Origin of the sequence: Streptomyces sp. NPDC093071, from assembly GCF_044754545.1 — a bacterium.
Classification (GTDB): Bacteria; Actinomycetota; Actinomycetes; order Streptomycetales; family Streptomycetaceae; genus Streptomyces.
Genome location: NZ_JBIVPH010000002.1, coordinates 736950 through 832505, shown reverse-complemented (window position 1 = coordinate 832505; position 95556 = coordinate 736950). Strand labels below are relative to the sequence as shown.

At 74.2% G+C, this 95556-nt stretch carries 51 protein-coding genes and 2 pseudogenes (1 of these 53 cut by a window edge); 26 read left to right on the top strand and 27 right to left on the bottom strand.

Translation table 11 applies throughout. The features are described from left to right. Positions 1–135: 135 nt before the first annotated feature. The 5 genes from ACIQD7_RS09330 to ACIQD7_RS09310 form a co-directional block, all read right to left on the bottom strand. A complete protein-coding gene (locus ACIQD7_RS09330; protein ID WP_402440954.1) occupies positions 136–1026 on the bottom strand; it encodes a 2,3-dihydro-2,3-dihydroxybenzoate dehydrogenase in 891 nt (296 codons plus the stop codon). A 69-nt stretch (positions 1027–1095) separates the two neighbouring features. Then, entirely contained in the window at positions 1096–8334 is a 7239-nt protein-coding gene (locus ACIQD7_RS09325) for an amino acid adenylation domain-containing protein (RefSeq protein ID WP_402441387.1), read from the bottom strand. A gap of 20 nt (positions 8335–8354) precedes the next feature. Then, positions 8355–22610 carry an amino acid adenylation domain-containing protein gene (locus ACIQD7_RS09320; protein ID WP_402440952.1) on the bottom strand — a complete coding sequence of 4752 codons (14256 nt, stop codon included), beginning with the start codon at positions 22608–22610 and terminating at the stop codon, positions 8355–8357. 134 nt (positions 22611–22744) lie between these two features. Beyond that, complete coding sequence (entS, locus tag ACIQD7_RS09315) at positions 22745–24100, bottom strand: enterobactin transporter EntS (protein ID WP_402440950.1); 1356 nt, start codon at positions 24098–24100, stop codon at positions 22745–22747. After that, on the bottom strand, positions 24087–24356 hold the full coding sequence (locus ACIQD7_RS09310; RefSeq protein ID WP_402440948.1) for a phosphopantetheine-binding protein: 270 nt from the start codon (positions 24354–24356) through the stop codon (positions 24087–24089). Before ACIQD7_RS09310 ends, entS begins: the two co-directional genes overlap by 14 nt. Before the next feature lie 136 nt (positions 24357–24492). Here ACIQD7_RS09310 and ACIQD7_RS09305 point away from each other — a divergent pair, with 136 nt between their 5' ends. Beyond that, positions 24493–24996 (top strand): GNAT family N-acetyltransferase, encoded by a 504-nt coding sequence (locus ACIQD7_RS09305; protein WP_402440946.1) that lies wholly within the window; start codon positions 24493–24495, stop codon positions 24994–24996. 49 nt (positions 24997–25045) lie between these two features. On the opposite strand, the gene ACIQD7_RS09300 is transcribed toward ACIQD7_RS09305, so the two are convergent. Together ACIQD7_RS09300 and ACIQD7_RS09295 are read right to left on the bottom strand one after the other, a co-directional pair. Beyond that, a complete protein-coding gene (locus ACIQD7_RS09300; protein WP_121830477.1) occupies positions 25046–25255 on the bottom strand; it encodes an MbtH family protein in 210 nt (69 codons plus the stop codon). A gap of 204 nt (positions 25256–25459) precedes the next feature. Next, positions 25460–26206, bottom strand: coding sequence for an AraC family transcriptional regulator (locus ACIQD7_RS09295; protein ID WP_402440944.1), 747 nt, complete (start codon positions 26204–26206; stop codon positions 25460–25462). A 136-nt stretch (positions 26207–26342) separates the two neighbouring features. On the opposite strand from ACIQD7_RS09295, the gene ACIQD7_RS09290 reads away from it, so the two are divergent. From ACIQD7_RS09290 to ACIQD7_RS09270, 5 genes are all read left to right on the top strand, one after another. Beyond that, entirely contained in the window at positions 26343–27413 is a 1071-nt protein-coding gene (locus ACIQD7_RS09290) for a FecCD family ABC transporter permease (RefSeq protein WP_402440942.1), read from the top strand. Beyond that, positions 27413–28489, top strand: coding sequence for a FecCD family ABC transporter permease (locus ACIQD7_RS09285; RefSeq protein WP_402440940.1), 1077 nt, complete (start codon positions 27413–27415; stop codon positions 28487–28489). The genes ACIQD7_RS09290 and ACIQD7_RS09285 overlap by 1 nt, the downstream gene beginning before the upstream one ends. Continuing rightward, positions 28486–29334: an ABC transporter ATP-binding protein gene (locus ACIQD7_RS09280; RefSeq protein WP_343308553.1), complete on the top strand. Its 849-nt coding sequence runs from the start codon at positions 28486–28488 to the stop codon at positions 29332–29334. Before ACIQD7_RS09285 ends, ACIQD7_RS09280 begins: the two co-directional genes overlap by 4 nt. 2 nt (positions 29335–29336) lie before the next feature. After that, the gene (locus ACIQD7_RS09275) at positions 29337–30389 is read left to right on the top strand and encodes an ABC transporter substrate-binding protein (RefSeq protein ID WP_402440937.1); all 1053 of its coding nucleotides are present in this window, start codon (positions 29337–29339) and stop codon (positions 30387–30389) included. 139 nt (positions 30390–30528) lie between these two features. Beyond that, positions 30529–32412 carry an SIP domain-containing protein gene (locus ACIQD7_RS09270; protein WP_402440935.1) on the top strand — a complete coding sequence of 628 codons (1884 nt, stop codon included), beginning with the start codon at positions 30529–30531 and terminating at the stop codon, positions 32410–32412. 49 nt (positions 32413–32461) lie between these two features. Here ACIQD7_RS09270 and ACIQD7_RS09265 read toward each other — a convergent pair whose 3' ends face one another. Next, a complete protein-coding gene (locus ACIQD7_RS09265; RefSeq protein WP_402440933.1) occupies positions 32462–33106 on the bottom strand; it encodes an isochorismatase family protein in 645 nt (214 codons plus the stop codon). Positions 33107–33290: 184 nt separating this feature from the next. On the opposite strand from ACIQD7_RS09265, the gene ACIQD7_RS09260 reads away from it, so the two are divergent. Beyond that, complete coding sequence (locus ACIQD7_RS09260; RefSeq protein ID WP_390755874.1) at positions 33291–34700, top strand: amidase; 1410 nt, start codon at positions 33291–33293, stop codon at positions 34698–34700. 44 nt (positions 34701–34744) lie between these two features. Here the strand turns inward: ACIQD7_RS09260 and ACIQD7_RS09255 are convergent, their stop codons facing one another. Next, positions 34745–35503 carry a uracil-DNA glycosylase gene (locus ACIQD7_RS09255; RefSeq protein WP_401502208.1) on the bottom strand — a complete coding sequence of 253 codons (759 nt, stop codon included), beginning with the start codon at positions 35501–35503 and terminating at the stop codon, positions 34745–34747. 150 nt (positions 35504–35653) lie between these two features. Between ACIQD7_RS09255 and ACIQD7_RS09250 the strand changes: the two genes are divergently transcribed. Genes ACIQD7_RS09250 through ACIQD7_RS09240 form a run of 3 tightly spaced genes read left to right on the top strand, consistent with a single transcriptional unit; the run spans position 35654 to position 39562 of the window. Further along, complete coding sequence (locus ACIQD7_RS09250; protein WP_402440931.1) at positions 35654–36514, top strand: ABC transporter ATP-binding protein; 861 nt, start codon at positions 35654–35656, stop codon at positions 36512–36514. Further along, the gene (locus ACIQD7_RS09245; RefSeq protein ID WP_402440929.1) at positions 36511–37491 is read left to right on the top strand and encodes an iron-siderophore ABC transporter substrate-binding protein; all 981 of its coding nucleotides are present in this window, start codon (positions 36511–36513) and stop codon (positions 37489–37491) included. The genes ACIQD7_RS09250 and ACIQD7_RS09245 overlap by 4 nt, the downstream gene beginning before the upstream one ends. A gap of 4 nt (positions 37492–37495) precedes the next feature. Then, complete coding sequence (locus tag ACIQD7_RS09240; protein WP_402440927.1) at positions 37496–39562, top strand: iron ABC transporter permease; 2067 nt, start codon at positions 37496–37498, stop codon at positions 39560–39562. Positions 39563–39624: 62 nt separating this feature from the next. Here the strand turns inward: ACIQD7_RS09240 and ACIQD7_RS09235 are convergent, their stop codons facing one another. Together ACIQD7_RS09235 and ACIQD7_RS09230 are read right to left on the bottom strand one after the other, a co-directional pair. Continuing rightward, positions 39625–40302 carry a MarR family transcriptional regulator gene (locus ACIQD7_RS09235; RefSeq protein ID WP_402440925.1) on the bottom strand — a complete coding sequence of 226 codons (678 nt, stop codon included), beginning with the start codon at positions 40300–40302 and terminating at the stop codon, positions 39625–39627. 178 nt (positions 40303–40480) lie between these two features. Then, on the bottom strand, positions 40481–41428 hold the full coding sequence (locus tag ACIQD7_RS09230) for a methionyl-tRNA formyltransferase (RefSeq protein ID WP_402440923.1): 948 nt from the start codon (positions 41426–41428) through the stop codon (positions 40481–40483). Between the two features lie 265 nt (positions 41429–41693). Here ACIQD7_RS09230 and ACIQD7_RS09225 point away from each other — a divergent pair, with 265 nt between their 5' ends. The 4 genes from ACIQD7_RS09225 (at position 41694) to ACIQD7_RS09210 (ending at position 59062) form a co-directional block, all read left to right on the top strand. Continuing rightward, the gene (locus ACIQD7_RS09225; RefSeq protein ID WP_402440921.1) at positions 41694–43046 is read left to right on the top strand and encodes a lysine N(6)-hydroxylase/L-ornithine N(5)-oxygenase family protein; all 1353 of its coding nucleotides are present in this window, start codon (positions 41694–41696) and stop codon (positions 43044–43046) included. A 277-nt stretch (positions 43047–43323) separates the two neighbouring features. After that, positions 43324–44379, top strand: a complete 1056-nt coding sequence (locus ACIQD7_RS09220) for an iron-siderophore ABC transporter substrate-binding protein (protein WP_402440919.1) — start codon at positions 43324–43326, stop codon at positions 44377–44379. A 233-nt stretch (positions 44380–44612) separates the two neighbouring features. Then, the gene (locus ACIQD7_RS09215; RefSeq protein ID WP_402440917.1) at positions 44613–58856 is read left to right on the top strand and encodes an amino acid adenylation domain-containing protein; all 14244 of its coding nucleotides are present in this window, start codon (positions 44613–44615) and stop codon (positions 58854–58856) included. Beyond that, positions 58853–59062, top strand: coding sequence for an MbtH family protein (locus tag ACIQD7_RS09210; RefSeq protein WP_402440915.1), 210 nt, complete (start codon positions 58853–58855; stop codon positions 59060–59062). The genes ACIQD7_RS09215 and ACIQD7_RS09210 overlap by 4 nt, the downstream gene beginning before the upstream one ends. 60 nt (positions 59063–59122) lie before the next feature. Here the strand turns inward: ACIQD7_RS09210 and ACIQD7_RS09205 are convergent, their stop codons facing one another. Continuing rightward, on the bottom strand, positions 59123–61162 hold the full coding sequence (locus ACIQD7_RS09205) for an ABC transporter transmembrane domain-containing protein (RefSeq protein WP_402440913.1): 2040 nt from the start codon (positions 61160–61162) through the stop codon (positions 59123–59125). Continuing rightward, a complete protein-coding gene (locus ACIQD7_RS09200) occupies positions 61159–62856 on the bottom strand; it encodes an ABC transporter ATP-binding protein (RefSeq protein WP_402440911.1) in 1698 nt (565 codons plus the stop codon). Before ACIQD7_RS09200 ends, ACIQD7_RS09205 begins: the two co-directional genes overlap by 4 nt. Positions 62857–63113: 257 nt before the next feature. Here ACIQD7_RS09200 and ACIQD7_RS09195 point away from each other — a divergent pair, with 257 nt between their 5' ends. From ACIQD7_RS09195 to ACIQD7_RS09180, 4 genes are read left to right on the top strand one after another with little or no spacing between them, the layout of a single operon-like run. Next, positions 63114–64190, top strand: coding sequence for a FecCD family ABC transporter permease (locus tag ACIQD7_RS09195; RefSeq protein WP_402440909.1), 1077 nt, complete (start codon positions 63114–63116; stop codon positions 64188–64190). After that, positions 64187–65266, top strand: coding sequence for a FecCD family ABC transporter permease (locus tag ACIQD7_RS09190; RefSeq protein ID WP_402440907.1), 1080 nt, complete (start codon positions 64187–64189; stop codon positions 65264–65266). The genes ACIQD7_RS09195 and ACIQD7_RS09190 overlap by 4 nt, the downstream gene beginning before the upstream one ends. After that, complete coding sequence (locus tag ACIQD7_RS09185) at positions 65263–66117, top strand: ABC transporter ATP-binding protein (RefSeq protein ID WP_402440905.1); 855 nt, start codon at positions 65263–65265, stop codon at positions 66115–66117. The genes ACIQD7_RS09190 and ACIQD7_RS09185 overlap by 4 nt, the downstream gene beginning before the upstream one ends. Positions 66118–66144: 27 nt before the next feature. Further along, positions 66145–67725, top strand: coding sequence for an amidohydrolase (locus ACIQD7_RS09180; RefSeq protein ID WP_402441386.1), 1581 nt, complete (start codon positions 66145–66147; stop codon positions 67723–67725). Positions 67726–67823: 98 nt separating this feature from the next. Here ACIQD7_RS09180 and ACIQD7_RS09175 read toward each other — a convergent pair whose 3' ends face one another. The 4 genes from ACIQD7_RS09175 to argC all read right to left on the bottom strand — a co-directional run bounded on the left by ACIQD7_RS09175 (position 67824) and on the right by argC (position 72307). Continuing rightward, a complete protein-coding gene (locus tag ACIQD7_RS09175) occupies positions 67824–68954 on the bottom strand; it encodes an acetylornithine transaminase (protein WP_402441385.1) in 1131 nt (376 codons plus the stop codon). A 47-nt stretch (positions 68955–69001) separates the two neighbouring features. Next, the gene (gene argB, locus ACIQD7_RS09170) at positions 69002–70003 is read right to left on the bottom strand and encodes an acetylglutamate kinase (RefSeq protein WP_402440903.1); all 1002 of its coding nucleotides are present in this window, start codon (positions 70001–70003) and stop codon (positions 69002–69004) included. Continuing rightward, the gene (gene argJ / locus ACIQD7_RS09165; RefSeq protein ID WP_402440901.1) at positions 70000–71151 is read right to left on the bottom strand and encodes a bifunctional glutamate N-acetyltransferase/amino-acid acetyltransferase ArgJ; all 1152 of its coding nucleotides are present in this window, start codon (positions 71149–71151) and stop codon (positions 70000–70002) included. Before argJ ends, argB begins: the two co-directional genes overlap by 4 nt. Before the next feature lie 118 nt (positions 71152–71269). Continuing rightward, entirely contained in the window at positions 71270–72307 is a 1038-nt protein-coding gene (gene argC / locus ACIQD7_RS09160) for an N-acetyl-gamma-glutamyl-phosphate reductase (protein ID WP_402440899.1), read from the bottom strand. Between the two features lie 470 nt (positions 72308–72777). On the opposite strand from argC, the gene ACIQD7_RS09155 reads away from it, so the two are divergent. The 3 genes from ACIQD7_RS09155 (at position 72778) to ACIQD7_RS09145 (ending at position 75820) form a co-directional block, all read left to right on the top strand. After that, positions 72778–74964 (top strand): PP2C family protein-serine/threonine phosphatase, encoded by a 2187-nt coding sequence (locus tag ACIQD7_RS09155; protein ID WP_402440897.1) that lies wholly within the window; start codon positions 72778–72780, stop codon positions 74962–74964. 92 nt (positions 74965–75056) lie between these two features. Beyond that, positions 75057–75554 carry a DUF2975 domain-containing protein gene (locus ACIQD7_RS09150; protein WP_402440895.1) on the top strand — a complete coding sequence of 166 codons (498 nt, stop codon included), beginning with the start codon at positions 75057–75059 and terminating at the stop codon, positions 75552–75554. Beyond that, the gene (locus ACIQD7_RS09145; RefSeq protein WP_402440893.1) at positions 75554–75820 is read left to right on the top strand and encodes a helix-turn-helix domain-containing protein; all 267 of its coding nucleotides are present in this window, start codon (positions 75554–75556) and stop codon (positions 75818–75820) included. Before ACIQD7_RS09150 ends, ACIQD7_RS09145 begins: the two co-directional genes overlap by 1 nt. A gap of 69 nt (positions 75821–75889) precedes the next feature. On the opposite strand, the gene ACIQD7_RS09140 is transcribed toward ACIQD7_RS09145, so the two are convergent. From ACIQD7_RS09140 to ACIQD7_RS09120, 5 genes are all read right to left on the bottom strand, one after another. Next, positions 75890–76915: an iron-containing redox enzyme family protein gene (locus tag ACIQD7_RS09140; protein ID WP_402440891.1), complete on the bottom strand. Its 1026-nt coding sequence runs from the start codon at positions 76913–76915 to the stop codon at positions 75890–75892. Beyond that, positions 76912–77202: a CDGSH iron-sulfur domain-containing protein gene (locus ACIQD7_RS09135; RefSeq protein WP_402440889.1), complete on the bottom strand. Its 291-nt coding sequence runs from the start codon at positions 77200–77202 to the stop codon at positions 76912–76914. The genes ACIQD7_RS09140 and ACIQD7_RS09135 overlap by 4 nt, the downstream gene beginning before the upstream one ends. Positions 77203–77297: 95 nt before the next feature. Beyond that, complete coding sequence (locus ACIQD7_RS09130) at positions 77298–78017, bottom strand: HemK2/MTQ2 family protein methyltransferase (protein ID WP_121830704.1); 720 nt, start codon at positions 78015–78017, stop codon at positions 77298–77300. Positions 78018–78114: 97 nt separating this feature from the next. Further along, positions 78115–78360, bottom strand: coding sequence for a DUF6479 family protein (locus ACIQD7_RS09125; protein ID WP_121830703.1), 246 nt, complete (start codon positions 78358–78360; stop codon positions 78115–78117). Between the two features lie 103 nt (positions 78361–78463). Continuing rightward, the gene (locus tag ACIQD7_RS09120) at positions 78464–79429 is read right to left on the bottom strand and encodes an LLM class F420-dependent oxidoreductase (protein ID WP_121830702.1); all 966 of its coding nucleotides are present in this window, start codon (positions 79427–79429) and stop codon (positions 78464–78466) included. A 349-nt stretch (positions 79430–79778) separates the two neighbouring features. Here ACIQD7_RS09120 and ACIQD7_RS09115 point away from each other — a divergent pair, with 349 nt between their 5' ends. The 5 genes from ACIQD7_RS09115 to ACIQD7_RS09095 all read left to right on the top strand — a co-directional run bounded on the left by ACIQD7_RS09115 (position 79779) and on the right by ACIQD7_RS09095 (position 83710). Then, positions 79779–81077, top strand: coding sequence for an SLC13 family permease (locus ACIQD7_RS09115; protein ID WP_402440886.1), 1299 nt, complete (start codon positions 79779–79781; stop codon positions 81075–81077). Positions 81078–81123: 46 nt separating this feature from the next. Further along, positions 81124–81423, top strand: coding sequence for a DUF3040 domain-containing protein (locus tag ACIQD7_RS09110; protein ID WP_402440884.1), 300 nt, complete (start codon positions 81124–81126; stop codon positions 81421–81423). 140 nt (positions 81424–81563) lie between these two features. Further along, complete coding sequence (locus ACIQD7_RS09105) at positions 81564–81653, top strand: putative leader peptide (protein WP_351970684.1); 90 nt, start codon at positions 81564–81566, stop codon at positions 81651–81653. Positions 81654–82055: 402 nt separating this feature from the next. Continuing rightward, positions 82056–83525 carry a hypothetical protein gene (locus ACIQD7_RS09100; RefSeq protein ID WP_402440882.1) on the top strand — a complete coding sequence of 490 codons (1470 nt, stop codon included), beginning with the start codon at positions 82056–82058 and terminating at the stop codon, positions 83523–83525. A 50-nt stretch (positions 83526–83575) separates the two neighbouring features. Further along, the gene (locus ACIQD7_RS09095) at positions 83576–83710 is read left to right on the top strand and encodes a hypothetical protein (RefSeq protein WP_402440880.1); all 135 of its coding nucleotides are present in this window, start codon (positions 83576–83578) and stop codon (positions 83708–83710) included. Between the two features lie 50 nt (positions 83711–83760). On the opposite strand, the pseudogene ACIQD7_RS09090 reads toward ACIQD7_RS09095, so the two are convergent. The 5 genes and pseudogenes from ACIQD7_RS09090 to ACIQD7_RS09070 form a co-directional block, all read right to left on the bottom strand. Beyond that, positions 83761–83943, bottom strand: a pseudogene (locus ACIQD7_RS09090) (IS5/IS1182 family transposase); the annotation flags it as partial. 191 nt (positions 83944–84134) lie between these two features. Continuing rightward, positions 84135–84584 carry a hypothetical protein gene (locus ACIQD7_RS09085; RefSeq protein WP_402440878.1) on the bottom strand — a complete coding sequence of 150 codons (450 nt, stop codon included), beginning with the start codon at positions 84582–84584 and terminating at the stop codon, positions 84135–84137. 71 nt (positions 84585–84655) lie between these two features. Beyond that, positions 84656–90341: pseudogene (locus ACIQD7_RS09080) on the bottom strand (RHS repeat-associated core domain-containing protein). Between the two features lie 924 nt (positions 90342–91265). Then, positions 91266–91730: a hypothetical protein gene (locus ACIQD7_RS09075; RefSeq protein WP_402441384.1), complete on the bottom strand. Its 465-nt coding sequence runs from the start codon at positions 91728–91730 to the stop codon at positions 91266–91268. 116 nt (positions 91731–91846) lie between these two features. Further along, positions 91847–95556: the 3' portion of a molybdopterin-dependent oxidoreductase gene (locus ACIQD7_RS09070; RefSeq protein WP_402440876.1), read on the bottom strand. It continues 523 nt past the right edge of the window; the window shows 3710 of its 4233 coding nt (coding positions 524–4233); the start codon falls outside the window, past its right edge; it ends in the stop codon at positions 91847–91849.

Genomic DNA, 95556 nt, shown 5'->3' with positions numbered 1-95556 from the left:
GGGGCGGGGGGGCGGTTTTGGGGGCGGCCGGGGGGGGGGGGCCGGCGCCTGGGGGCCCCTGCGACCGGGGTGGCCACCTTGGTCCGTGGCGGGGGGGGGGGGGGGGGGCCCGGGGGGGCCGCGCCGCGCGGGCCGTCAGCGCAGGGTGGCGCCGCCGTCGACGTAGAGGTCCTGCATGGTGATGTGGCGGGCCCGGTCGGAGGCGAGGAAGACGACCGCCTCCGCGACGTCCTCCGGCTGGGCGAGGCGGCGCAGCGGTATGCCGGTGCGGTGGGCGGCGAGGTCGCCGTCGAGGACGCTGTCCGGGACGGAGTCGCCGTCCCACAGGGAGCGCTGCATCGGCGTGTCGGTGGAACCGGGACAGACGGCGTTGCAGCGCACGCCCCGGGCGGCCACCTCCAGGCCCAGACACTTGGTGAAGGCCACGGCCGCCGCCTTGGAGGCGGCGTACACGCTCATGTCCGCGCGGGGTATGCCCGCGGCGTTGGAGGCGACCGTCACCACGGAGCCGGAGCCCCGGGCCGCCATGCCGGCGACGACGGCGCGGGACAGGTGGAAGACCCCGGTCGTGTTGACCGCGAAGACGTCCGCCCAGTCGCGGTCCGTCGTCTCGACGGCCGGTCCGGTCCGCAGCACCCCGGCGACGTTCACCAGGATGTCCACGGGGCCGAGTTCGCGGGAGACGCGCTCCACGGTCTCGGTCACGTCGTCCGGCGCGGTGACGTCGAGCCGGTACGGGACGACCGGCCCGGCGGCCGGGTCCGCGCCGGTCTCCTCGGACAGCCGGGCGACGCTCCGCTTGAGCTCCTGCTCCGAGCGGTCGGTCGCCGCCACGGTGGCTCCGCGCGCGGAGAGGGCGCGCACCACCGCCTCGCCGATGCCCTGGGCGGCACCGGTGACCAGCGCCACACGGCCTGCGAACTCGCCCTGCGGGCCGGTACCGTTCGGGCGGGAGCCGCCCGGCGCGTCGCCGTCCGGCCCGTTGCCGCCCGGTCCGGGTCTGCCCGGTCCGTTGATGTCCGTCACGATCTCTCCTCGTACTTAGGTAAGCCTAGCCTAAGTCTCATCGGTTGCCCATCGGTTCCCGGGGGCCGTTCAAAGGCGTTCGCGCTCCGGAGCCTGCCGAACGGCCCCCGCCCGCCCGGAAACCGGGCCCCTCTCCGCGACCGCGCGCAGCGCCCCGTCCAGGACCGGGCCGATCTCCGCGAGGGCCTCGGGAGCCATCAGCTCGTCGTGACCCCGGTCCAGGACGTGCTCGGTGAGCGCCCCCGACACGTACGCCGGCCACACCGTGCCCGGCACGTCCTCCGGCGCGGTCGTGCGGGAGGCCGTGAAGAACAGCACGTCGCCGTCGAAGTGACGGGTCGTGCTGCGCGAGAGCAGCCGCACGCAGTGCACGTTGGTGTCCACGATCGCCCGCAGCAGCTCCTCGTCGAACCCGGCGAGCAGGCCCTGGCTGTCCCGGATCGCCGCGACGGCCTCCTCCCGCGTCAGCCCGTCGCGCCCGGACTCCTCCGCGCCCAGGCCCGCCACCGAGAGCAGGAAGCCGTTCTCCTCCCGCTCCAGGCGCTCCCGCCAGTCCGGCGCGTCCAGGTACGACCAGTCGTCCCGCTCCGGCGGATAGGCGTCGAGCAGCGCCAGGAAGGCGACCTCCTCGCCCCGCTCCTGGAGCATCGAGGCCAGCGTGTGCGCCACCGTCCCGCCGAAGGAGTAGCCCGCGAAGTGGTACGGACCCTCCGGCTGCACCTCCCTGATCGCCGTCAGGTACAGCTCGGCGAGCTCCGCCACGTCGGCCGCCTCCGGCAGCTCCCCGGCCAGACCCGGCGACTGCACGCCGTACAGCGGCCGGTCCGCGTCCAGGTGGCGCAGCAGGCCCGTGTACTGCCAGCTGAACCCGGACGCCGGGTGGAAGCAGAACAGCGGTGCCTTCGTGCCCCGTTCGCGCAGCGGCAGCAGCACCCGCAGCGCGTCCCGGCGCGAATCCGACCCGATCCGGGCCGCCACGTCCGCGACCGTCGGCGCCGACATGACCGTGCCCACCTGCACCGGCACGCCCAGCTCGTCGCGGATGCGCCCCACGAGCCGCATCGCGAGCAGCGAATGCCCGCCCAGCTCGAAGAAGTTGTCCTCCACGCCGACCCGCTCCAGACCGAGCACGTCCGCGAAGATCCCGCAGAGCAGCTCCTCGCGGGCGTCCTTCGGCGGCCGGCCGCCGCCCGCGTCCGCGAACACCGGGGCGGGCAGCGCCGCCCGGTCCACCTTGCCGTTCACCGTCAGCGGCAGCGCCGCCAGTTCGACGAACGCCGACGGCACCATGAACTCCGGCAGCGTCGCCGACAGCAGGCCGCGCAGCGCGGCCGTCTCCGCCTCCGGGTCGGTGCGGACCGCGTCCGACGAGGGCACGGTGTACGCCACGAGCCGCTTCACGCCGTTCGCCCCGGTGTGCACGACCACCGCGGCGGCGGCCACCCCCGGAGCGGCGGCGAGCGCCGACTCGATCTCGCCCAGCTCGATCCGGAAGCCGCGGATCTTCACTTGGTGGTCGGCCCGGCCCAGGTAGTCGATCTGCCCGTCCTCGCGCCAGCGCACCAGGTCGCCCGTGCGGTACATCAGCGTGCCCGGCCCGCCGAACGGGTCGGCCACGAACCGCTCCGCCGTCAGCGCCGGACGCGCGAAGTAGCCCCGGGCCAGACCCGCGCCCGCCAGGTACAGCTCGCCCGGCACCCCGCGCGGCACCGGCCGCAGCGCGCTGTCGAGCACATAGGCCCGGGTGTTGTAGATCGGCCGGCCGACGCAGGAGGAGACGCTCATTTCCACGTCGGCGCCCAGCGCGTTGATCGTGTACTCGGTCGGCCCGTACAGGTTGTAGCCCATCGTGCCCTCGGTCTCCTCCAGGAGCGACCAGAGGGAGTCCGGCACGGCCTCGCCGCCGAGCAGCACCAGCGCCGGACGGTGCCGGTCCGCGTCGAGCAGGCCCGCGTCGACCAGCTGCTGCCCGTACGACGGCGTGACGTTGACGACGTCGATGCCGACCCGGTCGTAATGCGCCGTCAGGGCCGCCGGGTCGAGCCGTAGCTCCTCGCCGATGACGTGCACCTCGTGCCCGTCGACCAGCCAGAAGAACTCCTCCCACGACATGTCGAACGCGAACGACACCGTGTGCGCGACCCGCATCCGGCGCCCGCCCGCCAGCTTCACCGCCGGGTCGAAGATCCGCTCCCGGTGGTTGAGCAGCATGTTGACCAGACCCGAGCCCGGCACCACCACGCCCTTGGGGCGGCCGGTCGAACCCGAGGTGTAGATCAGGTACGCCGGGTGGCGCCCGTCGCGCGGCTCGGTCAGCTCCTCCTCCGCGACCGGACCGCCGGACAGCGCCGCCAGCTCGGCGACGACCGCCGGGTCGTCCAGGGCGAGCGGCGGCACGCCGTCCACGACCGGGACCCGGCCCCGTACGGCGTCCACGGTGACCAGGCAGACCGGCACCGCGTCCTCGACCATCGCGGCGAGCCGGTCCACCGGATGGTCCAGGTCCAGCGGCAGGTACGCCGCCCCCGCCTTCAGGACCGCGAACAGCGCGACCACGAAGTCCGCCGAGCGCGGCAGCCCGAGGGCCACCGTCCGCTCCGGACCGGCCCCGCGCGCGATCAGCGCCCGCGCCAGCCGGTTGGCCCGCTCGTCCAGCTCCGCGTAGGTCAGCCGCTCGTCCTCGAAGACCAGCGCCGTGGCCTCCGGGGTCCGCGCCGCCTGCCGGGCGAACAGGTCCACCAGCGGCACGTCTGGCACGTCGTACCCGGTGTCGTCGCCCAGGGCGAGCAGCTCGACCCGCTCGGCGGACTCCAGGGTCCGCAGCCGGCCCACCGGCGTCGCCCCGCCCGCCGCGAACTGCTCCACGAGCAGCCGCAGCCGGCCCGCGAGCCGCCCGGCGGTCTCCCGGTCGTACAGGTCCGGCCGGTACGCCAGGCTCAGTTCGAGCGAACGCTCCGGGGTGACCGCCAGGGTCAGCGGGTAGTGCGTGCCGTCGACGCTGTGCGTCCAGCCGATCTGGTGCCGCTCCACGGCCTCTTCGCGCGCCGCGTCGTCGAGCGGCGTGTTCCGGAACACGTACAGCGTGTCGAAGAGCTGCCCGATCCCCGTCCCCTGCTGGATCGGGCCGAGCCCCAGGTAGTGGTGGGGCAGCAGGTCGGCGTGCTCGCCCTGCATCCGGACGAGCAGGTCCCGCAGCGTCTCCGAGGGACGCAGCGTCACCCGGAACGGCAGCGTGTTCATGAACATGCCGATCATCTGGTCGACGCCCGGCACGTCCGCCGGACGGCCCGAGACCGTCGCGCCGAACACCACGTCGTCCCGCCCGGTCATCCCGGACAGGGACAGCGCCCAGGCCGCCGAGAGGACCGTGTTCAGGGTGACGCCGCAGCCCCGCGCGAACGACCGCAGCCGGTCGCTGGTCTCCGCGCCGAGCGCGATGTCCACCACCTCGGCCGTCACCGGCTGCCGGGCCGGATCGGCCGGCGCCACCAGGGTCGCCTGGTCCAGGCCCGACAGGTGGTCGCGCCAGGCGGCCCGCGCCGCGTCCTTGTCGGTGCCCGCGAGCCAGCGCAGGTACTCCCGGTACGGCGTGACCGGCGGCAGGATCTCCTCGCGCCCGCCCGCCCCGTACAGCGCGAACAGCTCCTCGAAGAACAGCGACTCCGACCAGCCGTCGGTGAGGATGTGGTGCTGCGTCACGCACAGCATCCAGCGGTCCTCGGCGAACTTCAGCAGCGTCACGCGCATCAGCGGCGGCGCCGACAGGTCGAAGCGGGTCGCCGCGTCCGCGAGCGAGAACTCCCGCTGCGCCTCGTCCTGCGCGGCCCGGTCCAGCCCCGTCAGGTCGCGGACCTCCCACGGCAGCTCCCACTCCGCGGGAACCACCTGCACCGGGCCCGGCAGGCCCTCGTGCCAGAACGCCGAGCGCAGGTTCGGGTGGCGGCGCAGCATCGCGTCGAACGCCGAACGCAGCGCGGCCGTGTCCACGGCGTGCCGCAGCTCCACGAAGTTCTGCATCAGGTAGACGTCGAGCGCCCGGTCGTCGTACTGCGCGTGGAAGTACAGGCCCTCCTGGAGCGGAGCCAGCGGCAGCACCTCCTCGGCGCCCGGGAAGACCTGCTCCAGGACCGCCCGGCCGGCCTCGTCGAGGTCCACCAGCGGGGCGTCCGCGTCGACCGCCGCGGCGGACGCCGCCTTCTCCTCCGGCGTGCGGGCCGCGAGCGCGAGCGCCGCGATCGTCCGCCGCTCGAACACGTCGCGCGGGGAGAGCACCAGGCCCTCCTTGCGGGCCCGGGTCACCAGCTGGATGGAGACGATGCTGTCGCCGCCCAGGGCGAAGAAGTCGTCGTCCACCCCCACGGAGGCGAGCCCCAGGACGTCGGTGAAGACCCGGCACAGGGCTTCCTCACGCTCCCCGCTCGGCGCCCGCGACCCCTCGGAGCCGCCGAACACCGGCGCGGGCAGCGCCGCCCGGTCCAGCTTGCCGTTGACCGTGAACGGCAGCGCGTCCAGGACCACGACCGCCGCCGGGACCATGTAGTCGGGCAGGCCCGCGGCCAGCTCCTCGCGGATCGCGGCCGGGTCCGCCGTGCCCGTCACGTAGCCGACGAGCCGCTTCACCCCCGGCGTGTCCTCGCGGACCACCACGGCCGCCGCGCCGACGCCGTCGACCGCCGCGAGCGCGGACTCGACCTCGCCGGGCTCGATCCGGAAGCCCCGGATCTTCACCTGGTCGTCGGCCCGCCCCAGGTACTCGATCTCCCCGTCGGTGCGCAGCCGCGCCAGGTCGCCGGTGCGGTACATTCGCGACCCCGGAGCCCCGTACGGGTCGGCCACGAACCGCTCCGCCGTCAGCGCGAACCGGCCCAGGTAGCCGCGCGCGATGCCGTGCCCCGCGAGGTACAGCTCGCCGGTCGCCCCGGCGGGCACCGGCCGCAGCGCCGCGTCGAGCAGGTACGCGCGCGTGTTGCCGATCGGCCGGCCCACCACCGGCGTCGCCGAGGCCGCCAGGTCCGCCGCGAGCGCGTCCACCGTGTACTCGGTCGGGCCGTACAGGTTCACCGACATCACGCCGGTCGCCGCCCGCACCGCCGACCACAGCGCCTCCGGCACCGCCTCGCCGCCGAGCAGCAGCAGCGCCGGACGGTGCGCGGCCGGGTCCAGGAGGCCCTGGTCGAGCAGCCCGAGCGCGTACGTCGGGGTGACGTCCATCGTCTCGATCCGGTGCTCCCGCACGTACGACACGACGAACTCGGCGTCCCGGCGGCCCACCTCGTCCAGGACGTGCAGCTCGTGCCCGGCGACCAGCCAGAAGAGCTGCTCCCAGGAGGTGTCGAAGCTGAACGACGCCGTGTGCAGCGCCCGCAGGCGCCGCCCGCCGGTCGCCTCGACCACCGGGCCGAAGACGTCCGCGATGTGGTTGGCGTACAGGTTGGACAGACCGCCGTGGGTCAGGACGACGCCCTTGGGGCGCCCGGTCGAGCCGGACGTGTAGATGACGTACGCCGGGTGCCCGTCCGCGACGGCCGGGGAGGCGAACTCCGCCGGGGCCCCGGCCAGGGCGGCGGCCGTCTCCGGCGCGTCCAGGACGATCCGCTCCGGCCCGTCGCCGGCCGCCGGCAGCAGCTCCAGACCGCGCGCGGTGGTCACCACGCACGCCGGCCGGGCGTCGTCGATCATCAGGCCGAGGCGCTCCGCCGGGTAGTCCAGGTCGAGCGGCAGGTACGCGCCGCCGGACTTCAGGACGGCGAGGATCGCCACCACCGTCTCCGCCGAACGCGGCACGGCCAGCGCCACCACCGACTCGGGGCCCACGCCCCGCGCGGCGAGCAGCGACGCGAGCCGGTCGGCCCGCGCGTCGACCTCCGCGAAGGTGAGCGACTCCCCGCCGCACACCACCGCGACCTCGCCGGGGGTACGGGCGGCCCGCTCCGCGAACACGTCCGCGACCGTGCCCGCAGGCACGTCCCGCACGGTCCCCGGCCAGCTCCCGCGCACCCGCGCCGACTCCGCCTCGGGCAGCAGGGGCAGCGCCCCGACCCGGGTGCCGGGCTCCTCCGCGATCCGGTCCAGGACGTGGGCGAGCCGGTCGGCGATCAGGCCCGCGCGACGGTCGTCGAAGACGTCCGGGCGGTACTCCAGGCGCAGCGTGGCCCGCTCGTCCAGGGACACCGCGAGGGTCAGCGGGTAGTGGGTGGCGTCCTCCGCCTCGACCCCGGTCACCCGCACCCCGGCGGCGACGGTCTCGCGCGCCGCCGGGTCCACCGGGTAGTTCTCGATGACGACGAGGGTGTCGAACAGCTCGCCCGCGTCGCTCTGTCTGCGGATGAGGCGCAGCCCGAGGTGGTGGTGGGCCAGGAGGGAGTTCTGCTCGTCGCGGAAGCGGCGGAGCAGCCCCTCGACCGTCTCCTCGTTGCGGACCGAGAGCCGCACCGGGACGGTCGTGATGAACAGGCCGAGCATCGACTCGACGCCGGGTATCTCGTCCGGGCGGCCCGACACGGTCAGACCGAACAGCACGTCCCGACGGCCCGTCAGGCCGCCGACGAGCAGACCCCAGGCGCACTGGATCAGGGTGCTCGGCGTGGTGCCCAGGCGCCGGGCCGCCGCCGTCAGACGGGCGGTGGCCTCCTCCGACAGCTCCAGGGACCGCACGCCCGGCCGCACCGGGGTGCGCGCCGGGTCGGGCTCCGCGACCAGCGTCGCCTCCTCGACCCCGGCGAGCGCGTCCCGCCAGGCGGCCTCGGCGGCCGGGGCGTCCTGCTCCTTCAGCCACTTCAGATAGGCGCGGTACGGGCGCACCGGCGCCAGCCCCGAGGCGTCCCCGTCCGCCGCGTACAGGGCGAGCAGGTCACCGACGAGCAGCGGCATCGACCAGCCGTCGACCAGGATGTGGTGGACCGTGATCACCAGGCGGTGGTCGTCCCCGCCCATGCGGGCGAGCACGAGCCGCAGCAGCGGCGGCCGGTGCAGCTGGAAGCGGCGGGCCAGCTCGGCCCGGCGCAGCCCGGCGAGCCGGTCCTCGGGCGAGGCGCCCGGGGCGCCGCTCTCCGTCAGGTCGACCCGCTCCAGGGCGAAGGGGACCTCCGCCGGCACGAACTGCACCGGCTGCGGCACCCCCTCGTGCCAGAAACCGGCCCGCAGGTTCGGATGCCGGCGCAGCAGCGCCGCGGCCGCCCGCTCCAGGCGGTCGGCGTCCACCGGGCCCGCGAGCCCCACCGACACCTGCACGGTGTACACGTCGGCCGCCCCGTCGTCGTAGACGGAGTGGAACAGCATGCCCTGCTGAAGGGGGGACAGCGGCAGCATGTCCTCGATACGAGCCTGCGTCACTGCTGGGCCCTCCACATTTCTTCGAGCATGGTGATCTGGTTCTGGTCGAGGTCGAGCAGGTCGAGGTCGGACGGGGTGTGCCCGGCGGTGACCCCGCCCGCCGCCCACGCCGCGAGCGCGTCGAGGGCGGCCGTCCAGCCGTCCGCGAGCGCCGCGACCGTGTCCTGGGACAGGACGTCGCCCGCCCACAGGAAGGAGGCGGCGAGCTCCGGCCCGTCCGGACCGTGCTCGACCTCCGCGTCCACCTGGAGGGGGTACGCGAGCGGGGCGTCCGGCTCGGGGCCGACGGCGAGCGCGTCGGCCTCCTCGGCCGGTCCCCAGGCGGACTGCCGGGCGGCGGTCTGCCGGCCCAGGTAGTTCCACAGGATCTCCGGGCGGTCCTCCGGGTCGAACAGACCGGCGGTGGCGGCGTTGGCGTACCGCAGCAGCCCGGCGCCGATGCCGCCGTCCGGGACCCCGCGGATCCGCTCCTTGATCTCCTTCAGGGCCGCTCCTGCGTCCTGCGTCCCGCCCACGACCGCACGCGCGTCGTAGGAGTCCGCGGTGAGCCGCAGCGGGTACACGCTGGTCAGCCAGCCGACCGTACGGGTCAGGTCGGCGCCCGGGACGAGGTCCTGCTCCCGGCCGTGGCCCTCGAGCTCCACGGTCAGGCCGTCCGCCGGCCTCCCGTGCCGGGCCGCCCAGTCGCCCGCGGCGAGCGCGAGCGCGGTGAGCAGCGTGTCGTTGACCGTGCCGTGGAAGGCCTGCGGCACGGCGGTCAGGAGGGGCTCGGTGCGCTCGGCGGAGAGCCGCACGGTGAGCCGCCGCGCGGTCGCCACCGTGTCCCGCGCGGGGTCGAGCGCACGGTCCGTCAGGAGCCGCCCGCCGGTCGCGGACTCGGTGAGCCACCGGTCCAGCTCGGCGGTCCGCCGGGCGCTCTGCGCCTCGGCGAGCAGCCCCGCCGTCCAGGTCCGCAGCGCCGTCGGCACGGCGTCGAGGGCGGGCGTCCGCCCCTCCGCCGCCGCCTCGCACGCGGCCCGCAGGTCCGGCAGCAGGATCTGCCACGACACCTCGTCCACCACCAGGTGGTGGGCGACGAGCAGCAGCCTGCCCGGCTCGCCGGGACCGGCGTCGAAGCGCACGGCCCGCACGGTCCGCCCGGACTCCGGGTCCAGCTCGCCCGCGGCCCGGTCCGACTCGCGGGAGACCAGCTCCCGCAGCGCCTCGGCACCGAGCCCGGCGGCGTCCACCGTCCGCAGCAGCGAGACGGCCGTCAGCGAGCCCACCGGGGCGACCTCGGCGCTCCACACGCCGGGCCGCGCCACGCTCAGCACCTGCCGCAGACCGTCGTGCCGGTCCAGGACCGCCTGGAGCGCGGTCTCCAGGTCCGCGTGCCGCACCCCGGCGGGCAGCAGCACCAGCCGGGCCTGGCAGAACCGGCGGTACGCGCCGCCGCGCCCCGCGAACCAGTGCGCCACCGGCGGCAGGACCAGCGGGCCCGTCGCCTGCTCGGCCGGACGCTCCGGGGCCTTGCCCGCCGGGGCGGCGGGCGCGGCGACGGCGGCCAGACCGGCCGGGGTCGGGTGCTGGAACACCTGACGGGCCGTCACTGTGAACCCGGCCTTGCGGGCCTGGCTGACGTACCGGATGGAGACGATGCTGTCGCCGCCCAGCTCGAAGAAGTTGTCCTCCGGGCCGACCTCGGGCAGTCCGAGGACCTCGGCCATCAGCCGCGCGAGCAGCTCGGCCGGCGTCTCGGGCGCGGCCGCGGGCGCGGCCGGAGCGGCCGTCGCCGCCGCCCGGCGGGGCTCCGGCGGCACGGGCAGGGCCCGCCGGTCCAGCTTGCCGTTGGGGGAGAGCGGCACGGACGGGATCTCCAGGATCACGGCCGGGACCATGTACTCCGGGAGGCGGGTCGCCGCGTGCGCCCGCAGCGCGTCCGCGTCGAGCGGTCCGTCGCCCGCCGGGACGGCGTAGCCGACGAGCCTGCGCACGCCCGGCCGGTCCTCGCGGACCACCGAGACGGCGCGGGCCACCCCGGGCGCCCCGGAGAGCACCGCGTCGATCTCGCCCAGCTCGATCCGCAGGCCGCGCAGCTTGACCTGGTCGTCGGTGCGGCCGAGGTACTGGAGCCGCCCGTCGTCGTGCCGGACGACGAGGTCGCCCGTGCGGTACATGCGGGATCCGGCGGGCCCGTACGGGTCGGCCACGAACCGCTCGGCGGTCAGGTCGGGGCGGGAGAGGTAGCCGCGGGCGAGCTGGACGCCCGCGAGGTACAGCTCGCCGGGCACGCCGACCGGGACGGGCCGCAGCCGGTGGTCCAGGACGTGGACGCGGGTGTTCCACACGGGGGAGCCGATGGAGGCGGAGGCCGTGGTGGCGCCCGGGAGGGCGGTGGCGGCGGTGACGTCGACGGCGGCCTCGGTGGGGCCGTACAGGTTCTCCAGGGCGACCGCGCGGCCCCCGGCGGAGGCGTGGAAACGGTTCACCAGGTCGGTGGGCAGGGCCTCGCCGCTGCACACGACCAGGCGCAGGCCCGGGCAGTCCGCCACGTCCACCGAGTCCAGGAAGGCCTGGAGCATCGACGGCACGAAGTGCAGCACGCTGACCCGCCGTTCGCGGATCACCTCGGCCAGGTACTCCGGGTCCTTGTGCCCGTCCGGCCGGGCGACGACCAGCGGCACGCCCTGCGCCACCGGCCAGAACAGCTCCCACACGGAGACGTCGAACGTCGTCGGGGACTTCTGGAGGACCCGGTCGGCGGGCGTGAGCCCGTACGCGCCCTGCATCCACTGGAGGCGGTTGACGATGGCCTCGTGTTCGACCATGACGCCCTTGGGGCGGCCGGTGGAGCCGGAGGTGAAGATGACGTACGCCGGGTGGCGCGGAAGGAGCGGCGCCCGCCGGTCCGTGTCCGTCACCGCGTGCGCGTCCGCACCGGCCCACTCCGCCGCCACGGCGGCCGAGTCGAGCACGATCCGCTCCGCCGCGAGCCCCGCCGGAAGGTCCGGCGCCGAGGCCGTGTCGGTGAGGACGGCGACGGGCCGGGCCGTCTCGCACATGTGGGTGAGGCGGTCGGCGGGCAGGGTGAGGTCGAGCGGCAGATAGGCGCCGCCCGCGCGGACCACGGCGTGGATGGCGATCAGCAGGTCGAGGGAGCGGGGCAGGGCCACGGCGACGACCGACTCCGGTCCCACGCCCCGGCCGATCAGGAGCCGGGCGAGCCGGTTGACCCGCGTGTCGAACTCCGTACGGGACAGCTCCTCGTCCTCGAAGACGAGGGCCGGGCCCTCGGCCTTCGCCGCGCCCGCCGCCACGAGGTCCGCGAGGGTGCGGGGGCCGTCCACGACCCGCTCGGTCGCGTTCCAGCCCTCCAGGGCGTGCCGCTCGTCCCCGTCCCTCAGGTCCAGGGAGGAGACCGGGGCGCCCGGGTCGGCCGCCACGGCGTCCAGGAGGCGGACGAGCCGCTCCACGAGCCGCTCGGCACCCGCCCGGCCGAAGAGGTCGGTCGCGTACCGCAGACCGCCCTCGATCCGCCCGTCGTCCTCCGAGCCGCCGAACGCGAACTCCAGGTCGACCTTCGACCCGCCGATCTCCACCGGCAGTTCACGGGCCGTCACCCCGAAGAGCGAGGACACCTCGGTGGACACCGAATGGTAGGTCACCATCGCCTGGAAGAGCGGGTTGCGGCCCTGGGAGCGGGCCGCGCCCACCGCCTCCGCCACCGCTTCCAGCGGCAGATCGGCGTGGGCGAAGCCCGCGAGCCCGGCGTCCCGCACCCGGTCGACCAGGCCGGCGAAGGTCGGCTCGCCCGACACGTCCGCGCGCAGCACGAGCGTGTTCAGGAAGAAGCCCACGAGCCCGTCGAGCTGCTCGTCGCCGCGCCCGGAGACCGGGGCACCGAGGGGGATGTCGTCCCCGGCGCCGAGCCGGTGAAGGAGGGCCGCGACGGCCGCGTGCACCACCATGAACATCGTCGCGCCGGAGTCGAGGGCGATCCGGGCGAGCCCGGCACCCGTCGCGGCGGACACGTCGAACGGGACCACGTCGCCGCCGTGCGTCGGCGTCGCCGGACGCGGGATGTCGGTGAACAGGCCCAGCTCCTCGGGAATCCCGGCGAGGGCCTCCCGCCAGTACGCGGCCTGACGCGCCGCCGTCGAGTCCGACTCCTCGGTATCGCCCAGGAGTTCGCGCTGCCAGAGGGCGTAGTCGGCGTACTGGACGGGCAGCTCGGGGAACTCCGGGGCCCGGCCGGCGGCGCGGGCCGCGTAGGCGGTGTCCAGGTCGGCCAGGAGCGGTCCGGTGGACCACTCGTCGGTCGCGATGTGGTGCAGCAGGACGACCAGCACGTGCTCCTCGTCGGACGCGCTGAGCAGCGTCACCCGCACCGGGATCTCCCGGGCCAGGTCGAAGACGTACCGGGAGGCGGCCTCCGCCTCGGCGGCCAGCTCCCCGGTGCGGACCCGGCGCGCCGCGAACGGCACCTCGGCCTCGCCGGACGCCAGGATCCGCTGGTACGGCTCGCCGTCGGCCTCCGCGAACACGGTCCGCAGCACCTCGTGCCGCGCCACCACGTCCTCCACGGCCGCGCGCACGGCGGCCGCGTCCACGGGCCCGTCGAGACGCACCGCGAAGGGCACGTTGTACGCGGTCCCCGGGCCCCGGACGCTGTCGAAGAGCCACAGGCGCCGCTGGGCGTACGAGAGCGGCAGCCGCTCGGGCCGTGCGGCGGGGGCGAGGGCGGGCCGCTCGGAGGCGGTCCGCTCCGCGAGCCGGGCCGCGAGGGCCGCGACCGTCCGCGCCTCGAACACGTCCCGCACCGAGCACTCCACGCCGAGCGCGGACCGCATCCGGCTCGCCGCGCGGGCCGCGAGCAGGGAGTGGCCGCCGAGGTCGAAGAAGTCGTCCTCGACACCGGCCGTCTCCAGGCCGAGCACGGCCGCGACGATCCCGAGCAGGATCTCCTCGCGCGCGTCCCTCGGCGCCCGCGAGGGCCCGGTGACGGCGTCCGGCGGCACGGGCAGGGCCCGGCGGTCCAGCTTGCCGTTGGGGGAGAGGGGCACGGACGGGATCTCCAGGAACACGTTCGGGACCATGTACTCCGGCAGGCGGGAGGCCGCGTGGGCGCGCACCGCGTCCACGGGGACCGGCCCGTCGCCGTCGCCGACGACGTACCCCACGAGCCGCTGCACGCCGGGCCGGTCCTCGCGGACCAGGGTCACCGCGTGCGCCACGCCGGGGGCCGACGCCACGACCGCGTCGATCTCGCCCAGCTCGATGCGCAGGCCGCGCAGCTTGACCTGGTCGTCGGTGCGGCCGAGGTACTGGAGCTGCCCGTCGTCGTGCCGGACGACGAGGTCGCCGGTCCGGTACATGCGGGATCCGGCGGGCCCGTACGGGTCGGCCACGAACCGCTCGGCGGTCAGGTCGGGGCGGGAGAGGTAGCCGCGGGCGAGCTGGACGCCCGCGAGGTACAGCTCGCCGGGCACGCCGACCGGGACGGGCCGCAGCCGGTGGTCCAGGACGTGGACGCGGGTGTTCCACACGGGGAAGCCGATGGAGGCCGAGGCCGCCGTCGCGCCCGGGAGGGCGGTGGCGGCGGTGACGTCGACGGCGGCCTCGGTCGGGCCGTACAGGTTCTCCAGGGCGACCGTCCGGCCCCCGGCGGAGGCGTGGAAACGGTTCACCAGATCGGTGGGCAGGGCCTCGCCGCTGCACACGACCAGGCGCAGGCCCGGGCAGTCCGCCACGTCCACCGAGTCCAGGAAGGCCTGGAGCATCGACGGCACGAAGTGCAGCACGCTGACCCGCCGCTCGCGGATCAGCTCCGCGAGGTACTCCGGATCCCGGTGCCCCTCGGGCCGGGCGATGACCAGCGGCACGCCCTGCGCGAGCGGCCAGAACAGCTCCCAGACGGAGACGTCGAAGGTGGTCGGGGTCTTCTGGAGGACCCGGTCGGCCGGGGTCAGCCGGTAGGTGCCCTCCATCCAGGCCAGACGGTTGACGATGGCCTCGTGCTCGACCATGACGCCCTTGGGGCGGCCGGTGGAGCCGGAGGTGAAGATGACGTACGCCGGGTGGCGCGGGAGCAGCGGCGCCGACCGGTCCGCGTCCGTGACCTCGCCGTCGGCCAGGCCGTCCAGCTCCGTCCGCACCTCGGGCGCGTCCAGGACCACCGGCTCGGCCTCCACGCCGGCCGGCAGCGCGCCGAGCGACGGAAGGTCGGTCAGGACGCACACCGGACGTGCGGTGTCCGTCATGTGGGTGAGGCGGTCGGCGGGCAGGGTGAGGTCGAGCGGCAGGTAGGCGCCTCCGGCCCGCACCACGGCGTGGATCGCCACGAGCAGGTCGAGGGAGCGGGGCAGGGCCACGGCGACGACCGACTCCGGTCCCACGCCCCGGCCGATGAGCAGCCGGGCGAGCCGGTTGACGCGTGCGTCGAACTCCGTACGGGACAGCTCCTCGTCCTCGAAGACGAGGGCCGGGCCCTCGGCCTTCCCGGCACCCGCCGCCACCAGGTCCGCGAGCGTGCGGGGGCCGTCCACGACCCGCTCGGTCGCGTTCCACTCCTCCAGCACCCGGCGCCGCTCGTCCCCGTCCATCAGCGCGGCCGAGGACACGGGTGCGTCGGGCGCGGTCGCCACGGCCTCCAGGAGCCGGACGAGCCGCTCCGTCAGGCGCTCGGCGCCCGCGCGCTCGAACAGGTCGGTCGCGTAGCGCAGACCGCAGGTCATGCCGTCACCGGACGCGTTCCCGGTGCGCCGGAACAGGATCTCCAGGTCGAACTTGGCTGCGCCGCCCCGCACCGGGAACTCCCCGGCGTCCGTGCCGAGCAGCCGGGACAGGTCCGGGCCGCCGCCCTCGTACGCCACCATCGTCTGGAACAGCGGGTGGCGGGCGAGCGAGCGGACCGGCGCGACCGCCTCCACGACGGCGTCGAAGGGCAGGTCGGCGTGGTCGAGGACCGCGAGGCCCGCCGTACGGGCGCGGCCGAGCAGCTCCGTGAAGGACGGGTCGCCCGACAGGTCGGTGCGCAGCACGGCGGTGTTGACGAAGAAGCCCACGAGCCCGTCGAGGGCGCTGTCGCCGCGTCCCGCGACCGGGGTGCCGAGGGGGATGTCGTCCCCGGCGCCGAGCCGGTGGAGGAGGGCTGCCACGGCCGCGTGGACCACCATGAACATGGTCGCGCCGGAGTCCGCCGCCAGCCGGTCGAGACGGGCCACCAGGTCGGCCGGAAGTTCGGCCGTGACCGTGTCGCCCCGGTGGGTCGGGACGGCGGGCCGGGGCCGGTCGGTGGGCAGCGCCAGCTCCTCCGGCAGCCCCGCCAGGGCGTCGCGCCAGAAGGCGGACTGGCGGGCGGCCAGGGAGGAGTCGTCCGCCGCGTCGCCGAGGAGTTCGCGCTGCCAGAGGGCGTAGTCGGCGTACTGGACGGGGAGTCCGGGGAACTCCGGTGCCCGGCCCGCGAGGCGGGCGGTGTAGGCGGTGTCCAGGTCGGCCAGGAGCGGTCCGGTGGACCACTCGTCGGTCGCGATGTGGTGCAGCAGGACGACCAGTACGTGCTCGTCGTCGGGCGTGCCGAACAGCGTGACCCGCAGCGGGAGTTCGGACTCCAGGCCCAGGGGCTCGGCGACCTTCGCCTCCACCGCGTCCGCGAGCGCCTCCGGGGCCACCTCGCGGACCGCGAACGGCACCTCGGCCTCGCCGGGCGCCAGGATCCGCTGGTACGGCTCGCCGTCGGCCTCCGCGAACACGGTCCGCAGCACCTCGTGGCGCGCCACCAGGTCCCCGAACGCGGCGCGCAGCGCGTCGACGTCGGGCCGCTCCCGCAGCCGCAGCGCCAGCGGGACGGTGTAGGTGGAGCTCGCGCCGTCCATGTCGTACTGGAACCACAGGCGCCGCTGGGCGTACGAGAGCGGCAGCCGCTCGGGCCGTGCGGCGGGGGCGAGGGCGGGCCGCTCGGAGGCGGTCCGCTCCGCGAGCCGGGCCGCGAGCGCGGCGACCGTCCGCGCCTCGAACACGTCCCGCACCGAGCAGGCGCGGCCCGCCGCCCGCACCCGGGCCACCAGGCGCGTCGCGAGCAGGGAGTGCCCGCCGAGCGCGAAGAAGTCGTCCTCGGCACCGACCGACGCCAGGCCCAGGACCTCCGCGAACGCCTCCGCGAGGCGCTCCTCCGTCTCGCCGCGCGGGGCGCGGGACGGCGCGGCGGCCGTCACGACGGGCGCGGGCAGGGCGGTCCGGTCCAGCTTGCCGTTGACGTTCACCGGCAGGACGTCCAGGGCGACGACCGCCGCCGGGACCATGTACTCGGGCAGGCGCCCGGCGACCTCGCGGCGCACCGCGTCCGGGTCGGCGCCGCCGGTCGTGTACGCCACCAGGCGCGGCACGCCCGGGACGTCCTCGCGGACCAGGACGGCCGCCGAGACGACGCCCGCGCAGGCGGTCAGTTCGGTCTCGATCTCGCCGAGTTCGACGCGGAAGCCGCGGATCTTGACCTGGTCGTCGGCGCGGCCCAGGAACTCGATCAGGCCGTCGGCGCGGCGGCGCGCCAGGTCGCCCGTGCGGTACATGCGGGAGCCGGCCGGGCCGTACGGGTCGGCCACGAACCGCTCGGCGGTGAGCACGGGACGGCCCAGGTAGCCGCGGGCGTTCTGGACGCCCGCGAGGTACAGCTCGCCGGGCACGCCGGGCGGCACCGGCCGCAGCCGGGCGTCCAGGACGTGCGCCCGGGTGTTGTCGAGCGGGCGGCCCACCACCGGGGTCGCGCAGTCGGTGACCCGGGCGACCAGGGCGTCCACCGTGAACTCGGTGGGACCGTAGTAGTTCACCGTCTCCACGCCGGGAACCGCGCGCAGCTCCGTCCACAGGGCGGGCGGCACGGCCTCGCCGCCGAGCAGGAACAGCGGCGGCCGGTGCCCGCCCGCGAGCAGGCCCGCGTCGAGCAGGTGGCGGCCGTACGAGGGGGTGACGTCGAGCGCGTCGATCCGCGCCTCCCGCACGTGGGCGACGACGGCGTCCGCGTCGCGGCGCCCGTACTCGTCGAGGACGTGCAGCTCGTGGCCCGCGATCAGCCACAGCAGCTGCTCCCACGAGGAGTCGAAGGAGAACGAGGCGGTGTGCAGGGCGCGCACGCGCCGCCCGAGCCGGTCCGCGACCGGGCGGTAGAGCTGCCGCTCGTGGTCCCGGTACAGGTTCGTCAGACCGGCGTGGTGCAGGCCGACGCCCTTGGGGCGGCCGGTGGAGCCGGAGGTGTAGATGACGTACGCCAGGTCGTCCGGGCGGGGTGCGCGGGGCGCCGGGCCCTCGGCGGCCGCCAGCCGGTCCCGTACCGCCGGGTCGTCCAGGACGAGCCGGGGCGCGCCGTTCGCGTCCGGGACCCGGCCGTCCACGGCCCGGGTGGTGACGACGCAGACCGGCGAGGCGTCGTCCAGCATGTACGCCAGGCGCTCCTCCGGGTGGTCCAGGTCGAGCGGCAGGTAGGCGCCGCCGGCCTTGAGGACGGCGAAGGCGGCGACGACGGACTCGGCCGAGCGGGGCACGGCGAGCGCCACGACGGCGTCCGGGCCGACGCCCTCCGCGGCGAGCAGCAGGGCGAGCCGGGTGACCCGGTCGTCCAGGTCGGCGAAGGTGAGGCGCAGGTCGCCGCAGACCAGGGCGGTCGCGTCCGGGGTCTGCGCGACGCGCTCGGCGAGGATCTCGACGATGGTGGCGTCCGGGTGGTCGACGGCGGTGTCGTTCCACCGCTCCAGGAGCGCCCGCTCCTCCTCGGAGCGCAGCTCGTACGCGGAGACGGGGGTCTCCGGGGCCGCGACGGCCTGCTCCAGGAGGAGCAGCAGGCGGGCGGCGAGCGCGTCGGCCGTGGCCCGGTCGAACAGGGCGGAGGAGTAGAAGACCTCCAGGTCCAGTTCGTCGCCGTGGGCGCTGTCGGAGAAGGTGACGTCGAGGTCGAACTTGGTGACGCCCGGGTCGGTGCGGTCCACGGCCGCGTCCAGGCCGAACAGGGCGCGCACGTCCTGGGTGACGGTGCTGTGCGACACCATGGTCTGGAAGAGCGGGTGCCGGGTGAGGGAGCGCTCCGGGTTGACCGCCTCCACGACCGCGTCGAACGGCAGGTCGGCGTGGTCGAGCGCGGCCAGGTCGGTGCCGCGCACCCGCTCCAGGAGGGCGGCGAACGTCGGGTCGCCGGACAGGTCGGCGCGCAGCACCACCGTGTTCACGAAGAAGCCGACGAGACCGTCCAGGGCCGGGTCGGACCGGCCGGCGACCGGGCTGCCGAGGGGGATGTCGTCGCCCGCGCCGAGCCGGTGGAGCAGGGTGGCGACGGCCGCGTGCACGACCATGAAGACGCTGGTGCCGGACTCGCGGGCCAGGCGGCGGATGCCGGAGGCGAGGGCGGCGGGCACCTCGTGGTGCACCATGCCGCCCGCGTTGTCGGGCTCGGCGGGCCGGGGCCGGTCGGCGGGCGGGGTCGTTTCGGCCGGGAGCCCGGCCAGCGCCTCGCGCCAGTGGGCGGCCTGCCGGGCGGCGGGGGACTCCGGGTCCGCCGGGTCGCCCAGGACCTCGCGCTGCCAGAGCGCGAAGTCGGCGTACTGCACCGGCAGCGGGGCGAACTCGGGCGCCTCGCCCCGGAGCCGGGCCGCGTAGGCGTGTTCGAGGCCGTTCAGGAACGGGCCCATCGACCACTCGTCGCTGGCGATGTGGTGGAGCAGCACCACCAGGGCGTCGGCGCCGCGCTCGGCGTCGCGGACCAGGGTGACCCGCACCGGGGCCTCCGCCGACAGGTCGAAGAGGTGGCCGAGGGCCGTCTCCACGGCCGCGTCGACCCCGTCCGTGGCGGTCTCCTCCACGCGCAGCCGCACCCCGGCGTCGGCCGGGGCCAGGATCCGCTGGTACGGCTCGCCGTCGCGCTCGGCGAAGACCGTGCGCAGCGTCTCGTGCCGGGCCACCACGTCCCCGAGGGCCGCGTCCAGGGCCGCCGGGTCCAGGAGCGTGCCGAACCGGGCGGTGAACGGGATGTTGTACGTGGCGCTGGGGCCCTCCAGCTGGTGCAGGAACCAGAGCCGGTGCTGGGCGTCGGACAGCGGGAGGACCTCGGGCCGCTCTCCGGCGGTGAGCGCCGGGCGGGCGCCGGACGCGGTGCGGGCGGCGAGCCGCTCGGCCAGGGCCGCGGGCGTACGGGCCTCGAAGACGTCCCGCACGCCGCAGTCGGATCCGAGCGCCGTGCGCAGCCGGGCCGCGACGCGGGCGGCGAGCAGCGAGTGGCCGCCGAGGTCGAAGAAGTCGTCGTCGGGGCCGACCGAGGCCAGCTCCAGGACGTCCGCGTACGCCCCGGCGACGATCTCCTCGCGGGCGTCGCGGGGGGTCCGGCCGGCGGTCGCGGCGGACCCGGCCAGGTCGGGCGCGGGCAGCGAACGCCGGTCCACCTTGCCGTTGGCGGTGAGCGGGAAGGCGTCCAGGACCACCACGGCCGACGGCACCATGTGCGCGGGAAGCCGCTCGCCGACCGCCGCGCGCAGCCCGGCCGCGTCCGGGGCGGGGTCGCCCGCCCCGGTGACGTAGCCGACCAGGAGCGGGGAGCCGGGTATGTCCTCGCGGACCACGACCACGGCCCGGTCCACCTCCGGACGGTCCGTCAGGGCGGTCTCGATCTCGCCGAGTTCGATGCGGAAGCCCCGCACCTTCACCTGGTCGTCGGCGCGGCCGAGGAAGTCGATGACGCCGTCGGGGCGGCGGCGCACCAGGTCGCCGGTGCGGTACATGCGGGAGCCGGGCGGGCCGTACGGGTCGGCCACGAACCGCTCGGAGGTGAGCGCCGGGCGGCCGAGGTAGCCGCGCGCGAGCTGGTCGCCGGACAGGTACAGCTCGCCGGGGCGGCCGTGCGGGACGGGGCGGAGCGCCGAGTCGAGGACGTGGGCGCGGGTGTTCCAGAACGGCAGGCCGATGTCCGGGGTGCCGGTGTGCTCGGGGGAGAGGACGGAGGAGGTGGCCCAGACGGTCACCTCGGTCGGCCCGTACACGTTGGTGACCGAGGCGGCCGTGCGGGCGAGGCGCTCGGCGAGGGCGGCGGGCAGCGCCTCGCCGCCGACGAGGACCTTGGTGCGGGCCAGGGCGCGCGGGGCGCCCTCCTCCAGGAGGGCGTGCCACAGCGACGGCGTCGCCTGCATGACGGCCGGGCGGTGGGCCTCGACCAGGGCGGCGAGGGCCGCCGGGTCGCGGACGGTGTCGCGGCCCGCGAGGACGACCGCCGCGCCGCTGATGAGCGGGACGTGGATCTCCAGGGCGGCGATGTCGAAGGAGACCGTGGTGACGGCGACGAGCCCGTCGCCGGGCTCCATGGCCAGCTCGTGGGCCTGCATCCGCAGGAAGTTGGCGAGCGCGGAGTGCGGGATCACCACGCCCTTGGGGCGGCCGGTGGAGCCGGAGGTGTGGATGACGTACGCCGGGTGGTCGCCGTCCGGGGCCGGAAGCGGCTCGGCGGGCCCGTCGGCCAGGTCCGCGAGCGCGGACAGGGCGTCGGGGGAGTCCAGGACGAGGGTCTCGGTGCCGGGCACGTCGGGGGCGTCGGCCGCGGCCGCCAGGGTGGTGAGGACGCACACCGGGCGCGCGTCCTCGACCATGAACTCCAGGCGCTCGGCCGGGTATTCGAGGTCGAGCGGCAGATAGGCGCCACCGGCTCTGAGCACGGCGAGCAGGGCGACGATCAGCTCGGCGCCGCGCGGCAGGGCGATGCCGACGAACCGCTCGGGGCCGACGCCGCGCGCGGCGAGCAGCCGGGCCAGCCGGTCGACCCGGGCGTCGAGTTCCGCGTACGTGAGCTCCTCGGCGCCCGCGACGAGCGCGACGGCCTCGGGGTGCTCGCGGACCTGTGCGGCGAAGGCCTCGACGACGGTGCCGGGCGCGAGGGCGCGGGCGGTCGCGGCGGCCTGTCCAGCGAGGGTCTCCAGGAGGGCGCAGTCGAGGAGGTCGGGGCGGCCCACGGGGGTGTCGGGTCCGGCGGTGGCGGCCTCGGTGAGGAAGCGGACGAACTCGGCGCAGCGGGCGTTCAGGCCCTCGGCGTCGTAGGCGCGCGGGTTGGCGTCGAGCTCGAAGGCGATCCGGCCGGCGGCCGTGTCGTGGCGGACGGCCAGGGTGAGGTCGTCCACCGGTCCGGCGGCCACGTTGTGCACGGTGCCGGGGGCGCCGGCGAAGTCGAGGGCGTTGTCGAAGGCCTTGACGTTGACCATCGGGCCGAGCGGGCCCCGGTCGCGGCCGACGAGGCCGAGGTCGCGGCGGATGTCCTCGGCGCGGTAGCGCTGGTGGCGGCGCAGGTCGCGGACGCCGGCGGCGACCTCGGCGACCAGCTCGGCCAGCGGGAGGTCCGGGCGGACCGCGACCCGCAGCGGCAGCACGTTGACCACCATCGCCGGGACGGCGAGGGAGGCCGAGCCCAGGCGGGCCATCGCGGGCAGCGAGAGCAGCACGTCGCGCTGTCCGGTCGAGCGGTGCAGGAAGGCGGCGAAGGCGGCCGTCACGGCGTCCGCCCAGGTGGCCTTGGCGGCGCGGGCGAGGGCGAGCACCCCGGCGGTGGCCTCGGGGGTGAGCGCGGCCGAGGCGCGCAGGAAGTCGGGGGCGGCCGGGAAGGAGGCGCCGGCCAGCGGCTCGTGGTCGCCCCGGTCCGCGAGCCGGTCCCGCCAGTAGGCGCGGTCGGCGGCGTACCGCTCGTCGTCCCGGTAGGCGGCCTCCTCCTCGACGACGGCGGACAGCGGGCCGAAGGGCGAGGGGGCGGGCTCCTCGCCGCGCGCGAGCGCCGTGTAGACCTCGGCGGTGCGGCGGGACAGGAGCGAGAAGCCGTAGGCGTCGAGCGCGATGTGGTGGACGCGCTGGTACCAGAGGGTGCGGTCCGGGGCGACCCGGTGCAGGGCGAAGCCGAACAGCGGGGCGGTGGCCGGGTCGGCGGGCGTGGCCATGTCGGCGCGCATCGCGGCGAGCGCGGCGGCCTCCGGGTCCGGGGTGCCGAGGTGGTCCACGACCTCGACGACGGGGCCGCTCGGGGGCGCGTCGGCGAGGACCTGGGAGGGCTGCCCGTCGGCGTCCTCCTCGAAGCGGACGGTGAGGGCCTCGCACTCGCCGAGGACCCGGCGCAGGGCCGTGGCGAAGAGGTCGGGGTCGAGCGCGCCGTCGACGGCGACGTACTGCCCGACGTTGTAGACCGGGGAGTCGGGGTCGAGCCGCTGGCCGTACCAGACTCCGGTCTGGGCCCCGGTCAGGGCGAGGCGTCGCAGAGCGCGCTCGGTCATGGATCTTGCTCCAGGGGTCACCCGCGGCGGCTCGGGGCCGGCGGCGGGACGGGACGGAGGGGGGTGAAGGGGGAGGGGCGGGGCGCCGGCCGGTGCCGGGCCGGTGGCAGCGGCGGCGCCCCGCCCGGTCGGTGTCAGCCGCCGGCCGGGGGAAGGTCCTCGGCGGTGAGCGGCTTGCCGGTGGTGAGGCCCGTGCCGGCGGGCGTCACCGCGACGAGGTCGCCGGCGGGCGGCTCGTCGTCCTCGGGCTCCTCCCGGGGGAGGGTCGCCTTGCGCAGCCCGGGGACGGCGACGGCCACGACCACGGCGGCCGCCGCGCACACCACGCCGTTCACGAAGGCGGCGCCCGCCGGGCTGAACCACTTGGCCACCAGGGCGACTTCGCCGTCTCCGACGACGCCGCCGGTGGTGCCCTGGGCGGTGAGGACGCTGACCATGCGGCCGCGCAGCCGGTCCGGGGTGTTGTGCTGGACGAGGGCGTACTCGAGGATCTCGTACACCGTGCCGGCGGCGCCGCCCACGGCCAGCATCACGAAGGCGACGACGACGCTGCCGCTGAGGCCGAAGCCGACGATGGCCAGGCCGCCGACGAACGCGGCGGTGAGCAGCAGGCGTCCGGGGCGGGCGGCGCGCGTGAGCCAGCCGCTGGTGGCGGAGACGGCGATGGCGCCGATGGCCGGGGCGGTGTAGAGCAGGCCGAGCATGACGTCGCCGCCGCCGAACCGCTTGTCGATCATCTCGGGGAAGAGGACCACCGGCATGTTGAACACCGCGTTGACCCCGCCGAGGGCGAGCAGACCGCCGACGACGCGGTTGCGCACCGCGTACCGGAAGGCCGTGAGCGGCGAGCCCGAGTCCTCGGTGTCGTCGTCCTCGTCGTCCCGGACCGGCGGCAGCGGCCGCAGTCTGAGGAGCAGCAGGGTGGTGACGGCGGTGGTGGCGGCGGTGAAGGCGAAGACCGGGGCGGGGCCCGCCAGGGCGAGCAGCACACCGCCGAGGAAGGGGGCGGCGACCGAGCCGATCTCGCCGGTCAGGGAGATCAGGGCGCCGGCGGCGGGGAGCTGGTCGGGGCGGACCAGGGTGGGGGCGACGGCCATCAGGGCGGTGACGCTCACCCCGGTGGCGAGCCCGTCCCAGGCGACGCACAGGTAGATCGCCCACAGCTGAGGTTCGGGCGTGAAGGCGTTGACCGCCAGGCCGGCGAAGGCGAGGGCGGCGGAGGCGCGGGCCCACAGGATCAGCTTCCGCCGGTCCATGCGGTCGGCCGCCCAGCCGCCCCAGAGGGAGCCCGCCAGGACGGTGACGCTCATGATCATGCTGGAGACGGCGACGCCGAAGCTGGAACCCGTCAGGGTGTAGACCTGCTTGGAGAGGGCCACCATCGCCATGCCGAGGCCGAAGAGGGACACGATCCGGGCGATGAAGATCGCCCGGAAGTCCCGGCTGGTCCGCAGCGGGCCGATGTCGATGAGGAGGTCACTGGCGCGCACGGGACGCTCCCGCCGGCTGTCCGAGGAGGGCGGCCCAGTCGCGGAGGGTGGGACGCTCGGCGAGCTCGACGAAGCCGACCTCGGCGCCGTCGGCCCGCCAGGTCTCGACCAGGGCCATCAGCCGGATCGAGTCGAGGCCCTGGTCGAGCAGGCTCTCGTCCGGGTCGACCTCCTCGGCCTCGACGTAGAGCACGTCGGCGACGTCGCGCACGAGCCGCTCCAGGGCGAAGGTCTGCTGTCCGGCCGCGTCGGCCATGGTCTGGGTCCTCTTCCGGTCCGATGGATCAAGCTTGGTTAGGTAAGGCTTACCTAAATCACTATCGTGGAGTCAAACAGGCGGGTGCCGCCACCACGGTCTGTTGAAATGTCAGTGACCAGAGAGCGAGAAGACGTTGAGCACAGCCCTGCCCTGCCCGGAGCTTCCGCCGGCCCCCGTCGCCGTCGTCCGGACCGCCGGGAGCGGCGACGTCGAAGCCGTCCGCCGGCTGTCCCGGCCGTTCGTGCGCGAGGGGTCCCTGCGCGACCGGACGGCCGCCGAACTGGCGCTCGCGGCCCCGGACTTCCTGGTCGTGGAAGCCGGGCGCGAAGACCTGGCGGGATGCGTGGGCCTCCGTGCCCGCACCGACGCGCGGGGCGGCCCGGCGGCCGTGCTCTACAACTTCTGCGTGGCGCCCGGACGCCAGGGGCGGGGCATCGGCTCCGCGCTCCTCGACGCCGCCCTCGGGGAGGCCGCCGCGCGGGGCGCGACCCGGGTGTTCACCGCGACCACCGGCAGCGGACTGCTCTTCCTGCGGTACGGGTTCACCCCCGGCGGCGACGAGGAGGCGCCGCCCGTGTGGCGTGCCTCGCTCGACCCCGCGCGCGGTTCCCGGATCCTGGTCCGCGCCCTCGGGTGACGCGGCCGGGCCCTTCCCGGCCGGGAGGACCGGCCGGGACGCGGCGGCGTCAGGAGCGGGCGGCGAGGCTCGCCGGACGCAGGTCCGTCCAGTGCTCCTCGGTGTACGCGGCGCAGCCCTGCCGGGAGTCCTCGCCGTGCACCACGGTCCAGCCGTCCGGCACCTCGGCGAAGGCGGGCCAGAGGGAGTGCTGGTTCTCGGCGTTGACGAGCACGAAGTAGCGGGCGTCGTCGTCCTCGAAGGGGTTGGTCGCGGTCATGGGGTCTCTCCTCGCGCCGGTGCGGCCCCGCGTGCGGTCGCCCGGTGGGGCGGAGCGCGAGGGGCCGTTGGTTCGGGTCGGTGGGGCGCCCGGGAAGCGGGCGTTTAGGTAAGGCTTACCTAAAATCGCCTAGAGGTCTGTGACTGTCAAGTCACTCCCCGGGGCCCCGCCCGGTGCGGCGGAGGCGTCCGGATCCGCCCCGCCTCACCCCGTCGGGCGGTCCGCGCACTCCTTGGTCCAGGCGCCCGGGGTGCGCCCGAAGTGTCGCCGGAACGCCAGTATGTAGCCGTTCGTGCTCGTGAACCCGACCTTGGCGGCGACCGAGCCGACCTGGTGCCCCTGGTTCAGGAGTTCCAGCGAGTGGTTGAGGCGCGCCCGGGTCCGCCACTCGGAGAAGGGCAGCCCGGTCTCGGCGCGGAAGGCTCGCCGCAGGCTGGTCGAGCTGACGTAGAGGCTCTCGGCCCACTCCGTCGCGGTGCGCTGGTCGTCGGGCTTGCGGAGCAGGGTGCCGGCGACGGCGAGGGCGGCCTCGCTGGTCGGGCGCGGGAGCGGAAGCCGTACCTCCCGGCGGGTCCGGACGCAGGTCAGTGCGGCGAACACCGCCGCGTCGTCGGCCTGCGACCCCGGTCCGCGGGTCCGGGCGAGCAGGTGCCGCCGGGTCGCGTCGTCGATCCGGATCGCGGTGGTCCGGGCGTGCGGGAGCCGGTGCGCGGCCGGGTCGAACGACTCCGTGAGGACCAGGGACTCGGGGTCGAAGCGGGCGCTGTGCGGGGTCCCGGCCGGGAGCCACAGGCCCAGGGGGCCGGTGAGTTCGTGCGCGCCCTCCGGCGTGGTGACCGTGATCCGGCCCAGGGGGGCGTACAGGAACTGGTGGAAGTCGTGCACGTGCGTGGAGTGCCCCGTCGCCGTGATGGCGTCCTCGTCCGCCACCCGTGCCGTGCCGTCGGCCATGCAGGCCACCCCCGTGGTCCCGGGCCGGACGCACCCCGGCCCCTCGATGTGATCGGTCGGCCTCCGGGTTGTATCCCCGAAGGTTAGGCAAGGGTAACCTAAGTCGCCGTACGAGCCGTGAGAACAAGGACAACAGATGACACAACCGCCCACGCCGGTGGTGAAAGCCCCGCCGCCGGAAGGGAGTCGGGGCGCCCCGCAGGTCCGCACCCGGGTCTCCCGGGGCACGGCCGTCGCCGTGCTCGCCGTCGTGGCGGTGCTCGTGACCCTCGTCGCGGGCATCGGGCTCGGAGCCCGGGACATCTCGCCCCTGGAGGTCGTCCGCATCCTGCTCAACCCGGGGGACCAGGCGTTCAACACCCACGTCCTGTGGACCGAACGCATCCCGCGGACCTTCCTCGGCCTCGCGGTGGGCGCGGCGCTCGGCGCCTCCGGTCTGATCATGCAGGCACTCACCGCCAACCCCCTCGCGGACCCGGGCATCCTCGGCGTCGAACAGGGCGCCTCGATGTTCGTCGTCTTCGGCATCATGTTCCTCGGCGTCACCGACGCCGGCGGCTACTTCTGGCTCGCCCTCCTCGGCTCCTCCGTGGCCGCCGCCCTCGTCTACCTCATCGGGACCCGCACCGACGCCGGAAGCTCGGCCGTCGGACTCGTCCTCGCCGGCGTCGCCCTCGCGGCCGTGATGTCCTCCCTCATCACCCTCCTCGTTGTCCGCGACAAGGAGGCCTTCGCCCATCTCCGCTTCTGGTCGGTCGGCCAGCTCACCGGCCGCGCCGAAGTCCTGAGCCAGGTCATGCCCTTCGTGATCGTGGGCCTGCTCCTCGCCCTGCCGCTGGGCCGCACCCTCAACATCCTCGGCCTCGGCGACGAGACCGCCCGCGCCCTCGGCGTCCGGGTCGAACGGGCCCGCCTCACCGCCGCGGCCGTCGCCGTCCTGCTCTGCGCCGCCGCCACCGCCGCCGTCGGCCCCGTGGCCTTCGTCGGACTGGTCGCCGCGCACTGCGCCCGGCTCCTCGTCGGACCGGACCACCGTTGGTCCCTGCCGATCTCCATGGCCGTCGGCGCCGTCCTGCTCACCGGCGCCGACACGGCCGGCCGGCTGGTCCTCGACCACGGCGAGGTCCAGGTGGGCCTCATGACGGCCATCGTCGGCACCCCCTTCTTCGTCTGGCTGGCCCGCCGCCGCGACCTGGTGCGGATGTGATGACCGCTCTCGACACCCGGTCCCCGCGACCGGACTCCCCGACCACGCCCGCCGTCGTCGCGCACCTGCGCTCCGACCGCCGCGCCCGCAACCGCCGCGCCGCCGTGACCGCCGCCGTGCTCACCGTCGCGCTGCTCGGCCTCACCGCCGCCTCCGTGCTGCTCGGCGGCATCGGCCGGCTCGACCCCGCCGACGTCCTCCCCGCCGCCCTCGGCATGAGGGACGGCCTCGCCGACTACATGATCTTCCAGCTGCGGATGCCGAGGGCGCTCTCCGCGCTCCTCTCCGGAGCCCTCTTCGGCCTCGCCGGATCGCTCTACCAGCGGCTGATCCGCAACCCGCTCGCCACCCCCGACATCGTCGGCATCTCCGCCGGAGCCGGCGCCGGAGCCGCGACCGCGCTGCTCTACGCGCCCGCCGCCTTCACCCTCGGCGTCCCGGTCGCCGCCGTCATCGGCTCGTTCGTCCTCGTCGCCGCCGTCCAGGCGCTCAGCTGGCGCGGCGGGATCGACACGTACCGCCTGGTCCTCGTCGGCATCGGCCTCAGCGCGGTCTGCACCGCCTATACCAACTACCTGTTCACCGTGGCGAACCAGCAGACCATCGCCATCGCCATGCGCTGGACGGTCGGCAGCACCAGCGCCGCCGACTGGGACGGCGTCACCACCCTCGCCGTCGGCTTCGGCGCCTGCGCGCTCGCCGCGCTCTTCATCGGCCGCCCCCTCGCCACCCTCACCCTGGGCGACGACTTCGCCTCCGGCCTCGGCACCCGGGTGACCGCCTCCCGCGTCGGCGTCCTGCTCCTCGGCGCCGCCGCCGCGGCCCTCGCCACCAGCGTCGTCGGCCCCATCGGCTTCGTCTCCCTGGTCAGCGGACCCATCGCCGTACGCCTGGTGGGCACCGAACGCTCCACCCTCCTCGCCCCGGGCATCGGCGCCGTCATCGTGCTCGGCGCCGACGTCCTCGCCCAGCACGCACCCCTGATCAGCCCGGTGCCCACCGGCGTCCTCACCGCCCTGCTCGGCGCCCCCTACTTCGTCTGGCTGATCCTTCGACGCAGGCAGGGAGCCTCGTGACACACACCGTGACCCCGCAGACCGAGAGCCCCGAGGCCACCGCGCCCCACCAGCTCGAAGCCCGCGGCATCAGCGCCGGGTACGGAAAGACGCCCGTCATCGAGGACCTGTCCCTGCGGATCGAGAAAGGCCGGATCACCGCCCTCGTCGGCCCCAACGCCTGCGGCAAGTCCACCCTCCTCAAGTCCATCGCCCGACTGCTGCCCCTGGCCGCCGGATCGGTCCTCCTCGAAGGCGCCGACATCCACCGCCTGCCCACCCGCGAGGTGGCGCGCAGGCTCGGCGTCCTGCCGCAGTCCCCGGTCGCCCCCGAGAGCATCACCGTCGGGGACCTGGTCTGGCGCGGCCGCCACCCGCACCGCCAGTTCGGCCGGCGCCGCGACGAGCACGAGGACGTGATCATCGCCGAGGCGCTCAAGGCCACCGGCACCGCCGAACTCGTCGACCGCCCCGTCGACCAGCTCTCCGGCGGCCAGCGCCAGCGCGTGTGGATCGCCCTCGCCCTCGCCCAGGACACCCCCACCCTGCTGCTCGACGAACCCACCACCTACCTGGACGTCGCGCACCAGATCGAGGTCATGGACCTCCTCGCCGACCTGAACGAACAGACGGGCAAGACCATCGTGCTCGTCTCCCACGACCTCAACCAGGCGGCCCTGTACGCCTCGACGATCGTCGCCATGCGCGACGGCCGGATCATCCGGCAGGGCCCGCCCGAAGAGGTCCTCGACGAACGGACCGTGGCCGAGGTCTTCGGCCTCGCGTGCGTCGTCGTACCCCACCCCCACACCGCAAGGCCGCAGATCTTCCCGCTCGGCCGCCGTCACCACTCGCAGGAGAACTGACCATGAACCGCCTCGCCAGACCGTTCGCACGGCGCTCCACCGCCCGTACCCTGATCGCCGCCGCCGCGTGCGCCACCCTGCTCGCCGGCTGCGGCGGCAAGGACGACAAGGCCGGCGAGAAGCCGTCCGGCGGCGCGAGCACCGGTGCCGCCGAGGCCGCCTTCCCGGTCACGCTCCCCAACGCCTGGGGCAAGACGGAGGTCAAGAAGAAGCCGCTCAAGGTCGCCACCGTCTCCGACGGCGACACCGACATCGCCCTCGCCCTCGGCCTCGTCCCGGTCATCACCCCGGACGCCGAGGACGGCGGCCCCGTCCCCGAGTACAAGCAGCGCGCCATCACCAAGCTCGGCGCCGGCAAGCTCAAGACGTACGACGACACCGACGGCACCGACTACGAGGCCATCGCGGCCGAGGCCCCGGACGTCATCCTCGGCATGAACACCTGGTCGATGGACACCGACTACGCCAAGCTCGCGCCGATCGCCCCGGTCGTCACCTTCACCGACAAGGCGCACTCCGACACCCTCACCTGGCAGGAGCGACTCAAGACCGCCGCCAAGGCGCTCGGCATGAGCGCCGAGGCCGAGAAGGTCATCGCGGCCAACGAGAAGGCCACCGCCGACGCGGCCGCCGCGCACCCCGAGTTCAAGGGCAAGACGTACACCTACGCGGTCGTCCACCCCGAGCAGATCACCTTCATGTCCTACGCGGACCAGGACCCGGGCGTCTTCGAGCAGCTCGGCTTCAAGAAGACGGACAAGGCCAAGAGCTACAAGGCCGACAAGAACGCCGTCAGCCTGGAGAACCTGGACGAGCTGGAGGCCGACGTCCTCCTCATGACGTACCCCTTCGGTGACAACGGCCTGCTCAGCGCCAAGGAGCTGGAGACCAACAAGCTGTTCCAGTCCCTCAAGGTCGTCAAGGGCAAGCACTACGCGGTCATCCCCTCGGAGAACACCCTCTCCTCCGCCGTCGCCTACCCGGACGCCCTCAGCGCCCCCTGGGTCGTCGAGAAGCTGACGCCGATCCTCGCCGGGGCCGTCGCCGGCAAGTGACACCCGCTCCCCCCGGGGAGCACCTCACCACCCGCACGGGCCGGGTGGGCCGGGCGCACCGCGCCGCCGGCCCGCCCGGCCCACCGGTCCGTCCGGACCTACAAGGCCTCCCAGCGCCGCGTACGAAGGAGCAGTACCCATGCCCACCCGCAGCCCCCGCTCGGTCGTCACCTTCCCCATCGTGCTGCGCGAGCTGACCGTGCTGCGCGCCGAGAACATCACCCCCGGGATGCGCCGCCTCACCCTCGGCGGACCCCAGCTCGACGCCTTCGTCAAGGACGGCCTGGAACTCCCCGCCCTGCGCACCGAGGGCTTCGACGACCACGTCAAGTTCTTCTTCGCCGACGAGACCGGACGCCTCGTCCTGCCCCGCCAGCAGGTGAGCAGCCTCGACTGGTCGGACGGGCGGCCCGTCGCCAAGGACTACACCCCGGTCCGCCACGACCCCGAGAAGGGCGAGATCGACTTCGACTTCGTCCGGCACGACGGCGGCGTCGCCTCCACCTGGGCCGAGAACGCCGTCCCCGGCGACAGCGCCTGGATCGCCGGACCGAAGATGTCCCACAGCCACCCCGAGGGCGCCGACTGGATCCTCGTCGTCGGCGACGAGACCGCCCTGCCCGCCATCGGCCGCTGGCTCGCCGAGATGCCCGAGGGCACCAAGGCCCGCGTCTTCATCGAGGTCGGCGAGGACAGCCACCGCCAGGAGCTGCCCACCAAGGCCGACGCCGAGATCGTCTGGCTCTCCCGGAACGGCGCCCCGGCCGGCACCACCGACCTCCTGGAGCAGGCCGTCCGCGCCGCCGACTGGCTGCCCGGCACCGTCTTCGCCTGGGTCGCCGGCGAGGCCGTCACCCTCAAGGGCATTCGCCGGCACCTCGCGACGGAGCGCGAGGTGCCGCGCGAGCAGACGCACATCACGGGCTACTGGCGCCGCACCGCGCCCGCCGTCCCCGCCGCCTCCGACTCCGCCTCGGCCTCGGCCGAGGAGCTGCCCGAAGCCCCCGTGGTGACGGAGGAGGACGAGGACGACGCGCACGAGCGCCTGCACGAACTCACCGACCTGGCGCCCCCCTACGCCATCCGGACCGCCGTCACCCTCGGCGTCTTCGACCTGGTGGACCGGGGCGTACGGAACGCCGCCGAGCTGGCCCGGCGCGCCGAGGCCCACCCCGCCACCCTCAAGGCCCTCCTCGACTACCTGGTGGGGATCGAGCTGCTCGCCACCGACGGCGAGGGCAACTACAGCCTCACCCCGATCAGCGAGGAGCTGGTCGAGGACGACCACTCGGCGGAGGAGTACCACCTGGAGGGCGCTGAGGCCGCGTTCGACGCCTCCCTCTCCGGTCTGCTGCACACCGTCCGCACCGGGAAGGCCGGTTACCGCACCCTCGCCGGGCGCACCCTGACCGAGGAGATGGCCCGGGAGTCCCGGATCGCCGACACCGCCCGCGCCGCCGTCGAGGACGAGGCCCGCTGGATCGGCCCCGGCGTGCTGCGCGCCCACGACTGGTCGGCCGTCACCGAGCTGACCGCCACCGGCCACGGGGTCGCGACCGTGGTCGAGACCCTGGTCAAGGAGTTCCCGGAGCTGCGCGCGCGGATCGTCGCCATGCCCTCGGTGCTCCGGGTGCTGCGCGAGGCGATCATCGACGAGGAGCTGCTGCCCCGGATCGACCTGGTCGCCGGCTCCGGCGCCGTACCGGCCGGCACGCGCACGCTGCTGATGTCGCGTCAGCTGGAGTGGCAGGACGACGAGGACGCGGTGCACACCCTCTCCGAGGCCGCCGCCTCGCTCGCCGAGGACGGCACCCTGCTCCTGGTCGAGCAGGTCGCGACCGGCGACCCCGAGGACATGGAGGCGGTCCTGCACCACCTGCGCCTCAAGTGCGCCTTCGGCTCCGGGGTGCGCGACGCCGAGGAGATCGCGGCGCTCGCCGGGAGCGCGGGCCTCGCCGTGCGCTCCCGCGCCGACGTCGGCTGGGACCACCGCCTCTGGGTCCTGGAGCGCGCCGCCTCCTGACCCCCGGCAGGGCCCGGCGCGTCTCCCGGGGGAGACGCGCCGGGCCGCGTCACGCGTCGCGCCGGTTCCTGCCGAGGAGCAGGCCGCGCAGCAGGTCGTCGGTCGTACAGACCACCCCGCTGCGCGCGGCCCAGCGCAGGGCCATCTCGTGCTCCTCGGCGGAGTAGTCGGCGACGGCGTCGGCGACGACGAAGGGCTGTATGTCGTTCATGAAGGCGTCGGCGGCGGTCAGCAGCACCCCGAGGTGGGCGTAGACCCCGCAGATGATCAGCTGGTCGCGCCTCTCCTCGCGCAGCAGCCGGCCGAGGTGGCTGCGGAGGAAGGCGTTCTGCCGGGCGTTGGGGAGCAGGTGCTCGCCGGGGCGCGGGGTGAGCGGCTCGATGATCGCGGTGTCCCCGGGGCCGTCGCCGGTCTCCGGCCACCGGACGTCGGCGGCGAGCCCGCGCCGTACGGTCGGTTCGGCGCTGAAGACCACGGGCAGGCCGAGGGCTCCGGCCAGTTCGCGCAGGGCCACGATGTTGCCGACGAGGTCCACGACGGGCGGCTGCTGGGCCGGGAAGCGTCCGACGAAGTGGTTCTGCATGTCGTGGACGAGCAGAGCGGCGCGCTCCGGATCGATGCGCCAGGGGGCGCTGGAGCGGGGGAGGGCCGACCGGTCGGGCATGGCGTAGGAATCGATGGCCGGCAGTCCCATGCTGTTTCCCTCCCTGCCGCGGTGGCCGTGGGCCAAGCGCGTGAAATTCAGTTAGCTTAGCCTAACCTAACCATTTCTGTTTCAGGGGGGGCCGGGAATTCGAATTCCTTCCGGCCCTCGCCTGTTACCCGCGGGTACGCGATGATGGCGGCCAACCAACCACACGCGGGGACTTGGGGCAGCGGTGACGACTTTCGACGAACGGACCACGGTGCACGCCTTCCGGGACGACGCCCTGGGAGAACACGACGCGGTCGGTCTCGCGGCGGCGATCCGGCGGGGCGAGGTGAGCGCCGCCGAGGCCGCCCGGGACGCCGCCGAGCGGGTACGGGCCGTGGAGGGGCGGCTCCACGCCGTCCAGGCGCACGCCGAACACCCCTCGCCCGGACCGGGAACGGGCCTCCTCGCCGGAGTGCCGACCTTCGTCAAGGACAACACCGACTACCGGGGCCTGCCCACCGGCCACGGCAGCGCCGCCTTCACGCCGGGGCCCGCCCGCCGGCACGCGGCCTTCACCCGGCAGTTCCTCAGCAGCGGCGTCACCGTCCTCGGCAAGACCAGGCTCCCCGAGTTCGGCTTCAGCCCGTCCACCGAGTACGAGGGCGCCGAGCCCGTCCGCAACCCCTGGAACACCGCGCACTCGGCGGGCGGCTCCTCGGGCGGCAGCGCGGCGCTCGTGGCCGCCGGAGCGGTGCCGATCGCGCACGCCAACGACGGCGGCGGCTCCATCCGGATCCCCGCCGCCTGCTGCGGACTCGTCGGGCTCAAGCCGAGCCGGGGCCGGGTCGTGCCCAGCGCCCAGGGCCGCCAACTCCCGCTCGACATCGTCTCCGACGGGGTCGTCAGCCGCTCCGTACGGGACTCCGCCGCCTTCCTCGCGGCCGCCGAGCGGCACTGGCGCAACCCGAAGCTGCCGCCGCTCGGCCTGGTGGAGGGCCCCTCGGAGCGCCGGCTGCGCGTCGGCTTCCTCCTCGACTCGCCGACCGGCGTCCCCTCCGACGCCGTCACCCGGGCCGCCGTCACGGAGACCGTGGCGAGGCTCGAACGGCTCGGCCACACCGTGGAACCGGTGGAGATCGCCGTCGACCCCCGCTTCACCGACGACTTCCTCACCTACTGGGGCTTCCTGTCGTTCCTCCTCGGCACCACCGGCCGCACCCTCGGCGCCGACTTCGACCGCCGCCGCATGGACGGCCTCAGCCGGGGCCTGCGCGCGACCTACCTGGAGAACTGGCGGGGCACCCCGGGCGTCCTGCGGAGGCTCAAGCGCACGAAGGAGGCGTACGCGGCGGCCTTCCGCGGCCTCGACCTCGTCCTTTCCCCGGTCCTCGCCCACCCCGCGCCCCGGCTCGGCCACCTCGCCCCGGACGTCCCGTACCCGACGCTGATCGAGCGGATCCTCGCGTACGTCGCGTTCACGCCGATCGACAACGTGGTGGGCACGCCGTCGCTCTCCCTGCCCGTGGGCGCGACGGAGGACGGGCTGCCCGTCGGCGTCATGTTCGCGGGACGCCCCGGCGCCGAACGGACCCTGTTGGAGCTCGCGTTCGAGCTGGAGGCGGACCGGCCCTTCCGGCGGGTCCAGGACCTCTGAACCCGGGCCCCCGGGTCCGGCCGCCTCGCCGGTCACCCCGCCGGTCACTCCGCCACGGGGAGGCCGGCCGTGCGGGCGGCCTCCGCGAGGACCTCGCGGAACATCTCCCGGGTGAGCCGGCCGGTGAACACGTTGCGCTGGCTCACGTGGTAGCTGCCGAACACGGTGAGCGGAGGGTCCCCGGGGGAGGCCGGCGCCAGGACCGTCCGCACGCCGTGCCCGAACTTCGGGCGCGGCCGGGGCACGACCCAGCCGGCCTCCGCCAGGGCGGGCAGCGCGGCCTGCCAGCCGAAGCCGCCCAGGACCACCACGGACCGCAGCGTCGGGCGCAGCAGCCGCGCCTCGCGGACCAGCCAGGGGCGGCAGGCGTCCCGCTCGCCGGGCGTGGGGCGGTTGTCGGGCGGGGCGCAGTGCACCGGGGCCGTGACCCTGACCCCGTACAGTTCGAGCCCGTCGCCGGGGCCCGTCACCGTCTCCCGCGAGGCCAGGCCGAGTGCGTACAGCGTCGCGTACAGCAGGTCGCCGGCCCGGTCGCCGGTGAACATCCGGCCCGTCCTGTTCCCGCCGTGCGCCGCGGGTGCCAGGCCGCTGATCAGCAGGGCGGCGTCCGGGGGGCCGAAGCCGGGCACCGGGCGCCCCCAGTACTCCTGGCCCCGGAACGCGGCGCGCCCCACGCGGGCGGTCTCCTCCCGCCACGCCACCAGGCGCGGGCAGGCCCGGCACCGCACGAGCCGCGCGTCGAGGCCGGCGGGGGTGCGCGCCCGGGCGGCGGCCCGTACGGGATAGTCCTCGGCAGTGCACACGGTCGGTCCGCTCCGTCCGGAAGGGGGAAGTCCTCTCCCGGCCCCTACCCGCCGGGCGCCGATGGCCGACGGATTGGCGGATTTTCCTCTTGCTCACGCGGAGGCAACCCCCCGTTTCGCCTAACACTTAGGTTAGGCTAACCTACGGCTGTGCGAGCTGGAGAAGAGAGATCCGCGGCCGGCGGTCCCCGCGGCCATGAACTGGCGGCCACGGGAGTCACCGTGGCCTACGAGGGCGTCGACGTCGTCCACGACGCGGCGCTGACGCTGCGGCCCGGCGAGGTCACCGTCCTCGTCGGCCCGAACGGCAGCGGGAAGTCGACGCTCCTGCGGACGATCTCGCGGCTCCAGCGGCCCCGGACCGCCGCGCTCGTCATCGACGGGGACACCGACGGCCTCGCGCTGTCCCCCCGCGACTTCTCGCGCCACGTCGCCCTGCTCACCCAGGGACGCCCCACCCCCGGCGGCCTGACCGTACGGGACGTGGTCGAGTTCGGCCGCTACCCCTACCGGGGACGCTGGGGGAAGGCCGACCCGGACGGCCGCACCGCCGTGGACCGCGCCCTCGCCCTGACGGGCGTCGCCGAGTTCGCCGACCGGGGCGCCGAGCACCTCTCCGGCGGCCAGCTCCAGCGCGTCTGGCTCGCGAGCTGCCTCGCCCAGGAGACCGGCGTCCTGCTCCTGGACGAGCCCACCACCTACCTCGACCTGCGCTACCAGGTCGAACTCCTGGACCTCGTCCGCGACCTGGCGGACGACCACGGCATCGCCGTCGGCGCCGTCCTGCACGACCTCGACCAGGCGGCCGCCGTCGCCGACCGGGTCGTCCTCCTCCATGCCGGACGGGCCGTCGCCGACGGCTCCCCGCAGGACGTCCTGACGGCGGAGCGGCTGACCGACACGTACGGCATCCGCATCGAAGTCGACACCGACCCCCTGACCGGCCGGCTGCGCACCCGTGCCATCGGCCGGCACCACACGCGAAGCGAAAGGCTCACCACCCCCTCATGAGACGCCTCCTCCTCACCGCGGCCACCACCACCGCCGCGGCCCTCGCCCTGACCGCCTGCGGCACCACCGAGCCCGCCGCGGACAAGAAGGCGGAGAAGACCGCCGAGAGCATCACCCTCACCGACTCCGCCGGCACGAAGGTCGTCCTCGACGGCCCGGCCAAGAAGGTCGTCGGCACCGAGTGGAACGTCGTCGAGAGCCTGATCTCCCTCGGCGTCGACCCCGTCGGCGTCGCGGACGTCAAGGGCTACAAGGCCTGGGACTCCGCCGTCCCGCTGAAGAACGACGCCAAGGACATCGGCACCCGCGGCGAGCCCAGCGTGGAGACCGTCGCCGGCCTCTCGCCCGACCTCATCGTCGCCACCAGCGACCTGAAGCCGGCCGTCGTGAAGCAGCTGCGCAAGGTGGCGCCCGTCCTGGAGCTCAAGTCCGCCGACGGGGCCGACCCGATCGGGCAGATGACGAAGAACCTCGACCTCATCGCGCAGGCCACTGGCACCACCGCCAAGGCCGACCAGCTGAAGAAGGACTTCGACGCCAAGATCGAGGACGGCAGGAAGAAGCTCGCCGCCGCCGGTCTGGCCGGCGCGAAGTACGCCTTCGCCGACGGCTACCTCAACGCCAACCAGGTCTCCCTCCGGGCGTACACCGGCGGCTCGCTCATCGGCGCCGTCAGCGAGAAGCTCGGCCTGAAGAACGCCTGGACCGTCCAGGGCGACCCGGCCTACGGCCTCGGCGCCACCGACGTCGAGGGCCTCACCAAGATCGGCGACGTGCACTTCGCCTACATCGGCAACGACGAGGACCCCACCAGCAACCCCTTCACCGGCGTCCTCACCAAGGACAAGGTCTGGACCTCCCTGCCGTTCGTCAAGAAGGGCAACGTCCACCGCCTGCCCGACGGCATCTGGATGTTCGGCGGACCCGAGTCGATGAACAAGTACATCGACTCCGTCGTCACGGAGCTGACGAAGTAACACCATGGCCGTCACCGCAACCACACCCTCCACCCGTCCCAAGACGGTCACGTCCCGGAGGGGCGCGGCCGCGGTGACGGCCGCACTGGTCCTCCTCGTCGCGGGCCTCGCCCTCGTCGACGTCACCCAGGGCACCGCCGCCGTCGGCGGCGCCGAGGTCTGGAAGGCCCTCACCGGCCGGGCCGACCCCGCCGACGCGTCCGTCGTCGTCGCCTCCCGGCTGCCCCGGGCGGTCGCCGGACTCCTCGTCGGCGCCGCCCTCGGCATGGCGGGCTCCGCCCTCCAGGCCGTCAGCCGCAACGTCATCGCCTCGCCGGACACCCTCGCGGTCAACGCCGGCTCCTATCTGGCGCTCGGCATCGCCGCCGTCACCGGGGTCTCGCTGCCGCTCTTCGCCACCTCCGGGATCGCCTTCGCCGGAGGCCTGGCCGCGGCCGCCGTCGTCCTCGGCCTCTCCGGCCTCGGCGCGGGCACCGTCCGGCTCGTCCTCGCCGGCAGCGCCCTCACCCTCGGCCTCACCGCCGTCACCGAGGGGCTGCTCCTGCTCTTCCCGAGGGAGACGGAGGGCCTCTACCAGTGGAACCAGGGCAGCATCTCGCAGAGCGGCTTCGACGGCGTCCTCCAGATGGCGCCCGTCGCCCTCGCCGCCGTCGCCGGACTGCTGCTGCTCGCCCGCCGGGTCGACGCCCTGGCCCTCGGCGACGACGCGGCCCGCGGCCTCGGCGTCCCCGTCCGCTCCACCCGCGTCACGGCCGTCGTCCTCACCGCGCTCCTCTCGGCGGCCGCGGTCACGCTCGCCGGACCGATCGGCTTCGTCGGCCTGTGCGCCCCCGCGCTCGTCCGCGCCCTCGCGCGCCGGACCCCGCGGCTCCACCGCTCCCGCGCGGGCCTGCCGGTCGCGGGCCTCGTCGGCGCCGCCCTCGTCCTCGGCTCGGACGTGCTGCTGCGCGCCGTCATCCCGGCGGACGTGGCCGTCGCCGTGCCGACCGGCGTCGTCACCAGCCTCGTCGGCGCCGTCTTCCTGATCGTCATGGCCGCCCGGGTCAAGGACACCGCCGGCACCACACCGGTCGACAGGCTGCGCATCAGGAGCCGTACGGTCTTCCTCGTCACCACCGGCGCGCTCGTCGTCGTGCTCGTCGGCGTGGCCGTCGCGGCGGTGCTGCTCGGCGACTCCAAGCTGCTCCTGGGCGACGTCGTGAACTGGGCCCAGGGCCGGGCCGGACGCACCGTCACCTTCGTGCTCGACACCCGGGTGCCCCGGGTCCTCGCGGCGCTCCTCGCGGGCGCGGCGCTCGCCCTGGCCGGCACGCTCGTCCAGGCCGTCACCCGCAACCCGCTCGCGGAGCCCAACATCCTGGGCGTCTCCGGCGGCGGCGCGCTCGGCGCCGTCCTGCTGGTCACCACGGTGCCGCTGGCCGGTTCGTGGAGCGTGGCCGGCGCCGCGTTCGCGGGCTCCGCCGTCAGCTCCGTCCTGGTCTTCGGCCTCGCCGCGCGCGGCGGGTTCCAGCAGAACCGGCTCGTCCTGATCGGCTTCGGCACGGCCACCGCGAGCGCCGCGCTGATCAGCCTGCTCATCGTCCTCACCGACCCGTTCAACGCGACGAAGGCGCTCACCTGGCTCTCCGGCTCCACCTACGGGCGGACCCTGCCCGACTCGGTGCCCCTCGCCGTGGTCCTGACGGTGGGTCTGGTCGTGGCCGTCCTGCGCCGCGCGGAACTCGACCTCGTCTCGCTCGACGAGGACACCCCCCGGCTCCTCGGGCTCGACCTCGGGCGCGGGCGCCTGGGCTTCCTGGTGCTGAGCGTCCTGCTCAGCGCCACCGCCGTGGCCGCCGCCGGCACGATCGGCTTCGTCGGACTCGTCGCCCCGCACGCCGCCCGCGCCCTGGTGGGCCGCCGCCACGTGCGCGTGGTGCCGGTGGCGGTGCTCCTCGGCGCGGCGCTGGTCTGCGCCGCCGACCTGGTGGGCCGGACGGTGATCGCGCCGGCCCAGCTCGGCGCCGGCCTGATGACGGCCGTCATCGGCACGCCGTACTTCCTCCACCTGTTGGTCCGCAGCCGCCGCTGAGGCCCCGCTCGTCCCCGGCCGCCGCCGAGGGCCCCGGACACGGGACGGCCGCGCGACCCCGCTCAGGGGCGCGCGGCCGTTCTCGCTCCCGCCTCCAGATGGGTGTGCACGCGGCGCAGCAGCGAGGAGAGGAGCCGGCGCTCCTCCGCGTCGAGGGGGGCGAGGACCTCGTCGTCCGCCGAGGCGATGTCCGCGCCGAGTTCGGCCAGGGCGGAGCCGCCCTCGGGGGTCAGGCGCACCACGATCCGGCGCCGGTCCTCCGGGTCCCGGGCGCAGTCCACGTACCCCGTCTTGACGAGGTCGTTGACGATCCGCACCAGGTCGCTGGCGTTCATGTCGAGCCGCGCGGCGAGGACGGTCTTCATCTGGGGGCCCAGATCGGAGAGGAGCGCGAGCACGGTGAGGTGCCAGAGCCGTAATCCCCGTGCGGTCAGCCGGTCCTGGAGCCTGCGCCGGGCCGCCTTGCCGAGCGCGTACATCAGATACGCGTTGAGGTCGAGCACGCTGGGCGGCGTCATGCTCAGGGAGGGCGGCCCGGCCGCCGGGCGGTCCGCGGTGGTGACCGCGGCCTCGACGGCGGTGGTGCGGGGGGAGGGCGGGACGGTGAGGAGCGTCAGGTCGCCGCCCGCCAGGCCCTTGAGCACCTGCGCCCAGTCGGTCGGCATGTTCGATATGCCGACGACGGCGAACCGCGCGCCGTCCGGGTCGTGTGCGGTGCCGGAGAAGACCGGTTGCTCCATCGCTGTTCCTCGCTGTCCACGTGCCGTGCGCGGCGGGCCGAACTGCCGTAGGGGCCGCTGCGGTTAGGTTAGGCTAACCTAATTTAACTGCAATGTACCGGTCCGCCCCGGGACCGTCCGGGGCGGACCGGTGTTCTGGGTGACCGGCCGTCAGGGAAGGGCGGTCAGGGACGGGCGGTCAGGGACGGGGGGTCAGATAGCCGCCCATCGAGGTGAAGTACTCCGTGGCGGGTAGTTCGCGGCCGTCCTCGGTCCGGATGCGGGTGATCGCGAGGCCGTGGTTGCGACCGGTGCGGGCGTCGGCGCCGGCGACGATCACCACGCCCTCGCCCTCCCGGTAGAAGATCCGCCCGGGGGTGCCGCCGTAGCGCTGCTCGGAGACGACGGCGGAGACGACTTCGAGGCGCTTGCCCCGGTGGAAGGTGAAGGCGCTGGGGTACGGCGCGGACTGGGCGCGGACCAGGCGCTCCAGGTCTCCGGCCGGCCAGGTCCAGTCGATCCGGATGTCCTCCTCCGCCCGCTTGTGGAAGAAGGTGGCCCGCGACCGGTCCTGCGGGGTGAACTCCTTCTGCCCCGAGGCGATCAGGTCGAGCGCGCCGACGGTGACCGGGGCGATGAGGTCGACGGTCTTGTGGAAGAGGTCGGTGGCCGTGTCCTTCGGTCCGACCGCGACCGCCTTCTGGAGGACGATGTCACCGGCGTCGAGCACCTCGTCCATCAGGTGCGCGGTGACGCCGACTTCGGGCTCGTCGTTGAGGAGGGCCCAGATCAGGGGGGAGAAGCCGGCGTACTTGGGGAGGAGGGAGTCGTGGACGTTCAGCGTGCCGTGTCGGGGAAGCGTGTAGATCCGCGGGGGGATCCAGGTGCGCCAGTTGTTGGCGACGATGATGTCCGGGTCGGCCTCCTTCAGGAGCTGGAACAGCTCCTCGTCGTCGGGCCGGTTGCGGATGACCACGGGGACGCCGTGTGCCTCGGCCAGATCGGCGACGGAGTCGCTCCAGATCTTCTCGTAGGCGTGCTCGCTCTTCGGGTGGGTCACCACCGTCACGACGTCGTGCTCGGAATCCAGGAGCGCCTGCAGGGTGCGATGGCCCCAGGTCTGATAGCCGAACATGACGACCCGCATGGGCAAGTTCCTCCTCGGGAGAGCGGTGGATCGCTCGCAAGTAAAGCAAGGCTAACCTAAGGATGCAACGACGCGAATTTACTGGCCAGTTGACTGGTGGGGAGTGGCCGGTGTCCGATTCGTCCCGTCGACAGTCCGACCAGATCAGGTTAGCTTTACCTAAGTTCGGCTTGGCGGTGCCGTGGTGCCGTCGTGCCCGGACTCCGCCGTTCCCCACGCCTGACAGCACGCCTGACAGGCGGCTGTCCCGCACGATGGGAGTGACATGTCTCAGGCTCTTCCTGACGACGCACCGCTGATCCACGACCTCATAGGCATCGGCTTCGGGCCGTCCAACGTGGCCATGGCGATCGCGCTCAGCGAGCACAACGCGAGCGTCGGAAGAGAGGACACGGTCACCGCCCACTTCTTCGAGCGGCAGCCCCGCTTCGGCTGGCACCGCGGAATGCTCATCGACGACGCCACCATGCAGGTCTCCTTCCTCAAGGACCTGGTGACCCTGCGGAACCCGAGCAGCGAGTACACCTTCCTGCGCTACCTGCAGAGCAAGGGGCGGTTGATCGACTTCGTCAACCACAAGAACCTCTTCCCGCTGCGCGTGGAGTTCCACGACTACTTCGAGTGGGCGGCGGCCAAGGTCGACGACATGGTCTCCTACGGCCACGAGGTCGTCTCCGTGGAGCCCGTCGTCCACGACGGCGTGATCGAGTACCTGGACGTGACGGCCCGCTCCGGCACCGAGACCGTGGTCCACCGGGCCCGCAACCTCGTCGTCGGCACCGGCCTGCGCCCGCTCATGCCCGAGGGCGTCGAGCGCGGCGACCGCGTCTGGCACAACTCCGAGCTGCTCGCCAAGGTCGAGGGCCTCGAAGGCGCCGACCCCGCCCGCTTCGTGGTCGTCGGCGCCGGCCAGAGCGCCGCCGAGAACGTCGCCTACCTCCACCGCCGCTTCCCGGACGCGGAGATCTGCGCCGTCTTCTCGCGCTACGGCTACAGCCCCGCCGACGACAGCAGCTTCGCCAACCGCATCTTCGACCCCGCGGCGGTCGACGAGTACTACACGGCGCCCGACGACATCAAGCGCAAGCTGATGGAGTACCACGGCAACACCAACTACTCCGTGGTGGACATCGACCTCATCGACGACCTCTACCGGCAGGCGTACCAGGAGAAGGTCCTCGGCAACGAGCGGCTGCGCTTCATCAACGTGTCCCGCCTCACCGCCGTCGAGGAGGGCCCGGACGGCGTCCGCGCCACCGTCGCCAACCTGGTCACCGGCGAGGACAGCTTCCTCGACGCCGATGTCGTGGTCTTCGCCACCGGCTACCGGCAGGCCGACGGCCTCGGCCTCCTCGGCGACGTCGCGGGCCACTGCCGCCGCGACGACCTCGGCCGCGTCCGCGTCGAGCGGGACTACCGCGTCGCCACCGACCCCGAACTGCGCTGCGGCATCTACCTCCAGGGCGGCACCGAGCACACCCACGGCATCACGTCGTCCCTGCTCTCCAACACCGCGATCAGGGTCGGCGAGATCCTGGAGTCGATCCTCGAACGGGGACCGGGAGACTCCTCCGACGCGGTCCGCCCGATCGCCGGCGGAATCGGCACGAGCCGCTAGGACCCGTCCACCGGACGGACCGCGGAACGCCGGACGGACTCCGGACCACCGGACGGACTGCGGAACGCCGGACGGACTCCGGACCACCGGACGGACATGGGCCCGCCGGACGGACCGCGCGTCCCGCACCGGACCGCCGGACCGCCGGACCGTCACCCCGCCCGCACGGGCCCCGGGCGGCCCCCTTGGTTCCACCCCCCACACCGCCGCGCACCGCCGGCCGCGCACCGCGCCGGACGCGCGGCAGCACCGTGAAGTCCCCGTGAAAGGAACACACGTGTCCACTGGTACACGCCCCGCTCTGGCGCGGTTCGCCAGAAACGTCCCGCGCGCGGCCGTCGCCGCCGTCGCCGCACTCGCTCTGGCCGCCTGTGGGAGCGGCACGGAGAAGACCGAGGGGGCCAAGCCGTCGGGCGAGCCGAGCGCGAGCACGTCGTCCGCCGGCGCCTTCCCGGTGACCGTCGCGCACAAGTACGGCAGCACGACGATCGACGCCGAGCCGAAGAAGGTCGTCACGCTCGGCCTCTCCGACCAGGACGCGGTGCTCGCCCTGGGCGTCAAGCCGGTGGGCTCGGTGGACTGGTTCAAGGAGAAGCCGTACGGCAAGTGGCCGTGGACCAAGGACAAGTGGGGCTCGACCCCGCCACAGATCGTCGGCGAGCGCGACGAGTACAACGTCGAGAAGATCGCGGCCCTCAAGCCGGACCTGATCGTCGCGCAGTACTCGGGCATGAAGAAGGAGCAGTACGACACCCTCTCCAAGATCGCCAAGGTCGTCGCCCAGCCCAAGGAGCACCCGGACTACGGCGCCCCCTGGCAGGTCATGACCCGCCAGATCGGCAAGGCGCTCGGCAAGGGCCCCGAGACCGAGAAGCTGATCACCGACGTCGACGCGCGCTTCAAGGCCGTCCGGGACAAGCACCCCGAGTGGGCGGGCAAGACCCTGACCGTGGCCGACAGCTTCGAGGCCGGCAAGTACTCGGCCTTCACCAAGACCGACCCCAAGGCGATCTTCTTCTCCGAGCTCGGCTTCAAGCTGAAGCCCGAGATCGACGCCCTCGCCAAGCCGGGCTGGAACGTCGCCGAGCTCAGCGCCGAGAAGCTGAACGTGCTCGACACCGACCGCCTCGTCTGGGTCACCTCCAGCACCGAGGCCAACGACCGCATCAAGGCCGAGCCGCTCTACAAGAAGCTCAAGGTCAACCAGGAGAAGCGCGATCTGTTCGTGCCCTACCAGGACCCGGACATCGGCGCCGCCTTCTCCTTCAACACGGTCCTCTCCATCCCCTACGCGATCGACGAGATCGAGCCGCTCCTGACGGCCGTCAAGTAGCCGCCGTCAAGTAACCGCCGTCGCGCAACCGCCGTCGCGCAATCGACGTCGCGCGACGGCCGGCACACGCCCCCGCCCCCGTACGACCCGCTCGCCGCCCGCCCGTCCGCCGTCCGTCAGCCGCTCCGCCGGCCGGTCCGGCGGGCGGGCGGGGTGCGCACGGGCCTCGGCGGGCGGGTCCGTGCCCCGCTCCACCCCACCGACGCACCACCAGGGAAAGGCACCCTCGAACGATGTTTGACGCCGAGTCGGACCGGACGACCGCCCACGGACTCCCCCTCACGGGCGGACAGTCCGGAATCTGGCTGGCCCAGCAGATCGAGCCGGACGGCTCGGCCTACAACATCGCGTTCGTCCTGAGACTCCGCGGAGACGTCGACCCCGACCGCCTCGCGACCGCCGTCCGGCGGGCCGTGGAGGAGGCGGAGAGCCTGCACGTCCGGATCACCACCGACGCCGACGGCGCCCCGCGCCAGGTCCCCACCCGCTTCCCCGTCGACGTGGCCCAGGTCGACCTGCGGGGCGAGGTCGACCCGGAGGAGGCCGCCCACCGCTGGATGGAGGCCGACCGCGACCGCCCCGCCGACCCGGCCGGCGGCCCGCTCTTCGCCCAGGCCCTCCTGCGGCTCGCCGACGACCGGATCTGGTGGTACCAGCGCTACCACCACCTCCTCGTCGACGGCGCGGGCGTCGCCCTCATCAGCCGCCGCGCCGGCGACCTCCACACCCTCGGCGACGCGGCCCCGGCCCCCGACTGGTCCCTGGCCCGGCTGGTCGCCGCCGACACCGCGTACGCCTCCTCCGAGCAGTACGCGGCCGACCGGGCCCACTGGCGGGAGCGGATGGCCGGCCGGCCCGAGCCGGTCCGCCTCGTCCCGCGCGCCACCGCCCCCATGCGCCGCCGCGTCCGCGACACCGCCGTCCTCGACCCCGCGACCGTCGCCCGGCTGCGCGCCCGCGCGGACGGGGCCGGAGCGCCGCTCTCCCGCCTCCTGCTCGCCGCCGTCGCCGTTTATTTGCACCGCTCCACCGGCGAACAGGACCTCGTCCTCGGCCTCCCCGTCACCGCCCGCCGGGACCCCGCCACGCGGGACGTCCCCGGCATGGTCTCCAACATCCTGCCGCTGCGCCTCGCCGTCCGTCCCGACACGACCGTCGCCCGGCTCCTGGACACCGTCGTCACGAGCGTCTCCGAACTCCTCGTCCACAGCCGCTACCGCGCCGAGGACCTCGCCAGGGACCTCGGCCTCACCGACGGCGTACGGGAACTCGTCGGCCCCACCGTCAACGTCCTGCCCCAGCCCGAGGGCGTCCGCTTCGACGGTGCCGAGGCCGAGTTCGTCCCGCACTGGCTCGGCCCGGTCGGCGACCTCGCCCTCACCTTCGGGGACCCCGGCGCCGCCGACGGCCTCCGGGTCCACTTCGACGCGGACGCCGACGTCTGCGACGCGCGCGCCCTCGCCGAGCACCGGCGGCGCTTCCTCGCCGTCCTGGAGGCCCTCACCGGCGACCCCGACCGGCCCGTCGGACACATCGAGCTGACCTCCGGGGAGGAACGCGCCCGGCTGCTCGGCGAGTTCGGCGTCTCGCCCCGGCCCGCGCCCGAGACCACCTGGCCCGCCGCCTTCGCCGAGCGGGTCCGCCTCGCCCCCGACGCCGTCGCCCTCGTCTGCGAGGACGAGGAGCTGACGTACGCCGAACTGGACGCCGCCGCGAACCGCCTCGCCCGGCTCCTCGCCGCCCGGGGCGCGGGCCCCGAGGACGTCGTCGCCGTCGCCCTGCCCCGCTCCCCGGACCTGGTGGTCGCCCTCCTCGCCGTCATGAAGGCCGGCGCCGCCTACCTGCCCCTGGACGCCGACCACCCCCAGGACCGCATCGCCCACATGCTGGACGACTCCGGGGCGCGCACGGTCCTCACCACCCGCGAGCTGTCCGCCGCCCTGCCCGACGCGCCCGGCGCCACCCGCGTCCTGCTCGACGACCCGGCCACCGCCGCCGCGCTCGCCGCCCTCGACCCCGCGGACCCCGCCGTCCCCGTGACGCTCGACCACGCCGCGTACGTCATCTACACCTCGGGCTCCACCGGCCGCCCCAAGGGCGTCGTCGTCTCCCACGACGGCGTCGGCAGCCTGATCGCCACCGCCACCGACCGCATCGGCGTCACCGCCGACAGCCGGATCGCGCAGTTCGCCTCCGCCGGCTTCGACGTGACCGTCTGGGACCTCGTCATGTCGCTGTGCGTCGGCGGCCGGGTGATCCTCGTCCCCGCCGAGCGCCGCGTCGCCGGACCGGCCCTCACCGACTACATCGCCCGCCACCGCGCCACCCACATGATCCTGCCGCCCTCCCTCGTCTCCGCGCTGCCGCCGGAGTGCGAGCTGCCCGACGGCTCCGTCCTCGTCGTCGGCACGGAGGCCGTGCCCGGCGAACTCATCGCCCGCTGGGCCGGACGCGTCCGGGTCGTCGTCGCCTACGGCCTCACCGAGGCCACCGTCAACTCCACCCTCTGGCTCGCCGACGCCGACCGGCCCGGCCCCGCCCCCATCGGCCGCCCCGACCCCAACACCCGCGCCTACGTCCTCGACTCGGCCCTGCGCCCCGTCCCCGTCGGCGCCGAGGGCGAGCTGTACGTCGGCGGGCGCGGCCTCGCCCGCGGCTACCTGGGGCGCCCGGGGCTCACCTCGGAGCGCTTCGTCGCCGACCCGTACGCCGACGAGCCCGGCGCCCGCATGTACCGCACCGGCGACCGGGTCCGCTGGAGCGCCGACGGCAACCTCGAATTCCTCGGCCGCGCCGACGGCCAGATCAAGATCCGCGGCCACCGCGTCGAACCCGGCGAGGTCGAGAGCGCCTTCATGGCCTGCCCCGGCATCGCCCAGGCCGCCGTCCTCGTCCGCGACGACCACCGGGGCGTCAAGCGCCTCGTCGGCTACCTCGTGGCCGGGACCGGACCGGACGCCGAAGCGGCCGACGCCGCCGTCGCCGCCGCCCGCGCCCGGATCGCGGAGACCCTCCCGGACCCCATGGTCCCCTCCGCCCTGGTCCGCCTCGACGGGCCCCTGCCGCTCACCCCGAACGGCAAGCTCGACCGCCGCGCCCTGCCCGAGCCCCGATGGACCGCGATGGCCGGCGACGACGCGCCCACTACCCCGGCCGAGACCGCGCTCGCCGCGCTCTTCGCCGAGGTCCTCGGCCTTCCGTCGGCCGGGATCCACGACAGCTTCTTCGAGCTGGGCGGCGACAGCATCGTCGCGATCCAGCTCGTCAACCGCGCCCGCGCCGCCGGCCTCGCGCTCACCCCGCGCGACGTCTTCCGGCTCCGCACGGTCGCGGCCCTCGCCGCGCACGCCGCTCCCGTCGCCACCGGACCCGCGCCGCTCCCGGCGGTCGCCCTCGACGAGGACGCCCTGCCCGTCTCCCCGCTTCAGGAAGGTTTCTTCTTCCACGCGGTGTACGACGAGGACGCCGACGACCTGTACGTGGTCCAGGAGCTCCTGGACCTCGCGGAGCCCGTCGACCCCGGCCGGCTGCGCGACGCCCTCCAACTGCTCCTCGACCGCCACCCGCTGCTGCGCGCCTCCTTCCGGCAACTGCCCGGCGGCGAGGTCGTCCAGCGGCTCGCGGACCGCGCGACCCTCCCGTGGCACGAGGCCGACACCGCCCGCACCGGCCTGGACGAGATCCTGCGGCAGGACCGCGCCCGGGGCTTCGACCCGGCCGAACCGCCGCTGCTGCGCGCCACCCTGGTCCGCGACGGACACCGCCACCGGCTCCTGCTCACCCTGCACCACATCGTCGCCGACGGCTGGTCCGTCACCGTCCTGCTGCGCGAGCTGACCGCCGCGTACGCGGGGGAGACCCTGCCCGAGCCCGCCGACCCGCGCCCCTATCTGGCCTGGCTGGCCACCCGCGACCGCGACGCCGCCCGGGACGCCTGGCGCGAGGCGCTGGCCGGTCTGGAGGAACCGACCCGGCTGCCCGCCCCCGCCGGGGACGGCGCGGACGCCCCCCGCACCCGGACCGAGCGCGTCGACGTGCGCCTGCCCGAGGCCCTCACCGCCGAACTGACCGCCCGCGCCCGGCGCGAGGGCCTCACCCTGAGCACCGTCCTCAACGGCGCCTGGGCCCTGCTCCTCGGCGGCCTGACCGGCGCCCGGGACGTCGTCTTCGGCAGCACCGTCTCCGGCCGCACCACCGAGGTCGAGGGCCTGGACGCGGCCGTCGGCCTCTTCATCAACACCGTCCCCGTCCGCGTCCTCCTGCGCCCCGACGAACCCCTCGCGGAGCTGCTGCGGCGCGTCCAGGACGAGCACGCGGCGCTCCTCGACCACCAGCACCTCGGCCTCGCCGACATCCAGCGGCTCGCGGGCGGCGGCGAACTCTTCGACACCCTCGTGGTGTTCGAGAACCACCCGGCGGGACCGCCCGCCGCCACCCCCCTGGTCACCGGCACCGAGGTGCTCGACGCCGTCCACTACCCGCTCGCGCTCGTCGCCGAGCCCCGCGACGGACACCTGTCGCTCCGCTTCACCCACGACCCGGCCCGCCTCGACCGGCTGACCGTCGCCGTCCTCGCGCACCGCTTCGAGACGCTGCTGCGCACCTTCGCCACCGACCCCGGCCGCCTGGCCGCCCGGATCGGCCTCCTCTCCGACCGCGAGGCGGAGCGCCTCGCCGCGCTCAACGCCACCGACCGCCCGCTGCCCGCGCCGGACGCCACCCTCGCCTCGCTCTTCGCCGCGCGGGCCGCCCGGACCCCCGACGCGCCCGCCGTCGTGTACGAGGGCACCACCCTCACGTACGCGGAACTCGACCGCCGCGCCGAGGCCCTCGCCCGGCGGCTGCGGGCCCGGGGCGCGGGCCCCGAGGAGTTCGTCGCCGTCGCGGTGCCCCGCTCGGCGGAGCTGATGGTCGCCCTCCTCGGCGTTCACAAGGCGGGCGCCGCCTATCTGCCCGTCGACCTCGACTACCCCGCCGACCGGGTCGCGTTCATGCTCGCCGACTCCGGCGCGCGCACGGTCCTCACCACCGCCGAAGCCGTCGGCCGGCTGCCCGGGGCCCCGGGTCTCGACACGGTCCTCGTGGACCGCGAGGAGGAGACCCCCGACGCGCCCCGCACGGACGCGCCCCGCACGGACGCGCCCCGCACGGAGGCGGGCCCCGACCACCCCGCGTACCTCATCTACACCTCCGGCTCCACCGGCCGCCCCAAGGGCGTCGCCGTCACCCACCGGGCGATCGTCAACCGCCTCGCCTGGATGCAGGGGGAGTACGGGCTCACCGCCGACGACCGGGTCCTCCAGAAGACCCCGGCCAGCTTCGACGTGTCCGTGTGGGAGTTCTTCTGGGCCCTGACCGAGGGCGCCGCCGTCGTCCTCGCCCGCCCCGACGGCCACCGCGACCCCGGCTACCTGGCCGACCTGATCCGCGCCGAGCGGATCACCACCCTGCACTTCGTCCCCTCGATGCTGGCCGCCTTCGTCCAGGCCCTGGAGGCCGCGCCCGGCGGCCCCGACTGGGCGGCGCCCCTGCGCAGGGCCTTCTGCAGCGGCGAGGCCCTCACCGGACCCGACGCCCGCCGCTGGACGGAGCTGACGACCCGGCCCGGCCGGGGACCCGTACCGCTGCACAACCTGTACGGGCCCACCGAGGCCGCCGTCGACGTCACGCACTTCCCGTACGAAGGCGCCGACGAGCCCGCCGTCCCGATCGGCCGACCCGTCTGGAACACCCGCCTGCACGTCCTCGACTCCTTCCTGCGGCCCGTCCCGGACGGCGTGCCCGGCGAGCTGTACCTCGCCGGGGTCCAGCTGGCGCGCGGCTACCACGGCCGGCACGCCCTGACCGCCGAGCGGTTCGTCGCCGACCCCTTCGGGGCGCCCGGCAGCCGCATGTACCGCACCGGCGACCTGGTCCGCCGCCGGGCCGACGGCGCCGTCGAGTACCTCGGCCGCACCGACCGGCAGGTCAAGATCCGGGGCAACCGCGTAGAACTCGGCGAGATCGAGACCGCCCTCGCCGCACTCCCGGGCGTGGTCCGCGCCGCCGTGGTCGTCCGCGACGGCGCCCTCGTCGGCTACGCGGTGCCCGCCCCCGGCGCGCCCGCGCCGGACTCCGGCGCCCTGCGCGACGCGCTCGCCGGCGCCCTGCCCGCCCCCCTGGTGCCCAGCGCCGTCGTCGTCCTCGACGCGCTGCCCCTGACGCCCAGCGGCAAGCTCGACCAGAACGCCCTGCCCTCGCCGTCCCCCGCCCCCCGGGCGGGCGGACGCGCGCCCCGCGACGCCCGCGAACGCGCCCTGTGCGAGGTCTTCACCGCCGTCCTCGGCATCCCGGACATCGGCGCCGACGACGACTTCTTCGTCCTCGGCGGCGACAGCCTCACCTCGATCGCCGTCGCGACCGGGGCCCGCGAGAGGGGACTGGCGATCAGCCCGCGCGACGTGTTCCGGCACCGCACGCCCGCCGCCCTCGCGGCGGCGGCACCGGCCGAACCCGAGCCCGTGGAAGACCCCGAGGCCCCGGCCGTGACCGTCTCCGCCACCGACGCCGGACAGGCCGCCGCCGCGCTCCAGGCCGTCCTCGCCCAGCAGAGCCTGGCGGGCGCGGCCGTCGACCCCGCCCTCAAGGCCCTCCTCGACCAGCTCACCGCCGCCGCGGGCGCGGGCGCCCCCCAGGAGCCGCAGGCCCCGGCAGCCCCGCTCGGCGGCCTGGAACTGACCGAGGAGGAGACCGCCCGCGTCGCCGAGACCGCGGCGGGACTGCCCGTCACCGACGTCTGGCCGCTCTCCCCGCTCCAGGAGGGCATGTACTTCCACGCCACCTACGACGCCGGGGACGCCCTCGACGTCTACCTGTCGCAGGAGACCCTGGACCTCGACCACCGCCTCGACGCCGACCGGCTGCGCGCCGCCTGCCGCGCGCTCCTCGACCGCAACGAGGGCCTGCGCGCCGGATTCACCGGCGACGGCCTGTCCCGGCCCGTCCAGTTCGTCGTCGACGGCGCCGAGATCCCGCTGACCGAGACCGACCTGTCCGGGCTGCCCGCCGACGAGCACCACGCGCGCGTGGAGGAGCTCCTCGCGGCCGACCGGCGACAGCGCTTCGACCTGTCCGCCCCGCCGCTGTGCCGCCTCCGCCTGATCCGCCTCCCCGAAGGCCGCGACCGGCTCGTCGTCACCCACCACCTCATCCTGTGGGACGGCTGGTCCGCCTGGCTGTTCCTGGAGGAGCTGTTCACGCTGTACGAGAACGGCGGCGACCCCGCCGGCCGGCCCGCCCCCGGCTCGTACCGCGACTACCTCGCCTGGCTCGACGGCCAGGACACCGCCGAGGCCGTCGACGCCTGGCGCGGCGCGCTCGCCGGCTTCGACGAGCCGACCCTGGTCGCCCCGGCCGGCCGCGACGCGGGCCCGGTCATCCCTGCCGACTTCGACGCGGTCCTGACGGCGGGGACGAGCGACCGGCTGCGCGCCGCCGCCCGCCGCCACGGCCTCACCCTGAACACGGTCCTCAACGCCGCCTGGGGCCTGGTCCTCTCCGCCGCCACCGGCCGCCGCGACGTCGCCTTCGGCACGGCGGTCGCCGGACGCCCGGCGGACCTGCCGAACGCCGCCGGCATCATCGGCATGTTCCTCAACACCGTCCCGGCCCGCACCGCGTTCGCCCCCGACGAGCCGCTGCTCGACCTGCTGCGCCGCCTCCAGACCGAGCGGGCCGCCGTCATGCCGTACGAGCACGTCGGCCTCGGCACCCTCCAGCGGGAGACCGGCCACCGCCGCCTCTTCGACACCCTCTTCGTGCTGCGCTCCGCCGACGGCGAGGACCGGGCCGCCGCGCTCCGGCAGCGGCACGGCATCACCGGCGTCTCCAACGTCGACGGCACCCACTTCCCGCTGACCCTGATCGTCACCCCCGAGACCCGGCTGCGGGTCACCCTGGCGGCCCGCCCCGACCTGTTCGACGCCGAGGCGGCGACCACCGTCCTCGGCCGGTTCACGACCGTCCTGGAACGGCTCGCGGACCTCCTCGACGGACCGGACGCCGCCACCGTCCGCACCGCCGCCGTCGACCTGCTGCTCCCCGCCGAGCGCGCCGCCCTGACCGCCGGGCACGCCGCCGGACGCGAGCCCGTGCCCGACGAGACCGTCGCCGACCTGCTCGCGGCCCAGGCCGCCCGCACCCCCGACGACACCGCCCTGGTCTTCGGCGAGCGGTCCCTCACCTACGCGGAACTCGACGCCCGCGTCAACCGGACGGCCCGGCTGCTGCTCGCCGCCGGCGCCGGCCCGGAGCGCACGGTGGCCCTGGCGCTGCCCCGCTCCCTCGACATGGTCGTGGCCCTCTTCGCCGTCCTGCGCACCGGCGCCGCCTACCTGCCGCTCGACCTGGACCACCCGGCCGACCGGCTGCGCCTGATGGTCGAGGACACCGGGCCGCTGTGCCTGCTCACCACCCTCGCCGTGGCCCCGACGCTGCGCGGCGAGACGGGCCCGCTCGCCCCCGAGATCGCCTTGGACGACCCGGACGTCGCCTTCGAGCTGAGGGCCCTGTCCGGCGCCGGGATCACCGACGCCGAACGCCCCGCCTTCGCGCGCGGGACCCCCGGCCGCCTGGAGCACCCGGCGTACGTCATCTACACCTCCGGCTCCACCGGCCGCCCCAAGGGCGTCGTCACCCCCTACCGGGGCCTGACGAACATGCAGCTCAACCACCAGGAGGAGATCTTCGCCCCGGCCATCGCCTCGGCCGGCGGACGGCGCCTACGCATCGCGCACACCGTCTCCTTCGCCTTCGACATGTCCTGGGAGGAGCTGCTCTGGCTCGTCGAGGGCCACGAGGTCCACGTCTGCGACGAGGAGCTGCGCCGCGACGCCGAGGCCCTGGTCGCCTACTGCGACGCCCACCGCGTCGACGTCGTCAACGTCACCCCCACCTACGCCCAACTGCTCATCGAGGAGGGCCTCCTCGACCACGACGGGGCCACGGGCAGGCACCGGCCCGCCCTGGTCCTGCTCGGCGGCGAGGCCGTCTCCGACACGGTCTGGAACCGGCTGCGGGACACCGAGGGCTGCTACGGCTACAACCTGTACGGGCCGACCGAGTACACCATCAACACCCTCGGCGGCTCCACGGCCGACAGCGCGACCCCCACGGTCGGCCGGCCCATCCGCAACACCCGCGCCCACGTCCTCGACTCCATGCTGCGCCCGGTCCCGCCGGGCTGCCCCGGCGAGCTGTACATCGCGGGAACCGGCCTGGCCCGCGGCTACCACGACCGCCCCGGCCTCACCGCCGAACGCTTCGTCGCCGACCCCTTCGGGGAGCCCGGCGAGCGGATGTACCGCACCGGCGACCTCGTGCGGCAGCGGCCCGACGGACTCCTCGACTTCCTCGGCCGCACCGACGACCAGGTCAAGATCCGCGGCTACCGCGTCGAACTCGGCGAGATCGCCACGGCCCTGTCCGCGCACCCCGGCGTCGCCCACGCGGCGGTCGTCGTCAACACCGACACCGGAATGAAGCGCCTGGTCGGCTACTACGCACCGGAGGAGGACGCCCCCGACCCGCAGGCGCTCCGCGCCCACCTCAAGGCCGTCCTGCCGGACTACATGGTCCCGGCCGCGCTGGTCACCGTGGACACCCTGCCGCTGACCGTCAACGGCAAGCTCGACGTCCGCGCCCTGCCCGCCCCCGACCTCGCCCGCGCCGGAGGAACCGGCCGCGCCCCGCGCACCCCGCGCGAGGAGACCCTCCGGGACCTCTTCGCCGACGCCCTCGGACTGCCCGGGGACGCCGTCGGCATCGACGACGACTTCTTCGACCTCGGCGGGCACTCGCTCCTCGCCACCCGCCTCGTCAGCCGCGCCCGCACGGCGCTCGCCGCCGAACTCGCCATCCGCGACCTGTTCGAGGCCCCCACGGTCGCCGAACTGATCGAACGCGTCGACCGCGCCACGGGCCCCGCCCGCCCCGCCCTCACCGCGGGCGAGCGCCCCGACGAACTGCCGCTCTCCCACGCGCAGCAGCGCCTCTGGGTCGTCCAGCGGATCGACTCCGACTCCGCCGCCTACAACTTCCCGCTGGTCCTGCGACTGCGCGGCCCCCTCGACGCCGACGCCTGGGAGACCGCCCTGGCCGACGTCACCGCCCGGCACGAGGCCCTGCGCACCGTGTTCGCGGAGCGCGACGGCCGGGTGTTCCAGCGGGTGCTGCCCGCCGGGGAGGCGCGGCCCGCCGTCGAGCGGCTCACCGCCACCGAGGACGAGCTGCCCGGCCTGGTCGACGCGGCCGTCAACCGGCCCTTCGACCTCGCCGCCGAACTCCCGCTGCGCGCCGCGCTCGTGGACCTCGGACCCGAGGACCACGCCGCGATCCTGCTGCTCCACCACATCACCACCGACGAGTGGTCCGACCGCCCCTTCCTCCGCGACCTCGCCACCGCCTACGCGGCCAGGACCGCGGGCACGGCGCCGGAGTGGGAGCCGCTGCCCGTCCAGTACGCCGACTACGCCCTGTGGCAGCAGCGCCTCCTCGGCGACCCCGCGGACCCGGACAGCAGGGCCGCCCGGCAGCTGGAGCACTGGCACACGGTCCTGGACGGCGCCCCCGAGGAGCTGGAACTGCCCACGGACCGGCCGCGCCCGGCCCGCCCCGCCTTCACCGGCGCCGAACTCGACGTCGTCTTCGACCCCGACGTCCACGAGGGCCTCAAGCGGCTCGCCCGGGAGACCGGCGCCAGCATGTTCATGGTGGCGCACGCCGCCGTGGCCGCCCTCCTCCACCGCCTGGGCGCCGGCACCGACATCCCCCTCGGCGCGCCCATCGCGGGCCGCGGCGACGAGGCCCTCGACGACCTCGTCGGCTTCTTCGTCAACACCCTGGTCCTCCGCACCGACCTGAGCGGCGACCCGAGCTTCACCGAACTCCTCGCCCGGGTCAGGGAGACCGACCTCGCCGCGTTCTCCCACGCGGACGTGCCCTTCGAGGCGGTGGTGGAGAAGCTCAACCCGACCCGGTCCCTCTCCCGCAACCCGCTCTTCCAGGTGATGGTCGGATACCACGCCCGCACCGGCGACGCCCTCGCCCTGCCCGGCCTGACCGCCGCGTACCTCCCCTTCCGCATCCGCTCGGCCAAGTTCGACCTGGTGTTCAGCTTCACCGAGCACACCCCGACCGACGGCGGCCCCGGCTCCCTGGGCTGCCGCCTGGAGTTCGCCACGGAACTCTTCGACCGGGAGACCGCCGAGCGGCTCGGCGAACGCCTCCGCACCCTCGTCGCCGCCCTGGTCGCCGCACCCGAACGGCCCGTCTCCCGCGCCGAGATCCTCGACGGCGCCGAACGGCACCTGGTCCTGGAGGAGTTCAACGCCACGGCCCGCGCGGTCGACGAGGAGACCTTCCCGGCCCTCTTCGCCCGGCGGCTGGCCGAGCGCCCCGACGCGGTCGCCGTCGTGGAGCGCTCCCGCTCCGTGACGTACGCCGAACTCGACGCCCGCGCCGACCGCGTCGCCGGCCTCCTGGCCGCCCGGGGCGTCGGACCCGAGAGCGTGGTCGGCGTGGCCGTGCCCCGCTCGGTCGACACGGTCGCCACGGTCCTCGCCGCGATGAAGCTGGGCGCCGCGTTCCTGCCGCTCGACCCGGTCCACCCGGCCGACCGCCTCGCGTACATGATCGAGGACTCGCGCGCGGCCCTCGTCGTCGGCACCGAACAGAGCGCGGGCAAGATCCCCGACGTGCCGGGCGTTCCCACGGTGCTGCTCGACGCGCCGGAGACCACCGCCGCCCTACGGAGTCTGCCGGACGGCCCCCTCGGGAGCGGACCGGCCGTCCTCGACACGGCCGCGTACGTCATCTACACCTCCGGCTCCACCGGCCGCCCCAAGGGCGTCGTCGTCCCCCACGAGGGAATCTCCAGCCTGGTCGCCACCGCCGTCGACCGGATGGGCCTGGAACGCGACAGCCGCGTCCTGCAGTTCGCCTCCGTCGGCTTCGACGTCTTCGTCTTCGAGCTGGCCATGGCGCTCTGCCACGGCGGCCGGCTCGTCCTGATCACCGACGAGGCCCGGGTCGCGGGCCCCGCCCTCACCGACTTCCTCGCCGACCAGCGGATCACCCACATGATCCTGCCGCCGTCCCTCGTCTCCGCCCTGCCGCCCGGCTGCGCCCTGCCCGAAGGGTCGACCGTCCTCGTCGGCACCGAGACCGTGCCGCCGGACCTCTTCGAGCGCTTCGGCACCACCGCCCACCTGATCTGCGCGTACGGGCTGACCGAGGCGACCGTCAACTCCACCCTGTGGCCCGCCCGCGAGCACCCGGGCCGCCCGTCCGGCCGGGTCCCCATCGGCCGGCCCGACCCCAACACCCGCTGCTACGTCCTCGACGAGCACCTCAGGCCGGTCCCGCCGGGCGTCGCGGGCGAGCTGTACGTCTCCGGACGCGGCCTCGCGCGCGGCTACCTCGGCAAGCCCGGACTGACCTCGGAGCGCTTCGTGGCCGACCCGTACGGCCCGCCCGGCACCCGCATGTACCGCACCGGCGACCGCGCCCGCTGGCGCGCCGACGGCAACGTCGACTTCCTCGGCCGCGTCGACACCCAGGTGAAGGTGCGCGGCTTCCGCATCGAACTCGGCGAGATCGAGGCGGCGCTCGCCTCCCACCCGTCGGTGGCCCAGGCCGCCGTGGTGCCCGACCGCGACGGCGACATCGTGCGCCTGGTCGGCTACGCCGTCCCGGAGGCGGGGGAGGGGGAGCCCGACCCGCGGGAGCTGCGCGCCCACGTGGCCGGCGTCCTGCCCGAGTACATGGTCCCGGCGCTCGTCGTCCCGCTCGACGGGCCGCTGCCCCTCACGCCCAACGGCAAGCTCGACCGGAAGGCGCTGCCCGCGCCGGACTGGGCCGCCATGACCGGCGACAGCCGTCCGGCGAACGAGACCCAGGAGAGGCTCGCCGGACTGTTCCGCGAGATCCTCCGCCTCGACCGGGTCGGCGTCCACGACAACTTCTTCGCGCTCGGCGGCCACTCCATGGCCTCGATGCGGCTCCTGGGCCGCGTCCGCGCCGAGTTCGGGGTCGAGCTGAGCATCCGGGACGTCTTCGACGCCCTGACGGTCGCCGGTCTGGAGGCCAAGCTGAAGGGGGCCGCCGCGGCCCGCCCGGCGCTCCTGCCCGCCGGGGACCACGAGGGGCCCCGGCTCGCCGCGCCCGTCCAGCGCCTCCAGTGGGACGCGCATCGCCGCACCCCCGCCTTCGACCACGCCCTCGTGCTCCGCTCGCCCGGCGGTCTGGACGCGGAGGCCCTGGCGGCCGCGCTCGCGGACGTGGCGGCCCGCCACGAGCCGCTGCGCACCGCCTTCGCCGAGCGCGACGGCGCCCTGCACCTCGTCGACGCCGCACCGCCCGTGCTGGTGCGGGAGGAGAGCGCGGACCCGGAGGCCCGGCTGCGCGAACTGGCCGGGGGAGCCCCCGCGCCGGACCGCGAGGCCCCGCTGCGGGCCCACCTCCTGACCGGCCCCGACGGACGGCAGTCACTCCTCCTGGCCCTGCACTACCTGGCCGTCGACGAATGGTCGGTCGTCCCCCTCTTCCGCGACCTGACGTCCGCGTACACGGCCCGTACGGAGGGCCGGGCGCCCGACTGGGAGCCGCTGCCCGTCTCGTACGCCGACTACGCCCGCTGGGCCCGCGAGGTCCTCGGCGACCCGGACGACCCGGACAGCAGGGCGGCCGGCCAGCTCGCGTACTGGCGGCAGGTCCTGAAGGACGCGCCGGCCGCACTGGACCTCCCGGCCGACGCCCCGCACACGTCCGTGCCCGGCGCGGGCCACGTCGGCTTCGTCCTGGACGAGGAACTGCACGCGTCCGTCGACGCACTGGCCCGGGCGACCGGCACCAGCATGTTCATGGTCCTGCACTCCGCCCTGGCCGCCCTGCTCACCGCGCACGGGGCGGGCACGGACCTGCCGCTCGGCACGATGGCCGCGGGGCGCGGCGACGACCGGCTCGCGGACCTCGTGGGCTGCTTCTTCAACACGCTCGTCCTGCGCACCGACACGGCCGGGGACCCCACCTTCGCCGAACTGCTCTCCCGGGTCCGGGAGACCACCCTGAGCGCCCTCGACCGCCAGGAGGTCCCCTTCGAGGAGGTGGCCCGGGCGGCCGGGCTGCCCCCGGAGGGCCCGCAGGTCATGGTGATCCACCACGAACAGGCGGACCTGGACCGTCTGGAGGGCGGGGTCGGCTCCCTCGACGCCGTGCCGACCGGCTCGACCCGGGCCCGGCTGACCCTCAGCTTCTACGAGCCGCTGGGCGAGGGCCCGGTCCACTGCGGCCTCATCCACGCCACCGATCTGTTCGGCGCCGCCAAGGCGCGGCGGCTCGCCGACGAACTCCAGGGGCTGCTGCGCGCCGTGGTCGCCGACCCGGAGCAGCCGCTCTCGGAGCTGTTCACCGCCATGTCCACGAGGAGTGACGACGCATGACCACCCATCCGTTCGAGGACCCGCGGGGCCGTTTCCTGGTCCTGGCCGACGAGGAGGGCCGGCACTCGCTGTGGCCGTCCTTCGCGGAGGCCCCGGCCGGCTGGCGCACCGTCTTCGGCGCGGACACCAGGGAGGCCTGCGTCGCGTACGTCGAGTCCCACTGGACCGACCTGCGCCCGGCGGGCCTGGCGGCCGGGCGGGGCTGAGACCCTGAAACGCGTGATGGCCCCCCTCCCGCCGGGAGGGGGGCCATCACCTGTTCTCCGTCAGTCGCTCACGGCCGCCGGCTCCCGGCGGCTGTCCGACCAGGCCGACCACAGCTCGGCGTAGTGCCCGCCCGCCGCGACCAGCTCCTCGTGGGTGCCGTTCTCGACGACCCGGCCCCCGTCGAGGACGACGATCCGGTCCGCCGCGGCGGCCTGCGGCAGCCGGTGGGCCACCATCAGCCCCGTACGGCCCTCCAGGGCGCGCAGGGCGGCGGTCTCCAGGACCCGGGCGCCGGCGCTGCCCGCGTCGGCGGTCGCCTCGTCGAGGAGGGCGACGGGCGCGTCCGTGAGCACGAGCCGGGCCAGGGCCAGGTGCTGGGCCTGCGTCACGGTGAGCCGGTGGCCGCCCTCGCCCACGACCGTCGCCAGGCCCTCGGGGAGCGCGTCGGCCCACTCCAGGGCGCCGACGTGGTCCAGGGCCGCGCGCAGCTCCTCGTCGGTGGCCCCGGGCCGGGCGAGGCGCAGGTCCTCGGCGAGGGGCCCGGAGAAGACGTGCACCTCCTGGCTGATCAGGGTGACGGCCCGGCGCACCCCGGCGGGGCCCAGCTCGCGGGTGTCCACGCCGCCCAGCGAGATCGTGCCGGCCGCCGGTTCGTGGACGCCCGCGATCAGCTTGGCGAGCGTGGTCTTGCCCGCGCCGCTGGCGCCGACCAGGGCGACGCGTTCCCCGCACCGCACGTCGAGGTCGACCTCGTGGAGCACCGGGTGCCCGTCCACGTAGGAGTGGCCGAGCCCGGTCACCTTGACCGAGCCGTCCACGGGCGCGGCGGGCCGCCCCTCGGGCTCCCGCTCGGCCGGGAGGGTCGACACGCCGACCAGGCGGGCGAGGCTCGCCCCGGCCGACTGGGCGTCGTCGATGAGGAAGAGCGCCGCGTTGATCGGGTTGAACAGGCCGTGGAAGTAGAGCGCCGCCGCCGTGGCCGTGCCGATGCTCACCGATCCGGCGTCGACGAGCAGGAAGCCGGTGACGAGGATCGAGGCCATGCCGAGGAACTCGGCGGCGTTCAGGCGGGAGAAGAAGCCGGAGACCAGGCGCATTCCGCTCGCGGCCAGGTCGACGGCCGCCCCCGACCGCTTCTCGAGCAGCTCCGCGTGGCGGCCGGTGAGCCGGAACGCCCGTACGGTGCGGACGCCCCCGACGCTGTCGAGCAGCTGGTGCTGGAGGGCGCCGGTCGCCACCCGGTGCGCGGCGTAGATCCGCGCGGCGCGCGGGATGTACCAGCGCACGGTGAGGACGTGCACCGGGACGGCGACGAGGACGGCGAGCAGGAAGCGCCAGTCGAGGACGGCGAGGCCCACCAGGGTCAGGGCGATGGTGAGGAAGGCGTTCGCGAACTCGGGCAGGGCCTGCCGGACCGCCCGCGCGATCAGCGTCACGTCGCCCGTCACCCGGGCGGTCAGGTCGCCCGAGCCGGCCTTCTCGACCCGCTCCAGCGGCAGGCGCAGCGCCCGGTCGATGAACCGCTCGCGCAGGTCCGCGAGGATCGTCTCGCCGAGCCGGGCGACCAGCGACTTGCCGACGGCGGTCGCCACGCCCCGGGCCACGGCCACCGCGAGGAGCAGCGCCATCGGCACGGTCAGCGCGGCCGTGCCGCTGCGCTCCACGACCAGGTCCACGATCCGGCCGAGCAGGGGCGCGGTCAGCAGCCCGATGCCGGTGCCGGCGACCAGGACGGTCAGCGCGGTCACGGCGAGCAGCCGGTGGCGGCGCAGCAGCCCGCGGACGACGGCGAGGGTCTGCGCGCCGGTCGCGGTGGGCAGGAGGGCACGCTCGGGCGCGCCGGTCGTGGGGAGCGGGGGCACGTCTTCGTACGCGCCGGTCGTGGTGGGCGGGGGCACGTCTTCGTACGCGCCGGTCGTGGTGGGCGGGGGCACGTCTTCGTACGCGCCGGTCGTGGTGGGCGGAGGTGCGTCTCCGTCCGTGCCGGTCGTGGGGGGCGCGGGCGCGCCGTCGGGCGTGCCGGATCCGCTCATCGTCCGTCCTTCGTCCTCGTCCTTCGCGTCGGCGTCCGGCGCGGTCGCGTCGCGGCCGGCCGTCATGCCAGCACCGCCGAGCGGTACGTCTCGTGGGAGGCGACGAGCTCCGGGTGGCTGCCCTCGGCGGTCACCCTCCCCCCGTCGAGCACCACCACGACGTCGGTCCCGGCGAGCAGGGCCGGGCTGGTGGTGACCAGGAGGGTGGTGCGGCCCCGGCGCAGCTCCCGCAGCCGGACGGCGATGCGGGCCTCGGTGACCGTGTCGACGGCCGTGGTCGGGTCGTGGACGACCAGGACCGGCGGGTCGGCGGCCAGGGCGCGGGCGAGCGCGACCCGCTGACGCTGGCCGCCGGAGAGCGAGCGGCCCCGCTCGGCGAGGACGGTGTGCACGCCGTCGGGCAGGGCCTCGGCGACGTCGTCCGCCGCGGCGGCGGCGAGCGCGGGACCGACGTCCGGCGCGTCGTCGCCCGCCCCGGCCCGTACGTTGGCGAGGAGGCTGTCCTCGAACAGGTCGGCGTCGTGGTGGGCGACCAGGATCGCCCGGCGGGCCTCGCCGGGGTCGAGGTCGGCCAGCGGGACGCCGTCGAGCTCCACGGTCCCCCCGGCGGGCTCCCGTTCCCGGCCCAGGCAGAGCAGCAGGTCGTTCGCGGCGGCCGGGTCCCGGGAGACCACGCCGACGATGCTGCCGGGCGCGACGTCGAGGTCGAGGCCGCGCAGCGCGCCGTGGGTCAGGCCCCGCAGCCGCAGCCGTCCGGCGACGGGGGAGGGGAGCGGAGTCGTACCGGCGGCGACGGCCGGGGGCGAGGCGAGGACCTCGGCGATCCGGTCGGCCGAGGCGCGGGCCTGGGCGAACTCGCCGTTGACGTAGGTGAGGAGCTGGAAGGGGCCCAGGAGGTACTGGGCGAGGCCGACGGCCGCCACCAGGTCGCCCACGCTGATCGTGCCGCGCATCGCCAGATGGGCGCCGACCAGGCCGATCACCGCGATGAAGACGCCCGTCAGGGCGAGGATCGCCCCGTCGTGCCAGGCTCGGCTGTTCGCCGCCCGCAGCGCCGAGGCCAGCGAGTCGCGGCTGGTCTCCCGGTAGCGGGCGACCGCCGCCCGCTCGGCGCCGATGCCCTTCAGGACGCGCAGCCCCGCCACCAGGTCGGCGGCGACCCCGGACGCGTGGGCGGCGTGCTCCTGCTCGGCCTCGCTGCGCCGCTCCAGGGGCCGGCTGATGAGGTGGCCGATCCACAGCAGGGGCGGCACGCCGAGGAGGACGAGCAGCCCGAGCGGGACGGAGGTGCGGAGCAGGGCCACCGCGCTGACGGCGAGTCCGGTGAGCGCGGACAGCGCGTACGGCAGGGCGGAGGCGACCGAGCCGACCCGGCGGGCGTCGCCGGTCGCGACGGCGGTCAGCGCGCCCGGCAGCCGGCCGGTGTCGGCGCCGCCCCTCGGGTCGAGCACCCGGTCGGCGAGGTCCTGCCGGATCCGGTGCGCGGCGCTCTCGCCCGCCCCCTCGGCGAACCGGGCGGAGATCCGGTAGCAGGTGGAGAGGACGAGGAAGAGCCCGGCGAGGACGAGCAGCCAGCGCAGCAGCGCCCCGGAGGACCCGGTGCCCACCGCCTCGTCGATGGTGAGGCCGATGACGACCGGTACGAGGGCCTCGCACGCCTGGTGGGCCATGGCGAGGAGCGAGGCCCCGCCGACCCGCCGGCGCTGGTCGCCGAGCGCTCTCCGGAGGACGCGGCCTCCCGTTGGTCCTCCAGCGGGCATGGGAAGCCTCCACGAAGAGAGAGATGGTTAGGTAAGGCTACCTTAATGAGGGGCGCTGCCAAGGGGGCCCGGCGGGCCGCCGAAGGCCGCCGGGAGCGCGGGCGCGACCGCAGGTCAGGGGACCGCGTTGACCCGTCGGTGCGATCCGGTTAGGCTCGCCTAAGTTGACCTGTTCGGCACGTCAAATCACGTGCGGCGCACCCGTTTTGGGCCCACGGCCGGACGGGGGCGCGAACCGCCGTCAGGGGGAGTGGCCGTTGTCCGTCGAAATCCAGACGGCGTCCGGAGGGAAGACCGGCGGCTCCGACGGGTCCGCCGCGCCCCCCGTGCGCCCGGCCGCCCTCGCCCTGCGCGGCCTGGGCCTCCTCGTGACGCTCGGAGCGCTGTTCCTCGTCTCGCTGCTCAGCGTCTGGGTCGGCACCCGGGGGATCCCCTTCGCCTCCACCTGGGAACTGCTGTGGCACCCCGACGGCTCCGAGGCCTCGGTCATCGTCCACGACTACCGCGTGCCCCGCACCCTCCTCGGCCTCCTCGTCGGCGTGGCCCTCGGCCTGTCGGGCGCGCTGATGCAGGCCCTGACGCGCAATCCGCTCGCCGACCCCGGACTCCTCGGTGTGAACCTGGGCGCCTCCGCCGGCGTCGTCGTGGCCATCGCCTTCCTGGGCGTGGCCTCGCCCCTCGGCTACGTCTGGTTCGCCCTCGCCGGAGCCGCCGTCGCCTCGGTCGGCGTCTACCTCCTCGGCTCCTCCGGCCGGAAGCTCGCCACCCCCGACCGGCTCGTCGTCGCCGGAGCGGCCGTCACCGCCGTCCTGTACGCCTTCAACTGGGGCGTCCTGCTGTTCGACCCGGAGGCCTTCGACCAGTTCCGCTTCTGGACGGTCGGCTCCCTCGCGGGCCGCTACCACGACATCGTCCTCCTGGTCCTGCCGTTCGTCGCCACCGGCCTGGTCGTCGCGCTCCTCCTCGCCCCCTCCCTCAACGCCCTCGCCATGGGCGACCAGGTGGGCCGCGCCCTCGGGGTGAACGTCGGCCGCACCCGGCTCCTCGCCGCCCTCGCCGTGATGCTGCTGTGCGGGGCCGCGACCGCCGCCGCCGGACCGATCGGCTTCGTGGGCCTGGCCGTGCCGCACGTCGCCCGCTTCATCGTCGGCCCCGACCAGCGCTGGGTCCTCACGTACTCCATGCTCCTCGCCCCCGTCCTGCTCATCGGCTCCGACGTCCTCGGCCGCGTCCTCGGCGCCCCCGGCGAGGTGCAGGTCGGCATCGTCACCGCCTTCATCGGCGCCCCCCTGTTCATCGCGCTCTGCCGCCGACGGAAGCTGGTCATGCTGTGAGCGTCCCCGTACGAGAGGCGAAGGCCCCCGCGCCCCGCGTCGTCGGCGGCCGGGTCGTCCGCGTCGGCCGCGCCGTCTCCCTGCGCGTACAGGGACGCACCGTCGCCGTCACCGTCCTGCTGCTCGCCGCCCTGGTGCTGGTCGTCGGCACCACCCTCACCACCGGGGACTTCCCGCTCACCGTCGGGGAGGTCCTGCACGCCCTCACCGGCAACGACTCCGGGGCCGCCGACTTCGTCGTCAACACCCTCCGGATGCCCCGCGTCCTGACCGCCGTGTTCGTCGGCGCGGCCCTCGCCGTGAGCGGGGCGATCCTGCAGAGCCTCACCCGCAACTCCCTCGGCAGCCCCGACATCATCGGCTTCACCAACGGCTCCGCCGTCGGCGCCCTCGTCGTCATCGTCGTCCTGCACGGCAGCATGACCCAGATCGCCCTCGGCGCCCTGGCCGGCGGCCTCGCCACCGCCCTCGCCGTCCACCTCCTCATGATCGGCCGCGGGCTCCAGGGCTTCCGCCTCGTCGTCATCGGCGTCGGCGTCAGCGCCCTGCTCCTCGCCGTCAACTCGTACCTGATCACCCGGGCCACCTTCCAGGAGGCCCTGGAGGCACAGGCGTGGCTGATCGGCAGCCTCGGCAACCGGACCTGGACACACGCCAACGCCGTCGGCCTCGCCCTCGCCGTCCTGCTGCCCCCGGCCCTCCTCCTCTCCCGCCGCCTCGCCATGGTCGAGATGGGCGACCTCACCGCCACCGCCCTCGGCGTGAACGTCCACCGCACCCGTACGGCCCTCCTCGTCATCGGCGTCGCCCTCGCCGCGTTCGCCACCGCCGTCACCGGACCCATCTGGTTCATCGCCCTGGCCGCCCCCCAGGTGGTGCGCCGGCTCACCGGATCCCCCGCGCCCGCCCTGCTGTCCTCCGCGCTCATGGGCGCCCTCCTGCTCGCCCTGAGCGACCTCGTCGTCCAGCGGGCCTTCGCGCCCGCCCTCCTCCCCGTCGGCACGGCGACCGGCGCCCTCGGCGGGACCTACCTCATCTGGCTGCTGATCACCGAGTCGCGAAAGAGCCGCGCATGACCGCGAAGAACACTCCCGGACCCCGGCTGCGCGCCGAGGACCTCACGCTCTCCTACGACCGGCGGACGGTGGCCACCTCCCTCAGCGTCGACATCCCCGACCACTCCTTCACGGTGATCGTCGGACCCAACGCCTGCGGCAAGTCCACCCTCCTCTCGGCCCTCGCGCGGATGCTCACGCCCAAGGCCGGCCAGGTCTACCTCGACGGCGCGGCCATCTCCTCGTACCGCTCGCGCGAGGTCGCCCGCCGCCTCGGCCTGCTCCCGCAGTCCTCCAGCGCGCCCGGCGACATCACCGTCGGCGACCTCGTCGCCCGCGGCCGCTACCCGCACCAGCGGCTCCTGAAGCAGTGGTCCGCCGAGGACGAGACGGCCGTCACCGAGGCCATGCGCCAGACCGGCGTCCTCGACCTCGCCGACCGGCCCGTCGACGACCTCAGCGGCGGCCAGCGCCAGCGCGTCTGGCTCTCCATGGTCCTGGCGCAGCAGACCTCCGTCCTCCTCCTCGACGAGCCGACCACCTTCCTCGACATCGCCCACCAGGTCGAGGTCCTCGACCTGTGCGCCGAGCTCCACGCCCGCAAGGGGCACACCGTGGTGGCCGTCCTGCACGACCTCAACCAGGCCTGCCGCTACGCCACCCACCTCATCGTGATGCGCCCCGGCGGCGTCATCGCCGCCCAGGGCGACCCGGCCTCCGTCATGACCGCCGACCTGGTCGAGGACGTCTTCGGCCTGCCCTGCCGGATCATCGACGACCCCGAGACCGGCACCCCGCTCATGGTCCCCGCCGCACCCCGACGGTACGAGGCGGAGGACACCGACGGCACGGCGCTCGCCACGACCCCCTGACTCCCCCTAGGGACGGACCCGCCCATGATGCTGTGCACCAGAATCACCAACGCGCGCGTCCTCACCATGGACCCCGACCACCCGGTCGCCCACGACCTGGGCATCTGGCACGGCCGGATCGTCGGCCTCGACGAGGCCGTGAGCGGCCTGCCCGCGCGCGAGGTCGTCGACCTCCAGGGCGCCACCGTGCTCCCCGGCTTCATCGACAGCCACGTCCACCTGGCGTGGACGGGCCTGAAGGCGAGCTCCCCGAGCCTCGCCGGCGCCGAACGGATCGAGGACGCCCTCGCCGTCGTCGCGGACGCGGTCGCCCGCCGGAACGCGCCCGGCACGTGGATCCACGTCGGGGACTACGACCAGCGGGCCCTCGGCCGGCACCTGACCGCCGCCGACCTCGACCGGGTCGCCGCCGGCCACCGGATCTTCCTCATGCACACCTCCGGCCACGCCTGCGTCGTCGACAGCACCGTCCTCGACCTGCTCCCCGCCGACGTCCCCCACGACGACGGCCTCCTGGTGGAGAGCGCGATGGGGGCCGTGCGCCGCCTCCGCCTCCCGTACGCGCAGGAGGAGCTCGCCGACGCCATCGAGCACGCCGGGCGCGTCTGCCTCGCCGAGGGCGTCACCGCCTGCGCCGAGGCCGGCATCGGCGGCGGCCTCCTCGGCCACAGCCCCGCCGAGCTCGGCGCCTACCAACTCCTGCGCGACCGGGGCCGACTGCCCCTGCGCGTCCAGCTCATGCCGGGCGCCGACACCCTCAAGCCGCTCGGCGCCCACGAACGGGACGGCATCCCCCGGGGCCTCGACCTCGGCCTGCGCACCGGCTTCGGCGACGACTGGCTGTCCGTCGGCGCGCTCAAGATCTACACCGACGGCGGGATGATGGCCCGCACGGCCGCGCTCACCGAGCCGTACGAGGGCACGGACGGCACCGGCCGGCTCCAGGCCGACCCCGAGCACCTGGCCTCCCTCATCGTGGACGGGCACCTCGCCGGCTGGCAGCTCGCCGTCCACGCCATCGGGGACCGCGCCGCCGACCTCGCCCTGGACGCCCTGGAACGGGCCCAGGAGCTGCGGCCCCGCCCCGACGCCCGCCACCGCATCGAACACGCCGGCCTGATCCGCCCCGACCAGCTCCCGCGCTTCGCCCGGCTCGGCCTCAGCGCCGTCGTCCAGCCCAACTTCCTGCGGTACTTCGGCGACGACTACGCCACGGTCATGGGCCCGCACCGGGCGCCCTGGATGTACCGGGGCCGCGGCTTCCTCGACCACGGCGTCCCGGTCGTCGGCAGCTCCGACCGCCCCGTCACCGACGGATCGCCGCTGCGCGCCGTCCAGTTCATGGTCGAGCGCACCTCCCTCTCCGGCCGCCCGATCGGTCCGGACGAGGCGATCACCGTCGACGAGGCCCTGCGCGCCTACACGGTCGCCGGAGCCCACGCCTGCCGCTGGGACGACACCGCGGGCACCCTCACCCCCGGCAAACGCGCCGACCTCGTCGTCCTCGCCGACGACCCGTACGCCGTCGACACCTCCCGGATCGGGGACATCGAGGTCGTGGCGACCTTCGTGGACGGCCGCGAGGCGACGGAGGGGAAGAAGCTGTGATCACGGGCTCCGTGTGACGCCTCCTGACGCCGGTACGCCACGACAAGAGGGCGGGCCCGGAGCCGTAACGGCTTCCCGGGCCCGCCCTCTTGTCGTGCTCAGGCGTCGAGGATCCCCGGCAGCGCCTCCACCAGGGTGTCGATCTGCTCCTCCGTCACCGTCAGCGCGGGGGCGAGCCGGACGGTGGACGGGCCCGCCGCGTTGACCAGGAAGCCGGCGTCCTGGGCCGCGTGCTGGACCCGGGCGGCCCGGGGTTCGGTGAGCACGACGCCCAGGAGGAGGCCGGCGCCGCGTACTTCGGCGACGGCGGGGTGCTTCAGTTCCTCGACGCCCCGGCGCAGCCGCTCGCCCGACCGCACGGTGCGGGCGAGCAGCCCCTCGGACTCGATGGTCCGCAGGACGGCGAGACCGGCCGCGCACGCGACCGGGTTGCCGCCGAACGTGGAGCCGTGCTGGCCGGGGCCGAGGAGCCCGGCCGCCGACCCGAAGGCCACCGCGGCGCCGATCGGCAGCCCGCCGCCCAGGCCCTTGGCGAGGGTGACCACGTCGGGGTCCACGTCCCAGTCCGCCTGGTGCGCGAACCAGTGCCCGGTCCGCCCGATGCCGGTCTGCACCTCGTCCAGGACGAGCAGCGTGCCGGTCGCCCGGGTGATCTCCCGTGCGGCCCGCAGATACCCGTCGGGCGCGGGGACGACCCCGGCCTCGCCCTGGACCGGTTCGAGGACGACCGCCGCGGTCTCCTCCGTCACGGCCGCGCGCAGCGCCTCCACGTCCCCGAACGGGACGTGGGTGACCTCCCCGGGCAGCGGCAGGAACGGCTCGCGCTTCGCCGGCTGGCCGGTGAGCGCCAGGGCCCCCAGGGTGCGCCCGTGGAACCCGCCCTCGGCGGCGACCACGTGCGGGCGCCCCGTCCGGCGGGCGATCTTGAAGGCCGCTTCCAGGGCCTCCGCGCCCGAGTTCGCGAAGAAGACCCTGCCCCGCCGGCCGAAGAGCCGGAGCAGCTCCTCGGCCAGGGCCACGGGCGGCCCGGCGACGAACAGGTTCGACACGTGGCCGAGCCGGGAGACCTGCTCCCGGACGGCCTCGACGACGGCCGGATGGGCGTGGCCCAGGGTGTTGACCGCGATCCCGCCGGTGAAGTCGGTGTACGTACGGCCCGCCTCGTCCTCGACGGTGCTGCCCTCGCCCCGGACCAGCGCCAGCGGGGGAGTGCCGTACGTGTCCATCATGACCGCGCGCCAGCGATCGGTGAGGGTCCTCGTGCTGTCGGCGGCGGTCACGCGTCGTCCTCCTCGGACGGGGAAGCGGGTGTGGGGGCGGAGGGGTCCTCCGGGTCGGGGACCACGGTCGTGCCCGGCCCGTCGGCGGCGAAGACGCCGCCGAGGAGCGCGTGCGGCACCCGGCCGTCGACGACCCGGGCCGCGCGGACGCCCGCGCGGACCGCCCGCAGGCAGCCCTCCATCTTCGGGAGCATTCCGCTCGCCAGGTCCGGGAGCAGCGCGTCCAGTTCGCCGGCCGTCAGCCGGTCGATGATCTCGGTGCTGCGGGGCCAGTCCGCGTAGAGGCCCTCGACGTCGGTCAGGACCACGAGCCGGTCCGCGCCGAGCGCCACGGCGAGCGCGGAGGCCGCGAGGTCGGCGTTGACGTTGTAGACCTCCCCGTCCTCGCCCCGGGCGACGGGCGACACGACGGGGATGCGGCCCGCCTCCAGGAGCGCGCGCACGGCGGCGGTCTCCACCGCCACGACCTCGCCGACGAGACCGATGTCCACGGGCTCGCCGTCCACCCACGCGGGGCGCCGCACGGCGGTCATGGTGTGCGCGTCCTCGCCCGACAGGCCCACGGCGAACGGACCGTGGGCGTTGAGGGCGCCGACCAGCTCCCGCTGCACCTGACCGGTCAGCACCATGCGGACCACGTCCATGGTCTCGGGCGTGGTCACCCGCAGGCCCGCCTCGAAGCGGACCTCCAGGTCGAGGCGGTCGAGCATGGCGCTGATCTGCGGTCCGCCGCCGTGCACCACGACCGGCCGCAGGCCCGCGTGCCACAGCTCCACGACGTCCTGTGCGAAGGTCCGGTGCAGCGCCGGGTCCACCATGGCGTTCCCGCCGAACTTGACGACCACCGTCCGGCCCCGCAGCTCCTCGGCCCAGGGCAGGTCGGCGGCGGCGGTGACCGTGTCGGCGGCCGCGGTGGTCGCGGTGGCCTCGGTGACCGGGGTCTCGCCCGGCCGCGCGTGGGGAAGCGTCCCCGTCCGTGTCGTCCCGGGCCCGCTCATGAGCTGTACGCGCTGTTCTCGTGGACGTACTCGGCCGTCAGGTCGTTGGTCCAGAGGACCGCCGACGCGTCGCCGGCCCGCAGGTCGGCGGTGACGGTGATCCGCCGGTCCGACAGGTCGACCTTGTCCCGGGACTCGCCCGCCGCGCCGTCCCGGCACACCCAGACGCCGTTGATCGCCACGTCCAGCCGGTCCGGGTCGAAGACGGCCGCCGTGGTGCCGATCGCGGAGAGCACCCGGCCCCAGTTGGGGTCCTCGCCGTGCAGGGCGCACTTGAGGAGGTTGTTGCGGGCGATGGACCGGCCCACCTCGACGGCGTCCTCCTCGGAGGCCGCGCCGACGACGTTCACCTCGATCTCCTTGGAGGCGCCCTCGGCGTCCGCCACCAGCTGCCCGGCCAGGTCCAGACAGACCGCGTGCACGGCCTCGGCGAAGGCCTCCGGGGCGGGGACGGTCCCGGAGGCTCCCGAAGCCAGCAGCAGGACGGTGTCGTTGGTGGACATGCAGCCGTCCGAGTCCACCCGGTCGAAGGTGGTCCGCACCGCCGCACGGAGCGCCCCGTCGAGCGCCTCCGCGGCCACGTCGGCGTCGGTGGTGAGCACGACCAGCATGGTCGCGAGACCGGGGGCGAGCATCCCCGCGCCCTTGGCCATGCCGCCGACCGTCCAGCCGTCCCGGGTCACCGAGGCGGTCTTGTGGACCGAGTCCGTCGTCTTGATCGCGACGGCCGCGTCCTCGCCGCCGTCCGCCGAGAGCAGCCCGCCGGCGGCGGCGATGCCCTCGGTGACGCGGTCCATCGGCAGCCGTACGCCGATCAGACCGGTGGAGCACACCGCGACCTCGTGCGGGTCCACGTCCACCGCGCCCGCCGTCCGCTCGGCCATCAGACGCGCGTCGACGGCGCCGGCCTGTCCCGTACAGGCGTTGGCGCCGCCGGAGTTGAGGACGACGGCCGATATCCGGCCGTCGGCCAGGACGCGCCGGGACCAGCGTACGGGCGCGGCCTGGACGCGGTTGGAGGTGAAGACGCCGGCGGCGGCGCGCGACGGCCCCCGGTTCACCACCAGGGCCAGATCGCGGTCACCGGACTCCTTGATGCCGGCGGCGACGCCGCAGGCCAGGAATCCTCGTGCAGCGGTCACACTCACTGTGCTTCTCCGTTCTCCCCCAGAGCTGGCGCCTGGGAGGTGCCCCCATCTCCGCCCGCACAGCGCAGAGGTGCGGGCTTCGTCGTCTTCTGCGGACCGGCGGCTGTGCGTGCGTCGCTCACGGAGCAACTCCATTCGTGGGCAGGCCCAGCCGTTCCGGCAGGCCGAGGGCGACGTTCATGCTCTGCACCGCGCCACCCGCGGTGCCCTTCGTCAGGTTGTCGATGGCGCTCACGCAGATCAGCCGGCCGGCGTCCGGGTCCACGGCGATCTGCGTCTGGACCGTGTTGGAGCCGAGGACGGCGGCGGTCGAGGGCCACTGCCCGGGCGGCAGCAGCCGGACGAACGGCTCGTCGGCGTAGGCGGACGCGTACGCCTCGCGCACCGCCTCGGGGCCCGCCGCGAGCGCTTCGGGGCGGAGCCGCGCCGAGCAGGTGGCGAGGATGCCCCGGGGCATGGGGGCGAGCGTCGGCGTGAAGGAGACGGTGACGTGCTCGCCGGCCACCAGGGAGAGGTTCTGGACGAGTTCGGGGGTGTGCCGGTGGCCGCCGCCCACCCCGTACGGGGTCATGGAGCCCATCACCTCGGCGCCGAGGAGGTGCGGCTTGAGGGCCCGTCCGGCGCCCGACGTGCCGCTGGCCGCGACGACCACGACCTCCGGCTCCACGAGCCGGGCCGCGTGCGCGGGGAACAGCGCGAGCGTGACCGCCGTGGGATAGCAGCCGGGCACGGCGATCCGGGTGGCGCCCTTCAACTCCTCCCGGGCGCCGGGGAGTTCCGGAAGGCCGTACGGCCAGGTCCCGGCGTGCTCGGAGCCGTAGAAGCGTTTCCAGGCCGCCGGGTCGCGCAGGCGGAAGTCCGCCCCGCAGTCCACGATCAGCGTGCCGGGGCCCAACTCCCGCGCGTACGCGGCGGACTGCCCGTGCGGCAGGGCCAGGAAGACCACGTCGTGCCCGCGCAGGGCGGCCGCCGAGGTCTCGTCGAGGACCCGGTCCGCGAGTTCCGCCAGCTGCGGTTGTACGGAGCCGAGCGTCCGGCCCGCGCTGCTGTGCGCGGTCACCGCGCCGATCTCCACGCCGGGATGCGACAGCAGCAGGCGGAGTGCCTCCCCGCCCGCGTAGCCGCTCGCACCGGCCACCGCGACCCTTACGGTCATGTTCTTCCGTCTCTCTCCGTACGTGTGGGGGACGCCGCCCCGGGGAGGGGGCGGCGCGACGCCGTTCCAGGGTGGGGGCGCGGGGTTGCCGGTACGGGCCCCCGGCCGTGCGTCCCGGCGAACGTCCCGCGGCGCCCCGTCGGACGAGGGCCGCGCGACGGGGCCCGGCCCCGTGCGCCCCCGGCCCCCGTGGACGGGACCCGTCGCGCGGGCCGGTCGCCGTTCGCCGCCCCCGCCCGTGTCACCGTTCCTGTCGCCGTTCGTGTCGTCATCCGCGTCGCCGTCCGTGGAATCGTTCGCGACCTTCGGGAGGAACCCGAAAAGTGGATGTGACCGCACCCCCTCACCCTTCGATCGGGACTTAGCTGAGCCTAACCTAAGTTGAGCTTCCGTGGGGGCCCGCCCCATGCGGTCCACCGACGGGCCGGTCCCGTCGAGCGCCCCGGACGGGCCCGTCGTAGGGTCCGGATATGGGAGAGCCCGCGGGCGCGGACGCCGAGGACGTCTTCGGCGCGGGACGGTGGGACGCCGTCCTCGTCGACGTGATGCGCGACACCGGAGCCTCGGTCGGCCTCGTGTACCTCCGGGTGCCGGGGGAGGACATGCTGCGCCTGGCGCTGGCGTCGGGCGTCTCCCGCGAGATCGCCGCCCCCTGGGTCCGCATCCCGGCCGACGCGCCGATCCCGGTGGTCGACGCCATGCGCGACCGCGCGCTCGTGTGGCTGGGCGGCCAGGAGGAGATCGCCCGCCGCTACCCGCGCCTGGGCATCGTGCTGCCGTACGACTTCCTCCTCGCCGCCGCCCCGATCGCCGACGACACCGCCGTGTGGGGCGGCATCGTGCTGCTCTGGCCGGTCTGGCACCCGCCCCACCTCGACGACCGCGAGCGCGTGGCGCTCGACCGCTGCGGCCGCCGGGCGGCGCGGCTGCTGCGCCGGGCGGCCGGGCGGGAACCGGCCTCGTACCCCTCCGAACCGCGCGTCGTGCACCCGGCCCGGCCGCCGGAGGCCGACCCCGTCCTGGCCAGGACCGCCCTCCACTTCGCCGAACGGCTGCCCGTCGGGTGCTGCGCCCTGGACCTCGACGGACGCCTCACCTTCCTCAACACCGCCGCCGCCGAACTGCTCCAGGCGGGCGCGGCGGCGCTGCTCGGCAGGCGCCCGTGGGAGGTGCTGCTCTGGCTGAACGACCCCGTGTTCGAGGACTGCTACCGCGCGGCGGTGGTCACCCGGCTGCCGATGTCGTTCACCGTCATGCGGCGCCCGGCGACGTGGCTGCTCTTCGAGCTGTACCCGGACGCCACCGGCATCAGCGTCCACGTCACCCGGGTGGCGGGGCCCTCCGCGACCGGAGAGGGGGAGGGCGCCGGGCGGGAGCCCGGAGCGGGCGCGGCGGCCCCGCCCGACACCTCCGGGGCCCCGGCCCCGCCGTCCCGGCAGGCCGAGCCCGTGGGCGCCGGGGCCGTCTACCACCTCATGCACATGGCGGCGACCCTGGCGGAGGCGGCCGGCGTCCACGACGTCGTCGAGCTGGTCGCCGACCAGATCGTGCCCGCCTTCGGCCCGCGCGGCCTCGTCCTGATGAGCGCGGACGAGGGACGGCTGCGCATCATCGGCCACCGCGGCTACAGCCAGGAGTTCGTGGACCGGTACGACGGCACGCCCCTGACGGCGGAGGTCGCCGACGCCCAGGTCCTCGCCACCGGCGTCCCCGTCTTCTTCACCAGCCCCGAGGACCTGTACCGCGCCCACCCCCACGCCCCGCGCTACGAGGACCGCTCGGCCTGGGCGTTCCTGCCGCTGATCGCCTCCGGCCGCCCGGTGGGCTCCCTGATCCTCTCGTACGAGCGGCCGCGCTCCTTCCCGGCGGCCGAGCGGGCCCTGCTCACCTCTCTGGCGGGCCTCATCGCCCAGGCCCTCGCCCGGGCCCGGCTCTACGACGCCAAGCACTCCCTCGCGCGCAGCCTCCAGACCAGCCTGCTCCCGCACGGCCTGGTCCCGTTCCCGGGGGGCGAGGTCGCCGCCCGCTATCTGCCGGCGGGTCACGGCATGGACGTCGGCGGCGACTTCTACGACCTCATCCGCGCCGCGCCCGGCACCGTCATCGCCGTCATCGGCGACGTCCAGGGGCACGACCCGAACGCCGCCGCGCTCATGGGGCAGGTGCGCACCGCCGTCCACGCGCACGCGACGGCCGGCGCGTCCCCCGGCGACGTCCTCGCCCGGACGAACAAGCTCCTGAACGACCTGGAGCCGGACCGCTTCACCAGCTGTCTGATCGCCGAACTCGACCTGGTCCGCCATCGTCTGCGGCTCGCCACGGCGGGCCATCCGCCGCCGCTCCTGCGCGGGCCCGACGGCCGGACCCGCCTCCTGGAGACCCCGCCGGGCCTCCTCCTCGGGATCGCCCCGGACGTCGAGTACGCCACCACGGAGGTGCCCTGGGAGTCCGGCTCCGTCCTGGCGCTCTACACCGACGGGCTGGTCGAGACGCCCGGCGTCGACATCGGCACGGCCACGGCGGAGCTGTCGGGCCGTCTCGCGCGGTCCCGGCCCGGGGACCTGGACGCCCTCGCGGACGGCCTGATCCGGCACGTGAAGAATCCCGACCACCGCACCGACGACGTCGCCCTCCTGCTGGTCCGCCGCGAGTCCTGACGCCCGGCCGGGCCTCGGGCGGGACCCCCACCGCTTGCCTGACCTATCGAATATCGATAGCTTGTTATCGGTTTTCGATCGAAGGGGATGTCATGGGGAAGTTGACGGTGCTCGCCCTGCGGGCCGTGCTCGCGGGGCTGCTCGCGGGCTCGGTCTTCGTGGAGGCGGTGATGGTGCCGCTCCTGGCCGCCGACCTGGACGGGCTCAGGCCGGAGTACGCGTACCTCCGCATGCCGGTGCTGGTGCTCCTGGTCCTGGGCGCGCTGACGGCGCAGACCGTACTGGTCTGCGTGTGGCGCCTGGTGACGATGGTGCGGCGCGGCACGGTCTTCTCGCACGCGGCCTTCCGGTACGTGGACGTCGTCACCGGCGCCTTCGCGGCGGGCGCCGCCCTGGTGTTCGCGTTCGCCGTCCTCCTGGCGCCCGGCGAGGCCGCCGCCCCGGGCGTCGTGCTGCTGATCTGCGGGGCGAGCCTGGCGGTCCTGGGCGTGGCCCTGATCGTGCTCGTGCTGCGGATGCTGCTCGCCCAGGCCGTCGAGCGCGAGGCCGAGGCGAAGCGGATGCGGGCCGAGCTGGCCGAGGTGATCTGATGCCGATCGTCGTGGACGTCGACGTGATGCTGGCCCGGCGCAAGATGTCGGCGGGCGAGCTGGCCGAACGCGTGGGCATCACCCCGGCCAACCTCGCCGTGCTCAAGAACGGGCGCGCCAAGGCGGTGCGCTTCACCACCCTCGGCGCCCTCTGCGAAGTCCTCGACTGCCAGCCGGGCGACCTGCTGCGCTGGGAGCCGGAGCCCGGGGCGACGGAGGAGGGCGCGGCGGAGGGTGCCGTGGCGACGGCCCGCGAGAGCGGCTGACGAGGCGCGGGCGCGGACGCGCCCGGCGCCGAAATGTCCCGCCCGGGGCCCGGCGGCCCGCCCCGACGGTCAGGCCTGGTCGGGGAGCGGCGTGCGAAGCGCGCTCCGGTCCTCCGCCCAGGCCGCCAGCACGTGGTCGCCGAGCCGGTCCTCCAGGAACACGGTCGCCGCGATGCCGAGGGCGACGTCGGACGCCAGGCCCGGCTCGTCCTCCAGGAGGCCGCCCACCGCCTCCCGGCGCACCAGCTGCTCGTGGACGGCGTCGGCCTCCACGTGCTCGTCGTAGTACCGCTCCGCCGCCGGTCCCGCGCCCGTCCGCCGCATCGCCGCGACGAGCCGGGCGGCGGCCGGCGGCGAGGTCACCTCGACGGCGGCGAAGTGCCCCACGAGCGCGCCGCGCAGCCGCCGGTGCAGGGCGAGCAGGGTCGCCAGGTTCACGGCCGCCAGCGTCTCGGCCCCCACCGCGTCCACGTACCGCCCGTACTCCGGGTCGAGCCCCAGGTCCACCATCAGGTCGGCGTAGAGCCGCTCGTGCATCCGGTCGGCCCGCCCGCAGCCGAACTCGTCGTACTCGATCGCGACCATCGCCGCCTTGGCGCGGCCGCGCAGCCGGGGGATCACCCAGAGGTACGGGTCGGCCTCCCGGAGCTGCGACACGGAGCGGAGCGCCGCGTACTCGCGCACCTGCCACCGCTCTCCCCGCGAGGCGAGGAACGCGGAGACGCCGGTGGGCTCGGCGGGCTCCACCAGGAGGGCGCCCAGCTCCTCGTCCACGTCCCCGCGGTGCCGGCAGTCGTGGCGCAGCGCGCTCTCGAAGCGGTGCTCCAGGAGGGCCCGGGTCCTCAGCAGGTGTGGATCCCATTCGAGGGTGTCGGGAACCCCCTCGTACCCCCGGTAGTGCAGGGCGTAGCAGAGGTGCAGGGCGAGCTGGAGGTCCTCGCCGTACGGGTCGAGGCGCGCGATCTCCGGGCCGTCGGGGAGCGCCCCGGGGTCGCCGAGCAGCCGCCGTCGGACCGCCCGCGACACCTCGCCGCGCGCCTCGGGGACCCCGGGCGCGCCGGAGGTCGTACGGGGGAGCTGCGGGGCGGTGGTCATGGGGTCGGGTCCTCCGGTGAGTCGGCCGCCGGGCGGTCGCGCCGCTGCCGGTGGCGGTGGCTGGTGTCGCAGAACGGGGCCCGCTTGCTCCGGCGGCACGTGCACAGGGCGACCACCGGCCGCTCGCAGTGCCGCACCGACCCGTCGGGCATGACGACGTCCACCGGCCCCTCGACGAGCATCGGCCCGTCGTCCAGGGGCCGGACCAGGGTCGGCGCGTCCCGCGCGGGCCCTTCCGCCCGCGCCGGGGGTACGGCCCCGGGCCGTACGTCCGGGGAAGGGGACATCGCACACCACCCGTCGGTTCTCTCGGCTCTTCTCCTGCGCGGCTGCCCCGCCGCACCGCTCCCATGCGCGGGCGGTACGGGGCGGGGTGCGGGGTTCACGCGCGGGACGCGCGGATCACGACGAGGTCCTCCGCGCGCGTCCCCGGCGGTACGAGACCCCGGGCGGCGAACCAGTCGCCGCGGGCGGACATGACCGGCCCGAAGGGCTGGGCGAGGCGGTCGGTCACCCGGGGCCGCAGCCCGGCCCGGCGCAGCCCGTCCAGGGTGGCGGTGACGCCGGAGAGCGACGACTGCACGACGAGCAGGGTCCCGGAGGGGGTGAGCAGCTCCGGCACCCGGGCGCAGACCCGGTCGAGGAGCAGCCGCCCGTCCGTTCCCGCGTCCCAGGCGCGCCGGGGGCCGCGCGCGGGCAGCTCCGGGTCCTCGCAGGGCACGTACGGCGGGTTGACGGTGACCAGGTCGAAGCGCTCGTGCGCCACCGGCGCCTCCAGGTCGCCGCGGAGCAGCCGCACCCGGCAGCGGTGCCGGAGCGCGTTGAGCCGGGCCGTGGCGACGGCGGCGCGCGAGATGTCCACGGCGGTCGCCCGGGTCCCGCGCAGGGCGGAGGCGACGGCGACGACACCGGTCCCGGTGCACAGGTCGAGCGACCGCGCCCCGCGCGGCAGCTCCTCGCGGGCCAGCCGCGCGAGCAGCAGCGCGGTGTCGCCCTGGGGCGCGTACACCCCGGGGAGCCGGTAGACGCGCGGCGTGTCCGCTCGTACGTCCCGGGGCGGGGCGGCGACGTCCTCGCCGAGGGGAGGGGTCACCTGGGTCATCGCGACCGGCCTCCCGCCCGGGACGCCCGGCACGGGGGGCCGGCCGGGGTGGAGGTCTCTTCGGAGCGCCTCGGCGGAATCCTCACGGCCCCGCTCCTCAGCGGCCCTGTTCCCGCTCGGACTCCTCCGGCGGCTGCCAGGAGTCCCGCCGGGCCTCCGCCGCCGGCGGCTGTGCCACGCCGGGGGCCTCCCGCCGCCGGGCCACCCGCCGGGAGCCCCACCAGAACCCGCCGAGCAGCAGGGCGGCCACCACCACGCCGATCACGATCAGCAGGAGCGAGGAGGAACCCTCGGCGGCCAGGAGGGAAGGCGGCGCGGCCGGGGGGAGAGAGGAGAGAAGCATGATCGCCCTTCCTGTCGGAGACGGGGCAGTTCGTTCGGAACGGCGGCTACCCTCGCGGAGAAGATCCATTCGTTCACGGACGGTGTCCCGCCTCCGCCCGTTCTCAGAGGTCGCGCAGGGCCGGCAGCAGCTCCTTCTCCGCCCAGCGGATGAACGGCTCCTGGTGCCCGCCGCCGATCTGGACGAGGGCCAGCTCGGTGAACCCGGCCTCGGCGTACGGACGGGCGGCCGCCACGAACGCGTCGACGTCGTCGCCGCACGGGATGTTCTCCGCCACGTCCTCGGGGCGGACCGTCTCGGTGGCCTGGGCGAACCCGGAGGGCAGCGGAAGCTCGGAGTTGACGCCCCAGCCGCCCAGCGACCAGCGGAACTGGTCGTGGGCGCGCGCCACCGCCGCGTCCCGGTCGGGGTCGTAGCAGACCGGCACCTGGCCGACGCGCGGCTTGCCCGCGCCGCCGTGCTCGTCGAAGGCGTCGAGCAGCTCGCCCTTCGGCTCCGTGGCGATCACCAGGTCCGCCCGGCGTCCGGCGACCTTGCACGAGTGCGGGCCCGAGACGGCGATCCCGAGGGGCGGGGGAGTGTCGGGGACGTCCCACAGCTTGGCGTTCTCGACCTGGAAGTGGGTCCCCCGGTGGGTCACGTACTCGCCGGAGAACAGGTCGCGGATGATTCCGGCGGCCTCGTCCAGCATCTCCAGGCGGACGCCCGCCGAGGGCCAGCCCGCGCCGACGACGTGCTCGTTCAGGATCTCGCCCGAGCCGAGCCCCAGCCGGAACCGGCCCTCGGACAGCAGCTGTACGGTCGCCGCCTTCTGCGCCACCACCGCCGGGTGGTAGCGGAAGGTCGGACAGGTCACGTACGTCATCAGCGGGATGCGGGAGGTGGCCTGCGCCGCCGCCCCCAGGACGCTCCATGCGTACGGGGCGTGGCCCTGGGAGTCCAGCCACGGGAAGGAGTGGTCGGAGATCACGGAGAAGTCGAATCCGGCGCGCTCCGCCTCGACCACGTGCCCCACCAGCTCACGGGGCCCGGCCTGCTCGGTCATCATCGTGTACCCGATCTGCATCATGCCGGGCGACTTGCCGCGAACGCGCCCGCTGAAACGGGCATGACGGACACTTCTGCCGACGGCGGCCGGAACGGCGTGCGACCGGCGGAAATGGGTGCCGACCCCGATGCGGGCGGATGGTGCCCCGGGGGAGGGTGGGGTGGAGGAGCACCCGGCGACCCGGTCGCCGGGGCGGTGCACGAGGCGGGACGCACGGAGTGCGGGTCCGGCCGGTGACGCCGGCGTTCCAGGCCATGGCACGAACGGAGTCCGCGCCCATGACACGTCCCCCCTGGAGACCACGGAGCCCCCTCACCGCTCCGGAGACCCCGCCCGAACCCGGCCGTCCTCCCCGCCGGGCGGGTCCGCCGTGAGCGTGACCACGTGGGCGACCGTCGCGGTGTTCGCGGCCGTCTACGTACTGATCGCCACGGAGTGGGTGCACCGGGTCGCCGCGGCCCTCGGCGGCGCGGTCGCGATGCTCCTCATCGGGGCGACCAGTCCGGAGGACGCCTTCTTCTCCGAGCACACGGGCATCGACTGGAACGTCCTCTTCCTGCTCCTCGGCATGATGCTGATCGTCTCCGTCCTCAAACGCACCGGCGTGTTCGAGTACGTGGCCATCTGGGCGGCGAAACGCTCGCGGGGCCGCCCGTACCGCCTGATGGTGCTCCTGATCCTCACCACCGCCGTCCTGTCGGCGTGGCTGGACAACGTCACCACCGTCCTGCTGATCGCCCCGGTCACGATCGCGGTCTGCGGCAAGCTCGGCCTGCCCGTCGTGCCGTACCTGATCGCCGAGGTCATGGCCTGCAACATCGGGGGCGCCGCCACCCTGATCGGCGACCCGCCCAACATCATGATCGGCTCGCGGGCCGGGCTCTCCTTCAACGACTTCCTGCTCCACATGGCCCCCATCACCACCTTCCTGATCCTGGTCTTCGCGGTGATGGCCCGCTGGATGTTCCGCAAGTCCTTCTCCTACGACCCGAAACGGGCCGAGGAGGTCATGGCGATGAAGGAACGGGAGGCGATCACCGACAAGCGGCTGCTGATCGTCAGCGGCGTCGTCATCGGCCTGGTGATGGTCTGCTTCGTCCTGCACACCGCCCTGCACCTGGAGCCCTCCGTCGTGGCCATCAGCGGCGGGCTGGTCCTGCTCGCCGTCTCCCGGCTGAAGCCCGAGAAGGTGGTGGCGGACGTCGAGTGGCAGACGCTGGCGTTCTTCGCCGGGCTCTTCGTCATGGTCGGCGCCATGGTGCGGACCGGGGTCATCACCGACATCGGGGAGGCGGCGGCCCGGGCCACCGAGGGGAAGCTGTTCGGCGCCTCGATGGCCCTGCTCTTCGGCTCGGTGGTGCCCTCCGCCGTCATCGACAACATCCCGTTCGTCGCCTCGGTCAGCCCGATCGTCTCCCAGATCGTCGAGTCCTCCGGCGGGACCGAACGGGCCGGAATGCTCTGGTGGTCCTTCGCCCTGGGCGCGGACCTCGCCGGCAACGCCACGATCATCGCCTCCTCCGCCAACGTCGTCACCGTCGGCATCGCCGAGCGGGCGGGCCACCCGATCTCCTTCTGGCAGTTCAGCAAGTACGGCCTCGTCGTCACGGCCGTCACCACCGCCATCGCGGGCCTGTACGTCTGGCTGCGCTACTTCGTCCTGGCCTGACCGGCGTCCCGCCGGGCCGTCGGCCACCGAGAGGAGGGGAAACGTCATGGGCGACTCCGACGAGGAGAGGCTCGCCGACCTGGAGGCCGTCGTGTGGCGCGACGACCCCCGCTTCGCCCGCGGCCTGGGCGAGGGCCGCCCCCGGCGCCCCCGCGAGTACCGGCGCGGCCGGGCCTGGCTGGCCATGGCCCTGGCCCTCGCGGCCGTCGTCGTCGGAGGGGTCGTCCCGCACGGACTGCTCCTGGCGGCGGGGCTCGTCATGGCGGCCCTCGCGGTGAACCTCTTCGACGGCCGGGAGAGGCGGCACCGGCGCGGACACGGACGGGGCTCCGGCGGCCGGTGGTGAGGCCGGGCCGAACCCTCGTGCGCGGCCCGGCCGTTGAAGCCGTCCGCGTCGCCTTTCGCGCTGCCGTCCGTACCGCCGTCCCACTCCGTGGAACGGTGGCCGGTGCGCCTTGACCCCGCCGACGGGCACCTGGTTCGATCATGCACATGAAGAGCCGCCGGACGACCCTCACGCGACGACGTCACGTCGACCTCGCGCGCACGTCCGGCGCCCTCTGTAGCGTGCGCTGAACCCGGCCGCCGTCCTCCACGGCCACTGGAACCGCGTCCGGCCGCACCGCCCCCGGGACACCGTCCCCGGCCGCGCCCCGCACGCCGCCGTCCGCCGAGGCCTGACCTCGGCCGCGTAACGCTCCGCCCGGCCCCACTGCGCCCCGCCTCCTCCCGGTGATCCCGGGAGCCCCCGATCCGGGGGACCCGCGGGGCCGCCCCGCCGTGCCCGCCGCCCCGCCCGTACGCACCACTCAGCCCGTACGGGCTCCTCCGCGCCCGCCTCTGCCCGTACGCGACCACCCCCGCCCGTACGCGTCCACCTCCGCCCGTACGCGACCACCCCCGCCCGCGCGGGCGCTCCGCCCCGCCCCGTCATCCCCACCCCCGTCATCCCCGCCCCGGAAGGATCCCGTCCTCGTCATGGCCGTCCCGTCCGCACGCCCCCGTGCCCGCCGCAGGCCCCTGGTCGCCGCGCTGTTCTCCGCCCTCGCCCTCGCGGCCACCGCCGTCCCCGCCGGAGCCGCGCCCACGGCCGACTTCGCCCCCGTGCCGCCGCACAACCCGTACGCGGGCCCCGACGGGACCGCCACCATGCACGGGGACACCGGCTCCTCGGACACCACCCCGCTGGCGGGCCCCGGCGCGGGGAACCTGTCCTCGAAGCGGGTGGCGCTCGCCTCCGCCTGCCCCACCGTCCTCGTCGGCTCCGACGGCCACCCGGTCGTCCTGTGCACCCCGATCTTCGGCCAGGTCCCGACCGTCCACCTGCTGAACCCGGCCGACGGCTCCTCCCTCACCACCCTCCAGCTCACCAAGGGCTCGCTCCTCGGCGGCGTCTACGCCTACCTCGACGACCAGGACCGGCTCGTCGTCGTGGACGGCAGCCGCAGCCTCCTGCGCGTCGCCCACCGCAAGGACGCCTCGGGGAAGTGGCGCCTCTCCGTCGACCGCAGCCTCTCCCTCGCCTCCGCCGTCCCCGCCGACGACGCGGTCACCGGCCTCTCGCCGGACTGGCAGGGGCGCGTCTGGTTCGCCACCGGCAACGGCGTGGTCGGCCTGGCCGACGACCGGACCGGACAGGTCTCCACCCTGCGCCTGCCCGCCGGCGAACGCGTCGCCAACAGCATCTCCACCGCCCCCGAGGGCACCGCCGTCACCAGCACCCACGCCACCTACCTGCTCACCGCGGCCGCCGACGGCACGCCGAGGATCGCCTGGCGGCAGGCGTACGACCGGGGCCAGGCCCGCAAGCCGGGCCTGCTGAGCTGGGGCAGCGGCTCCACCCCGACCTTCCTCGGCCCGAAGACCGGCACCGACTACGTCGCGATCGTCGACAACGCCGACACCACCGTCCGCCTCAAGGTGTACCGCACCGACGGCGGCGCGGAGATCTGCTCGATCCCCGTCCTCCAGGCCTCCGGCGGCCCCGGCAGCGAGAACTCGCCGATCGGCGCGGGCAACAGCGTCTTCGTCGCCGGCACCTACGGCTACCCGTACCCGGCGCTCCCGGACGGCGCGGGCCCGTCCGTCCCCTCCTCGGCCGACTTCGCCGGCGGCCTGACCCGGGTCGACATCCGCCCCGACGGCACCGGCTGCGCCACGGTCTGGGACAACACCCTGCGCTCGGCGGCCGTCCCGAAGCTGTCCACCGCCACGAACACCCTGCACACCGTCGTCCGCGACCCGCTCATCCCCGGCACCAAGGGGACGGGCATCCTCGACCCCTACCGCTACGTCCAGATCGACCCCGCGACCGGCCGCGTCACCCGCTCCCAGCAGGTCGGCGTCGGATCCCTCTACGACACGCTCCAGATGGCCGGCACCGTCGCCCCGGACGGCGCCTACCTCCAGGGCACGGTGACCGGCGTCCTGCGGATCACCGCGGGCTAGGCCGTTCCTTTCGGATCACCCCGCCGACCAGATTCTGATACATCCCGGCTATGACGTTCGTGGCGGTGGTCGAGGGTGATGCGGGCGGATGGCACGTCGATCGGGGTGCGCTGACCGAGGTCATCCATGCTCGGTGGACCGAAGTCGAGGCCGAACTGACGGCCCTGGTGAAGGCCGCGGGTTGAGCTCGGCCCACAGTGCCGAGGTGGAGGACCAGGACGGTCCCGCCGGCACCCGGCAGCAGCATCCCGTCGAGGATCACGAACGCCTTGCGTGCCGCCGTTTTCATCGCGGCCGCCGGGTCCGGAGCGAGTGCGGCCAGAACGTCGACGGCCTCGGCGATGTACCGGTAGGTGGTGGTGCCGATACCGAAATCGGCCGCGAGCTGGGCACAGGTGTGCCCGCACCGTAGATGGGCCCGCAGTCGGGCTGCCAGGAGACGTCTACCAAAAGCTTCACCGCGTTGTCAGCCCAACCGACCATCATCGGCAAGATGCGGCCGGTGAAGAACTGGACCTACGAAGGCGGCTTCAAGTCGACCGGGGCGGCCCGGCCCGCGTAGGGGTCAGACCGCCCCGGTTCACAACTGGGAAGCGGGTACGCATTCCGTTAGCGATGGGTGTTCCGCCAGCTTTTTATCTCGGAGACCCGATCATTGAATTTTCGGTCGAGGAACGACATGGGGGCGTTCAGGGTGACCTTCTCCCCTGATTCGAGTGAGATGACCACCCGGTCGACTCCAGTCGTGCGCCGTACATTGATCTCCGATATGTCGTGCCATGGGATCAGTCGTCTGTGGCGCCGCTCCAGGGGTGTCGAGGTCGACAACCCTTCGGGAGTCAAACGCACTTCGTACATGCGGGGCAGAAGCAGTGCGCCGATCGCGCCGGCCCCTGCGGCGTAGGCGATTGTGCGCAGTTCCTCTGCCGTCATGGGGTCGTCGCTCAGCCACAGGCCCAGGTAGACGATGCCTACGGCGAGGGTCATGCCGAGAATGATGGGGACAGCCGTTTGTGGCACGCTGAGGCGAAAACCGCTGACTTTTTCGGCAGGTCGCATGCGTTTCTCCTTCTTGACGCGGAGACACTGAAGGGGGGCCGGTGAAGGCCACCCCTTCAGCGCCTGGTCGGCTACTTCCTACAGCGTCCGTTCTTCTTGCTTACGTTTCCGGGTCTCGCCCATGTACCGCCAAGACCTGCGGAGATCGTGCCACCCATCTCCCAGGTCAGGCATCCCCCCCTTGCGTTGGCTGCATTGAGGTGATGGACCGTCCACCATGTGTAGGCCCACGCGTATGCGACGCACGCCCCGACCGCGAGCGGGAATATGAGCCTGCTGCACAGGTACACCTCGGCCAGGGAGACTGCGGCGCCGCCCATGGTGCCGACGTCTTCCTTGAGCATCCTGGTGTGGAATCTGGTGACGTAGAACTTGCACCAGAAGGTGTATCCGTACCACTTCCATTTGGTCCCGCATACTCGCACGTACGCCATTCGACCGGACAGGTCGAGCTGGTTGCCCGGGTCCTGATTTGCATAGTCGTAGGCTGTTGCCGAGCCGCCGTATACCGGGTCGGTGGTGAGGAAACGTCCCGTAGCAGGGTTGTACATGCGCACACCCATGAGCAGGGAACCCGAGACGGTCTCAGAGGAACGCTGGTGCCCGCCGAGCCATCCGTAACGCGCTGACTGCTGCCCGCTACGAGGGTTGCCGTACTCGTCGGCGTCCAGGGCCGTAGGGGCCTTCGCGGAGTCGAGCGGGAGCATGAGCGCGACGTCGCCATGGACGTTGGTGAGCTGAAGGACCGTATCGCCGGTCTTGCCGGTGGTAGCCGTCAGCTGTCCTGCCGTGGAGACGACGTAGCGGGTTATGGCCCCGGTGGCCGTGTCCTCGGTGATCCACCGCGGGCTGTCGCTGTCGCTGCTGTAGTGGTTGACCTTGGAACCGGTCTGGGTCCAGCTGGATCCGCCACCGGTCTCGGTCTTCCAGGAGCGATAACGCAGGGCGGAGTCCAGTTGCCAGGTCTGGCGGAGGGCGCCGGCCGTCTGCTGGTAGGCGAGGTCGTTGACGTAGTAGCTGGTGGTGTTGCCAGGAGCGGCGGTGGTGCGACCCAGGTTGTCGTACGTGTAGCCGGCGTCGGTGATTCGGTCCGCGCTGTCGTACGTCGACGCGGAGGCCGTACCTCCGGAGGACGTGCAGTCGGTTCCGGGCGTGGCGACTGCGCGAGTGACCGATGTGCGGTTGCTGCGGCTGTCGAAGGAGTACGTCCTGCGGGTACAGACGGTGTCAGCGGTGTCGTCCACCGTCTTCAGACGTCCGGCGGCATCGTAGCCGTAGGTCTGATCCGACCAGCCGGAGTGGGCGGCGACCTGTCCGTGGGCCGTCTGCGTCACGGTATCGGTGTAGACGGTCGTTCCGTCGCTGTCCCTGGTGTAGGCGCGGGCGGTCGTGGCGCCCGTGGAGTCGGTGGTCACGCCGAGGGTGTAGCCCCCCGGCAGCTTCTCGCTCCTGGTGAGACCGTCGGCGTCGTAGGTCACCTGGAAGGAGCCGGCGACGGAGTCGGTGACAGCGGTGGCCATGCCTCGCGGCTCGGCAACGTGGTCGTAGGCGAGAGTGGTGGTCGAGGGCGAGTTGTCGGTGATCTTGACGGGGCGGCCGAGAAGGTCGTACTCCGTTGTGGTGATGCCACCGTCGGCGTCGCCGTACGAGATCAGGCGCCCCAGCTTGTCGTACGTTCGTGTCAGAGTTCCACCGGTGGTGGAAGTGGTTCTCACCGGGCGCCCGGTGGTCGCGTTGTATTCCGTCGTCGCTTCCGGGACCGCTTGGCCGATGCCTGCGGTGATCGTCACCTTGGTCGGACGGCCGGCGGCGTCGTAGCTGTTGGTCGTCGTACGTGTGGTGCCGTTGGCGGTCTGAGTGGTGGTGGCCGGGCTTCCCCACCAGTTGTACGTGGTCGTAGTGGTGGGCAGTTGCGCCGGGTTGGATCCGCCGCCCGTGATGGCACCGCCGGGGCCGGTGGAGCAGACGAGGTCGGCCCACTCGGGACGGCCCTGGCATGCCCCGGTGCCGGTGGCGGACCAGTACGTGGTGACACGAGTCGCCGCATCCGTACCCGTGGAACCGGGCAGGAGTTGCTTCGTGACGCGGCCCTGGGCGTCGTATTCCGTCTTCTCTGTGACAGCCAGGCCCGCAGGGTCCTTGATCTTCTGCGTCGCCAGCCCCTTGACCCAGTCGAAGACCGTCTGCGTCGTACGGGTTTCGCCCTGAACGGTGGGGTGCTCACGCACCTGAGCGCCGATCGTGACCTTGGTGACCTGGTCCTTGACCTTCGCGGTGCCGTTCGTCGGACGTCCGGTGTCGTATTCGTTCACCGTCCAGGTGCGGGCGGTCACCGAGGTTCCCGCGGAGACCAGCACAGTGCTGCCGGCCTTCAGATCGGCGGCGAGGTCGACACGATGCAGGGGACCGAGCGTCTCCAGCATGCGGATGCCGCTGTTGTCGAACTCCGAGGTGGTGGAGAGCAATGCGGCCCGCTCCGCGGACGGCAACTGCGCGATGCCCAGATTCGCTTGCGCTGCCACATCCGATGCGGTCAGTCCCAGGGCAAGCGAACGATTGGCGGCGGTCAGCTCACGAACGGTGTTGCCGAACCGGTCGTATTCCCGAGTGGTGATGTGGCCGCCAGGAGCAGCCGTGTTCACTTCCTGGCCGGACGCCTCCAGGTACTGCACGCCGGCACGACGGTAATCCACCGGCGTCAGGGCATCGCCCGTGTGCGCCGGGGGGACACTGCCGGGAGGGAAGATCGCGGTGGCGTCCGTGGGCGCGTCGAGCTGGCCCCAGGCACGAACATCAGCCGGCCCCATCCGGTACGGCGCCTTGGTGCCCGTCAGGGGTACCTCGTAGACCACCGAGATGGCGGCGACGCCTTCCTCGGTGCTGGTCGTGCCCTGGGCGAGCCCGGAGCGGGACGCCTTGAGCAGCATTCCGTCAGAAGCGACGGCAGCGTTGCCCGCCTTGCCGTACGTGAACGTCCAGGGCAGTTCCCCGGCCGGGGTGAGACCGGTGACACGGCCTGCCGCGTCGTAGCTGTACTCGGTTTTGAGGGCCGGGGCGATCTGGGGGTTCCAGACCTGGCGCAGCCGGCCCGAGGCGTCGTAGGCGTAGTTCGCTACTGTCTTGGCGGTCGCTGTGGCGGCTCCCGGGTCGGTGGACCACAGGCGGATCTCCTTCACCTGGCCGGCGAAGTCACCGAAGACGGTGCCGGTGGCCGTGGTGGAGGACGCGTACACGTACTCCACGACCCGGCAGCCCTTGGTCGCCGGAGCCGACGTGCAGGTGCCCGCGCCGACGGCTGAGGTCGGTGCCACTACGCGCGTGGGGCGCGCGTACTTTTGGCCACCGACCACCACGGTCTCGGAGAGCATGGTCGTCGCGGAGTCGGCCAGGCCGTCCTGCACGATGCTGGAGACCTGCCAGGCAGGAACAGCGGGATCGGCCTTGGTGAAGGTCGTCACTGTGCCTTGGCTGCTCCTCAGGGTGAAGGAGGTGCTGACATCTCCCGTGAGGACGAGCTGCTCCGCCCCGGGCTCGGAGATCCACCCGTTCCTGGCGGCGTTCGCCGTGAAGTGGATCGATCCGCCGTCGCTCAACACGACGTCCACAGCGGTGTCGGAGATGCGACGAACGTAGGAGTAGTCGGACTCGGCTGTCTCGGCTGTGACACCGGACACCCATTCCTTGCCGAAGATGGCGGCCTGGCCGTCCTGCCGGGTACCCGCGTCAGGTGTGCGTGAGGACGCGGTGCGGGAGACCGACAGACCAAGAGCGGCGACATCGCTGCCGGTGAGGCTGAAGTCGCCTGTCAGCAGGTTGAGTGTGCCGGGGCCGGCCTCATCGGAGGCAGCTCCCTCAGCGTTGCCGTCGATCACCGCGGTAAGCGGCTGGGTACTTCCTGAGGCGTTGTTCGGACCCGTGAAGTCGGCCTTGATCTCTACGGTGCCGCCGGGGTCGACGGTGTCGGTCGCGTTCCACACCAGTGGGGCGTTCGTCCCGGCCGTCAGCGGAACGGGCCAGGTGGACAGCGGGGTGCCGTTGGAGGTCACGTGACCGGCCGGAATGGTGGACCACGCGTCTGCTTCGGAACGACGCCAGGAGAAGGACGCTTTGTCGTACTTCGTGGCGTCAGCCTCGGCAATGAGCGGAAGCCGACGGGCCGAGAGCTCTCCCTCGGCGGGTTCGACGAATCCACCAGGACCTGCATGGAACGTGTATTCCACGGGCTCGGACTTGTCGTCGGCCTTGTCCACGGCGCGGACCTGCAGCGTATGCGTGCCGTTCCTCGGCGGGACGACGGATATCGCCTTCGCCGCCGCGACGCCGCCGGTGGCGACCTTGGTCCAAGTCGTCCCGTTCAGCGACCACTCCAACCAGTTGTGGTCGCCTCCAGGCGGAGTGACGGTGAAGGAGCCGGCCTGTCCCGCCCCCTTGACCCAGGCGTCGGACGGGTAGTCCGTTGACCTCCTGCACCATCGTCGTGACGTTGGCGTTGATCCAGCCGTCCGGCTGCGCGGTGCACGAGGCGTTGCCTCGCGTCTCGGAGGAGGTCGCCTTCTCCGCGGTCCACGCCGGCTGTGCCGTCCATCGCGACGACGTCGTCGCCGCACCGGCGGACCACACCTCCCACGGCTGAGTGGGGCACGCTGATCCCGTGTAGTTGCCCGAGTGGAAATTCCACAAGGAGAGCTTCGCGTCCGTCACCAGTGCGTCGGCGATCGGAGCGGTGTTCCACGAGATGAACGAACGGGCGGTCCGGAACGTCCCGTCAGGGTTCTTCGTACCGGGGTTGCCCAGGTCCAGTTCCACATCTGAGGACCAGTCGACCGTCTCGCCCTGCTGGACGTAGGTGTCGAAGACGTTCGACAGCGCCGAGGTAGAGGGATCGACAGTGACCGGGTAGCGCGTGGCCGGGTCGGCGAGGAAGCCCGCGTCCGGAGTGACGACCAGGTCCACCCCACCCTTGGACTTGACCACCTTCATCGCGACGGCGATGCGCCGAGTGTGCTCACCGGAGACCGGATCGACTGTGGAGTCTCACATCACCGGGGCGGGCATGACCGCAGTCTTCCGGGACTTCCGGTCGGTGAAGACCACGCTCCCGTCGGTCTGCTGCTCGACCTTCAGGCCCTTGGCCCGGAGCGGAAGAGTGTAGGAGAATCCGTCGGCCGTGGGCCTCTGCTTGATCTCGGCGAACTGTTCGAAACCGGTGCGGGTGGCTTCCACCACGACATCGGCTCCGGGCACCGCGTCGGCGTAGGTCGCACGGGTGCCATCCAGACGCGGCGTGGGCAGTCCGCCGCGCCACTGCAGTGTGATCTGCTCGTCGCCCTGGCCCAGGGTGACGAGGTCAGTGGCAGCGGCCGTCTGGGATGCGCGCAGAGATCGTGCGGGTACCCCGGTTTTCCCTGAGAGGGTCAGGCCCTCCGGGTGTGCCTTGGCGGCCACGGAACCGTTCGCCTGCGCAGCCAGTTCAACATCGACGTCACGCCAGGAGCCTGTGGCGGAGTCCTGGAAGCGTATGGGGCCCGCGCTCAGTTCAGTGGTCAGCGACCCGTCTTTGTTGACCCAGGTGGTCGAAGTCTCGGTCCGCTCCGAGAGAGCCTCGACGCTCCTGCCGGAAAGCTTTGCGGCCACCCGGGCCGAAGCGATATCAGGCGCCTGCGTCGCCGCCGGCTGGTTCTGCCCTGTTGTGGCTTCCGGCTGCGGCTGCGGCTCAGCCTTCGCGGAGCCGACGCCGTCAAGCAGGATCATGGTCATGGCCAGGGCGAGGCTGCTCGCTATGAAGCGAACTCTCCCCCGGACCGTGGTCGTCCACGTCCAGCGAACGTGGATGTCCGAATCGTCATCGTGCCTCGGTCCCTTGTGTTCTGACGCACCGTCTTGCGGTGCAGCCGTGAACGTAGCGCACAAAGAATGAACCAAGACATCGCAATAGGTTCACAAAGGGTCGGACGGGTTCCACATCGGGAATGTGATCTACGGCACTTCTCCGAACGGGTTGGCCTGACTCGACCGGGAGCTCGCGACCATGCGAAGTTCGGGTTCTTCGGTGGTCCACCAACTGCGCACCGGCGAGGGTGACCCTGATCGGTCCGTGCCCGCGTCCGGTTCGGCTGCCCGAGCGCCCTGAACTGGGACAATGTCCGCCTGTGCAGCTGTCCTGAACCCGCGAGAAGGCAGCCGGTCGCTCGGTTCGGCCGTGCCGTGAAGGGCGAGTTCAAGATGCCGCATCACCGGCCGGAGGTCATCAACGGCTGCCTCGCCGGCATCGGCCTCGTACCGGAAGCGTGAACGCGTGGCCGGCCGACCGGCAAGGGGGCCTGCACGGCCGGAGTCCGAAGTCGCTGGTCGGATACGGCGACGGGATGAACGAGAGTCTGCCTGCCGACGTAGCCGACGTGCTCGCGGCAGTACTGGGCGGGGACACCTCAGTTCTTCAACGAAGTCGGCGAGTGTCCCGGCGAGGTCCCGGTCTTCGCCCAAGGCGGCTGCCTGACGGTCTCGGCGGCAGCGGATCGACGGCATACGGCTCCGGGGCCCGTACCGGGACAGGGCGGACGCTCTGTGCAGTTCGGCCCGTGCCGGCAAAGGCCCGCGCGTCCCGCACCATGCCGTCGCCGCGAGCCACGACGAGCTTGCCGACCGCCAGGAAGTGCCCGACTTCGGTGCGGTTCTCGGCCGTTACGCGCCGGGATCCACGTTCCACGCCGTGGGCAGGTCGCCGCCGCAGAAGACGCAGACGAAGTCGCCCTCGCGCACGATGTTGTGCTCCTGGCAGTCGGGGCACCGCCGGAACACCACCTCGTGGGTGAAGCGGGAAGGCCGACCGAGTCCTACGGCGTCCAAAGCGCGGGCGACCTCCGCCCAGGAGCTGACGTCCGGGCAGTACCCGGTGGACTGGTTGCTGACCTCGCGCACGATCCACCGGCCCGCCTCGCGCGTGAAGCCGATCTCGCCGGCACCCAGAACCATGTCTCCGCCGGCACAGGCCACGTGCTCGCTTCGCCGGGGCGCAAGCCGCAGCACACCGTCCATACCGACCACGAAGGTGAACGGTTCGGTCAGCTCCGCCGCCGATCGCTCCACGATCCAACCGTCGACATCGCCTGCCGAGCCCATGCGGCGCCCGCCGTCACCAGGGCGCACCGCAGCCTTCAGCTCGGCCGGCCCGACATATCGATAACCCCGCCCCCGCGCACTCACATCGGCCAACCTAGAGCACTTCCGGCACCCGGCCCGGAGGCCGCCCCCGCCGGCCGCCGTCAGTACACGTCCCGGACGTACCGCCGGTCCGCCGCCATCCGCTCCACGTAGGCCGCCGCCTCCTCGTCGCCCATCCCGCCGTGGCGGGCGACGAGTTCGCGCAGGGTGCGGTCGACGTCCTTGGCCATGCGGGCGGCGTCGCCGCAGACGTGGAAGTGGGCGCCGTCCCGCAGCCAGGACCAGAGGACGGAGCCGTGTTCGCGCATCCGGTCCTGGACGTAGACCTTGTTGCGCCGGTCGCGGGAGAAGGCGGTGTCGAGCCGGTGGAGGTGGCCGGAGGCGAGATGGGCCTCCAGTTCCTCGCGGTGGTAGAAGTCGGTGGCCTCGCGCTGCTCGCCGAAGAACAGCCAGTTGCGGCCGGTGTGGCCCCGGGCCAGGCGGTCCTCCAGGAAGCCGACGAAGGGGGCCACGCCCGTCCCGGGACCGACCATGATCAGGGGGGCGGCCGGGTCGGCCGGCGGCCGGAAGTGCGGGGAGCGCTGTACGAAGACCTGGACGGGTCCGTCGTCGGCGTGGTCGGCGAGGTAGGCCGAGCACACCCCGGTGCGGTCCCGGCCCCGGTCGTTGGTGTAGCGCACCACGGAGACGGTGAGCCGGACCTCCCCCGGGTGGGCCAGCGGGCTGGAGGAGATCGAGTACAGGCGCGGCTGGAGGCGCTTCAGGACGCCGGTCCACTCGGCGGCGGAGGCGCGGACGGGGAAGCCGCCGATCACGTCGGCCAGTTGGAGCCCCCACCCCCACTTCGCCAGCTCGTCCTTGTTGCCGGGGCGCAGCAGCCGCTTGAGGTCGTGGCTCCCGGACCGCTCGGCCACGAACCTCAGCAGGTCCGGGGTGACGCGCGTGATGTCGAGCCGGGTCCGCAGCGCCTCGGCGAGGGGCAGGGGCCCGGCGTCGCCCGCGTCGACCGGCTCGTCGGGGTCGAGCCCCGTGAGCGCAAGCCACTCGGAGACCGGGCCGCCGCCGTTCACCGGCCACACCCCCAGCGCGTCGCCCGCCTCGTACGCGAGCTCGCCGTCGCGCGTGTCGAAGGCGAACTGCCGCACCTCCTTCTGCGAACCGGGCAGGCTCAGGAGCCGGTTGCCGACGAGGAGCGTGGGGAACGGCGAGGCCTTCGTGTACTCCCCGGACCGCGCCGCGCCGGAGGCGGCGACCCGCCCGGGGGAGGCCGGAGCCGGAGCCGGGGCGGCGGGAGCGGGCGCCGGAGCCGGAGCCGGGGCGGCGGGAGCGGGCGCCGGAGCCGGGGCCGCCAGCAGCGGCAGGAGCGCCGCCAGCCAGGCCGCCGAGCTCTCCTCGTGGTCGGGTTCGCAGTCGGTACGGGGGTGCAGGCGGGTGGCGCCGAGTTCCGCGAGGCGCTCGTCGACCCGCCGCCCGTGCCCGCAGAAGTCGGCGTACCCGGAGTCGCCGAAGGCCAGGACGGCGAAGCGGACCCCGTCGAGCCGGGGCGCCTCGGGGGAGGCCAGCGTCCGCCAGAAGGACGCCCCGTTGTCCGGGGCGTCACCGTCCCCGAACGTACTGGTCACCACCAGCAGGTCCGCGTCGGGACCGATCCCCCCGAGGTCGGCGCCCTCCATCGGCAGCAGGGCCGGGGCGTGCCCGGCCTCCGCCAGCAGCCCGGCGGCACCGGCGGCGAACCCCTCGGCCGTACCGGTCTGGGAGGCCCACAGGAGCAGCAGACGGCGCCCGGGGACGGCCCCCGCCCCGTCCCGCTCCGGCGCGCCGGGCGGGAGCGGCGCCGGTGCTCCGGCACGCGAGAACGTCCCGGCCAGGACCCCGTCGACCCAAAGGCCGCGCTCCGGCGCGAAGGGCGCGGACGCCGGGAGGGTCGGCACACGGCCGTCGGCGGGCGCTCCGGCGAGCCCGGAGAGGAAGCCCGCGAGGTAGCGGCGCTCCGGCTCGGTGAACAGGGGAGGGGTGAGGTCCCCGACGCCGAACAGGGCGGCGAGCGCGGACACGCTCCCTCCTGCCGGGGCCTGAACCGGATGCGGCCGCTGTCCCGGATTCGGCTCCCGCGCGGGCTTCGGTTCCTGTTCCGGGCGCGGGGCGGGCACGGGAGCGGTCGTCTTCGCGAGGGTCACCGCGCACACCTTGAACTCGGGCTGGAAGGAGATCGGATCGACGGCGTCGTTGGTGACGGCGTTGATGCCGAGGTACTCGCCGAACAGGTCGTTCCAGTGGAACGGGGCGAAGCAGTTCCCGGGCCGGACCCGGTCGGTGACCACGGCGGGCAGGACGGCCCGCCCGCGCCGCGAGGCGATCTCCACGCCGTCGCCCTCGGCGACGCCGAGCGCCGCCGCGTCCTCGGGGTGGACCTCGACGAACGGACCGGGGGTGAGCTTCCCCAGCTTGGCGACCTTCCCGGTCTTGGTCATCGTGTGCCACTGGTGCTGGAGCCGTCCGGTGTTGAGGACGAACGGATAGGCTTCGTCGGGCAGTTCGGCCGCCGGGAGGTGCGGGCGCGCGAAGAACCGGGCGCGTCCGCTCGCCGTCGGGAAGACCAGCCGGGGCCGGGTGCCGTCCTCGCGCTCCAGGAGCGTCTGGCTGACGCCGTCGTTCACGTAACGGACCGGATTGCGGTCCGGCCCGTCGGCGGTCGGGGCCGGCCACTGGACGGGGGCGGCGCGCAGCCTGTCGTACGTCACGCCGCGCAGGTCCCAGCCGGTCTGCGGGTTCCACGCCCGCTTCAGCTCCTCGAAGACCTCCTCCGCCGAGTCGTACGTGAAGCCGTCGGCGAAGCCCATCGCGCAGGCGACCCGGGCGATCAGCCGCCAGTCGGGCAGGGCCTGTCCGGGCGGGTCCACGACTCCCCGGACGAGGGTGAGGTTCCGCTCGGAGTTGACCATGACGCCGTCGGACTCCGCCCACAGCGTGGCGGGCAGCACCACGTCCGCGTACGCGTTGGTCTCGGTCTCGGCGAACACGTCCTGGGTGACGACCAGTTCGGCGGCCTCCAGGGCGTCGATGACGGTCCTGCGGTTGGCGACCGAGGCGACCGGGTTGGTGCAGATGATCCAGCAGGCCTTGATGTCCCCGGCCGCCATCCGCTCGAACATCTCCACCGTGCCGCGCCCCACCTCGGTCCGCAGCGTCCCCCCGGGGACGTTCCACAGCTCCTCGACGAAGGCCCGGTCGGCGTCCACGAGCACCGACCGCTGGCCGGGCAGCCCCGGCCCCATGTAGCCCATCTCCCGGCCGCCCATGGCGTTGGGCTGGCCCGTCAGGGAGAACGGACCGGCGCCCGGACGGCAGATCGCGCCGGTCGCGAGGTGCAGGTTGACGAGCGCGTTGGTGTTCCAGGTGCCGTGCGTCGACTGGTTGAGCCCCATCGTCCAGCAGCTCGTCCAGGCGCCGGCCTCGCCGATCCACCGCGCGGCCTCCCGGAGGTCGGCCTCGGGGACGCCGGTGATCCCGGCGACCTTCGCGGGCGGGTAGTCGGCGAGGAAGGCGGGCATGTCCTCCCAGCCCTCCGTGAACTCCGCGACGAACTCCTCGTCGACGTGCCCGTTCTCCACGAGCAGGTGCAGCAGCCCGTTGAGCAGGGCGAGGTCGGTGCCCGGCCTGACCGGCAGGAAGAGGTCCGCCTTGTCGGCGGTGGCGTTGCGCCGGGGGTCCACGACGATCAGCTTCGCCCCGGCCGACTTCACCCGGTCCATCATCCGCAGGAAGAGGATCGGATGGCAGTCCGCCATGTTGGAGCCGATCACGAGGAACA

Bases quoted from the DNA above. Each gene is read 5' to 3' on its own strand.
- ACIQD7_RS09325 (WP_402441387.1), bottom strand. From the start codon at position 8,334: ATGCTGCCGCTGTCCCCCCTTCAGCAGGGCATGCTGTTCCACTCCGTC.
- ACIQD7_RS09320 (WP_402440952.1), bottom strand. From the start codon at position 22,610: ATGACCGAGCGCGCTCTGCGACGCCTCGCCCTGACCGGGGCCCAGACC.
- ACIQD7_RS09310 (WP_402440948.1), bottom strand. From the start codon at position 24,356: ATGGCCGACGCGGCCGGACAGCAGACCTTCGCCCTGGAGCGGCTCGTG.
- ACIQD7_RS09300 (WP_121830477.1), bottom strand. From the start codon at position 25,255: ATGACCGCGACCAACCCCTTCGAGGACGACGACGCCCGCTACTTCGTG.
- ACIQD7_RS09295 (WP_402440944.1), bottom strand. From the start codon at position 26,206: ATGGCCGACGGCACGGCACGGGTGGCGGACGAGGACGCCATCACGGCG.
- ACIQD7_RS09290 (WP_402440942.1), top strand. From the start codon at position 26,343: ATGACACAACCGCCCACGCCGGTGGTGAAAGCCCCGCCGCCGGAAGGG.
- ACIQD7_RS09285 (WP_402440940.1), top strand. From the start codon at position 27,413: ATGACCGCTCTCGACACCCGGTCCCCGCGACCGGACTCCCCGACCACG.
- ACIQD7_RS09275 (WP_402440937.1), top strand. From the start codon at position 29,337: ATGAACCGCCTCGCCAGACCGTTCGCACGGCGCTCCACCGCCCGTACC.
- ACIQD7_RS09270 (WP_402440935.1), top strand. From the start codon at position 30,529: ATGCCCACCCGCAGCCCCCGCTCGGTCGTCACCTTCCCCATCGTGCTG.
- ACIQD7_RS09265 (WP_402440933.1), bottom strand. From the start codon at position 33,106: ATGGGACTGCCGGCCATCGATTCCTACGCCATGCCCGACCGGTCGGCC.
- ACIQD7_RS09245 (WP_402440929.1), top strand. From the start codon at position 36,511: ATGAGACGCCTCCTCCTCACCGCGGCCACCACCACCGCCGCGGCCCTC.
- ACIQD7_RS09240 (WP_402440927.1), top strand. From the start codon at position 37,496: ATGGCCGTCACCGCAACCACACCCTCCACCCGTCCCAAGACGGTCACG.
- ACIQD7_RS09235 (WP_402440925.1), bottom strand. From the start codon at position 40,302: ATGGAGCAACCGGTCTTCTCCGGCACCGCACACGACCCGGACGGCGCG.
- ACIQD7_RS09230 (WP_402440923.1), bottom strand. From the start codon at position 41,428: ATGCGGGTCGTCATGTTCGGCTATCAGACCTGGGGCCATCGCACCCTG.
- ACIQD7_RS09225 (WP_402440921.1), top strand. From the start codon at position 41,694: ATGTCTCAGGCTCTTCCTGACGACGCACCGCTGATCCACGACCTCATA.
- ACIQD7_RS09215 (WP_402440917.1), top strand. From the start codon at position 44,613: ATGTTTGACGCCGAGTCGGACCGGACGACCGCCCACGGACTCCCCCTC.
- ACIQD7_RS09210 (WP_402440915.1), top strand. From the start codon at position 58,853: ATGACCACCCATCCGTTCGAGGACCCGCGGGGCCGTTTCCTGGTCCTG.
- ACIQD7_RS09205 (WP_402440913.1), bottom strand. From the start codon at position 61,162: ATGACGGCCGGCCGCGACGCGACCGCGCCGGACGCCGACGCGAAGGAC.
- ACIQD7_RS09200 (WP_402440911.1), bottom strand. From the start codon at position 62,856: ATGCCCGCTGGAGGACCAACGGGAGGCCGCGTCCTCCGGAGAGCGCTC.
- ACIQD7_RS09185 (WP_402440905.1), top strand. From the start codon at position 65,263: ATGACCGCGAAGAACACTCCCGGACCCCGGCTGCGCGCCGAGGACCTC.
- ACIQD7_RS09180 (WP_402441386.1), top strand. From the start codon at position 66,145: ATGCTGTGCACCAGAATCACCAACGCGCGCGTCCTCACCATGGACCCC.
- ACIQD7_RS09175 (WP_402441385.1), bottom strand. From the start codon at position 68,954: ATGATGGACACGTACGGCACTCCCCCGCTGGCGCTGGTCCGGGGCGAG.
- argB (WP_402440903.1), bottom strand. From the start codon at position 70,003: ATGAGCGGGCCCGGGACGACACGGACGGGGACGCTTCCCCACGCGCGG.
- argC (WP_402440899.1), bottom strand. From the start codon at position 72,307: ATGACCGTAAGGGTCGCGGTGGCCGGTGCGAGCGGCTACGCGGGCGGG.
- ACIQD7_RS09155 (WP_402440897.1), top strand. From the start codon at position 72,778: ATGGGAGAGCCCGCGGGCGCGGACGCCGAGGACGTCTTCGGCGCGGGA.
- ACIQD7_RS09150 (WP_402440895.1), top strand. From the start codon at position 75,057: ATGGGGAAGTTGACGGTGCTCGCCCTGCGGGCCGTGCTCGCGGGGCTG.
- ACIQD7_RS09145 (WP_402440893.1), top strand. From the start codon at position 75,554: ATGCCGATCGTCGTGGACGTCGACGTGATGCTGGCCCGGCGCAAGATG.
- ACIQD7_RS09140 (WP_402440891.1), bottom strand. From the start codon at position 76,915: ATGACCACCGCCCCGCAGCTCCCCCGTACGACCTCCGGCGCGCCCGGG.
- ACIQD7_RS09135 (WP_402440889.1), bottom strand. From the start codon at position 77,202: ATGTCCCCTTCCCCGGACGTACGGCCCGGGGCCGTACCCCCGGCGCGG.
- ACIQD7_RS09130 (WP_121830704.1), bottom strand. From the start codon at position 78,017: ATGACCCAGGTGACCCCTCCCCTCGGCGAGGACGTCGCCGCCCCGCCC.
- ACIQD7_RS09125 (WP_121830703.1), bottom strand. From the start codon at position 78,360: ATGCTTCTCTCCTCTCTCCCCCCGGCCGCGCCGCCTTCCCTCCTGGCC.
- ACIQD7_RS09120 (WP_121830702.1), bottom strand. From the start codon at position 79,429: ATGATGCAGATCGGGTACACGATGATGACCGAGCAGGCCGGGCCCCGT.
- ACIQD7_RS09110 (WP_402440884.1), top strand. From the start codon at position 81,124: ATGGGCGACTCCGACGAGGAGAGGCTCGCCGACCTGGAGGCCGTCGTG.
- ACIQD7_RS09105 (WP_351970684.1), top strand. From the start codon at position 81,564: ATGCACATGAAGAGCCGCCGGACGACCCTCACGCGACGACGTCACGTC.
- ACIQD7_RS09100 (WP_402440882.1), top strand. From the start codon at position 82,056: ATGGCCGTCCCGTCCGCACGCCCCCGTGCCCGCCGCAGGCCCCTGGTC.
- ACIQD7_RS09095 (WP_402440880.1), top strand. From the start codon at position 83,576: ATGACGTTCGTGGCGGTGGTCGAGGGTGATGCGGGCGGATGGCACGTC.
- ACIQD7_RS09085 (WP_402440878.1), bottom strand. From the start codon at position 84,584: ATGCGACCTGCCGAAAAAGTCAGCGGTTTTCGCCTCAGCGTGCCACAA.